Raw genomic sequence first — 115,343 nt, forward strand, 5'->3', positions numbered from 1 at the left:
CGCTTGTGTGACACATGGCGCATGACTTTCGAGGGTCCTTTACCATTGAGATTCCTTTGCGAGAAAATCTGTTGGCGTTACTGCCTTAAATCCCTCATGGGCATACTTGCTATTTACCATGGCTATTACTGCGTTTTCCCAAGTTACAATATAGTCTACTTTTCTTGCGAGAGCAATTGATATCAGGTACCAATCGTTTCCCAAGCTTTTCAGGATCCCTTCATCGACTGTGAGGTGTGCGGTACTGACGGTATTCATATGTTCGAAAATAGCATTGAGTTTGCTTCGAACATAAGGTTCTTGCAGACTGCCGAGTATCCTGAGCACCTCTGCCATTCTATTGTTGATTTGTTTGGCTCTTTCGATGATGTTGCCATCATTCTGGAATACGCGTTCAATTTCCCCTCTCAGTGCGTCACAAGTGTAAGCGGTTATTAAGTCGCTTACCACCAGGTCGTACAGTCGTCTATTTGGACTTCTCCTATTCTTGGTGAGAATTCCCGCGATGATTACATTTGAATCAATTACGACGGAAGTCAATCTTTCACTTCGAGTTTCTTCAAAAGTGATGTTGCTTGTACCAACTCATCTTCGCTTACATCGTGTTCTTTCAGGACCCTATGGAAGTATTCATCCACAACATCTTCACGCAACGCGGACTTTGTAGTGAAATCAGGGTATGCATCGTACACGGTCTTGATTAATTCGTCATAATTCATCCGATTATACTTTTCTTTGAACGTAATCAGCGATCGCTGTTTATCTCTATCGATTGTTCTCCAGGCTTCGGCACCTGCCTTGAAGCCAGCCACGGTAAGTTCAATACGATCCCTGGAAACCAGGCCGGACCAGACAAGATCCTCTAAATCGTTTGATAGCTCTTTAGAGAATGGACCGTACCATCCGGGTTTGAATACGTAGTGCTCATCTGCGAATATGTCCCCGAATTTCTGCTCGTAGAGGAATATCTCCTTTTGCAAGTGTGTCTTTGTCGGAACCGGTTCATTATCCTTGAGCGACTTGCCCCTTGCAAATATGAACGCAAGGAGAGTTTTTGATGGTGTCACGTTCTTTCCAGCCAACCATTCACCAACTATCTATTAAAGTATTTTCTGCCCAACTTTAGGATTGCAGATTTATAGGTGCTATGGAAAGAGGTGTATTTAATTGACGGTGTTCGATATTTGCCGTGATTGACTATCCCATTTCACCGCCGGATTGCCAATTTTCACAGCATGCCATTGACTTTCTCCAGTTGGTGCAACAGGGTTATGAGCACATTAAGGTCAGTTAAGGGCAACATTTCAGAATTTCTAAATGCCAGAGCTATTGACTATTGGCAACCTGTTTCGGACCACTGCAAGAATTTATTCTTGGGTTATGAGCTCAACTGCCGGGGGGGTTCGATCCCAAAGCATTGGTTTGGTTGTCCAGCTCAATAACTGTGCCAATATTTGAATAAAATATATGCGCTGTAAGAAGATTCTCGGTAAGAAATCGGCAAATAGGAATGCAGTTATGGCCCATTATTGGAGTATTGGTGAATATGAGCGGGTATGCGGAAGAGGACAGTAGGATTAAGGTGCTGTCAATTCTTCAAAGAAATAAGCTGGATGATAGCACTATAGCCTTTTTCACGTCATTGCCAAAAATGGGAACGGAGAGAAATGCGCAGAAGAGAATGGATAGAGTCAGGAGTTCAATTGAAAAAGCGGACAGTGTACCAGATCTGCTGTAATTTCCTGATCCTGTACTTCCACTCTATTCACCTCAACTGTCTTCCAAGCTAAGATATTTTCTGCCTGTCATCCACTCCTCATTGATGTCCATAAGTATGGACACCGTCAGTCGCAGTAGCGACTGTTCACCCGGAAAGGCACCGACTTTCCGGGTTCTCCTCTTCAGCTCCAGGTTTATCCGCTCGAGCATGTTGGTTGTGCGCAACCGCCTCCAGTACTGCCTGGGAAATGAAGTGTAGTTGAACAATGAATCATGGTAACGGTCAAGCATATCCGCCGCCTTCTCCAGTCCCAGGGAGAGAAGCCTCTCCCTGAATGCCGGAACAGACTCCGGGCTGTTCATTGCAGCCTTCATTTCATAGGACACCTCCGGCCAATGCCGTTTTGCCATTGTCTTCATAATGTTCCTCATGAAGTGTACATTACATGGCATAATTGCCATGCAGCACCTGTAAACGAGTGCTGCACAGCCTGCATTATGCCCCTGTGGCCGTCGGAGATGACCATCTTGACGCCATGAAGGCCTCTTGCCTTCAGTTCGTCAAAGTACCCTTCCCAGAGCAGTCCGTCTTCGCCGTCAGCGATCTTTGCACCTAGTATCTCCCTGTTGCCATCCGCCCTGATGCCGGCAACAACAAACAGTGCCTTTGAGACATATCTTGCTCCGTCCCTCACCTTGAAGTACGATGCATCGACTATGAGGAATGTAATCTCGTCATCGATTGGTCTGTCAAGGAACTGGTGAACGGCAACATCCAGTTCCTTTGCCATCCTCGACACGGTAGATGGCGATATGTTCTCTACGCCGAGCTGCTCCACGACACTGCGTACATCCCTTGTGGCAACGCCCTGGATGTACGATTCCATGATGACACTGGTGAGCGCATTCTCGACTCTGGAATATGTTTCGAAGACCTTTGTCCTGAATGGAAACTCCCTCAGCTGCGGCTTGGACAGCTGAAGTAGTCCGTGTCTTGTCTTCAGTGTTCGTTCCCTGTATCCGTTCCTGTGTGCCCTTCTTCCCTTTCCCCTTACGTATCTGCCGGCACCGGACTGCTGTTCTGCTTCATGATCCATGACCTGATTGAGAAACCATGTCATGAGCTCGCGCATTCCCTGCTCATTGCTGTTCAGATACTCTGCTATTAAATCCCTGATATCCTTATTCTCTATGCCCTGTGCTTCCATTCTCAAACACTCCTAATGTTCAAGAGTGAAGGTACAGGGTCTATTGAAATTTACAGCAAAAGGTGTACACGTCCCAGTGTACAGCTTTGTCTTTAACTTCACAATGCAGCTGCGAGTAACATCTTGTAATCAGAATGCCGATTCGTACATGTGCCAGAATTCTCTTCGTAAATCGTAATTTAGACATGGACTTAAACCCAAATAGGTTCAAATCCGGATGAGCCCATATTTATTGCCGTTCACTGTTCCGCTGAACGAATCCGGGCAACCTTCAAACTCAAAAGACCAACCTCGGGGTCAGCCTGTTCGCTACCGTCACAAGAGTACAACACTCTGATCACAGCATAAGACAGTATGGATGGCATGGTCAAAGTCACGGGCCTGACCGACCAACCTATCTATGTTCAGCTTCAAAACGGGACCGAGGAGTGGCTACTCCTCGGCCAGCTCAACTTCACAATGAAGATCTTTGATCCGCTCAACAACACTTGGCTGCCTGTCTACAACATAACTGCGCTTCACGGCAATTTCACGGTGTACGACGTATCTGCAGCACCAGTCTATCATGGCAGCACTCTTGGAGGAGACTATATAGCAAACGGCATATTTCTTGACGACAAAATAGCTTGATGGGATACCAAGGCGAGTAAAGAGAAGTTTGGGAATATGGGACCTCCACTTCAGTCAGTACGGCCGCCAGAACTGGGTCGTGAAATTAGTCAAAAGGTCAAAGCAGTGGTAGTGGTAATCATGGTTGTCGCAGTGTCAGCCGTTGGTCTTGTCTCATATTACTGGGCAAGCAGAACGGTCTCGGTTACATTCGTGGAGTCAGGCCTGCCTGCCGGCAGCAACTGGTCTGTCTCGATGTTTAACCCCACACAGGCTGTGGCCCAGCGCACGTCCAATTCCACAGTCGGCAACCCGTCCACCATAACAGTCAACGGTCTGGAAAAAGACACATGGTATGGCGTTGTGTTCAACTATCCCGGAGCCTATGCAGCTTATGCCAAATACTGGGGCAAAAACAACAGTATCTGGTGGGAGGAATACAACAAGCCGTTCTCATTCTGGCAGAACCCTTCTCAGCCCATAGGCATTAAAACCAACTCCAGCTCATCCACTTTGAAAATACTCTTCGATCCCTTCGTCAATGTGGGCTTCTCCTTGGCGTTTGTGCATCTCAATAACCAGACATACGGTATGTATGATGGAGGAGGTGTTGGAGCTGTCTCTACCAGTACTTCCGTACCGTTCGGACCGCAGCCTGTGAACGACACCACGGTTGTTTATGGCTACGAATTCGCCCCTGGCACAGTGTTGCAAGGGAGTAATGGCACATTGCTCAACCTGACTGGCTCTTTCAATGTCACTCAGGTGAACCTCCAGTCGAATGTGACCGGAATATCGATAATTGGTATGAACCGTACTTTGCCCTGGCACGTCTACATGAGTCCAGTTGAGCCGGAGATCATCGAGATCAATGTTTATATTCCTCACGAACCTATAATCCAGGCAGTCCTCAATTTCACTCTAACTATTGAGGGCTGGAACCCGAATGGGCAATGAAGCCGCAGCAATAGATACCCCTTTGTTGATCAAATGTGAACTGTCGATATCGTGAGAGATGAATTAGCTATCCATCTTCGAGACAACTGGATATCTCAGTGGCATATGCGTAGCAGAGCTCGGTAGTACACAGCATCGTCTGCAAATTCACAACACAACTGTTAGTGACATCTATCCATCAGAATGCCGCTTCGTACATGTGCCAGAATCCTCTTCGTAAATAGTAATGCCGGTATGGACTTAAATCCGAATAGGTTCAATTCCTGATGAGCCCACTTCATTCTAAGAGCATGTTGCAGCACGCACCGCAGTCCAGCAGTTCCTGACCCGGGGCGTTGAAGGAGTGTTTGATTGTTACATGACGTGCATGATTATCTGAACACTTATATGTCGGATGGCGAATAGGTTGCAAAGTGCAAGATAAAACAGTGTGCAATACAGCTGGCTTCTGCACCGGGCTATTTTCATTGCTCGGGGCAGAAAATGACATTGGTAATAAGTCGACGCGAAAGAGTGCTTCAGATATCTCACTCACAGGAAAACTGGATTTCCCTGCCCCTTATTCCTATGCTCTGGACTGGAAAATGGACTATGACGGCATATTTTCGATCGTTAGGAAGGCAGTCAGGTATGTCATAAACAAGGAGCGCAGCGGACTCGGACTCATGCTCTCCGACCTTCCATCGGAACTCGGGGCATTCTGGGAAGTGGGCGGCAACTACATAGTGCTCAACGAAACACTCGTGGAATTGATGAGGAAGATGGCGAGATCAGCGCGCGAATTCAACTCCTACGTGTTTGTTGTCCTCGCTCACGAATATCTTCACGCTATCGGCTACATCGACGAGACAGACGTCAGGAGAGTAACAGCGGCCGTGACAAACAAGGCGATGGGAGAAGATCATCCGGCAGCCCTGATGGCTTCCGGAGATATGTGGGCAATGTACCCGTTCCTCAGACTGGCTGGAGATGGAAGGGGCAGGAATACGAGGATCGTGGGCAGATTCGACAGCGAATCAACAAGAACATACATCTGGTGATGGCATCTGCCTTTTCTCCACCAATTACAATTCAGCCGGATTTGACAGTAGCCCTGTTTATAACGACCTTTGAAACAGGCCGATCATTACTGTCCCTCTTCACGGCACTTATTGCTACTGCGACATCCATTCCTTCGGTAACTCTGCCAAAAACAGGGTGCTTGGAATCCAGGAAATTATTGTCTGCCACATTTATGAAAAATTGACTTCCCCCGGTATTCGGCCCTGCATTTGCCATTGAAATCGTGCCTTTTGAATTCCTGTTTTTCCTCGAAAACTCATCTTTAATGCTGTAGCCAGGTCCGCCCCTGCCGGTTCCCGTAGGGTCTCCGCCCTGAATCATGAAACCAGGTATAACTCTGTGAAAGATGACGCCGTTGTAAAAGCCCTTCTCAGTCAGTGTTCTGAAGTTACCTGCGGTAACGGGCATTTCGCTCTCAAAGAGTTCGATAACAATCTTTCCCATCGTAGTTTCCAATATTACGCTGGACATTAGGATCGTCTGAGCATCGGACAACATATATCTAAACCATGCGGCCCACTATTTTTTTGTCCAGGCTGCTGTAGGAATGACATTATGTGCTGCCGTCATCTGGTTCAGACCGTGCAGCGCTGAAAGAGTGTGCCGGCACTGCAGCAGACAGAAGTACAAGCAAGCTGAATGATCCACGCCTGAAAGACAATCCTCCGGGCTAACTGCGCAGAATAATCCCATTGTTTTTCAGGAAGGCTACAAGACCTTCTGCATTCCGGAACAGATGCGATACAATGCCTCGTCTTTCAGCAGCTGCAACATTCTCCGGTGCATCATCAACGAACAGACAGTCCTTCGCAGTTGTTCCTGAAACTTTGATGGCTGCATCGAATATCCTGCTATCCGGTTTTACGATACCTACAACATAGGAAAGAACGACCCCGTCAAACAGCCTGTCCATGCCGTAAGTGGTCTTCAGCATGGTCCATGTGTGTTCGGGCATGTTGCTCAGGGCGACAATTTTCACGCCACCCGCGTCCCTTGCCTGCTCCAGCACACTCCACACTTTCCTGTCTGGGATTATGCTCGAGTCCAGAATCGAAATGAATTCGCCTGCATCGATGTTTAATTCGAGTCTGTCCAAAACCCTCATGCAGAATTCACCTACGGTGATCCGGCCTTCATCGAACGCAACGGCTTCCTCCCTCAAAATGAGGAAAGCTCTCAAATAATCTGTTCCGAACCGTCTGTTAAGCGTTTCAGACATTGTTGCATAGGCGTTCGAAACGCAAACCCCGCCAATATCGGTAATTAGACACCTCAAAATAATATACCGGATCCGGCAAATAAACGGCGGAATATATACATTAATGCCGTATGAGCAAGCGAGAATTAATGAGCAGCATGAGGACTATTTTGCAGTATATCCGCCATCTGCAATCACTTCAGAACCTGTCATGAAAGATGATTCGTCGGACAGGAGGAATACAATCACATTCGCAATTTCATCACTGCGACCCAGACGGCCAAGGGGATGCATACCTGCAACCATTGAATAAACGGCAGTCCTTTCTCCTAAGCTGTCCGCATAATTCTGGACCATCGGCGTGTCTATGAATCCGGGATGAACAGAGTTGACGCGAATTCCGTGCTTGGCGTAGAGCAACGCATCCACTTTGGTCATCATTCTGACAGCTCCCTTTGATGCATGATATGGAGGAACGTCCTCGCCACCAACTAGACCGTAAATCGACGAGAGGTTGACGATGGAGCCGCGATTGTTCCTTATCATATATGGAAGGGCGTGCTTGGTGCAGAAAAATGTGCCTTTGACATTGACCGAGAACACTATGTCCCATTCCTCCTCTGTTAATTCGTGCGTAGGCTTGCTTGACCCGCTTATGCCCGCATTGTTGACAAGGCCGTAAACCGGGCCGAGTTCCTTGTTGAGCCTGGTGAAGGTGCCGCTCACTTCCTTTTCGCGGCTCACATCCATATGATAGTAAGATGCGTGCCCGCCCTTTCCGACAATCTCACTGACGACATCTTTTCCTTCAGTATCCTTCACATCACACACCGCAACATATGCGCCTTCATCGGCGGCTCTGATAGCCGTAGCCTTCCCGATTCCAAGAGCGGCACCCGTCACAACAACAACTCGTTTGTCTAACCGGCCTGGCAAAATAACACCAGATTACCATGAACCATCGGAGACTAATAAGTTTCGCAAAACATTTTCGCTTTTCAAACTAATATGCACTTAACCCGCAAGCAAAATACATTCTGCCAAAAGATCATACAACAGTGTCGTCGAACCGTTCCACCTGCCTGTCTACAAATTCCGTGAACTGCTTCAGGAAAGCCATAACGTCGCAGACAATTCCATAATCTGCATACCTGAAAATAGGCGCGTCCCGGTTGTTGTTTACTGCAACCACTGTTCCCGCATACCTGATGCCCACAACGTGATTATCCTGACCCGAAATGCCGAGAGCGATGTAGAGCGACGGAGAAATTGAAGTGCCTGTGAGTCCTATTTGCTGCTGCCTCGGGACCCAGCCCATATCCACAACAGGTCTGGTAGCACCTACCGAGGCACGCATTTTTCCTGCAAGATTGAGAACTGCGACCAGATTATCTCTGCTCTTCAGGCCCCTGCCCACGCCAATAATGATGTCTGAACTGCTGAGTTTCCTGTAATCCCGGGACAATTCCCTGAATGACACTCTTGTCGGCGATGTCCTGCCTGAAGGCTGAACGGTGCTGATACGCATGGGGGCGGTTCCAACACATCTGGGAAATATTCCCGGCCGTACAGTTGCCATTTCAGGGGCAGTCATGGACATTATACGGGCAACTATGCCACCTCCGAAAGCAGGTTTGTACTGTATGAGTTTGCCGTTTTCAATTTTCAGGCCCACACAATCAGCCGTCAGCCCCAGTCTGAGTCTTGCGGCAATTGCTCCAGCGATTTCACGACCATCGAGAGACGACGGGAAAACAATACAGCGTGGTTTCGATGAGGTGATGAGTTCTGCAAGCGTGTCGGTAAGCAGTTCGTTGCCAGCTCCATCAATATACAGGTATTCGTGGCAGAGCATGCCTTCGAGCGCCTCAGGGGGAATATTGCCGATCACTTTGACAGAGAGGCTTTCCGGTATGGAGAGTTCTGCGAGTTTAGATGCAATTTCCATTGCGGTGTCAGGATCGTTGAGTGCAATGCCCCATAGTTCGCCTTTGTGTTCATCTCCACTCGACAGATCAACTCTACGGGCAGCAGTTTTTCTGAACTTCATGGCGATGGTGTATACCAGCCTGAAGGCGTCTTCCCCAGCTTCGATGAAGGATGTCTTCCTGAAACTATTCACTCTCTCTGTTCCCGTGACAGCAGTTGGTGAATCCGAACCGCTTACCTGCGCGCCGGCGTCCCTCAGATTCATGACGCGTACGCGTTCTTCGAGATCCGGCGAGGCCGGCCCCGGCACCCTTGCCTTATTGATCTTCTCGCTGACTGAAAAGACGGCCGGAAGCGGAAGAGAGAACTCTGCAACTCCGTCTTCACGATCCTGTTCAACCACCACACGACCACCTTCGTCAAAATCGATTCGGGAAACTGACGATTTGAACCCAAAGTTGAGAAATTCTGCGACTTCGGGCGGTACCTGTGAGGTTTCACCGTCAAGGGAGTATTTACCCATCAGAATAAGATCGGGTGACAATTTCCTTGCCACCGCTGCCAGCACTTCGGATGTTACCAGTGTGTCGGCGCCAGACAGATTCCGGTCAGTAACGAGAATCGCACGATCGATACCCATTCTAACCGATTCGATCAATACATCCTTAGCAGATGGAGGGCCCATGGACACTGCAATAGTTGTAGCTCCTGTTTTTTCGTGTATTCTCACTGCCTCTTCGACAGCCTTTCTGTCAAATGAATTCATGAGAAGAGGTACTCCGTCTCTCTTCACTCTCATAGTGGTTGCATCGAATTCTATCCTGTTGACATCCGGAATCTGCTTAACAAAAACAAGCACATGCATCAGATATTCACCAGTACTTCGTCGTTTTCCACCTTAACGTCGTAAACCTTCAGAGGCTTCACGTCGCCGCCATCCTCAGGCGCAGAAACGACTGCTCCGGTGGAGGGATTGAATGTCGCATAATGAAAGCTGCATATCAGATTCCCTCCTTCGAGCATTCCGTTGGAAAGATCGTCGTTCTCGTGCGTGCATCTGAGCGACGTGGCGAATAACTTTTCCCCGTCCCTGATGATCAATATCTCGATGCTGCCTGCTTGGGTTCTCAGGAGCCCCGAAACCGGAATGTCGCCAAGGTTGGCGACGCGTTGCCATGCCATAGATGGTGAAGAAACAACTGCCTATAAACGGTTTCGAAAAAAAGCGGCGACTGCAGTTGATGCGATTTCACTGTTGTGTAAGCAGTCTCAGAGCTTCCTCTTTTGTCTCCGGGTTCTTCTCGAAAGTTCCACGGATAGCGTTCGATACTGTTTCTGAGTTGAAAGATCTGGCTCCTCTCATCTCCATACACATGTGTCTTGCCCTGATGAAAACCATCACACCTTTGGCTCCAAGCTTGTTGAACAGAAAATCTGCGATTTCACTTGTCAGCCGTTCCTGCACCTGTGGTCTCGATGCGAAATATTTCACCGTTCTAGGCAGCTTTGACAGGCCAACGATTCGCTCTCCGGGAATGTAGGCTATCGACACGTCGCCAATAATCGGCAGCAGATGATGTTCGCACATTGAGTACAGTGGTATAGACCGTATAGCAAGTATATCGTGATAACCCGGATTTTTGAACGAAGTCATCCCCGGCTCTGTATCGCCATTCATGCCTGAGAACAGCTCAGAATACATTCCGTAGACACGTCGCGGCGTGTTCCTGAAGACTTCGGTGTCCTCTTTTACTCCTATTTCCCTCAATATCGTTCTCACGGCTTCTTCGATGCGTGCCTGCGACCTGGAACTCCTCATTGAGTTACGACCCCACTTAATTGACTTTCATAGAATATAAGTACTTTGAGTTAGCGATGATGTCACAACGAGTGCCGGCTTTTGACAGTTGCGGCGCTGCCGATCTATTTAAGCAAATACCAGGATGACAAAGAAATGGCAAATCTGGCAGGAAGAACAGCACTTGTGACGGGTGCGGCCAAGAGGATCGGCCGTGAGATTTCTATCGCAATAGCAAGCGACGGCGCTGACGTCGTTCTTCATTACAACAGTTCACTGAGCGAAGCAGAATCGTTGAAAACAGAAATAAAGGCAATGGGAAGGAACGCATGGACAGTGGGCCAGAAATTCACGGGCCCAGATTCTGCGGACGAACTTATGGAAAAAGCGACAGATGCTGCCGGCAGGGTCGACATACTAATCAACAGCGCTTCTGTCTATCCCGCCGCCCTGGAAAAATCACATGAGCGGGAGAAAATGGGGTCGACAGTCATGACAAATACATGGATTCCATGGATCCTCTCCAACCGTTTCTCCAAAATCGTTGACAGTGGCGACATAATAAATCTGCTGGACACGAGAATCTCGGGACACGACATAGGGCGGCCGGTTTATTACCTCAGTAAACAGTTGTTGAGATACATCACGGAAGAACTTGCGTTGATCCTTGCACCGCGATTCAGAGTAAATGCAATTGCACCTGGACTCATCCTGCCCCCTGAAGGCAAAGGTCCGGCCTATTTTGAGAAGCTCAAATCGGATGTGCCACTTAAGAAGAGCGGCGAGGCACGGGATGTTTCAAACGCAGTCCTGTTTCTGCTGCACAGCGGATTCATAACAGGTCAGATAATATTCATAGACGGTGGCCAGCACCTGCTGCACAGGGTTTACGGAGCCGGAAAATAAATCTATTAATCATCTGTGTCATCGGGTTAAACAGAAAATGAGGGAACTGCGTGAGGCAGGAAAATAGTGAGGATGAGGAGCAGGGCGACACGATAATAATCGACAGATTGCACCTCAGATGTATCATAGGCATTAATGACATCGAAAGAAAGCAGAAGCAGGATGTTCTGATAAATGTCGAACTGTTGACAGATATGGCGGAGGCGATAAGGACTGACAGAATAGAGTCGACCGTCGACTATAAGTCGGTGACGAAAGAGATTATTTCCAAGGTTGAAGGTTCCGAGTTTTTCCTGCTCGAGGCCATGGCTGGCATGATCGCAGACATTTGCGTGGCAAAACACGGCGTCAAAAGGGCCAGAGTGACCGTGGAAAAACCCGGAGCACTGAGGTTCGCGAAAAGCGTTGGAGTTCGGATAACAAGGGAAAAGAAAGATCATCATGGCTGATGTGTATCTGTCGCTCGGATCGAATCTTGAACCGGAGAAGAACATCAGACTCGCTCTCGGTGAATTGTTTCGAAATCCGGGCGTTATCGGTTTGTCGACTGTTTACCGCACTTCGCCAATAAAGAGCGTGGAACAGCCGGACTTCTATAACTGCGTGGCCAGATGTGAGACGTCTGTAGGACCGCACGAACTCAAATTCACCATTCTCAGAGAGATTGAGGCAAGGCTTGGAAGAAAAAGGGTGGCCAACAGATATGCTCCAAGGACAATTGACATCGACCTGATAATATATGGAGAGGAGTGCTTTGACGAAAGGGGGCTGCATATTCCGGACCCGGATATCAGACACAGACCGTTTCTTGCATTCTGCCTGCAGGAATTGAACGACAGATTGTCTGTGCCTTGCGCTCATCTGAACATATGGGAAATAACAACGACGATCAGCAGGAAAGGCATGAAACCATTGGACAGATACACCACGGAACTGCGGGAAGAGTTTAAACTTCACTGATTCCCTTGATTCGATTATTCCTGATAGTCGCACCGATCGTTATTGCACGAAAATACCTTGATCTCGCCTTTTTCACCATACACGGGCTTAAGCTGCCCGCTGCCGCACCTTGGACAGAAATATATGAAATCAGAGACTCGATGAGAGGACAGGATATCCCAAATTATCTTTCTTGACAGATATCCGGCCATGTCCGAGACAGTAACATAACCCACTACCTTGCCATTATTTGTCACTGTAGTCCGCTCGAGACCGTTACGTACCAGATACTCGGCAACCTTTGGCAATGAGAGATTGTGAGGCACAGACGGGAGTGGTCTCCGCATCACTGCCTTGACAGGCACTTCGTCAGGTCTTTTGTTTCTGAGGATGAATCTCTTAATCAGGCTTCGCTCGCTGAGCAGACCGACCGGAAAACCGTCTGCATTTGTCACAATAATGCCATACACCTTATGCTTGGTCATCATTTGGACAGCTTCAAAAATGGTGGCGTCTTCACTGATAGTCTGATAGTCCGAACTCATGATGTCTTCCAGTTTCACAATCTGCACTCAGCCTGGGGGCAACCTTGACTCTCCGTCCGCGGCGCCTATGCCAATAATCCTGCCGCTTCCTATATAACAATGGCGCTTTCGACCATGCTAAATGCGACAAAATGAACTGGATTCACCAGTTCATGATGGGATTCGGGAAACATGGCCCGGATTCATGTCCATAATTCAGCGTTCTTCGCTGGCCATTTTGATAAGCATCTGATGCTGATTGCAATTCGAGGACTGGCATTATGCAATATACTAGCACGTTCAGCCGGCAGGTTATCTGCCATAGACCCAGTCGGTGAACCTGTAAACACTTTTCGGAAAGACGGTTGGCGTGCTGTGCCGGACCAGGTCGAAATTATCGTTGTTGGGAATCCATGGGAAAAGCTTAACTTATACGTGTTCATCTTCTAAAGGGGTTTAGAGAATGGCTGCTAATCGCAAGATTAATTGTCCGGCATGCGGTTTTTCCATAAGTGCCGACTCACGGTCCTGTGATTTTTGCGGCTACGAGTTTGAGACCGACATTGACGAGAAGCCATCAGCATCTGCATTCAAGTCGGAGCTCGCGCCCAAGCAGGCTGAGAATCCTGGAGCGGAGGCTCAGAAGAAGAACGTAAACGGCAAAAAGAAAGGGAATAATAAGACTAAACCCGCCACCGCTGACCAGAAGCCGGAAGATGAGCAGGTTCCTGCCGTGGCGCCTGCCATGGTGTCTCAGACGCCGGTTCAACCGGCTGCCGTTAATAGCTCCACCCGAAGTGCTATTTCTGCCGAGGACAGAATAAAGGAGCTGGAAAGGCAGCTTTCTGAAGCAGAGAATGAACTCGATGTAATATCGAAGATACTTGTTGACCAGCCAAAGGAGATGAAACAGGAATCTGCGCCTGGCGCCGCAAGCGTCATGCCGGCAACTTCCCAGGCGGCTAAGTCCTCTGACGGTGAAACACAGAGACGTGTTACCACAGACAGGCAAAGCATTCAGACGACACCGAACTCATCGACCGCATTTGATGCTTCAAAGAAAAACAGGACTCCGCTGCACCTGAAGTTTAGAGCCCTGAATGCTGTCTCGATAGCGATAGGAGTGGCTGTCTATGTTGCCTCGGTGTTTCTATCCTCGAGCCTGGGCAGCCTGGAGGAGTATTTCCTGATGTTTTCGGGCGCCGTACTCATTACGCTGGGCCTCTATGCATCGATCGAGACCGCAGAGATTGAGCAACGCCAGACAGTCTATCATGGCTGAAATGCAATGCCGGAAGAGCCATAAATTCAGCGCGTATCGACATAAAGTGGCGGTCCGCCCATGTTCGCGCAAACCGTGCATTGACATAAGCAAGGACAGACGGTACTGCGTGAAAGAAAGACAGAGTGCAACAATTATATGCCTGATACCGGTAAACAGATCACGTGATTTGCCTTGGCATTGAGGGAACAGCCCACACGGTCGGCATCGGAATAGTCGATTCCGGTGGCAATGTACTGGCGGAGGGAAGCCATATGTATCGCCCTGAGAAAGGGGGCATACATCCCAGGGAGGCTGCAAACCATCACGCAGAACATGTCGTTCCACTCATAGAGGACACTCTGAAGCGATCCGGAATAAGCATTGAGTCTATTGACGTCATAGCCTTTTCACAGGGTCCGGGACTCGGACCTTGTCTGAGAACGGTTGCAACGGCCGCCAGGGCTATCTCGATTTCTCTTTCCAAACCGCTGATAGGTGTAAACCACTGCGTAGCACACCTCGAAATTGGCAGGATGAAACATGCCGTAGATGATCCGGTAATGCTCTACGCATCCGGCGGAAACACACAGGTCATCGCTTACTCGAAACCCAGATACAGGGTGTTCGGAGAGACCATGGACATCGGCGTGGGAAACATGCTTGACAAGTTCGGCATAATGGCAGGACTGGGATTCTATGCCGGGCCCGTGATAGAAAAGCTGGCAAAAGCCGGTACGAAACTGATTGATCTGCCATACTCTGTCAAGGGCATGGATGTTTCGTTTTCCGGCATTCTCACGGCTGCGAAACAGCAACTGAAAAATGGCTGTTCACAGGAGGATCTTTGTTTTTCCCTGCAGGAGACTGTTTTTTCGATGCTGACGGAAGTCACTGAGAGAGCCATCGCACAGGCAGAAAAGAGCGAGATAGTGCTCGCGGGAGGAGTTGCTCGTAACCGCAGGCTGTCCCAGATGGTTCATGAGATGGCCGCGGATAGGGGAGCGCGCGTATTCGAGCCCCCATTTGAATATCTCGTCGATAACGGGGTCATGATAGCGTGGAACGGCTTGCTCGCATACGGTTCCGGGCAGCGAATGTCTATCGAGAGCTCCGCCGTTAACCAGAGATACAGGACGGATCAGGTTCAGGTTACCTGGCGCTAGTGCGTGCTGCGAATCTGCTTGCCCGTGATCTCGTCCACAGACTTCAGAAATTCCATGAGATGTTCCTTCGGAACCATGGCACCGGATGCTATCACGTGCCCTCCGCCGTGTCCTCCGAACTTCGATGCGGAAACAGAAAGACTTTCTGCAAGATCCAATCCGCTTGCGACCAGCGCCTTGGTTCCTCTTCCGCTCACTTTGTATGTTTCTCCGGCCAGGGAATATGAAAACGTCGGTCTGTCTTTGCGGCCTATGAACGCCATATAAAGACCGCACAGCGCTCCGGCCAGAGAAGGATCGTCTGAGCGGAAATACTGTATGTTGTCCATCTCTTCGATTCCTTCCTCAAGCTCGTTGAGTCTTGAAATCATTGCTTTGTTATAGTCCAGTCTGAACTTAAGCGTCTCTGCGGTAGCCTCTCCGTCCGCCAGCTCCATGGCAAGTCCCAGTCCGTAATTGCCGGTTCGCCCGCAGGCGTTGGCTAGACTCGCCATCTCCGCAATGCTCACTCCGGTAAGTTCCGAATAATACTGAGTCGACAGTATCTGTGAAACGTTCTCATAATCGCAGCCGTTTGATGCGAGCGTCATCATCAGTGCGGATGCAACTCTCCTCAAATCCTCCTCAGAATAGGATGAGTAGTTGATGTCCGGTTTAATTCCGAGAGCGTTGACATAGTCTGGTAAAATCTCGGGTTTACCGGTGAGTCCTTTGAAATAAGGTTCCGGCGAGTTCAATATTGAATCGGCCAGAGTATTGCCCTGTAGTTGAAGCGATTTTCGTTCGACTATTATTCGACGCTTGATCGCCTCGTTTAGTATGTCCAGGTTCAATCCACGATAACCCCCGAGATGCTGCATGTCGCCATGAGCTCCTGCAAGCGCCGGGACGGCTGCATCCCAGTTTGCGTCATCGATGTGCTGGGCTAGAAGGAAACAGGTTGTCGCACCGCTCACGTCCGTCGTTCCGTTAGATCCGAACAGGCTGGGATTCACATGAATCACGCGTTCACTGTCACGGAGAGGTTTGTGATGGTCGAGTACAATTGTGTCACACTGGAGTTTTTCCAGCAACTCAAGCTGGCCGCTTCCCATGTCGGAGAAGATAAAACACTTTCCGTTTTCGTTTTTAAGACTGTCCAAGAGACGGGAGTCCAGACTCTGGGTCATCGTAGCGTGAAACGGGACGCCCAGCCGCCGGAGCATAATGGACAGGACTGCTGCCGAACTGATCCCGTCTGCATCATAATGGCTGATGACCCTGACTTTGGCTGAACGTGCTCCGGTGAGAACAGCCTTGGCTCTCTCGAGCCTTTCAAGCAGTTCTTTTTGGAGTTTGATGCCGCTCATTTATATCCATCTGCCTCTCAATACTGAAACCTTCAAAGAGTTATCCTCTAAATGTTACGTCCCTGCCACATGGAATGCAAACTGGCAGATAAGCAATATTGGTGCACAAAAGGCTTCGCCTGGGCGGTTATTCATTTGCGGCCACCTCCTGCGTGGGATCTGTCGGGCAAGCGGCGCTCTGTCGCATGCAACATGATGCAACGAATCCAACGCAATCTCATGTTTTGCAGTTCTCCGTGCAGGCGTAAACGGATATCGTCACACATCATGCTCAGGCTCCACCACGCTCCCGGCGGAAGGTCGGCCGTCGAGATTCCACAGGCTTTTCATAGGTGTGAATGCAAGAGCAGAGAGAAGCAGGAGCGCTCCCGCGATTTCGTAAACTTTCACGACGCCGATTACTGTTATCAGTATGCCACCTACGACAATAGAAGGCGGACCGCCGATGAAACTGAGCAACCCGTCTATCGCGAAATATCTCCCTCTCATCGGTGTGGGCACCAGGTTCTGCGCCGACGAGAGCCAGACGTTTCCTCCAAAACCGCTGACCAAACCTATGCCGAAGCCCGCACACAGCGCCACCGGGACAGTCGGGAAAACGCCAAGCAGTAGCATCAGTGCTCCGGCACAGGCACCATTGACCAGCAGCCACACCTTTCCAGCGTGCCTGACCGCATCTGTACGCCCTACAAGGAGAGCACCGGCTGCCCCGCCTATGACAAACGCGGCAAGTATGGCACCAAAGAGGAATGCACCCGCACCGACACCGACTCCGACGTAAATCACCAGAAAATAGAACGTGACGCCGAACAGGAAGTTGAAAATGACTGCGGAGAGAGACAGTTCAAGAAGTCCACGCTGTGTGATGAGCCATCTCATTCCTTCCCTGATTTCATTGCCCATCATCGCCTTCCCTTTCCCCGCACGCCCGACCTTCTTTTTGCCCACAGCCCCAAGTCTCAATAGCAGAAACAGTGAGAACACAGCGGCAATGATGTATCCTGCAGCGCTGTAAATGAATGCCAGAACTGCGCCTGCAAGCACAATGAGTGCCCCGCCGAGGGCGCTGGAAAAAGAACCGAGCAGATTGTAACCCGCAATCGTCACGCCGTTCGCGTCAGCCACTTCATCCGGCCCCACGAGTTCAGGAAGAACCGAGTGGTCCGTCGACCTGTATAACTCGTTGGCTCCATTCCATACCAGGCTGAACACAATGACTGCGAGCAGCTGGAAACCTGCCTCAATGGTAATCAGCGCAAGCATCACCAGGCAGGCAGCACGGAGCGCGTTTGAGAACAGGAGCAGCGCCCGGCGGTTGTACCTGTCTATCCATACGCCTGCAGGGAGCGTGACAATTACGGTCGCCACCGAAGCCGCAAGGCCAACAATTGCGACATCTATTGCAGAATGTGTTACTGCGAACACGAACCAGATGACGGACACGTTAGTGACAGCACCAGCGGTTCTGGACGACAGGTTCATGCCGAAATAATCGAGAAAGCTCCTGTTCCGAAAGATTCCCTCGGATATGCCCTTCACATCATACGCTCCCCAGATTTTACAAAACTTTCCGCAGCAGCTGACCGGGCAATCAATTTCCGGCTTGTCTGCCGCACTCAGGGCTGCACCCTGTCAGGCGTGCAGAAGATGCCTGTCCTCAATATATTTCCTGGCAGCCTCTCTTCCGGAAACCATTGCCGCCCTTATATCATACTGCCGCCTCTCGCTGATTGAAAAATCAAACTCACTGCCCATCTCTGTTGCAAACACGACTCCCTTTGATTCGATCAGGCGGCGGAAGGCTGCAGCCCTCGCCCGATCCAGGCTGTTCAGGATTCTCTCAGATGCGACGACCTTTGACACGCCCGCAAGGTGCAGTATCTCGTCGTGATGCTGGAAGATGTTTGAGTCGAACCGGATATTCGGTCCGGTCGGAATCGGTGGGTAGGTCCTGTCTGGAAGACAGTAAATTCCGTCTCCACTGTATTCCTGCCCCATCTTCAGACGCACGCCCAGTTTCCTCAGCACTTCCCTGTAATACTCGATGAGTCTGACGAATTCGCCCTTCTTGTGCTTATCCCGTATATCCAGCAGCTGGCCGCCTATGTCTGTTCTTTTATCATATACCGTTACACTCAGCCCCGCCTTCGCTAGGCAGATCGCAGCTTCGAGGCCTTTCACACCGGCGCCGACGACATTCACTTCACCTTTGACTCTCGGCAGCGGGTTAACCAGCAATTCCAGTCCAGTCGAGGGGTTTACAGTGCACCTGACTTCGCCGTACGTGAGGTCGCGGCAGGCCTGGTTGCACCTGATGCATGGTCGAATCGCAGTGTCGCCGGCCAAGACCTTTTCCGCAAAATATGGATCGGCTAGCATTCCCCTTCCCACCGCAACGAAGTCCGCCTTTTCGAGCACCCTGCGTGCATCAGCGGCATTTGTGACGGAACCAACGACGATCGTTGTCACCGCGGGCTTTCTCGGCAGCCTCTCAGCGATGTGTGTCTTCACCCCATAGAATGACATTGAAGAGCCGGGGGGTGCTGTTCTGCCCGCAGAGAAATGGACGTAGTCGACAGACTTCAGTGATTCAGCTATGGAAAGCCCGTACTCCGGGCCATAGCCGTCGGCGTCGTCCTCATAGAGGCTCAGCCTGATGCCCAGATTGGTGTCCACCTCTGACCTAATTGCATCTATGATTTCCTGTGCGAATCGTATCCTTCCCTCGAAAGAGCCGCCATACCTGTCCTTTCTCTGATTCAGTGCTGGTGACAGGAACTCCTGTATCAGGTAACCATGTGCTCCGTGAAGTTCTATGCCGTCGAAGTTGGAGCGCTTCGCCACTCTTGCTGCCCTGACGAAGCTGGCAATGGCATCATCTATGTCCGCAGGGGACATTTCCGCAGGTGTGGTTCCCAGATAATCAACAGCCGTCGGCGCATACGGCCACACTGCATTGTTCTCAGTGAGTGCCTTTCCACCAGCGTGCACCAGCTGAACGAATATGTTAGCGCCGTGGTTGTGTATCCTTTCTGTGAGCCGCCTCAGCTTCGGCGCGAATTCATCAGTATACAGGCCCATCTGATTCCTGGCACCTCTGGAATTCGTTCTGTCGATGTACGAGTACTCTGTGATTATGAGGCCGGCGCCTCCTTTTGCCCTCTCTTCGAGATATGCCATGTGGCTTTCGTTTGTGCTGCCATCAGGGTTGCAGAGGTTGGATATCATGGGTGCCATGACAATGCGGTTCTTAACGGTCAGGTGCCCGATTGTACCTGGCTTGCCTATCTTGTCTTCATTCATCCTGCAATCATCATTGTGATTGAATATCTGAACCTTTCCAGCAGTAACAGCTGAACATGACGGAGCGGATGACATTTTGCACGGAACAGGGCAGAACATTGTGGTGGTTCACTTTCCCTACCTTCCGCTACACCGCTAAATGGAGTTCAAGCCCACTCCTGCAGGGGCCGCATGGGACGACGAAAGTCTAATCTATGAAATCAATCTAGTGGCGGGCAGCCGTAACGGCGAGATGAATCCTGAATGGACAGATACGGAAGCAGCGTTCTCAAAGTGGAGCCATTTGGTATTGAACACATACCGCATGATGAAAGACATGGCAAACCGGGAAAATTATTCACGCTCTGGTTTGCATCCAACGTAACAATAGGCAGTTATGCGGTGGGTTATCTTGCAGTTTCACTCTTCTCCCTTCCCATCAGTTCGGCACTCCTTGTCCTTCTGGCAGGCAATCTCATCGGCGGTTTCCTGCTTGCGCTCGCAAGTTCGATGGGGCCCTCGTTCGGCTATCCACAGATGATCATAACAAGGGGAACGTTTGGAAGGAAGGGCGCATATATGCCTGCTTTTCTGCAATGGGCAAGCAGCGTGGGATGGTTCACTGTCAACGCCGTTCTCGGAAGTTTTGCACTGGAGAGCCTGCTTCACATCGGATATGTCCCGTCTGCGCTCATTCTCGTTTCTGTCATGATCGTCATAGGCATATACGGTCACAATTTCATACATCAATTTGAAAAGATAATGGCCCTGGTTCTCGGAGCTTTTTTTGCCGTTGCAACGGCAGTCATACTGATGCACGGGCAGAGTTTTGCGGCCTACAAGCCTGCAGTTGTGCCAGGCGTTCCAGCCTACGCGGTGAATTCCGTTCTACTCATGGGCGCATCGCTCTCATATTTGATGAGCTGGGGGCCTTATGCCTCGGACTATTCGAGGTACCTTGGAGAAAAAACTGATTGGAGGAAGTCTGCGGCTTTCACATTCCTGGGAGGATTTGCGGCATCTTTCTGGTTCGAGGCGCTTGGTGCGCTTGTCGCCGCGTACATCTATGGCAATTACAGCAGAGCGGCTTCCATAGGCATAATCGGTTCATTCGGATATGTGCTCGGCCTGCTAGGAACTGCAGCACTGATTGCCATCGTTCTGGGCACACTCTCAGCCAATGCACTGAACATATATACGAGCGCATTGTCTTCGCTCGTACTGGACATCAGGATCGGAAGGTGGAAGGCGGTACTGTTGTCGGGCACCATAGGCGCGGTGCTTACGATTCTGCTGTCAGGGAGCTTCACATCATTTTACGAAGGATTCCTGCTCCTCCTCGATTACTGGATTACGCCATGGCTCGCCATAGTGCTGATTGATTTTTTTGTGCTACGCCACAGGAATCCAGTCACAGTAGACAGGGCCACGAACTTCAAAGCCAGCGGCCTGCTGAGTTATCTTCTCGGTCTCGCCGTTTCCGTTCCTTTCATATCATGGGGATACGGTTCATTGAGCTACACCGGATTCATATCGGCCAGTTACCTTGGGGGGGCTGATGTGAGCTACTATGTGGCGCTGTCCGTTACCGGATTATCATATTATCTGATGATGAAAAGGAAACCGGAGCCCGGAGCAGGTGCTGACGCTTTGAGATTGAAAACTGGCGGAGCAAGATGATAGAAGATGGCAGCGGATAGGAACTTTGCACACATATGCTCTTGGTTTTTGGGAAAAGTATAAGTCACCGTGCAATTTGTTGCGTTAAAAGGTGTTGGGTTCTATGGCCGATTTCAAGGCAGTTATAAATGATCCAAAGACAGGTACATCTTACCAGGTAGATGTTGCCGGAACACAGACGTCAGCTCTGGTAGGCAAGAAAATCGGAGATGTTGTAGACGGCATCTACTTCAAACTTCCGGGATACAAGCTTCAGATTACAGGAGGCTCAGACAAAGACGGTTTCACGATGAGGCATGATCTTCCAGGACAGCAGAGGCGGCGACTGATGCTATCCGGCGGGACAGGATTCAAGCCAACGAGGAAGGGTGTGAGGAAGCGACGGACCGTGAGGGGAAACACCGTTTCTCCGGTCACCGTCCAGCTGAATCTCAAGATAACCGCATTCGGACCGACACCTGTTTCAGAGATTTTCCAGAAGAAGGAGAGCAAGTAATGCATGTTGCAAGACAGCCAGAGATCAATGTTGGACTCGTCGGCCATGTAGATCATGGAAAAACGAGTCTGGTGAAGGCGCTTTCGGGTGAATCCACAGATCGCCACTCTGAAGAGATAAAACGCGGCATTTCCATCAAACTGGGATATGCAGATTCGTCAATATTCAAGTGTGAAGAATGCGACGATCCTGAGTGTTACTCAACTCTGGAGAACAATCTGAACTGCAAATCCGGCGTAAAGTACGTGCGGTCGATCTCTTTTGTCGACTCCCCCGGACATGAGACCCTGATGGCAACCATGCTTTCCGGGGCAGCAATTATGGATGGAGCTCTCCTGATAATCGCGTCAAATGAAAAGTGTCCACAGCCACAGACAAAAGAGCACCTTATGGCGCTCGACGTCATAGGTGTCAAGAATGTCATCATCGTGCAGAACAAGATAGATATTGTCACCGAAGAACAGGCAATGAAGAACTACCAGGAAATCACAAAATTCGTCAAGGGAACGGTCGCCGAGAATTCTCCGATCGTGCCTGTCAGCGCCCATCACAAAACCAATCTTGATTATCTTGCCTGGAGCATAGAGAAGATTATTCCGACACCTGACCGCGATTTGACTAAACCAGCAAGAATGCACATTGCGAGGTCGTTCGACATCAATGTGCCCGGAACTTCCATAGACAAGCTGAAAGGAGGCGTCATAGGAGGTACCATTTCTGAGGGAAAACTCTCGGTTGGTGACGAGATCGAAATTGCGCCCGGCAAGAGGACAGAAAGCAGCGGGAAGACAAACTGGCAATCTCTGTTCTCGACTGTTGTGGCCATACAATCGGGTGGACGCAGGTTCGAATCCGCAGGACCAGGCGGACTTATTGCCGTCGGTACAAAGCTGGATCCATCTCTGACCAAATCAGACAGTCTGGTAGGCAAGGTCGCCGGCAAGCCAGGGACGCTGCCGCCCGTTCTGCAGTCGTTTTCCATGCAGACGCATCTGCTGGAAAGGGTGGTTGGAAGTCAGGAAGAGCAGAAGGTCGAGAGCATCAAGACGAATGAGCCGCTGATGCTCAACATGGGAACCTCCACAACGGTGGGACTTGTCACGAGCGCGAGAAAAGACACCTGCGATGTGAATCTCAAGATACCAGTGTGCCTTGAAACCAACCAGCGGGTTGCAATATCGAGGAAATTTGCCGGAAAGTGGAGACTGATTGGATTCGGCATCGCAGTGTGAATCATGGCACAGATTGTAGTTGTGGACACAAGCACACTTATCTCAGTATTTGAGAACAGGATTAACTTCGACGCGGAACTCAGTGAGCTCCTCGGTTCGCATGACGTGGTCATTCCAACAGCTGTTCTGGAGGAGCTCGGCCGCGTGAAGAAGAAAGAGGCGAAAATGGCACTGGAGATGAGCGCAAAGTACAGGACGTTTCAGTCGCGGAAAAAAGGCGATGATGCCATAGTTGAGGCGGCGAAGGAGACAGGATCGTTTGCAGTCGTTACGAATGATGCCCGTCTGGCTTCCGAACTTGTTTCGGAAGGGTTCAGGGTGATAACGCTTCGTGGAAGGAAGAGACTTGATTTCCGCCGCTCTGACGATGCCATTTGATTTGTGCACAAAGATTTAATTTGGCGGACCGCTGTGCGGTCGGATTGGGCATGAAGGGATATCACAATTCAGCACTGAAACAACTCGCGCTGATGGGCGCACTGACGTCATTCACTGAAATCACTTCCAAGAGACTTGGCGAAGCTATCGGAGTCAGTCAGCAGGCCGCATCTATGGAGATACTCAAGCTGGCGGAGCAGCGACTCATCGAGAGACAGATAGGCCATAAGGGGCAGAGGCTGATGATATCGGAGAAGGGACTCGAAGTGCTGAAGAGGGAATATCTGGAATACAAAATGCTGTTCGAGCCGGCAAGAAAGCTGCAGATACACGGTACAGTCTTCAGCGGCCTTGGGGAAGGCAAATATTACATCTCCCAGCAGAAGTACAAACAGCAGTTTCAGAAACGGCTGTTGTTCCAACCGTATGAAGGAACGCTGAACATAAGGGTAGTCCCGGCCGACATGCCACTGTTCGAGCGGCTGACTTTTGCTCCGGGCATAGGCATACTTGGATTCACAAGCAAGGGAAGGACGTTCGGCGATGTCAAATGCTTCATGGCAAGAATAAATGAAAAGGATTGCGCTGTCATCCTTCCGGTGCGAACACACTACACAGATGTGATGGAAGTGATCGCGAAGGACCACCTACGTTCACTGCACAAACTCAGCGACGGCGATGCAGTAGAGATTGAGGTGGACACGGGCTGAGCTCAGAAGTGAGTCTCCAGATATCTGACAGCAGATTCAATAATCAGCATGCCGTCACCGTATGATTCGGGCGGATTGTCCGTTCTCGTCCAGTCCGTGTGCAGGTAACGCCAGTATGTTCTCTCTGGATGCGGCATCATTCCAAGCACGAAACCGGTGTCATCGGTCACACCAGCTATGTTGTAAACGCTTCCGTTGGGATTCCATGGATAACCGGCGTATTCTCCCCTGTCGTCCACATAGCGGAAAACCAGTTCATCGAGTTCATCCAGCTTTTTAACCCACTTATCTGATTTTGACGGAGGAAATGTCATCTTTCCTTCGCCATGCGCAGTCGGTATGCATAGTATTGTGCCTTCAGGTATCAATGATGTGAAAATGCAGTGTCCCCTGTTGACGTTCTTCAGAAACGCAGGACGGCATTCATATCTGCACGATATGTTGGTTGCAAGAGCAGCGCGCGGCAGCAGTTCTCCCTTTTCACCGCCGGAGGGCAGCATGCCCAGCTCGACCAGGACCTGAAAACCGTTGCAGACACCGAGTACGGGTTTGCCGTTGTCGACGAAAGAGAGCAGTTCTTTCCCTACCGAGGCCTTGATTCTGGATGCGAAAATGGCGCCTGCCCTTACATAATCTCCTGCTGAAAAACCGCCAGGTATCACAATCATGTCGTAATCATCAAGCGATCTGTGCCTTGCTTGCGGACATCTTCCCTCCAGCTGTTTCAGGTGAACCATCTCCGTCCTGACTCCGGACGCAGTAAATGCCGCCGCCGCCTCATCTTCCATATTAGTGCCCTCAATCCTGAGCACTGCAACAGTTATCTCATTGCGTTTCATACTCAGCCCATCCTTTCCCACAGTGGCGATTGCCACTTCTTCCTGAGCGCATCCAGCGGTTGCTCAAAGAGGACTTCTTCCTCATCCACAATGCTCAGTGTCCTGCCGCCCGTTCTTCCGATGAGCGTGGCGTCTGCACCGAATCTCTCCTCCACCCCATCACTATGTTCCGGCAAAACTTCGACAAGCCACCTGCTTGGTCCCTCCGAAAAGAGACGCGAAACGACCGAGCCTTTACCAAGTGCGACCGCATCAATTGTGACTCCGATATCTCCGCCAAAAGCCATTTCTGCTGCCGAAATGAACAGTCCGCCCTGCGAAATATCATGACAGGAGAGAAGAGTTCCTGCGGATGCTGCGGCACCTATCGCATTGCAAAGAAGCGCTGTGCGTCTGAGATCAACTGGGGCAAAGAGCGTGTCGCCAGTGTCGAATATCCTGGCAAACTCGGAGCATCCGAGTCTGTTTTCCTTCGCACCGATCAGATATAATAGAGAGCCTGCTCTCTTGACGTCAGAAGTGACGGACTTTCTTATATCATCAACTATACCCACACCCATCAGGGAGACAGTGGGCAAGATGGGCCCTGCCTCCCCGTCATTATAGAAGCTGACATTGCCGGAGGGCACTGCAAGGCCCAGCGCTTCCGCCGCCTCTGCGAGTCCTCTCACAGATTCGTGAAATTCCCACATGATATCCGGCCGTTCGGGATTGCCGAAGTTCAGACAGTTGGTCAGTGCATCCGGTCTTGCCCCGACCGCGGCCAGATTCCTGCAGAGTTCATCAACAGCGTGCAGCGAGCCCTGATACGGATTAACGGAGGCAATCCAGGGTTGTGACGACACCGATACAGCCAGTCCGCGCCAGCTATCCGGGACGGGTCGCAGAACGGATGCATCGCCGTGTGACTGAAAGCCGGCGAGACCGTGAAGAGGCTTGACCGCCGTCCTGCCTCCCACTTCATAATCGTACATATGGACGACCCAGTCCCTGCTGGACACATTCAGGTCGGAAAGTATGCGTTCTGCAACTTCGGCCAGACCGATTTTGCCGTCTACCTGCCTTCCGCGGCGACCTCTGATGGTTCTGCTCTTCATCGGTCTTATGCATTCCGGCGCCTTTACGACAAATGCCGTCTCCAGATCCAGTATGATCCTGCCGTCGTATTTCACGACAATGCTGTTTCCATCGCGGACGGTTCCTATCCTGGATGCTTTCACATCCCAGAAATCGAACACGGACAGCACATGCTCAGCATCACGCTCATTGACAGAAATGAGCATCCTCTCCTGTGATTCGGAAACCCAGATTTCCCACGGTTTCATGCCTTGCTCCCTGAGATGCACAGCGCCGATTTCGATGTCTGCGGCAAGAGAGCCGGAGAGAGACATTTCGCCGACGACAGCAGAGAGACCTCCGCCGCCGAGGTCCTTCATTGATTTGATTTTGCCTTCTTCGACAAGTTCCATGATGGCGTGTATTAGTGGTTCCTTTGTAATCGGATCTCCGAGTTGAACGGAGCCCCTGTCCTCTTCATGGGATTGTTCTGTGAGTATTCTTGAAGCAAAATTAACACCGTGTATTCCATCTTTTCCCGTGAAACCGCCGGCCAGGATGAGAACATCGCCTTCCTCCACGAGACCGTTTCTTGCAACATGCCTCTTCTCTCCGAAGCCAAGACATCCGGCATTCACCAGGCAGCTGGCAGCATACCTGCTGTCGAACCAGACGCCTCCGGAAACTGTCGGCACACCGATTCTGTTGCCATAATCCCGTATGCCTGCCACTACCCCGGAGAAGAGATATTTCGGATGTTTTGCGCCGGGCGGCAGCGAATCGGCACCGGCGTCCAGATGACCGAAGAATATCGGGTCGACGAGGGCTGCCGGTCTCGTTCCCATACACAATATGTCCCGAACGATGCCACCTATACCGGTGCCTGCTCCGCCGTAAGGCTCTATAGCGCTTGGGTGATTGTGACTCTCCATTTTCAGAGAATAGACATGCTCGGTGTCGAATTCCATGACACCGGCATCCCCCGTGGCAAAGGCACGACGTGAGAGCGGAAAAATGAAGCGCCGCAGAACGGGTTTCGAAGTTTTATAACTGCAGTGCTCGCTCCATGCCTGCGCAACGGACTGCAGCTCGATATCGGTCGGTTCCCTTCCCTTTTTCCTGAAGTAATCTCTGGCAATGATAAGCTCTTCGGGACTCATGCCCAGACACATTGCTCCGTCTATACGCGCAAGATCCTCCTTGTCTGCGTCCCTGATTCTGACTGTCCATACATCCGGAACTCCGGTATGCTCGAAATAATCATCGGTCATTCGTAAGCCGCCGGTGGTTGATTCAGTCGCTCACCTTTCTGTAGCTGTACATGTGTATTGCGGGGTTCGCAAGAAGTTTTCTGCACATGTCCTCTATCATTCCTTCGGCTTCTTTCCCCTTTCCTCTGAGGGATATCGAATAAAGTTTGTAAGATGAAACATGAGTGATCGTATGGAAACCGAGAAGTTCGAGCGATTTTTTCGTATTTTCCCCTTCCGGGTCGACAATCCCTTCCTTGAGTGATATTTTAACTTCGTATACCGCCAAACTGCTTCCCAGACTACGAATACCAATTCTTATTTTAAGTTCACCGATGAAAGGCGGGAATGGTGCCATTTGCATTGCTCGAGCTGCCCCTCTTACCGGAAATCAGCAGATAAGCCAGTATTATCAATGAGAACAGACCAAACAGGTCAAGCGAAGACCAGACTTCAATACCGTTGAATGAGAAGATGAACAGAAAAATTGATCCGACTGTTGGTCCGGTTGCCCTCCCTGCAGAGTTGGCCATGCCATTGAATGCCATATACCTGCCAACCCTGTCCTCCGGCGACAGCCGGGACACCATGCTGTTAATGCCCGGGGACGTGAGATTCTCCCCGATCGTGATGAGCACCATGTCGGCCATAAGCTGCAGCAGGTTTCCGGAGAATGCGACAAGGGTGAAACCTACCATGTAGAACGCCGTACCGAGCATCACGACGGTCTCTTCCCTGAGTCTTCTTACGGCAGTTGTTATTGGGTACTGTCCGAAAACAACAACTAAACCGTTTACAGCGAAGATGTAGCCGAGCTGATTTGAGAGTATCGACGTCCTGACAACTGCATAAGTCGGCAGAGTAACTGAAAACTGCGATGATAGGACAAACAGCAGAAATGTCCCGGCGCTGAAAATCAGCAGTGTTCTGTCGAACACAATCAAGTCTGAAAAACGCGCGCGAATTCCTGCCGTTGTCTTTCTGGTATGGGCCCTCCTGTCCCTGATCAGGAAATAGATAATGCAGAATTGCGCTATGAGTGTGAGCATAACGAGGAAAAATATCCAGACCACTCCATAGTTGAAAAGCACAGAACCGGCTATTGGACCTATCGCCCATCCTGAGTTCGTCAGTATTCTGAATAACGAAAATGCGTTCATTCTGTTTCCAGGGAGCGTGATATCCACAATAAGTGCGTTGAAGGACGGAAAAATGAGCGAGCCAGAAATCGAGCTGAGAACAAAAAGAACGACGAGCGGCAATATGCCCGTTCCGTGAATCAGGAGCAGTACGATTCCCGCATAGATTGCTATGCCGATAGTGCTTCCAAGAAGAAGCGTAAATCGCCTTCCTCTGAAATCAGACAGGTAACCTCCGATTATCTGAAAGATGGTCCCGCAAATGGCCAGAAGAGCGAATATTAATCCCACTGCATAAATGGGAACGTGCATGATTCTGTTGAAGAATATGGCCATGAACGGCCATGTTGCTCCGAAACCGATTGAGCGAATCATGCCGGCCGCTCCGACATACCAGAGGCCGGGATTGTCAAACATGAATTCTTCTTTGAGTGATATTGTCACGGTATTCGTCCATCCTGCACTTCCATCCTGCAGACGGAGAGGCAGGAGAAAGCGGTTAAGAACCACTGTTTCTTAATCTTTCTCAGGTGCACTTGAATCAAATTGTGCGGGAAACCGCAATAATGCCCGTAATAACGAACTGGATGGCGAGAGCGGAAAGCAGTATTCCTTCAATACGTGAAAAGGCCATAGCGCCCATTCTGCCCATGCGTTTGAAAAGAGGTGCAGAATACAGCAGCGAGATGTATGAAATGAAGACAGTAATGAGAATGGACAAAACGACAAAGGTTTCATCCGTTATCCCTTTCGCTTCGCCGAAGAATATGATAACTGTCGTTATGGCGCCGGGGCCGGCGAACAGCGGTATACCCAGCGGTACGATGCCAATGGATTCTTTGGCTAGCGCTTCATCCGCATCTTCACGCGTGGCCTTGGATCTCGGGTTTTCGCCCTGAAGCATTGAGAATGAAGTGTTGAATAGAAGTATGCCGCCCGCGATTTCGAAGGCAGGCAGGGTGATGCCATAAATGGCGAAAATTATCCTGCCGAACAAACCGAACAGTATGAGGGCGCCGAGGGTGACGTAAACTATTTTCAGTATGACTTTGCGCTTCATCTCCGGTTCGTAGCCGGTTGTCAGCATGTGAAAAAAGGGAATGTTACCAATCGGATTGACAACAACAAAGATGGCTGCGGCTGATGCGAGAAAAAATGCAAGATCCATCACCATCATCCCGTATTGGTGCAGGGTGTAGTGCCTCCGCCGATTAATTAATTTCCGACACGCTTCCTGCGACTTTACGGAACAGGCTGACATATCCTGTGTGACCCAGCGTGTCAAAACTATGCCTGCTTGCCCCGCTGGCGATTTCCAGCTTACGCAAGATCACTTCAAAACTCTTCTCATGAAGCAGACAACCGTCGACAGCGGACACGACTGTTCGCTCCGTCTGGTTTATTGTAGGAGAATAAACAGCGAGCATTCCGCCTGGCCTCAGAGTGATGCATGCAGCGTGCAGGGCTTCCCATGGATCAGGCATGTCGAGCACCATTGCATCCGCTGAATCCGGCAGTAGCGGCTTTCGCACATCTGCAATGACGGGCCGCCAGCAGGACTGAAGACCGCACCCGGTGACGTTTTCACGTGCAAGGCGGATATGGTCCGTCCTCAATTCGACCGTGACCACCTCGCCGAGCGGGAAAACAGCATGTAGCAGAGCAATTGTGAGGCTTCCCGAGCCTGAACCTCCTTCCACCACGCGTGAACCCGAATGTATGCTCAGGCAGTGTATAATCTGGGCCGCATCCTTGGCCATGATGATCTGCGGCCCCCTGGACAGACCGTCCAGCAAATCATCCAGGGTTGGTGGAAGCAGCAGGAACGCCTTTCCAGCGATGGAGACGTTCGTTCCATAACCTGTGGCAGACAGATTGTTTCTGTCAACTATGCCGAGGCCCTTGACGCGAACGAGACCGATCCCGTCCGGAACAATATAACGTCGCCCGTCGCGACTCAAAAGAAGGAATGCACTCACCTGCGAAACTCTCCGGTGTTAATTCTGTTCTAATTCATAAACCATGTTGGAACGGGCGGCCGGTTAGAAACGGGAGCAGGATAAGTCTCAGTGTCACAAAATTCCAGTGTTATATTTAATACATCGATGATACATCCCGAATACCGAGTCCTGACGACTATGTTGAATAACTACATAACAAAGGAAACTTCGAGGGCAAAATCGAGAAAGGATGTTCCACCTGGCGAAATGAGCAAGCTGCTATCCCTAGTGCTTTCATTTTTGCCAGAGCACAGGAAGTTTGTCTGGGATTCCAACATAAACGGCATTAATGTCAGATACACAGGAAACAGCGAGCATCAGTACGACTTCTGGAGAGAGAACTGGTGGCCCGCACCAAACAACAGGGAATCTCTCCCGCATGCCTTCGTTTATTCAGTTATAGGTGTGCCGGATATGGAGCCTCAGGCATTTTACTCACCGCAGCTCAATACTGCACTTTTCGTCAATACAGAGTATTATGGACAGGCGAAAAGCTGGGCTCTCGGCATGGCGGCAGCCATTCTTGAGAGATATTACAATACTCATTCAATACACGGTGCATGTGCAGAAGTCGAGGGTAAAGGAGTCGTCATAGTTGCCCCGACAGGAACAGGAAAAACCACCCAGGTGAATAAGCTGTTCCAGCACGATTCGGGTAAAGTCGTAGGCGACGACTGGGTATATATTGAACATCCGGCGAATTTGAAGAGTGGGGTCGGCCACAGATTCAAGGTCAGACAACCGGAAAGAAGACTCTATGTGAGAACTGAAAATGAGGAAAATGAGCCGTGGCTCCGGCCCATACTTGACGGATGCAAATGTGAAAATGTTGTGGTGAAGAAAGAGAACTGCCAGAACCAGAAATGCTGGGACAGATGCCAGAATGGTGAGCGCAAGTGCGTATTTGACGAAGGCCGCGAATGGTGTTTTTATGCATTTGGGAATTCGCGGGCGCTTCTTCCCAGAGAATGGATGAGCGGGGAAGCGAAGGTGGGTGACTCCGCCACACTCAACCTCATTGCACTGTTGAGAAGAGACTCAACATCCCCTGCGCAGGTTAACCTCGATCCTGACGAAGCAATCCAGGTTCTGCTCGAAGGCAGTTACATGATAAGACCGGGGGCTGGCCCGAAGGAAAAATGGGGCACCATGGCACAAGAGCCCTGGTACAATCCGTATCTCCTCGTCAGGGATGACAGAAAACAGGAGGAGTTCTTCAGAAGAGAAATAGAGTCGTCACGATGCATACTCCTGAATACCGGCGTTGAGGGAATCCAGCAGACGCACGACAGAATACTGAAGGAACTCAGGAAGGCAACCTGAATTCAAGCGGCATTTTGCCGGACGCCCGCAATGGGTTTTCCGCACTTCATGCATTTCACGTCATAAAATGAAATCGCAGTCCTGCAGGCAGGGCACCTCGGCAATTCAGCACGATTATCTGTTAGTAAGCTTGAGCCTGAACCCTCAGAAGTCGTGACATCATGCGCTTGGGCCGGCTTTTTGTCCGGCTGTCGTGTTGCTGTTCTGTGCTTCAGACGAATGTCATAACCGGGAAGCATGCCTCCTGACTGCGAAGCGTGAACGTACCATCTTGACCTGTAAACATACACGAGAAAGCAGGGCGGACCAAATATCAGAACTGCAACAGACCACAGTCGTGAATACGCTAGATACCATGCATCATGCCACGTCCACAGCGAGAGAAAAACTGTAGCCAATATCCAGGACAATGCGGCCAATTCTACTATCAGATTCATCCCAATCCCTTTCCACACTTAATGCTCCTTTCGTTATTTAATCATATCTGAAACAGCTGACAATTGTCAGACGACATCTTGGCACAACCTGTCAAAGTGACCGAAATACTCTACCGCCTTGCGACCGAAGCGGCAGCTGGATATCAACCACACCCCGGCAAGTGCGTTAGAAGATTTCATGGCATGCGGAGGCGTAGCATGCTGAAAGGATATCGGCAAATAACGATTTTTTTGCAAAACATTAAAGACCTAATCCCTTAATAGCGTACTTCCAATAGATAAATGAACAGATGCAGAAAGGCGGTAAAATTGAAAGAGGCGGACATAACAATAAGGCTCGGTGCGGCCGCCGGCGACGGTATTCAGAGCGCCGGTGAAATAATTACAAGAATGCTATCGAAGAGCGGTCAGTACGTTGTGACATACAACGGGAACCAGTCATTGATAAGGGGCGGACACGTGTGGTTCCACATCCATTCAGGAAACTGGAAAGTCACATCGATGGGGTACGGTATAGATTATCTCCTCGCGCTGACGCAACTTGCATTTGATGAACACGCCGGAAAGGTGAACAGCGGAGGAGCGATTATCTTTGACCCAAAACAGGTGAAGGCGGGTCCGGTGCCCAACGGCGTTAGCCTGATTCCGCTGCCACTGACCGAAATTGCGCTGAAATACGACAAAAGACCCCTTATGAAGAATACAGTGGGCATCGGCGCGATAGCCGGAATACTCGACATAGACAGGAAAGTACTCGAGGGGGTCATACGGGAACAGTTCGCTTCAAAGGGGCAATCGATTGTCGACGGAAACGTCAAAGCCTCCTTTGAAGGATATGATGAAACAGAAAAAGATTTCGTTCCGACACGCAAACTCCAGTTTGATTATGGAGTGAGCAGGAGATTCGCACACGCTGACTTCGCGCTTGCAGCAGGTGCCGTTAATGCCGGTTGCAGGTTTTACGCAGCATACCCAATGTCTCCCGCTAGCCAGATATTGCACTACATGACGGCTAACGCAAAGAAAATGGGCGTATCTGTTCTTCTTGCGGAAGATGAAATAGCTGCCATAGGCGCAACGATAGGTGCTGCGTTTGCAGGTGCCAGAGCCATGTGCGGCACAAGCGGCGGCGGTTTTGCATTGATGCAGGAAGCCTTTGGAATGGCTGCCATGAACGAAACACCGATTGTTGTCGTGGACGTTATGAGAGCTGGACCGTCCACAGGCCTTCCGACGAAGACCGGGCAGGGTGATCTGAACATGATGCTGGGCATTTCGCAGGATGATTTTCCGAGAGTGATACTCGCACCCAGGAACCCTGAGGAGACATTCAATTACATGGGGAAAGCGTTCAACCTCGCTGAAAAGTACCAGGTTCCGGTGATTATCCTTCTGGATTTCGGCATCGGAGACGGAGGGTACGCGACTGTCGAGGATCTCCAGTTAGACAGCACAATTGACAGAGGTAAGCTAGTCACGGATATACACGGAAACGGTTCGGTATGGTTTAAACGATATGAACTGACTGAAGATCACGTCTCTCCAAGAGTCCTTCCCGGAACACCGAACGGCATGTTTGTGGCGAAAACTGATGAACATGACGAGTACGGACACGACCTGAGCGACGTTGAGGCAGGACTGGCCCATGCGGTGGTTCTGAGAGAAAAGATGATGCGTAAGAGAATGGGCAAGCTCACGCCGATATCAGAAGAACTCAACTTACCGGAAATCGTGGGTCCAAAGGATGCGAAGATTTCGCTTGTTTGCTGGGGAAGCACGTCAAATGCAGCCCGTGAGGCAATGAGAGTCCTCTGGAGCGAGGGAGTAAGTGTCAATTCCATCGAGTTTTCAGATATTTTCCCTTTGCGGTGGAGTGAAGTCGCAGCAATTCTGTCCTCTGCGGGGCATCTGGTTGACGTTGAATTGAATTATACCGGACAGATGGCCGGTCTGATCGCGCGTGAAACCGGCATAATAATTGAGGACAAGCTGCTCTCCTACTCCGGAGAACCGCTTGAACCTGTTGAGATTGTGAATAAAGTGAGGAGCATTGCCGAAGGGCGGGTGAGCTGAATGCTTGAAACGGAACTTTTGAACATAAAATCATATGAGAGCGACATAAGACCTGACTGGTGCCCCGGATGCGGTGATTTCGGTGCACTTTCTGCCGTAAAGAATGCGCTGGTTGGCCTGGGAATAGAGCCGCACAGGGTTCTGATATCTTCAGGCATCGGATGTGCAGCGAACTTTCCGGGATATATAAGGGCATACGGCCATCATGGCCTGCACGGCAGACCGCTTCCTGTGGCCGTGGGCGCAAAGATTGCGAATCCAGCGCTGACTGTGCTCGCCATAGCCGGTGACGGTGACGAATACGGTATCGGTTTCAACCACGTTGTGCACACAGCCCGGCGCAATCACGATATCAAATTGCTCGTGCTGAATAATGAAATATACGGTCTGACCACCGGACAGCTCTCGCCGACATCCAAGATTGGTCAGAGAACAAAGACGACACCGGCAGGTAGCAACATTTACCCGCTGAATCCACTTTCCTCCCTGCTCGGCATCGGGGCAACATTTGTCGCCCGGGGTTTCTCGGGACAGGTAAAGCAGCTCACCGGGATAATACAGGCTGCGATCAAACACAGGGGATTCGCGCTGGTTGACATACTCAGCCCCTGCGTTACATGGAACGACATTTACGACGATGTGCGATCCAGAATGTACGACCTCGAAAGTGTGAAGCACGATTCGTCTGACTTCATGGCCGCCATGACGAAAGCGCACGAGGAAGACAAGATACCGCTTGGCATCTTCTTTCAGAGAGAGGACATACCGTCTTTCGATGAGACAATGCGTGAGTTGGTAGGGGGGACTACTCCAGTTGGCGGAGTCAGACATTTCACAGCCAAGGAAAAGGATGTCGCACTATCCATATTCGAATAAACCGCCGGGGCAAGATTTTTAAGCACGCAATCGTGCACGGTACTGGTACTACGGAGTGCTGAACATACAGATGAGCACCGGCAATGGATATGAGGCGGCTCTGCTTGACTTCGATATGACGCTTGTCAACATGTCGGATCTCGTTGACTGGAACGATGCTGCAAGGAGAGTAAGAGAAAAACTTCATGCCAACGGTTTTCAGATATCAAATTTGCGCCACCTTCCAGTCAGCCTCCTTCGTGAGGCCGCGATGCATGACGCTCTAGGACCGGAAACAAGGAAGGAGCGGTGGATGGCGGCGTCGAACGACCTCTGTGAATTCGAATGCTCTGGAGTCGAAAACACAACACTAAAAGAGGGCGGACTGGAGCTGCTCTCATATTTGCATTCCAGCGGTGTTTCTGTGGCCATAACGAGTTCGAACTGCGGCAGGGCGATAGAGTACTGCATCGGGAAGCTTTCGCTGAAACACCTGATTACGCTGACAGTCTCAAGGGACGATGTCCTGTGGGAAATGAAACCTAACGGCAGAGCCATCAGTTTAGCGCTTGACAGACTAGGTGTCAGCGCTGATAAGACATTCGGACTGGGTGACAGCATTGTCGATATACAGGCATTCCGAAGCGCAGGAGTCGCAGCCTACGGTATCACGGGCGGTATGTCATCCAGAGAGCAGCTGTTTGAAGCCGGTGCACTGGAAGTGTTCGAAAATCTGAATGAGCTCGTTGAACAGCTGTCTCATTCGACCAGGTAGATTTCCTGCTCGTCCGCATCATATCTGAGAAGTTCGGCGTACCTTGCCCAGTTGAGCAGTACGTTGAAGAGACTGTCTGGATGCAGTGAACGCATTGAACTGGAAAGGTATTCGACGACATCCTCCTTTTTCATACGGCGCCCTTCCGATTTCCGCAGCTTATTCAGCAGATTGGAGATGCTTTCCACTTTGAGCATCTGCTCCCGGAGTATGTCTTTTCTGAGCTGTATGTCCGCCCGGAGGAATCTCGTGCCAACGCCCGTAAGCTTCACATCCCCTTCAGGAGTGGATATGAGACCCAGAAGCTCGGCAGATTCTATTGCCGGATAGATCTCATCTATTTCAAGATCGAAATCGTCGGCAAGCACAGATGCGTCGACGCTGCCGGAAAAATCATTTATCGCTTCAAGGAGTCCTATAATTTCACTGACTCCTGCATGGGGATTCGGCAAATTCTCGTTACCTCTCAACCGCTATTCCAATATTTTGCCTGTTTCTTAATGCTTTCGGAAGAAAGCGGATGTTATCCGATAAGCACGTTCAGCCTATGTCTGACACCATACAACAATTAACAGGATGAAGACCTTCCGATTCGGAAGCTGTTCATGATGCAATGATAACAGCATGCGACATACGTTTTCTGAACATGCGTGAATTCCGGCACATCACGGCAACCTGTTGCATGCCGGTTTGTATCCTCCCGGTTTGATACCAGGTGTAATGCGCGTCGAATATCGGCGGGAAAATTAAAATCAACATCCGTCGTTAGCCTGAAAAGTGAAAAGAGATAAAGACCGGATAACACTCAGCGTCAGAGAAAGGATAACACTCCATATTCACAACACCGTTTCCAGGCTGGGAGGCAGATCGGACAGCAGGCTGCTGACTCAGGCCGGGATCGCCGAATCGCTGCTTATCACCAGGGCACATGCGGCAATTGAACTTGACCGGGGGATAAGAAAGGGTCTTTTCGCTTCTGAATTCGCAAAGCTGAATGGAGCCGACAGCAAATGGATGAAGGTCTACACACTGACTCCAGCGGGCGTCGATGGTGCGAAGACGATTGCAGAAGCATTTGAGAAGGAGAGAATCGTGAGGGAAGCGCTTAAGAATCCTGGAGCGCAACCGATTTTGCGTGTAATAGAGAGTCTTGATGACCAGACGCTTATCAGACTGTGTGCGATGCGGCTTGCGGACCGGCCGCTCAATGCTTCTTCTATAGGTGTTGGCAAGCGCATACCGCTAACTGTGCTGGAGGACGGGATGATATCGCTTTCGGACAGTGCTACAGACGAGATTGACAGCTTACTAGGCGACGATACACTTGCAAAGCTGGCATACGGATTGCTGGCGGACAGTTGTCTCAGGACCGCGGATTATCCCGGCAGAATGAAATATCTGACATTGAGCGGCAGGTACAGGGAAGCAGACCGCACCGCGACAATGCATGCTTCGGAAATAGAGATCGGCTCCGACGATCAACTGACAGGCCTTCTGCGTGAAAACGAAAGCTGCTATGCGTTTGGCCAGGGGTTCTACCTGCTGCTTGCGAGGCTCTGCATCAGGGACGGTAAGGCGGATGAAGCCGTAAGAGCCTCGCTGAGAGCAGGTGACGGGAGAAGCGGTCGGCTCGTTCTGGCCGAAAGCCTGACCCTTGCTGAAAACATTAAGGAAGCAGAAAACATCATCAAGGGACTGAAAAGTGCTGAACTTGACGGCAAGGAACGTTCAGCATTCCACCGCATTATGAGCAGGATTTCTCTTGCCGAAGACGCTCTCGAAAAGGCCGTGGCCGAGATAACGCTGGCGCTCAACCTGTCCACTCGGGCGTCTGAACAGTATGAGACAAGACTGAATTACGAATTACTGGCAAAGATTGAGAGGAGGAGAGGCAATTATGCCGATGCATCGAGAGCAGAGTCGAAACTCAGGAGCCTCCTTGAGTTCGGAAGGCGCTAAACAACTGGCAGTTTCTGCAGACTCGACAAATCGCTCACATAGATGTCTCTTATGTCCTTGAAACCGTATTTCATCATGACAAGCCGCTCGAGTCCGAGACCCCACGCGAGAACCGGGTATCTTATTCCCAGAGGTCTGAGCACCTCCGGCCTGAAGACGCCGGAACCACCCATCTCAATCCACCTGCCGTTATAGAATGTGTCTATTTCCATAGATGGTTCTGTATACGGGAAGTAGCCGGGGCGCATCCTGATTCTGTCGAAACCCATCTTGCGGTAAAATTCGTGCAGCACGCCGCAGAGCATGTCGAACGATGCACCTTTTTCCATGACCACACCGTCAATCTGGTAGAATTCGGACAGGTGTGTTGCGTCCATAGCCTCGTGCCGGAATATTCTGCCGACTGTAAAAGCCTTGACAGGAGGTCTTCTGTTTCTTGACAGGTATTTAATGGTCGCAACCGTGGTGTGTGTGCGCAGCAGTGTTCTTTTAGCCTCTTCCACGCTCCACTTGTATGCCCAGCCGGTTGATCCAGTGTTACCCCCGTTCTGATGCGCAGCCTTCACTCTTGAAGCCAGCTTGCGATCGAACGACAGTTCCGCGGGGCTTGAAAGGTAAAATGTATCCTGCATGTCTCTCGCAGGATGATCCTGCGGCGTGAAGAGCGCGTCCATGTCCCAGAATGTTGACTGGACGTAATCGTCTTCGATTTCTGTAAAACCCATACTTGCGAAAACAGAAGAAACCTGCCTGATCGTCCTGATCAGCGGGTGGGAGCGCGTGCCTGAGAGCACAGGCACCGGAGCCCTGAGATCATAGGGGCGGAGTTTGAAGTTTCTCCATGTCCCGTTCTTCAACAGCTCAGGGCTGAGAAGCGACAGTTCTTCTTCAAAGGTGAGCCCTTCGTCTATAGCCTGCTTTCCCCGTTCAAGCAAGTTCACTTCCCTGACAATTCTATCATGTTCCTTTATGAAATCCCGCCGCGAAAGTATGTCCCTGAGAACACTTTCGTTCGCAGCATCTTCCTCAACTTCCTCTTTTTCCATTCGTTTGAGCAGTAACTCGTCAGCACCTGGTCCGGCGGACGCCTTCCTGCCTTCATCGGTCAGGTGCAGTTTCTTCTCATTGTCCACGGTTGCCCAGTTTTTCCTTCTCAGCCACCCGATAGCGACAGAAACATCGGCAGGATCGTCCAGCTTCTTTGCAAGGTCCGACACGCTTACTGGCCCGTTGCTGATAATTTCCAGTGCCATACGCTCAGGAAGAGGTTTTCCGACCCTTTTTCCCTGCTTAAGCGTGTAGAAACGGACTACTTTTTCATCAATCCAGACATACCCTTTTGCCTTGAGCCAGTTAAGTGCATTCATCAGCTCCGAAGGGTTTTTGAAATTGACTGCTGCTGAAATCTGTGAAAGGGTGGCCCTTCCTGAAAGCTTTGAGAGTGCCGATAATATTTTCTTCTCCGAAAGGCTGAGTCCCTCCGCCCCGCTTCTACTGATTTCGCTCAAAGTCATATCACCTTATCCGGATTGAACGCGAATTTATCGACGGTTTCCTTGGCTTTCTCTCTTTTCATACGGTGTTCTGTCATAAATTTTGTCACTTTAGACAGAAGATTCAGCTTGCAATCCCCGCAAAGGAGAGCCCCGCTCCTGCAATCCGTTTCAATCGTCTTCAGCTTGCGATCATCCGGTTCAAAGAGAAATTCAAAATGATGGTAGACGGGGCAGATATCAGGATTTGCGCCGAGTCTACGCTGTTCTTCGACGGTGGCCCTCCCGCCGGTAAAGGCGTTCATGACTTTCTTTTTTACAGTCTTGTCGTCATCGGTTGTGTAAATGGCTGCGTCACCGGTGCTCGACATTTTTCCTCCGGACAGGCCCGGCAGCATCTTGCCGTGAATGAGCGCGGGTTTGTAATAACCGAGCAGCGGTGCAACATCTCTGGTGACCCGGAAATGCGGATCCTGATCTATGCCGCAGGGAATCAGACACGGCACATTTTCTCCTGCAAGGTCGGATTCGATGAATGCCGGAACTGATTGTATTGATGTGAAGAAAATAGAACCTATGTTTGTGCTGTTGCTGAAGCCGAATACGGCTTTGGCCGTTGAAAAAGTAATCTTTTTGGACACCCTCAGTGCGGTACGATAGAGATGGTCTATATCTCTTGTATCCACTATGATTTTTGTCCTGACTGAATCGAAACCGAGTGCAATAAAGTCGAGCATGTTGTCCGCGGTTGCGCGGGCAGTATCTTCGAGCGAGAGTTTCTCCTTAAACAGAAACTTCTCGTCATCTGTCATCTGGAAGTAAAGCTTCACGCCGAAGGCTTCCTGAAGCTGCTTGGTGAATATCCACGGAATCATATGGCCCAGGTGGGTGCCGCTCGACGGTCCTCTGCCGGTATACAGATAAAATGGATGCCCACGGCTGTGAAGGCCGAGGAGCCAGTCCAGATCACGGTGGGAATAGAACAGCTTCCTCCTCAGGAACATGTTATCCTCACCGCCAGGTATTCGCTTTATTATTTCAGGCGTGATATAAGACGTGCCGAACCGGGCAACGAGCTTGTCGTAGTCGACCTCACCGCTGACTTCCCATGGCGTGACAACAAAATCACCATTCATGCAATGACACTCGTGAAACGGTACAGCTGTAAGACGTTTTAGGCATAAATCTTGCCCTGAATCTTCCGTTTGACAGCCGCAGAGTAAACATGATAAGTAATGCTGCCCGTACGGAGGACAGATGCCCGGTGAGATTCGGCTTCATGCAGAGGACAGATATTCAAGAATGAGATTGGTGACAGGAGTTGACATCAATGCCATCAGAGATTCACACATTTGTGTCGTGGGAGCCGGCGCCCTCGGTAACGAAGTAATAAAGGATCTTGCACTATATGCACCGGCCAGGCTGAGCATAGTGGACAGAGATTACGTGGAGTATTCCAACCTCGGCAGATGTTTTCTGTTCAATGAGCAGGATGCAGAAGAGAGAAGCGGAAAAGCCGAAGCTGCTTCAAGGAGTGCACACAGCATCAACACCGATTGCAAAGCCGAAGCTGTCAATGAGGATGTGACAACCCTGGATGCTTCATTCTTTTCTCAATACGATGCAGTATTCGGGTGTGTGGACAGCATAAAAACGAGGCTGCACCTTAACTCGAACTGCTACTTCTCTGGCATTCCGTACATAGATGGGGGCATAGACGGCCTCTACGGAAGGGTTCAAGTCGTGTTTCCGCCTCACAGTCCTTGCTATGAATGTGCAATAAACGCTACCCATTTTTCTCAGATTGACAGAGGATACTCCTGCACCGGGAGAGAGGCGAATGTTCCCAGCAGGCAAATTGCTTCCGACCCTTCGGTTTGCGGAACTGTCGGTTCGCTTCAGACACTACAGGGGTTGAAGGTCGTTTCCGGCACCCTGAGCGAGGGAACTCTGCTGTTCTTCGATGGGTTTTCGTCATCACTGCTGCCTCTTGAACTGGCCGTCGACCCGAAATGCATCAATCACGTTTCACCTCCCGAAACGACGAGCTCAATATGAGCCGAAAATATGCGTGTGCCAGTTTTGCATTGAAAAAAGCTCAAAAGATTAAATTAGACAAATGCGTTTCGGGCAGCGCAAGTTACAACCAATCGTCCGGAGAATACAGATATGAGCATCATGAAACTTGGAGTGAGACATTCACAGACGGGAAACAGCGCACTGATGGAAGTTGATTTGAAGACCAGGTTGCAGGAATTACTTGACAGTGCGATAGAATTCTGGTCTCTGCCCAGTGAGGCATATCTCATTAAATCAGGTAAACGTCTTCTCTCCGCCTCGAAAACGGTTGCCGAGTGCGGACTGAATGACGGAGACATCATTGATCTGCTTCCGGATCCTGAAGGTGGATGATGCTTCCCGTCCAACTGCTTCACATGAGAGTGCAACGGGAACTCGAAGCCTGCAGAAAAATACCTGGAGTCACAATCGAGGGAACGGTGGACTACGGGAAGACGGAATTTCCCATATGCCTCGACGTTTACGTTACAGGCGCCACGGGAATGATGATTATCGATGGAAAAGCAAGAGAGATAGACAGTCATAGGTTTGCGGTGGAGATAGGAAGGGATTATCCATACCAGAAACCCGGCGTTTTCTGGCAGACACCGATATTTCATCCGAACATCTGTCCGCCTGAGGACGGTGGAATGGTCTGCACGAAATTGCTTAACGAGTGGAGGGGCGAGAGAACGTTATATTCGCTCATCAACGCGGTGCTGTATCTCGTAGAACATCCCAACGGAAGAGAGCCGCTGGGGGCGGATGCATGCATGAACGCGGCGAGATATCTTCTGGAGCGGTCCGGCGATGCGGGTAAAGATAGTCAGCAGCATTGAAAGGAAAATCGAAAGCCACCGCATTCCTGAAAATATAACGTGGAGCAGCTGTGGAAACCCGTCGAAAGGAGCTGTCTTCATTAATGCGAGAGCAATTATTCAAGTCAGAAAGCGCGCTTCAGAAGCGTTTTCAGAACTTAAGGAGACCATGGGATTGCTCCTGGGCCACCCTTTTTACGACTCGGGCGAATTGAAACTAGAAGTCAGCGAGTCGGTAGCGTTGCCGGTTAATGCGAATGCACATCATGTTGCCGTGGACAAACAGGCCTTGGAATTTAACTGGAACGAAACAGCGGGAGGGAATCTCATTGTTGGGTGGTATCACTCACACACGGGCCAGGGAAATTTCCTTTCTGAAACTGACAGAAGAACGCACGAACTCTGGTTCAATCAACCGCATGCTGTCGCAATGCTGATAGAGGCATCCGAAAACACGATAGGCATATATTCAAGACGCGGTGGAGCGCTGACAGCTGTAGATTACAACGTGTTCGAAACGTAGAAGCAGGACAAATGTGCGAGTGGAGGCATATGGATATGGGGATGTCAGGCCACCTTTTCCCTGTCTTCCTTCGTGACCACTCTGGAAAGCATCCTCTCGAATATCACCTTCATGTAAATCGCATCGTGTTCGAGCAGAGGGGATGAAGAGATTATAGTCATCTCTGGATTCTCTTCGACGATGAGTTCTGCAAGAGGCTCAAACCGGAGATCACCGCGTTTTATTGGGGTCAATCTCAATTCGTTTCCTCCATAATGTTCAACGCCGGAAAATGAAGTGTACAGCAACCCTTCTGATGCCTTCCTGACCCGTGAAATGACGGTTCTGAAATCGTCAGGCTCGCGCAATATAGCCCCTTCCTTGGAGTGCAGATGAGCGAAATTGATGACAGGGATTGTTCCCTTGACTCTCTTAACGGTATCTAGTATTTCGTCGAGGCTTCCAAATATCTCCTGACGCCCGCTGGTTTCAAGTCCGATGGGGGGCGAAAGCTTGTTCTCCTTCCACCAGTCCCTCACTTCCCTGATGTTCCTGACGATTGCCTCTCCGCCTGCCTTTTTGCCTTTGCTTCCGTAAAAACCAAGCTGAGTGCTCACCACGACGCCGTCGAGAGCATCGCATATGAGACATGCCCATTTTAGATTGTTTTTACTTCGTTCGACCATTTCCGTTCTGCCTGAAAAATCCGCATAGTACGTAGAGTGCACGGACAGCTGAACATCATGGTCTTTGGCATAATCCGCCATCTCATACAGTTCGGAATATGAATGGCAGAGGCCGCTTTCGAGTATCAGCAACGTGTCTCCGGACCGTATCTTTTCATCTGGAGCATTTATTCTCTCGACTGTCTTTCCGTCCCTTCTCTGAATCTCGACGATGAGATCTGTCTGCAGCTCCGAGGGTGACTTTCCCACTTCCTCATCGTCAGGGGTTCTTGGAGATGTGCTCGAGCGTATAAGCTGAACTTCCATTGCCGTCAGGCCGAGCGAGTGAACATCCTCGATGCCGTAAAACAGGGTTCTGCCTTTGCATGACAGAGGTATGCCTGAAGGACCGTAGCGTATCATTTATTTCCTCCAAAATATTAAATAATCAACTCAATACAGCACGTCATATATATTGTGTACGGGAATCTGCACGACACTCCGTCATTGCCGATCGTCCTGAAAAATCTATGCCGAAAATTGCCATAATTCCTGAAAATTGCATTCAACGGAAGTATCAAAAGCATACTCTTACAATAACTTTTGGTCATATGTCATGTTCCTATGCCTACCTCAGACTGACCATATGCAGGCAAAACCGCACCTGTTCCGATTCCAACCTGGCAGTCCTATTTTTTCAAGTACACTCGCCTGGAGCAGTCCCGCCTTGAAGTCCCCAGGCATTGAACGAGTAACGGTGCCGGCGCACAAGCGGGCTAGACACAAAATGGTACCTCTGTTGAAAATTGTCAGTGTGTGGCGGTTCAGCACCCGAACTATTTCCTGTAGAAGCGCAGCCGGTAATAGGTGAGTAGATATTGTGTTATTTATGACGATCACACTGACCCAAGGGCGAATCGATCAGTGTGTTCGGCGAAGTTTTCATGCGAAACAGCGCCGTTACAGGGGAGTGAAAAGTTTATAAACGGTATGTTATTAGCTCAATCTCCGACTGGATGCTGAAGCAAATGGGAGCCCATAAAAGGAATTCTGGCAGGAAGACCAATCTGGAGCTGGTGAAGCTGGTTGAGAACCTTTACACGATCTCGGCCAAAGAGAAGTCACCAGTCTGGAGAGACGTGGCAATGAGACTCGAAAAGCCTATTGGCAACAGGGCAGTAATTAACCTGTCCAGACTTGACAGATACACAAAGGAGGGGGACGTTATTGTGGTTCCCGGCAAAATCCTGGGAATGGGGAGAATGTCGAAGAAGATAACAGTCTCTGCATACATGCTGTCATCATCCGCAGTGGCTAAACTTGAAAAAGCCGGATGCAAACTGTATGATCTGCAGAGTCTCGCCAGGGATAACCCCAAAGGCTCTGGTATAAAGCTGATGGCGTGAGGTTGTAATTATGGCCATAATCGATGCAGAAGGTGCAATTTTGGGCAGGCTTTCCAGCCAGATTGCCAAGAGATTGCTGAATGGAGAGGAAATCACCGTAGTGAATGCTGACAAGATCCTTCTTTCAGGTTCCAGGGAAAGGAGTTTTCAGGAGTATTTTGAGGCCTATCAGAGAGGGAAGGCAATTAAGGGTCCCTATTACCCGCGAATGCCGGACAGAATAATCAGGAGAACAGTACGCGGGATGCTGCCTATAAAGACTGCAAGGGGAAAGAGCGCGTTGATGAGGCTGCAGGTCTTCAACGGCAAGCCAGGAAGCATTGGGCAGGATAAGATTGAGACACAACCGGCGCCAGAAAAAGGAAAGAGATATACAGAACTCGGTGAGATATCCAAACTCCTCGGCGCGAAGGTGAGACGATGATTGAGAGTTCAATAAGTGTCGGCAAAAGGAAGTCGGCTGTCGCAAAAGCGACTATCAGAAAGGGTGCTGGAAAAATCAGGGTCAACAGTGTTCCTCTGGAAATTCATGATCCGGAAATCGCTCGAAGAAAGATGCAGGAACCCGTGCTTCTGGCAGGAGAGAAAGCAGGCGGGTTTGATATAGACGTGGATGTGAGCGGTGGCGGCATCATGGGCCAGGCTGAAGCTGCAAGAACGGCAATAGCGAAAAGCATCGTATCGTTTCTGAAGGACGAGCAGCTTGAACAGGTCTTCAGGCAATATGACAGATCGCTGCTCATCAGTGATCCGAGGAGAAAGATACCCAAGAACCCTGCCGGAAGGGGAGCAAGGAAGAGGAAGCAGAAGTCATACAGGTGATTTGATTGATAATACCAATAAGATGCTTTACCTGCGGAAAGGTGCTTGGGAGCTCATATGAGATATACCTCAAGAGGATAAAGATGGGTGAAACACCCCGGGAAGTGCTTGATTCTATGGGTTTGTCCAGGTACTGTTGCCGGAGGATGATAATTTCACATGCAGATTTGATTGACGAGGTACTCCCCTTCCACTAGCGAAGGGTTGGTTCGCGCCACCGGGGGTCCGTGGGGTAGCTTGGTATCCTTCCAGCTTGGGGTGCTGGTGACCCCAGTTCAAATCTGGGCGGACCCATTATCTTTACGCAATTGGGCAAAAAAAATTATTTAAACTGACTCCAGCTCGGCTCCATCTCACCCGCCGCATTGACGCTCTCTTTATTGAGCTGGCACAAATAACGGTTTTGAAGCAATCTCGTTAAATGTCTTAAACTGCCGTAATACTACGGCGTAACGATCGCCATGGACACAATTCCGGTCAAATTAACCCACCGGCTAATCAGCGAAATGGACGAACGGATAACGGAGGAGTGCGGACTGGGCGCCAGGGAATCCACTGCGATAGCACTTGCCAAACAGGAAGGGGTCAGTCTTGTATTCACCGATGATTTGGAAGCCAATGAAGTGGCCCGAAATTATGGACTGGAACCGCATGGCACGCTGGCGATTGTAACACGCACATGCAGAGAGCATTCAAATGCACCGAAGTTCTCAGCGTATACGGGCATTCCTTTACAGCTCATCGGCCGAATACCTCCATCAATACAGCCTCATCTGTCATTTTGGGTGCCTCTATTGAAAACTCCACTATGGCAATGGCGGAGAAATTAAGCCTAATGTGTCCATTGAGAAGGCGGGAACAGAAAGGAAGCTCATGTACAGTATGTAGAAATCGTTTGGCAAGAAAGGAAGGGAAGGGGATGTCGCTGTTTGACTTGCCAGAAATGGCAAGACTGATAGAGCCGAATTCAGAAACAGCAGTGATCCGTACAATCATACATAGTAGGCTGGCGGGGGGGGGACCCCAGTAAAACCCGCCGTTCCAGTATGTTACTCCGGTGCCAAACAGCCTGTATCCAATCGACCCATAGTAATGAAATGCGAAATGACTATCCGGTTGTGCTATAGGAGGTGGTATCGTCCCTGGAATGAATGGTACGCAGAATATTACACATGCAACTGTCACTATCAGCACGCCTGCCAAGATTACCATTCTTCTCTTACCGATTCTATTCCACCGCAGGGATTAATGAACGTTGCACAGTTTAGTTTTATTGCAGAAACTCAACTCTGAGGAAGAAAAAATCGAAGTCCCGCTGAACCGTTGACTCCACGAGAAAACGGTCATCTTTTATTATTCGTGACTGTTTCCCACATATGTTACTCGTTCTCGTTATCAGGTGATTCAGAATCATCAGGCACAACGATTTCCTCATCACTCATCCTTCTCAGATATTTTGCCGGGACTTCCTTCGTAATGAAGACAGTTTTACCTGCCCTTTGAATAGGGACGTTTTCCTTAACCATCATGGAGGCTTCGATTTCAATTATTGTTGGTTTGTCTGTCCTCACCCTTCCGGCATTATAGGCATCCGCAGATGTCTTGGACAGGTGCACCATCCTTCGGTCTGCGGGTTTAAGACCGTTCTCAAGCAATATAGGCGCTTCCTCTTCTGTCGCAGGATAGTATAACAATTCGGGTATGTTGTCCGTCGGCAGATCGAGTTCGACCTCAAAGGAATGGCCGTACGTCGCCCTCATTTTTCCGTTACTCAACTGGTATCTTCCTTTAGGATCTGTCTCCACGATGGCGACTATATGATGCATTCTGAGCCAGTGGAGTCTCGGCTGCCGCTCGATCATCGCAGATATAAACGCTCTCACATCGACCCAGCCTTTCTCATCCATGTCAAGATCGAAGCGTTTGGGGAAGTGTCTCAGGACGCCGGCCATGCTTCTTCCTATGTGTTCAACTTCTCTGTCGCTCATGAGGAATTTACCCTCTGCCTCGCATACCGGGCACTTTTCGCCTCTGAAGTATCCGTGCTCCTGACATTCCCTCAGCATTTGTACCGGCGCTTACTATACCGAGGTGGCTTAAGTCAGTTTTGCTAAGTGAAGTGCGTGAACATTGTGCCGAGGGGTTCTTGACGGCCCTCCTGTTTTGACCCGACTTTGAGATAGAAGTGCGGATTCATTAGCAAATCGCTGCCTATCCCGGTAGCATCTATCGGTGGAAGCAACCGGCTGCTGCAGGGACAATCTCCAGGCCTCATGGCATAGCCACGTCACGGCATTAATGCGACAAGCGTAGATAACATGCCTTCGCCGGAGCTGCAGGGATGCCGGACAAAGTAACAGAACTTATACGCGTTAGCCACTACACCATTATGTGTTCATCAGTGCGGACAAGTTGCTAACCGTTGAAAAGGCAGAGAAGATGCATGCGATATCCTTCGACTGGGATGAGTATGCACCTCGCTTCCTGACTTACTCATTTGGTAGCAGCAGGCTTCAGGAGATTGAGCTGGATGTCATTTCATTCACAGTATCGGACGAACAGTACTGTATAGGAAGTTTCAGGTCTGACGGTTATCGGCCCTGTCCGTTCAGAAGACAGGTAATCAACTTTGCCCAGTGTGAATTCTGCAGCAGAAGCATCATACCCATACAGAAATGTCTCTTTGATCCGATATGCGATGGCGAGCTGTGTGACTGGGAACTGTGCAGGAGAGAACACATGGTTTACATCGCATTCTATGGCAGCAAGACCAAGGTCGGCATGACGAGCAGCAGCAGACTCAGGGAGCGATTGATTGAGCAGGGGGCAGACGCGTATTTCACTGTGGGAACCTTCCGTTCAAGGAAGGCTGCAAGGGAAATGGAGAAAAAAATCAGTTCGGGCCTATCAATAGCCCAGATGCACAGATCCGCTGATCTCATGCAGGAACTCCAGTACGGCCCCGATTACGCAGACATCGACAGATTGTACAGCAGCATCGCTGCCGGGATAAGAGAGCATTTTGGCTTGTCCCCATCTGACATGGTGACACTGAAGGATTATCCCATCAGGCAACCACTGGAGTCGAAACCGACGTACAGCAAACTGGTAGGTGTTCACGAAGGAGAAGTGATAGGAGTCAAGGGAAGAATGCTGCTCTATAGAAACGATGGCATCAGGGCACTGAATATGGCCGCATTGCCTTCGCGAGTCATAACACGCATTTGAAAATGCGCGTTTATTGAAAGGCTGGAGTGCCTGCCTCGTTAAATTCGGATAAGAATTAAACTCACCCAAATAATGAATAGGATGCTTGACATTGCATGGGTATTTATTTCAGCTCACCGTTATTGGCGTGAGGTGTTGAAACAGATGGCCGGCAAAATCTCGATCTATACCGACGACGACCTTGCCCAGATTATTGCCAGGGAGGATACGGTAAATGCCGTCGTTTCAGAAGTCGAGGAGTTCATGCGTGACAAGCGCAAGGGACTGGTAGTTTCACCGCCCCGTTTCACATGCGAAACCAACGAGGGAAAGCTCGTCGTGACCGCCGGGGCGAGCGAGAGAAAAAGGGAGATTGGACTGAGGGTTTATTCGACGTACGGACAGCTTACTCTTGAGCAGCAGGTGACCGTCATATACAACATGAACGGAGAAATCAGGGGGATGTTTGTAGGTGAGGACATTGGGAGACTGCGTACAGCTGCAATTAATGCTGTCGCGGTAAAACACCTCTCCAGGCATGATTCGAAAACACTCGGAGTCATCGGGAGCGGCAAGCAGGCCAGATCTGTTGTGCCTGCAATTGCAAGGATGCGGGAGCTGGAAAAAATTGTTGTCTACAGCCAGCATACATCGCATGCAAAAGCATACACTGACAAGATGAAAAGTGAGCTCAAGGAGCTTGGACTCGACATATCTATATCAGAGGATGCGAGCGGTCTTGTCGCACACTCTGACATCGTGCTGACTGCGACGACTTCCCAGGTTCCGGTTGTGATGAACGACTGGTTGAGACCGGGACAGCATGTGTCCAGCATGGGTCAGAAATTCAGAGAATCGCATGAAATAGATCCGGAGATTGTCAAAACCGCCAGCACGGTTTCATCAGATTCTGTACAGCAGCTGAAGAGTTACGGTTCGCTTTTGTTTGTTGATGAAGCGACAAGAGAGAAGATCACGGATTTGTCTGAACTCATAGACCACGGCGGAAGGAATGACGAGGACATCTCGCTATTCCTTTCTGTGGGTCTGGCGGGAACCGAAGTTGTGGTTGGCGGGCGCATCATTTCCATGATGGAAAAAGAGGGGATGCCCGCAAGCGAAGGAACACTGATGCATCTTAACAAATAATGGTGGGAACTCCAGTTGGCACAGCGCACTTCTGACGCAATTGACATTGGATTCACTAGCAGGCTTAAGAGTGTTTTGCAATCGGGCAGATTTGCTGTCACATGCGAACTCGGACCTCCCCAGGGATCAACAGTTGAACCGCTAGTTCACAAGGCGGAGATTGTGAAAGGATTTGTGGATGCCGCAAATCTCACCGATTGCACAGGCGCAATGGTTAGACTGTCTAGCTTTGCTTCCTCCCTCGCTGTAATGAGGGTAGGACTGGAGCCGGTCATGCAGATGACGCTCAGGGACAGGAACAGGATAGGCCTGCAGAGCGACCTGCTGGGTGCATCTGCGCTCGGAGTGCGGAACATCCTGTGCCTTTACGGAGATCTTCCTGCAGTTGGAAACGAGAAGGAAGCCAAACCGGTTTACGACCTTAACACTGAGACACTAATTTCAATGATACGAAAGATGAGAGACGAATCGGCACTCCTTGGTGGAGGAAAAATATCGGTACCGCCTGATTTTTTCATCGGTGCTGCCGCTTCGCCGGTGCGCGAAGACAGTGAGCAGAGGATCGAAAAGATAAGGAAAAAAGTCGATGCGGGAGCGCAATTCATTCAGACGCAACCAATATTCGATCTGGAGCTGTTCGGCGAATTTATGGACGACGTGAATTCAAGCGGTATTGGCGGTAAGTGCCACGTCATTGCCGGAATAATGCCGCTGCGATCGCTGAAAATGGCGAGACACCTTCGAGAGCAGATGCACGGCATCGCCGTGACGGACGACATTTTGACGAGAATGGAAAAGGCGGATTCGCAGGAGCAGGAGGGTATCAGAATCTCACTGGAGGCAATAGACGAATTGAAACGGATTCGCGGACTAGCTGGCATACACATTATGACCGTATCGTGGGAACAGTCGATACCAAAAATTGTGGAAGAGGCGGGCCTGACGCCCAGACCCGTCTTCCAGTGAGGGCGTTATCGCTTTCTCTTCTTCGCCGGGGGGACGGACGGAACGAACCATACGTCGCGGACGAGGTACTCGGGCTTCCTGGCGAACCTGGCTTCGACAGGCATACCGACATAAATGTCCTCCCGGACACAGTCCTTCAGCCTTGTCATGAACAGACTGTTAACACCGGCGAATTCAATCAGAGCTAGATTATATGGCGTTTCCTTCAGGAATGCCTCGCTCCCGAATTCGCATGTCGTCCATGAGTGGACTTTTCCTTTTCGCGGCAGCACCTTCCAGCGTGTCTCCTCACCGCAAAACATGCAGTGGCTCCTCGGTGTTGCAAATACGTAATCACACCGGGCACATCTCGAACCGAATAACTTGCCGTCGGCGAGGCCGAGGAAGAATCTGGAATCGTTCGCGTAACTGTGTATGTAGTTCACAGAATAGGGGAAGTTTATGACCAGCTGATCTCCGTATTCCTTTTCGATGTAGATTGCCGCACCCTTCCTGTTTATCTCAGACATGACATCGCGGTACTTCGTGAATTTCCTGAGCTTCCTGTTGTTCGCAGTTGAAGCCATTTATCTCACCGCCTCCAGTATTGAGACAGTAACTGCGCTTCCCGTGCCTGCGTGTGAATGTATCGCTCCGCGTCTGGGCTTCCTGATCTGCAGCGTGGGGTCAGCGAAGTGTTTTGCAACAGTCCCCTGAAGCTGCCACAACGCGAATACGGCCTGCATGAGCCCGGTGGCGCCTACAGGATGACCGCATGCAATCAGACCGCCCGAAGGGTTGACTGGCATTTTTCCGGCGCCCGGAACAGGCAAGCCGTAATCAATGCCTTCCAGGAATGGTTTGCCGCTCTCTATGAAGTCATACCCTTCGCCGTATCTGCAGAGCCCCATGTCCTCATATGTCTGAACTTCTGATGATGCATATGCATCATGAAGCTCGATGAAATCTATCTCCTTCATCGGATTCTCGATACCGGCAGACTCGTACGCTTCAATGGAAGCCGCGCGGCCCGCCCTGAAAGAGTGAGCGCCCGGATAGGCAAGCCCTGCGTAATCCTCCTTCTTTTCATGTTTCATAAGCGGAACTTCGCCAAAGGGCCGGTCTGCGAGACGCATCGTGTCAGTTCCGCAGCCCACGCCGCTTATCAGAACCGGATTGTCGGTAAGGCGGAATGCCTCATCCTCGCTGGCGAGTATTGCAACAGCAGCACCGTCACTCATGGTGCATATCATTTCCCTGGTGAGCGGGTAGGATATCATCTCGGACGACATGACGTCTTTGATGGTCAGCCTTTTAGGATATTGTGCGTAAGGATTGTGCAGCGCATTTATGTGATTCTTCACCGAAACCATTGAGAGTATTCTCGCAGCCTCCTTGAAAGCAAGCCGCTGAGCCTCTCTTTCATCCCTGATGTTCGCGAACTTACTTTTCCTCAGATACTCATATATGTGCCTCGTAACCATCAGCGCGTAGTAACCGCTGTAGAAACCGCCATTCGGATAATCATAATTTGTGTCCGATGCAAGGGCTATGAATTCATTTCCTTTCCATGTCTGAACCCTGGACATCGTCTCGAAACCGGCAACCAGACATATGTCCATCCTTCCGGAGGCGACTGCCTCGAAGCCGGACTGAAAAACCTCTCCACCTGTGGCTCCGCCCCATTCAATACGCATGCTGCCCCTGGGATTCAATCCCAGGTAGTCCTGAACCATGCTTGCTGCCTTCAGTTGTCTTGTAAAGTGATCCGAGAAATAGGATATCCTTGAACCGTCGATATCATCTTTCTCAAGAGAAGGCAGGTCCTTCATTGCGTAGTCATATGCCTTCTTCACCATATAGCGAAAATCCATTTCCGGATGCGCCTTCTTAAACTTCGTGACGCCGCCTGAAACAAGATAAACCCGCCTGCCAAACCGTTTCCTTTTCCCTGCTCCGGTGTCTTCATGGCTCGTAATTTCAATCACCTGAAACAGAATAGAACAATCGTAATTAAATCAGTCGGAAGAATGATTAGCACGCAGCCTGGCGCCTGCTACTAGACCCTGACAATTTGGCGACCTTATCGGGTTGCTACTGCAAATATGCCAATAAGCCCGCAGGGCAAGCCGGTCCGGCACATCAGGTCAATGAATTCAGCACTTCCCTCGCAATTATCAGTTTCCTTATCTCTGTGGTTCCTGCTCCGATTTCGAGAAGTTTGGCATCGCGCATCAGTCGCTCGACATTGAATTCCCGCATGTATCCATTACCGCCCATGATCTGAATAGCATCAAGTGCACTTCTCGTGGATGCTGCCGCCGCATACATGATTGCAGCAGCCGCCTCCCTGTTCCTTCCCCTGCCCTTCTGCAGCATATCCAGTGCCCTGTATATCAGCAGCCTGCTGGCCTCCAGATCCACCCACATAGTGGCAATCTTCTCCTGAATCATTTCGAATTCAGAAATAGGTGTGCCGAACTGCTTTCTTTTCATTGCATATCTGGCTGCCAGCTCCAGCACTTCTGCCTGAATGCCGAGTGAGATACCGGCGAGCGTGGCTCTCTCGACATTCAGGCCTGACATAACGATGGATACTCCGCCGTTTTCCCTGCCCACGAGATTAATCGCGGGAACAGAGCAGTCGTCGAAATAAATCTCACCGGTAGGCGAGCCGCGCATACCCATTTTGTCGAACTTTTTCCCCTTTCTGAAACCTGAATAAGAGGCTTCCACAACGAAGGCACTTATCCCTTTGGTCTTCAAATCCGGCCTAGTCTTTGCATAGACCAGACAGATGTCCGCCACCGGAGCGTTTGTTATGAACGTCTTGGAACCGCTGAGAATGTATGCGTCACCGCTTCTTCTGGCAGCGGTCCTCATTGCAAGAGCATCAGATCCGGATTCTGGCTCAGTCAGCCCGAGACATCCGATAAGTTTGCCTGTTGCCAGCCTTGGCACATAAGCCTCCCTCTGTTCCCTGCTTCCGTTGCGGTATAAATTATCTAGGCAGAGATTCGAATGAGCGCCTACGGACAGTGCAAAAGCAGGAGAGACACGAGCGAGTTCCTCAAGACACACAGTCTGAGAAATATAATCGAGGCCCGCACCTTCATATTCGGTAGGCACAGTAATGCCAAGCATCCCCAGGCCGCCCAGTTTTCTGAACATGTCTTCGGGAAAGTAATCATCTCTGTCCATACGTTCTGCGACGGATGCGAGATCACCTCTGGCAAACTTCTTCACGGTGCTCCTGACCATCTCGTGCTCTTCGCTGAGCTCAAAATTCATGAGTATACCGGATGAGAATCGCTTTACCGATAAAAATAGTTGGACCGCGCAATAATGGAAGCAGCCTGTCGTTTCAGCCGGAAGAGCGGGTATGAGAATTGTCGATTAAGGCGGCGAAATTGCTTGAACCAGCTATCGGCAGGATCGTGAACAGAGCTTTGTTCAGCGTTCGTTTACTCATCGCAGCGCAAATGGAAAGGGCACCAGACTTGACACAATGAGTGACAGCAAAAAGACGAACATATATGCGATGGAGAAACGGAAGCTGCCGAGAAAAAATCGTTTATCCTCGGACCTTGTGCCTTTTACAGAACGGAATATGAGCCATCCGTTAGCGAGGCTCATCACAAGCAGAAAAACGATGGAGAGGCGCGAAACAAAATACAGGAGATATGTGACGGCAATTGTCACGAGATTGTACAGGAGCGCAGATTGCGCAATGCTGCGTGTATCCTTGACTGTGGATAAGGCTGGAATGCCTGCGGACCTGTACTCATCCCGGTAATAAATTGAAAGCGGCCAGAAATGACCGGGCTGCCAAAAGAAGACGACGGCAAAAATTAGGGCGGGAATAAGCCAGTCAGTCTGGGTGTAAACAGACCATCCGCCGAGAGCTGGTATCGCACCGGACAGACCGCCCCAGAGAACAGAACCAGGTGTCCTCCTTTTGAGATAAACGGTATAAAGACCGATATACAATATAGAGCCCAAGCCTATGATCAATGCTGTGAGGGGATTTATCAGAATGAATGAAAGAGAGACGGACAGGGCGAGCGTGGACAGACCAAAGATCAAAGCCGACGATGGTTTCAATCTTCCTGATGGAACAGCGCGTCCGGCAGTCCGTGACATAACGACATCTATATCCCTGTCAAAGTAAGAATTGATAGCCGCCGAGCCGCCCAGACCCAGATAACCCAACGCAACAAGCTTGATGACAGAAAGCACAGGAACGGACATCCGACCGGCAACGACGAGGCTCGCCACGGCCACAAACAGTTCGGCAGTTATGAGACGCGGCTTTGTCAGCTCAATGAAATCGGAAATATGAGACGTAAGATTTGCTAAATGGCATTAATATAAAAAGTATGAGTCTGGCCCTTCATCTGTCGCAGAGTGGAGACCAATGCACTGAGGATGGAAAAGCGACAGTGAAATGACTCCGGTGTCGTCTCAGGTCATTCTCTCGGAGCGCCTGAGACAGCTTCTGGAACCGTATGCACCTCGGGAATATCAGCAGCACCATCATCGGATGACTGTATTGCCGGCAGCCTGAATTCATCGTTTTCCTGTGGGAAGAAGAGATTATCATACAGATACAGTGCGTAGCTGAATATGAGAAACTCAATGCCTGTGCCTATCCCCCAGTATGTGCTTGCCTGGCCCGTGGTCGGAACCAGAAGCATGAATCCGAATATAATGAAGGCAAGAACCATGAGGGCCGAGATGAGAAGAATCGGTGATTTTTTAATTCTGACGTCATCCGCCTCAGGTTCATTGCCAATCGTGTCGGTAGATGTTCCGCGGGCGATCTTCCTGCCGAACAATATGAACGCCAGGCCGATGGGAATTACTATACCAAGACCATAGACTGTTGGCGTGCTCAGGAAACTCGACAACGTGCCAATAAAGACAAGACCTGCGACGGCCAGCAAAGCTGCAGTTTTCGGAGTTAACCGTAAATTTCCCTTTGCCCTGTTCACGAATTTCGGTATCAGATAAATGCTCAGGAAGGCAATTACCAGCGGTGGAAGCATAATACCGACCTGGTAGGTGAGAGGTTCGGCCTTCCCGTTTGTTGTATATGCCCAGACGCCTAACTGGACAAGGTAGGTAATGAGCAGTATGACTACACCTATCCAGAAGGATCTCCTTCGATCTATGGCTTCATCTGTAGACCATGAATGCGCCACACCATTTGTGCTTCTGCCGAACAGTGCTAACGAAAGACAAAGAGGAATCAGTATCCCTGCTCCATAAATTACCGGCGAACTCATGAGACTCGGGATAGTGCCTACGAATGTCAGTCCTGCTGCAATCAGCAGTGCAGACGTCTTTGGGCTCAGTTCAAACTCGCCTCTTCTCCGGTTATGGAATCGTGGCAGCAGATAAACGAACAGGAATGTCATAACCAGCGGTGGAAGCATGAAACCCACCTGCAATGCGAATGGCTCTGGCACACCGGGGGCTGTGTAGCCCCAGATGGTAAGCTGGACAAGGTAGGTAATGAGCAGTATGCCTATGCCTATCCACAAAGATCTCCTTTGCGGCTCGGTTTCGTCTGATCTGTCAAGCCACGGCAAAGCAAGCAGATAGAGCGCGGGAATCATTGCTGCCAGTGTGGATGCAACCAGCGGATTGTATGCGCCTCCTGTAGGGGTGTTGAAATCAAGTGCTTTGTAGAGGAAAAGGAAGAACCACGGCGGATACGGAGGCACTGTGAGTGCGAGGGGACTCGTTGGTGATGGAGCCGGGGCAGGCTGCAGTATGAATGGAATGCCGTTTATATTTGCCAGCACGTTTGGAACTATAAGGATGAGACCCCAAATCATGAGGGTCAGTGATAGCATGTAGACGAAGTTACGGGGCCACCATGGATTGAAATTTTTCCATTCGTCCTTTGAATATACCGCAGGAGCTTTGTCTCTGACCTTCTTGGATGGCATCACACCATACTGTTCAAAGAGAAGGAAGTGGATGACGAAAAACGCGCCAATCATGGAGGTAAGTATGATGTGCCAGGCAAGAAGCCTTGTATACATGTCCAGAGGCAGACCATTGCCGAACACTATAACCTGAAGCGTACTTCCGCCAGGCAAATAGGAGAGAATACCATTGGCTACGCCATCCGCATCCACACCAAGTATGTCAGCCGGCAGGGAGTAACCAGTGAACGCTGTTGCGAGGGTTAGCGCGAATAGTACGAGGCCAACTACCCACAGAAATTGGCGAGGCTTCTTGTAGGCGCCGTCAAAATAATTTCTGAAAAGATGAAGGTATATCAGAAAAATCATGAAATATGCACCATACAGGTGACTGAACAATATAGGCGCGCCGAACGGGATTTTCTGAACCAGAAAAATGGTCTGGTTGTAAGGATCCGAGGGATAATAGGTCAAAAGCAGGAACAGGCCGGAAAACACCTCAAACGAAAGTGCGGCAGCCACAAGGGCACCAAGCCAGTATTTAATGCGAAACATATAGTTGGGCGTTTTGAAGAGAGGCTGTTCATTGATGTCGATTATATCAGTGAGCGAAAATTTCGGCACGTATTTCGAAATCATACCTGAAAGCTTATCAAACACTTTCATTCAATCACTTTATTCATCACGGGAACGGATTTATTTTTGCGGTAACTACAGTAGAACTGCCGGTTACCGGTGTACCGCCTTCCAGAGTGCTCGTATGGCCGTAAACAGGAACTCCCACCTCACCAACTGCATAAAGTTGATCTGTGGTAGAATCCCATTCCAATACAACCGAAGGCAGTGGCCTTTCAGTAGGTCCAGTCAGCACAGCTGCGCCACGGTAAGGATCGTATGTGGAGCCATGACAGTCGCAGTGTATGACAGCCGGGATACCTGCACTGTTAGCTGCTGTAATCGCTTCAGGCGGAAGGAGTGCAGGGGGTGGCATGCCGGTTTTCATTTCGTCCGGAGGGTACAAATGAATTTCCGGAGGAGAGCAACCGAGATGCTGACATATTGCGCTGTATGACACAATCGATTTGTGCGGCCCGACTCCTCCAGCAAACTTATATTTGCTTCCGTCAAGCGGAACCGTGACTTCTGCTGCTGGAACCGCGACAGGGTTGTTTTGCTGGTCACCGAGATTGAGTACGAAATTGATTTCGTTCTGAAGCGGGTATTCATACAGCGTTATAATTGGATTGTTGACCGGAAATGCGGAAGCCTTTACGGCGGAGCCGGTCGAGTCCACAAGGAGCATCTTTGTGTAAGACTTCGCACCCACGATCGGTACCTCCAGACCGCGGATTGCGCCGAGAGCGCTCGCCACTGCAGCTGCACCTATTCCAAATATCATCCCTTTGATGAATTTACGCCGGCTGTCATCGATACGACCAACGTTTGAATCCAGGTACTTGAAAAGATAATCTTCACCATTCTTGACGAAAAGTTCGTCGTTGAATCTAGTTCGAGGATTCTTCATTGCGCCTGAGGTCTTGGACAGGTAATAGTAATCCTCAATGCTCATAACCTTTAATGCGACCGTTCAAAACACCCTTGCTCTTTCGTTTGGCGTTATTTGCCAATTGATATTTAATTTTGCGGTATTTGAGCGAGCGGAAAAAGACCCGCGCACCATTAGAATTCGTGAATGCAGGATGTCATGAAGGCAAGAAGTGCATAATCCTGCGCCACAGGAGAATGAGGAGACCAAGAAGTATTGCGTCAATTATGTTGTCAAAGTAACGATAACTGGAAACCCATATTTCCAGAGACGCTACAGAAAAATAACTCCTGAGGGCAATCACGGCCAGAACGTCAAGCGGCGCAAGGCACATTAGTACAGTGAAGATTATAACGATTAAGGAAAAAAATTTAACCGGAACAAAGTCTCTGTGCAGCATGCCGGCCCTGATTGAATCGTAGATGTACAGAGAGTTCCTGACAACCATCAGACTGATTATTACTGAGAAAAAAGTGTCTCCCGCCAGGAATACAAGACCGATATGACCCGTTGGAAACCATTCGACGCCGGACTCGTATAAATTAAGTAAGCTGCCAGTCCGCAGGAAAAAGTAAGGATTGGGAGTATTTGTCGCTGCGAGAAAAGGATAGACGCTCGTGCGGTAATAGAATATCATGTCATTGGCAGCCGCATAAATGAGCCAGTAAGAAATACCAAATACGGCAATCGCAGATATACGGATCACTCGGGCGGTCACGAGTCTGTTACGAGTGGCTGCTTTGAGCGAGCTGGCGCCCTTCGAGTCACCTATGCTTCCCTCATTATGATCCAACTTATCCGTTTCAGATTCCATTGACACTGCCATCCATGCTCAATATATGGAAATATGAATGTGGTTGGCAAGACTGATTAGAAGGTTATTAAACACCATCGATTATTTTTACTGCAGTACAACAAACACATCTATCCACATACACAACCATCACTCATCCAAACGCCTCGAAGAGCATCAGACGGCAGAAAGTGCACTTGTAGGGCCGATCCACATTAACACCAGTGTCGGGTGATCCCTCCGAAAGTTTATTAATCGGATTCTTTTTCTCTCACGCGTTAAACAGAGGCGACCCAATCCATGCGGAATTCCAGAACAGGATGTTATACAATGATGGCTGTTGGAGTAATCGGAATGTCTGTTTCGCTGGTTGCGGCGAACCTGATTACTGCAGTGGCATCAGCCATTCTCGCCCTGGTAGGCGTCTTCTCCCTTGGTAATTGAGCAGACAGTAACAAATCTGCCGCTCGCCGATCCACCGCTCAGCCAGCTTTTTCGGTCGTGAATCTCGCGGAAGTTGGCGATGTGAATGTTAAAAAAATACATTCACACAATAGATTAAGGAAATTAGTTCAGATTGTTTCCCTGACGGCCGCATCGGCATAGATTCCGATGAAGCCTCCAAGATATGTGAGATAATGGGCCTGTGTAAAGATTGTGCTTGATACGGCAAGTGTGTCCTGGACTGTGTAGTACGTTCCCGATCGCGTACCATGGGATGATTGGATTGTTTTCGTGCTGCTGACTGTCGTATGAGCAGAAGCAACGAGCGCCGTATAGTTGGATTTCGTCACATTGAATGTTCCCCACATTCCTTTGGCGAAGTCGTTAGAAACTTCAGAAATGTACTTGTAATTACCCACTCTAGTCACGTTGAAATAAATCTGAATAGTCGTGTTCTTTGGCGTACCCGCAGTAGGATTCGGACTTGATGCGTTCTTGAAAACAGGAGTGTAATTTGGGGAAGTGGTGTTCGTTATGTTTCCCGGAACAAGTATCCAGGAATGGTTTGAAGCAGATGTTGACGGTATCGTCAGTGTGAGCCAGACCATTGTATTGTTCGGAGCCGTCATGGCAGGACCTGGCGTGGTCCCGTTGAACGTCTGAGTGGCGTTGGCACCCGCCACAAGACTGAAATGCTCCTTAGGTACAGTGGTCGTAGTGTTGCCTGAAGTGACATTGAACCAGCCCCACATGCCGGATTCGAAGTGACCGGGGAATTCGCAGATGTACTTGTAACTGCCTGCTTTGTTGGCAAAGAACACAATCTGATCGGAACTGCCGACCGGTGAGCCAGCGGTAGGATTGGGACTTGTTGCATTAGGGAAGACAGGTGTAAAATCGGGAGTTGGCACGGGCGAAACGTTACCAGGAACAAGTACCCACGAATGTGGATATCCTGCGCTCGAATCAACATGGAATGTAACCCAGACACGGGTGTTTACAGGAACAGTAAGTGTAGGACCCGGACTCGTGCCATTGAACGTAAAACTACCGTTTGGACCGGCATCGATGGTGAAGTGAACATACGGTGCAGGTGGAGGTTTGAATGCCGGTGGCGGAGGAGTGGTCAGTGTATGAACATCTGCAAATATGAACGCCACACCTATGACAAAAACAATGATACCGGCCATAAGCATATTCTGACGGCGTCTGATTTCAGGTGTAAATTTCCTGTTGCCTGTTGCGCTGGACCTGGCAGAAGAAGCCCGTGGAGGCGGAGTTTCGTCGTGCTCGCCGGCGGTACTCGGAGTCTGACTCTTCGGACTCTCCGGTGTCTCTTTTCCGCGCAACGCGGTGTTCAGTCGTTCGAAGAGCTGAGTTGCTTCATTCTCTGAAAGCAATACAGATTCTCTATCGCCCATCTTGACTTCGAAAACATCTTTGCGAGATACGTCGACACGTTTTCCGTCGGGTTTTGTCATTCTATCTGCCCGGCTATTATGCTTTTTCTCTATAAACTTTTCACCATAGCGTGTTTTGATAAAGCATGCAAGACAGATCTAGCTCGATGAGATTTCAACACCAGATTAGTCATCATCGTGGGCGCATTTATGCTGATGTTGCCGTTTCCGATTTACTTAACAATGATGACTCCATTCATCCAGCCCGCTGCAAGCATTGCTCCTGCATCCCCGTACGGTCCGCTGCCGCACAATGCTTCACATTGCCAGTGATAAACACCTGGGCTGAGAACAAATGTGGCATATTCGGTAGAAGAGGGCAGCACAGGAATATTCAAGACAGTCTTACCGTTTTTGAACACTGAAAAAGTGTGCGCCACATTGTCCTTCGGGAATGAGCTCAATGTCATTCCGCCATTCACAGCAATACCGGCGCTTGAGGAACCGGTAGTTGAGTTGACGTTTGTATCGTTTACAACAAAAACATCATTGCCATTTGTTCCTGTGACGTTTGCGAATTGAGAAGGCACAACAGCAGCACCGCCGTCGTAATTCACGATGGTGATGTCGATTGGAACGTTGGCTGGCAGACTTATGTTAGCCGATGAGTAGAGCTTTCCGTCGTGCACAACAAAGTACGCCGGCTGCGATCCGATAGTATTGTTATACCAGTTCTGCGTAGTGATTACTAGATTCAAATCATAAACACCATTGCCGGCTCCCGATGCACCGGCAAGGGGGCCGTATGAGAATAGAAAACCAGCAAAAATACCTGCGCCAAATACTATCACAACTATGAGTGCCAATGCCTTATCGAAATTGCCGAATATTTTCATGATTGACGATTTACGGGTTCAACAATAAATACATTGTAACTCACATATAAGGCGAATATGCAATGAACGACCTGCCAGAGAGCGTGATGCAGACCGATCACCACATCTGCGACAGTCTTGTCGAAGCATTCTGTGTAGCATGCGCAGCCGTATCATAATGAGTATCAGTCACTCTGAGTATCGAAATACCACGTATTCGAAATGTCTATAAGCTGCGGCAGGTATAGAGCATCACTCGAGGTGATGGTGCTGATAGGAAACATGTGGGACTGGGCCATAGTAATAATCGTAGCACTCATTTTATTCGGCGGTGCTAACAAGATACCGGATATGTTCAGGTCATTCGGTAAGGCAGCCGGTGAGTTCAAGCGTGGACAAATGGAAATACAGAAAGAGCTCGAGAAAGAAGTTCAGGTTACAGCTGAAAAGAAGTGACATCCTTCGCACGCTGCATGCGGTGACTTCCTGCGGAAGAATCCGTGACTGTTCGCGCTTCCGCGTGAGCAGCCCGGGACCTCAGAGTCCCGTCTGATCGTACGTTCACTACACAAGCTCGGATTCAGATGTGTCCCGCCATGCTGCCATTGCAAAGAGTTAGGCCCTGTGTTTTGTTTGTCTTTCGCTTTCGTCCTGCCGTTAAAACTGGAGTCTTCCTACTCGCTTTTATAAAGGAGTTCCCAGCACTCATTCATTTTTGCCAATAGAGGCACTCAGATTTTCCCTTGTGATTCGACAGTTTCAACTTGTGAGGTCGCATTTTTCCTCGCCACACGCCGTGATGCGAGGGCACCTGCCGCATACAGTCCGGAGAGTGTGAGCCCGATTATAGTCTCAATCAGACCGCCAGTAACTCCGGGAGAAATGAGCAGGGCAATGATAAATGATGCAAGTATGCCCATTCTCCAATTCTCCTTCCAAACCTCCGGCCCGACAAAATTGAATTTCGTCAGAGTAACCATAACTATCGGCAGCTCGAATGCCAAACCAAACGAGAATAGGAAGCCGACGATGAGGGCCACGAGCGATTTAAAACTGATGGTTGCCTGGATGCCCAGCGAAATCATGTACAGTTTCACCACTACCAGGATTACCGGTATGATCACAAAATAAGCGAAAGCTGCCCCTGAAATGAATAGAAGAAAAGCAGGAATGATCACCAACTTGAGCTGGTTCTTCTCGTGACCATACAGCGCAGGGGAGATAAACTTCCACATTTCGGTCAAAATTACAGGCATAGAGATTGCCACACTGAACAGAAGCGATACCTGCATGGAAGAGAGTATTGGGTCGAAGACATTGACATTCAGTACCACGACGCCTTTCGGCACCTCATGAGTTATGAAGTACCGCAGTGCGAGAGTGGAAAAACTGTTCAGAAATGACGGCACGACGATCGGTATCCTTGTAATGGTGAAAGCACCAAACAAAGGGAGAGCTATGTGCGTAGGCGACACAGACACAGATGAAGGACCGAAAAACATGAAAAAAGCGGTGAAAAGCAGAATGGTGAATAAAATGCGCCTTAGACGCGAAGCAAGTTCCTGCAGATGATCCAGAAGCGGCGTCAGGGGACTGGGCTCTTTTGCTGCACCTTCATTCATGCCGTGACGGCTAAGCAAGGCGGTCAACTATAAAGATATTCAAGGAGTGTGAGGAGTTGGCAATGTCAGAAGCCGGTTAACCAGACTTGCCATGGCGAAAGGATGAACCATCCGCAGAGCCCGTCTGTGGCCAATCATGTCGGTTCTCTGAGTATGGCGCCTATGTGCCTGACATGACTGTAAACAACAAAGGCAACAACCACATTCATGAAAAACACCATTGCGATGCCAAGCATCACAAACTGAAACGGCGGGTAAGGAGAAAGAGGTATGTCCGCATGAGAGTAGATCCTCGGCAGAACAAGGAACATTACCGATAGACCCGTATCTGCAAGGACCCAGAGCCCCAGAAGAGCGGATTTTGCCTTTGATGACAAGGAGTTGACCGCCGAACCTGCAACAAGTCCTGCTGTGAACAGCGAAAGTTCTTCGATCAATCTGAAAAAGGGGAGGGCGCCGGACAGGGCAAATGGTATCGGAAGATGCCAGTAGACGGACACTATACTTACAGGTAGCATTGCCAACCGCGGAATTTTCACCATTCCGTAAGTAATGACAAATCCTGCGATAAACAAAGCATAGTGGGAGAACATGAATACCAGTGCATTCCGGTATTCTGACGACTCGATGTACGGATTGACGAAGGAGACTAGAAGGACAGCAGATATGACAAATCTCGCGATAAAGCTCCTACTCTGCCTTTTCAGCATTCGACGCACGTAACGCACATCACTACTTCAAAAATGTGCCGGATGGTTTCGATTAACATCACAAACACTCACTTTATATCGCCGGAAACAGTTAGAAACTCGAACTGCCTCAGGCCGACAGCCAACAGCACGATCACTGAAACAGGCAGCAGATAATAGAGTACGTTCAGCACATCTACCCACATAGGCACGAGGAGTATTGATGATGCGAGAGGAGTAAAATCGAGAAAGATGCCCGGAAGAGAAATGCAGCATGAGGCACCGCCAATAACTGCAATCAGGGGATACATAACAGAGCCGCCGGCCCTTCTTATGAGACCTGCATAGCGTGACAGCCTTTCGAGATGCACTATAACGAGTACGGCGATTATTATTGCAGAACAGAATGAGAAAAGAGTCAGTTCGATGCCGTAGAAAGGTGGCATAAACATCACAATACTTGGGCTTAGAGTCATTTGTATAAGCGCGTTGAACAGTGTGTGAGGATAAAATGAGCTGCCCAGCTGAATGAAAACAAGCTGACCAACATTGTAGCCGGGCTGCCCGAAGATAGAGACGAGTATCCTCTCCAGGACCAGTCCGTAAATAAGAAGATGTATGACCAGATATGAGGGGAACAAAATCTTCGCCCACAGCCTGTGTCTCAGAATTCCCAGGAACGCAAAGAAAGCATTCCTTAAAACGAGTCCAAAAACCAGTATCAGGACGAGCGCCCAGAAGATAACCGAAATGACAGATGCAAGAATTAACGCCCCAACAGCAGATGAGGAATTGCCTGGAACAATCTGCAGCGTGACTAACCAGTAGGCGAGAACGGAGACAAAGATGAGCGTGACGATTGCAATAAGCCGAGAATAATCGTTCCTGAGAGACTCCCTGATTGCATTCACCGAGTTCAATCACGCTTCCCCCCAATCTTCAGAATGAGACTGTGGCGCTTTTCCGATTGCTTCGATCTGAGCCAGTCCCTGAACCAGTTTCTGACATCGTAGAAGAAGATGTTATCCACTGGGCATGCTGAAGCACATTCACCCACACCTATACACTTATAACTCCTGAATTCGCCCTTGCCGATGAAACTTCCTGGCATGGCTGTGAGACCGACCGGGCAGGCATTTGTACAGTCTTTTGTTTTGCAGTTGACACAGGCAATGGGATCTTTCACTTTGAGTTTCCAGAATCCGAGTCTGCCAACGAACTGATTGAACATACCCCAGTGGCATACGCCGGTGGTGACGCAACCATATGTTCCGAAGTAGGGTATTGAAATAAAAATAACATACCAGAGGAAATTGAAGTAAAAAACGTATATAAAGACAATAGGATCCACTCCAAACAGGCTCACATGAATCACACCGACTGATGTCAGATATGAAAGGAGGACAGCAATGAAAATTGAAGACCAGACGAGTGAAGCGGTAACGACATAAAGTCTGGACATCGTATTTCGCCGCACTTTCTTCGCTATTTTGGAGGATTTGCCGAATTCCTTCATCGAGTCGTAAAACGTTCCCTGGTACATCAGCGCGGCCGTACAGAACAGTGAGCACACCTGCCTTCCACCGAAGAAAAAGGAAAGAATGCCGCTTATCAGATAAGTTCCTGCCATGGCTGCAAGAAGTGCGGGAGCGAATGCTCCAGAGGTACCGACACCCATACTCCACCCGAGGAACGGAATGGTGGACAGCGTGTCTCCGGGTATCAGGAAGAACGGAATGAGGACACTGTACACCGAATAGGCAACGACCACAAGAGCCAGTCTGATCTTTGTCTCAATCTGATGCACCTTCCCTATCTGAAAAATAACAAGCGCCCCCATTTCGGCACCCATCATCACGTAGAACCATACGGAACCGGTGATCAGACCAACGTACTCTATGAAGTCGAAAAGCAGGGCAGGTATTGCCAAAACCATATTATGCCCGATGACGGCAGTGCCTACGTGCGAAAGAAAAACAGAGCCGAAGAACTGGACATCAAGCAGGCCAGCCATGAAGTATTCGCCGGCAAATATCAGGCTGAGCAGAATGAAAGCCCATGAAGGTCGGGTGAGCCATACCATAGCATCTTTCTTTGCAAATGCGTCCGCGTTCAGAATAGCGCCGAAATAAAGTATCATCTCGGCAATAACCGAAAGCGTCAACGGAAACAAGCCGCCTCCTGCAGACCAGTAAAAGAGGGAAGCCATCATAAAAACATAAATGCCAAGCAGAAGCATGATGTAATTCGAAATCGGGATTTTCAGATTGCGATTTTTGTACAGATAATCGAAGAGATAGATGAAAAGGAACAACATTGCGACGCTGCCCGCATACACTCCGAATTTGCTTCCGTGAAACGGTATGAGCGCAGTAGGAAGAAGGAACATAAAGACAGATTGGAACGAAACTATGATCCTCATTTCCATCGGCATCCGCTTCCTGAAGTAGAAGAGTGATGCCAACATCTCGGCAGACATTGTGAACGTGAACCAGTAGGAATTGACGGAAGCATTCAGGACATTGATGATCGTAATCAGTGATATGGAATGAGCCTTCGCAGCGACGGTGCCCGATATCATTGAAAAGGCCCATCCCATTAAAATCTCATTCACAAGAACGAGAGAAATAACGGACATCCTGTACGCCGTCAGGAGTCTTGCTGCAGGACTCGAAAGCGCACCGGCGGTTGTATCCATATTCGCGCCACCTTGCATCGTTATGAAAGAATAAAGGATGGCTCCGATTCCGGCCATCATGACTGTGAAGTTCAGGGCTGCTGAAAATTCAATTGATTCGATAGTCGGATCGTTGACATAAACGGCGATGCTAGCAATCATTGCGGCCATCATGCCTAAAACGAAAAGGACGAAAGAGAAGCCTACGCGCTCCCTCATTCTTGAGGACCATTTCACGCTTATCGCGATGAATAACACCATGAGGGCGGCGATTGGCCACAGAATGATTTCGAACATTATCAGTCCACAATTCAGGCTCATTCAGATAAGCTTACCGCACGTGTGTCGCTCCACAATACACCGAAACCTGCTGCACCGGACTATCCGCAAGTCGTTCGCCATTCGCTGCATCAACACGACTCTCGAGCAGGAAACAGATAGCGGCAATTGTGTGGTGCTCCAATCAATCACACTTTAGCCGGAGATTAAGCGTCTGCGAAAGCATCGTTGCTCCCAATAAAGTTTTTATCCTATATGGCAGTTGAGGAAATTCAACCTTCAAAACAGACGAATGAACCAACTATTACTTCAGGGGTTAAAGGAATTGATGGGACACGGTTATAAGGATGAAGCATCTCCGATGAAGGCTCAGTTGAAGAGATGGCTGTTCACTACAAACCACAAGGACATAGGAATACTGTACCTGTTTACTTCGTTGATCTTCTTCTTCTTCGCGGGCGCCCTGGCGCTTGTGATGAGAACCCAGCTGTATGTGCCCAACAATACGCTTGTTAATGCGTACTACTACAATCAGCTGGTCACTACACACGGGCTGCTGATGGTTTTCTTTTTCATCAGTGCATTTGCTTTTTCTTTTGCCAACTATGTCGTCCCGATTCAGGTTGGCGCAAAAGATATGGCTTTCCCGAGATTGAACGCACTGAGTTACTGGCTCTATTTGTTTGCAGGCATTCTGTTCATAACTGGCTATGCTATGCCTGGAGGCAACATAGCCGGGGGATGGACAATTTACCAGCCGCTCAACCAGATAAGATACTCACCCCAGGCCGGAGAGAATGCGGCCATACTCGCGCTGATAGTTCTTTCTATTTCGGTCATCGTAAGCACGGTAAACTTTGCTGTGACAATCGCACTGAAGAGAGCCAAGGGATATCGCTGGATAGATCTCCCAATGTTTACCATATCCATAATGTTCACAATAATGATGATGTGGATGGCTTTTCCAATCTTCGCCCTAGATCTCGGGCTGCTGTTCATTGGCCGTGTGATCGGCGCTTCCGTGCTGCTGTCGCCAGTCGGCGGAGCTCTCCTGTGGCAGCATTTGTTCTGGTTCTTCGGACATCCGGAAGTCTACATTGTTTTTCTGCCTGCACTGGGTATAATGTATGACGTATCCAGCCTGTTTTCCGGAATGCCAATCTACACCAAGAAACTCATGATAGGTGCATTCGCAATTGAGACACTGATGAGCCTGACGGTGTACATGCACCACATGTTTATGACCGGCACGAATTTGTTCTGGCTGAATTTTGCGAACGTGAATACACTGATAATAGGTATTCCTGCAGGAGTGCTTGTCCTTGGAGAATTGACTACTAAGATTAAGGGCACATTCAGACCGGAGACTCCGGCGCTCTTCACAGTAGGAGGAGTGATAGCATTCATCATAGGAGGTGCCAGCGGAATATTCCTGGCAAACATTGCCCTGGACTCGGGGTTTAACGGGAACTACCCGGTTGTTGGACATTTCCACTATATTTTTGCGGGCACCATACTCTTCGGCATCTACTCGGGCCTGTACTACTGGTTCCCGAAAATGTTTGGCAGGATGTACAGCGAGAAACTGGGAAAGCTTCATTTCGTAGCTTCGTTCGTTGGTCTAAACCTCCTGTACTTCCCGATGCTGGCGCTTATCAACATGCCCAGAAGATACTACACATATCCTGCAGGGCTCGGCTTCACATCACTTAATCAGCTTGCAACCATAGGATCGTATATCTTTGGTTTCGCACAGCTCATTGTCATAATCAACATAATTTACTCCATTAAACGCGGTAAACCTGCGAGCGACAATCCCTGGGGAGGGTGGTCATATGAATGGCTCATACCGACACCGCCGCCGGAGTTCAATTTTGACGGCGTTCCCGTCGTTCAGGGTGACAGGTTGCTCATATTGCCTGAGGTTGCAGGCGCTTCGGAAACTGAGCACCACGGCGGCGGACATCTCAGCCCATGGCCATTCGCTCTTTCCCTCGGCATTTTCGTATCCTTGTTTGGTCTCACATTATATACATATTTCAGCGGGATCTATAACCTGGTTATAGGCCTTGGACTCATGATATTTTCCATTGCTGTTATCGGATGGTTCAACGACGACTATCACGATTATTTCCCCGTAGTGGAAAGGGATGACGACCCTAACAAAGAAACATGGCCCTTCAGGAATATGGACAGCAAGAGACTTGGAATGTGGGTTTTCATCACCGGCGACATGTTTATGTTCTTCGCGATGATCGGTGCTGCATTATTCGTAATCTGGCAATCTCCATACTTCTCCTCACCGTTGCCGAAACCGCTTGTAGACATGACAACACTGGGGGTAAGCATAGTTGTCCTCGGAGGCAGCATCGTGAGCCTTTATGCCGCACACAGGGGGGTCAGAAGTGACAACAAAGATATGACCGTCGGCGGACTCGTGCTCACAATAATATTTGCATTGATATACCTGGGATATACGATGTCAAATTGGAGTCAACTTGCTGCTTCCGGAAATGGCATTTCAAACATAGCAGAGAGTCCGTTGTTGTCGGTATTCTATGATGCAGGAATAGTCCACATGATGCACATCATAGCAGCAATTGCATTGCTAATATACTTCCTTATCAAGGGACTGAACGGTAAACTGACAAGCAAAATGAACTCGCCGAGCATAGCCGCATTGCTCTATTTCTGGGGCCTTATCGCAGTCATGGGAATTCTGCTTAACGGGGCGTTTGCGATGGCGTAAAATGGAGGGATGCAAATGACAGTCCAAGAGACAGATGAAACAATGGGAAACGAAAACGTGGAAAAGGATGCACCGGGTCGCAGATCGTTTGAGATTACCGACAATCTCGTGATTTTGCTGCTGATAGTGTTTACAGTAATAATCGGCGCATGGTGGTTCCTCAACCTGTACATGGGAAGGTGGATTCACTGACAAACTGGAGTGTGAACGAGTCGTGCTGATTTCAAAGTTGATGCTGGCCGCTTCCACCTCCGCGACGTCGGCAGTATGGTGGAGACTTTTCAACATATATCTTGTCCTGTCTATCGTATTCAGCGCATTCTTCATTGCATGGATATTGTATCTGGTAATATCCACCAGGGAAAAGCCAGGCAGGGAAGTGATAAATCACATCAAACCAGGCATAATACCGTCCTCTACGCGCGGCCGGCCAAGAAACGTCGCGTTTCTCGTGCTGTTCCTTGTCGTTGTCTTTTTCGGACTCTACATATACTCGCTACCCGCGACATACTACATCAGACAGGCTCCTTCGAATTCCTCCAACACACTGACGATCGATGTATATGCGGCACAATGGACCTGGACGTTCAGGTATCCAAACGGATACAATGTGACTGGTTCAGCCAACGTCAAGAACTACACCGCCGAATTTCCGGTGAATACCACCATCATATTCAGAGTCACGAGCCTTGACGTTATGCATGAGTTTTCTATTCCTGCATTCAAGGTGAAGGTGGATGCGTTTCCAGGTGTCTGGAATACAATATGGACTAACGTTTATCAGCAGGGAACATACACCGCATTCTGCACCGAACTCTGCGGACTCGGACATGCCGACATGTACGTGCATATGCAATTTGTGAGCGTGTCTACTTACAACGCATGGATAGCCTCCCAGAAATGATCTGCCAACGACACTTCAGACATGGAGCGAACTGATGCGATTGACATGATTGCTGAAAGTCTCAGTCTGACTGCCTTCGGTAAATTGCGTAGGAAACTTCCCCAAGTGTAGCACCGTGAAGGAATGTCTTAATCATCGCCGGAATCAGCCCGGCATCGTTAAGTTCCAACGATGAAAGACTGTCGAGAAGGGATGAGACTGACTTTCGTGATGATCTCCGCGGCGCTATGGACACAGCACTACGTAGAGATGGACCGACCGCTGACTCAGCGATTCTGCGCCCCTCATGAGTCATTTCACTTCCGAGTATGTTGACTCCTACCACATACTTTCTACCTGACATGAGTTTTTCATGCGTTTGAGCTGCCTCTTTCTCGATTTCTGAGCGAACGAAGCCTGAAGAGATAGCGTTCAGCATGCCTCCCATGCCTGAAATGTGTTTGATCAGCGAGTGGGCCTTAGCTTCGAGTTCATCCGTGAGCGATTCCGCGTAATACGAACCTGCCGTGGGATCGATTGTGTCCGCAACGCCGCTCTCCTCGTCGAGTATCCGGTGAAGCATCAGTTCACGCCTGAGCTCGGCTTCATTTGAAGAGGCAGACCGTCCTTTGATATTACTCACGTGTATCGCCTGTGCCCCGCCAAGAACACTGGCGAGCGCCTGCATTGTCGATCTGATGGTATTGATTTCAGGCTCACTGCCTGCTAGGGCAAAATCCGAAGATCTCGCGGTGAATCTGAATCTAGCAAGCGAATCCGATATGCCAGGATATCTTGCCTTGATGATTTTGAACCAGAGTCTGCGTGCCGCCCTGAACTTGGCTATTTCGACAGGCACGTCTGTTCCGACGCCAAGAACAAATGAAATAGTGGAGAGCATCCTTTCCGGCTCAATGCCGTTTTTCTCGGCCGATTCGAGATGAGCAAGAGCCGAAGAGAGAACAAAAGCGATTTCATGCACCACGCTGCCGCCATATTCACGGAGCATATAGCCGCTCACACAAAGTGGGGTGAAGTGAGGGGCATTGTCGAGACAATAATCGATGAGGGCAGCTGACAGTTTCATGGAATCTGCAACAGCGATGTCACTCTTGGTGCCCATCAGCATATCTTCGATTGGATCGTTCTGAATCATTCCGCCGATATTTTCGGGACCGATGTTCTTTGAAGCGCAGGCCGCAAGGTACATTGACATGATCTGCGGCGCGGCGAAATTAACGTGGAAACATGGAGAAATTTCGGTTGGTGAAACAGACGACAGGAGTCGCTTCATATCAGCCAGGGAGGACAGGGAAAGGCCTTCTCCACTATCTTTTCCGCGCCTGGATTTCACCGGATCCAGGCCCATATTCGATCTTGCATCCAAAATCAGGCCGAAACCATTGATACCGTTGGCGAGAAGATATCGGATCCTGCTGTTTACTGCAGTGGGTGCCGACAGACCAAGGCATTGTGTTATCTGCCACCTTCCTTTCCTGTACATAGCGGCATCTATGCCGCGTGTGAACGGTTCCAGGCCGGGAAAAGATAAATCACGAAGGTAACGTTCGCCGGGAAAATCTTCCGCAGTGTAGAACAGCTTTCCATCTGCCGGGAAACTTGAAGGCAACCTATCCTGCGCCATATCGCCTTGTCTGCCCGTTCTCCGTTTGCCCGCCACTCTTATCGACACATCATGCATGAATGATATGAAATAGTTTTCAACAGGATTGAGCCTCTGCGTGTGGGCATACAGAGAAAACGTCAGGTGGAAGTGTGCCCTTTGAAGGAGATGCGAATGAGCGCGGTCAACGCAAAGCCGCAAAGGGCAACTTCGGTTACAGATGCAGACATGCGAGGGCTCGGATTTGAACCGAGGAACTCCTTCGAGAACAGATCTTGAGTCTGCCGCCTTTGGCCATACTTGGCTACCCTCGCGCCCTACCCCCTACACACTTCGTATTTTTAAGGATCGCAGGGGATGTTGATGTCTGAAGCATGAGCCATTAATGCTGTAACCTTTTTTGACGCTGGTTAACCAGTCTGACTTTGACCTTTCCGCGCAGCCCGGCATCAAGCATTATCATTTCCCTGTTTCTGTACGCGGACTCGTAAAGTGATTTGTCGATATACACGTCCGTTTTATCAGGGAAACTGACATGCATTACCTCGCCGGGAGGTACTTTTCCCGTTACGAAGTCTGCGACCGGTTTCTGCAGCATCTGGCACCAGTCGTCTCTGCACGGACCCTGCACCATAATGACTTTCACATGCAGCGTAACAGGCTCTCCAAACTTCCTGACCATAAGCTCTGTTAGCTTCCTGTCAATCTTCACGATATGACGGCCCTCTGCCAGTTCCTTCACACCGGTCCTCCTGCACCATGCAGAACTGCAGGCGCATAGCTGAATCTGTTGAGCAGAAGCGAATTCGTAACGACTGTTGTGCTGCTGAAAGCCATAGCGATGGCTGCCAATATGGGCATAACGCCATATATGCCGAGGCCCAGAAGAGGGACCAGCGCTCCGGCCGCCACCGGAATCAATATTGCATTGTAGGCAAAAGCCCAGAAAAGGTTCTGCTTTATTTTTGCAAACGTTCTTCGGCCAAGACTCAGTGCAACGGCGATGTCATCCGGATTCGCATTCATCAGGACTACGTTGCCAGCCGATTTAGCTATATCAGTTCCGCTTCCGACAGCCATACCCACGTCCGATGAAGCGAGAGAAGGTGCATCATTTATGCCGTCTCCGACCATAGCCACAACATGACCCTTGCCTTGAAGTTCCCGGATAATCTTCTCCTTTCCTTCTGGTCTGACATCTGCATAAAAGTCAGATATGCCGATTTTGTTCGCAATGCTTGCGGCAGCTCTGCTGTTATCGCCGGTAATCATGATCAGTTTAATACCCATACTGGAAAGGGAAGCCTGCAATCCGCTGGAACCTTCGCGGACAATGTCCTGAAACGACGCCAGACCGATGATCCTGTTCTCAAGTCCGGTAAGAACAACTGTTCTTGTCTTCTCCTCTTCCTCGATAATGTCCCGGCGCGCCGCTTCGATGTCTTCCTCACTGACCGACTGTGATCTGGCCATATCGATATTTCCGGCCCAGTACGTCTTGCCGGCCACTTTGGCGTGAATGCCCAGTCCTGGTTGTGCCTCGAATTCTGTAACCTGACCTGGACGTATACCAGAAACTTGCGCGTATTCCATCACGGCTTTTGCCACAGGATGCTCGGAGTGTGCCTCAATCGATGCCAGAATACTTACGATTTCATCCTTGGTAAAATCTGCGTATGATCTGATATTCGACAGTTCAAAACGTCCCTCGGTCAGCGTTCCGGTCTTGTCGACTACGACAACATCCACTTTGCTCGCCATTTCAATAGAGTCTCCGCCCTTGAACAATATGCCCAATTTCGCACCTTTCCCAGCGCCGACCATCAATGCAGCCGGAGTCGCGATACCGAGAGAGCACGGGCAGGCCACGACAATTACTGAAACAAAGGCGAGTATTGCAATGGTGGTGCCCGCATTCGCAACGAAGTACCAGAACAAAGACGAAATAAGTGCTGAACTCACTACTATTGGGACAAAATAGGATGAGATTCTGTCGGCAAGCCGCTGAACGGATGCTTTTCCCTCCCTAGCCTGCGTTACCAAATCGATTATTTGCGAAAGTGCGCTGTCAGAGCCAACAGTTGTTGCCCTGATGACAAATGTTCCTGTTGTGTTAAGTGTCCCGCCAACGACGTCGTTCCCGATGCTCTTCAACACGGGGATGGACTCACCAGTGACAATTGACTGATCCACTTCACTGACGCCTTCCACAACGACGCCATCTACGGGAATGATTTCACCCGGCCGCACGCGTATCATGTCGCCTGTCTGAACCTCCTCAACAGGTGTCGACACCTCCGCTCCATTCCGGAGAACATTCGCGCTCGTTGGCTGTATGTCCATCAGGCGCCTCGCCGCTTCGGAGGCTCTTCCCTTCATCATCTCCTCCATGAGGTTCCCCGTGAGTATGAGTGCGATTATGAGCGAAGATGCGTCAAAATAAACACCGGCCGTGCCTGACAGTGGATTCTGAAAAACAATAGCAGCACTGTATACAAACGCAGTTGTCGTGCCAACTGCAATCAGCGTATCCATGTTTGTTGACCTGCTCCTGATACCGTCAATAAGACCACAATAGAATCTCAACCCCGGCCAGAACTGAACGATGCCGGCGAGCACCAGAAGGACGAGATAATCGCCGTAGAAATGAACAAAATATGTGATGATAAAGACAGGGATGCCGAGCGACCAGCTAACAGCCGTCTTCACTTTATTCCTGTGCCATGATTTCAAAGGAGCGTCGAATTGCTCCTTGCACGATGAAGCGCAGAAATAATAAGTTTTTCCGCCGACTATGCTGGTGAGCGTGACCGTCTTCTCATCCACGTACATGCCGCAGATCGGATCCTTGGCCATGCTCAGTCCTTCGGTCGTTCAATTTCTGACATATCTTGCGGGATTGGCATCGAATGACTTCTTGCATGCGGCGCAGCAGAAATAGTATTGGGTGCCCTTGTGTTCTGACCTGAATTTCGCATTCTTTTCATCGACACTCATCCTGCAGACAACATCAACAGCCAAAGTATTCACCTTTGAGGTTAACATACTTGCATAATGTATTAGACATTTTTCGTCCACCCTCGTCCGCCGACTTGAAACGTTCAGATCGGTGGCGAGCATAGCGCCCGGTGACAACCAGCGTCTATGCAACTGTGGAACCCGTCCGTGACATACATGGTCACGGAAAAATGCGGCAACTGCTGTTGCTTGAGACACAAATCTGCAGATCGTAAAGTACGTACTGATGACATCTGGTCAGGACGTCCGAGAGCGCAGGCCGACAAGATTAAAGTAGTTGTTTCAGAGTATCAAAAATATGAAGGAAGTGCTGGCGTTGGATTTTGGCATCGGAGAGGAGCTTCAAATGGTGGAGCAGACGCTCAAAGAGAGCGTGAAATCCGACAGCGCCACGCTGACAGAGATTGCCATGCATGTAATAGATGCCGGCGGGAAGAGGATCAGGCCGGCAATTTGCATACTTTCATACAAGGCCGTGGGCGGATCACCGAACGAAATAGGCAGTGCGATTGATGCAGCGGTTGCGGTTGAACTGATTCACAGTGCAACGTTGATTCACGACGACATAACCGATGAGGGCGAGAAGAGACGGGGCAGAGTGACTGCCTACAGGAAATATGGCGTACACAATGCGCTTGTTGCCGGAGATTTCATGTTTGTCCAAGGATTCAAATACGGCAGATTTCTGAGTCCTGAAGCCATAAGAATTGCCGCAGAGGCGTACGAGAGACTGGCAGAAGGCGAAATGCTGCAGGAACAATGGAAAAACGATTCTTCGATTCCGATGAACGAGTATATCAAAATCGTGAATGGGAAAACTGCTTCAGTTTTTTCTGCCAGCGCGCAACTCGGTGCATATCATGGAGGAGGATCGGATGAGGAGATTGAACTCATAGGTGAATACGGCACCGATGTCGGTATAGCATTTCAGATTGTTGACGACGTCCTTGACATAGTTTCGGATGAAAATACACTCGGCAAGAGTGTTGGAAATGATATTAGAGAAGGCAATATGACGCTTCCCCTGATATTCGCCATGAACAACGGCGTGGACAAGAAACTGCTTGAGAGCGTCATAAGCAGGAAGAAGAAGGCAAAGGCTATGATCGGGAATGCCATTGAGATGATCAGGCACAGCGGCTGCATAGATGAGTCCATGAAAGTGGCCGAAGGGTATATCAGGAAGGCTGTTGCAAATGCCAGGAAATTAAAATCTTCGCCTTATCGCGAAGAACTGATTCAACTCCCTCAATCCGTGCTTGCAAGAACCAGGTAGGCGGTTACATGACATTGCACCCAGACGGCAAATGGAGCCGTTCATCGTCCATGTTACCGCGACCGGCAGGAGATTCGTATCCATGAAAAGATATGACGTTATTGTAGTCGGAGCTGGCCCGGGGGGGAGCTCTACCGCAGAATACGCTGCAAGGGCCGGGCTCAGTGTCCTTTTCATCGACAGCAGAAAGGAAATAGGATGGCCTGTTCAATGCGGAGAATTCATGCCAAAGACGGACGAAGTTACCCGTCTCTTTCCTGAAGTGGAATCACCAGGAGAACTGTTCGATGTGCCGGCCAATCTTGTTTCGAAGCCCACGAAGATCATCAGAATGGTGTCACCGAGCATGAGGGAATACGACATAAATTTCTCTGGATATTCGACAGAGAGAAGAGAATTCGACAAATATCTGGCAGGCAAGGCGGTCAGGGCCGGCGCGGAACTTATGACCGATACGAAATTCACAGGCAGGGAGGGGAGAAACACCGTGGTCACGACGAAGGGCAAATTTGAGGCGGAAATTATCGTCGGGGCGGACGGCCCTTTCTCGTCTGTCAGAAAGTCTGTTGGCGGACATACGCCCTCACTGCTCTATCCGGCCATGTCGACAACTATGGATGGAGAATTCGGCGATGTCATCTACATGTATTTCGGAAATGTGGCGCCTGCGGGCTACGGGTGGATCATACCCAAAAGCGGAGGAGCCAACGTGGGGCTCGGTGCAGATCCAAATCTAGCGGATAAGAAGGTGGGTTTCTACGCCCGCGATTTCATAGCCCAGGTTGGGCGTAAATTCAACACGAAACCGAGACAAATTGTTGCCGGCGGATGGGTGCCCATGTCCGGACCTATCGACAGGACGGTGTACGACAACGTGCTGCTTGTGGGTGACGCAGCGGGCCATGTGATGGCTACCAACGGCGGCGGCATATGCATAGCGATGATTTGCGGCAGAATCGCCGGAAGAGCCATTGGCGAACATCTGAACAGTCACAGGCCGCTGGACGACTACGAAGAACAGTGGAGAAAGGCCGTGGGAAAGGATCTTGAAACGGCCAGAAAGATGATGAGTTACGCATACTTCACATTCAGCAACGACTGGCTGCTATCAATACTATTCAGAATAGCAGGAGCGGGCGGATTAAGCAAGGTGATCAAGTGCAAATCCGTATTTTCCCTGAAAAACTGGAACTGAGCCTTTGGAATGAAAATAGACTGAAAGTGTTTGGTTAAATTGTTTGGACCTGCCGCGTGTCTATTCAGGAGTGCTCTGCGCCGCATAATCTCCGGAAGCATCCTCGAGCGTCATCTGTTTTGTCTCCTTGATGAAGACCAGCGTCACTATTGTGCCGGCAATTGCGACAGCCGACAGGAACAGCATCATACCGGAATCATGCCACAGAACGGTCAGTGTTCCAAATACGAGCGTGCTGAGCGATGCTCCGAGTTTGCCCGCACCCGCGGCTATACCATGTCCAGTGCCCCTGTACTGTGTCGGGAATGATTCGGCAGGCAGCACGAACGTCGTTGTATTGGGTCCTATGTTTCCGAACAGGAAGGTAAGACCGTAGATGAGGACAAACGGCATGCCGAGCGATATCAGCGACGGATCAAATCCGAGGACGCCGAATGCCACAGCCATGACTGCAAAACCGACTGTCTGAAGGGTCTTGCGACCCAGCCTGTCAATTGTTGCAACAGCTATCCAGTAGCCAGGTATGGTGAAGATGATGTCCACCGCAGCTGTATACTCCTCTGCTATCAGAAGATGCTGCACAGGTGTCAGGCCCGGCGAGTACAGAAGACTGAGCGAAGAGAGCAGCGTTGGCGTGTAGATTGATGTGCCGTAGAAAGACACATCGAAGAGGAACCAGCTGAATGCAGTGCCGATTATGAGCGGAAAGTAGGTGGACAGGAAGTTGAGGTAGCTGCCTTTCCTGACTTTCACTTCCCCTTTTATGTCGGAATTCTGGCCGGTCAGTGAGGATATGACCTTTGCTGTCTCCTCTTTATTTCCCTGGACGTGGTATGTGAATCTCGGTGTTTCTGGCATCTTCCTTCTGTAATAATACACAGATATAGCAGGTATGGCACCGGCTACGAGCAGGAGCCGCCAGACCAGGTCGAGAGAGTTAGGCATTGCAGCTAGGAGACCTATGCCGAGCACTATGCCGGCAAGGAGGCCGAAACCCTGCATTGCAAATACAGTTCCGACCAGTCTTCCCCTGTTCTTCACATTGGCATATTCGCTCATTATTGTCGCGCTCATCGGATAGTCGCCGCCGATGCCGATACCCAGAGCAAATCTGAAAAACACGAGGGAAGCGAAGCTCCATGAAAGGCCCGATGCAATTGCGCCGAAAACCAGTATTAGCATTTCAATGCCGTAGATCTTTTTCCTTCCGAATTTGTCACCAAGGCGCCCGAATATAAACGGGCCCACGGCCGCGCCAAATATTGCCGAAGCACTTATCAGTTCTATACCTGAAACGACTGCCGTTTTCCCGCCCAGCGGGAAGGAGAACACAGAGTGAGGTATTGCAAACGGCGTGTAGAATGCAAACATGGCCGCGAGTATACCTATTACAAAGAGGTCGTACGCGTCCGTGAAAAACCCCATTCCTGCGATCAAAATCGTCTTCAGATGATAGCCCTTTACTTTGGAATCATCCATAGATCTGAAGGGACTCGCACCGGCAGATGTCGTCGAAGTGCCAGCATCCCTTCCTGAGTCTGAGTTTGTTTTTGTACCCATATTCATCTCAGAGCGAAACTAAGTGAACGGAGTAGAATAGCTGATCGGACGTAGACTAAATAAGTCTAAAGTGTCTATAGTCACTATATAGACGGCGAAATATGCACCTGAGCGAGCGAAACACTCAGCAGTTTCGACGATGCATGGTTGAGCCTGAACTGTTCAATCGCAGACTACCGGGTCACCGATATCCTGACTTTGCCGAATCTCCCGCCTTCCGAGTGTCTGCGTACAGCAGCCGGCACATCTTCTAACCCGAAGTCGGAATCAACAGGTATTGTCAGTTTGCCGGCAGCAGCGGCTTCGAGAGCTTCGGCTAGATCGCCTCTCGACCCGGTAGTGCTGCCAATCAGTTCAATCTGTCTCGAGTAAAGCCTCAATATACTCAATTCGGATGTTGCACCGGTAAGTGAGCCGCATGTGACGTATCTTCCGCCCGGCGCCAGGGCCATGAAACTCTGCTGAAAGGTCGACTGACCCAGTGGATCGACGACAATGTCTGCGCCCTCTCTTCCTGCGAACTCCTGCAATGCGAGACTGAACTCTTTCATATCCGCGAGCGAAACGGCATCCGCTCCCATTCGTTTGAGTTTCTGCATATGTGCAGGAATGGAAGACACTGCGAGAACACTGACACCGTGCATCTTCAGTATCTGCATCGCCGAAATGCCGATACCGCCGGCGGAACCCATGACAATTGCCTTTTCTCCTGGCGCGGCCCTGGCCCGTTTTATCATATGCCATGCAGTCATGCCGCTGAGCGGTATGCCGAAAGCTTCGTCGAATGAGATTCCGCCTGGAATGGGGACTGTGTTTCTGGCAGGTATCATCGCCATTTCCGCCCAGCCTCCGTCCATGGATAACGGTAGCATATTAGTTGACAGATCCACGGGAGCTCTTGACGGTTCCCAGCCGCTCAGGCACGTGCTTTCCTGACCCGAAGTGCAATAACGGCATACGCCGCAGAACATCTTTGGAAAGACAGCGACTCTGTCGCCCTGCCTGACGTCTTCCACATCAGACGACACTTCTTCGACAGTTCCGACATATTCCGAGCCAGGCGTCCTCGGCAGCTGTACCCATGGGAAACGCCCCCCGATTGTCATCCTGTCGATGTGATTGACAGATGTCCTTGAGACACGAATGTGGACGAAACCACTCTTCAGTCGGGGCTCTGTAACATCGCGCAGATTGAATTCGCCGGTGCCGTCAAATTTTGTGATCTGCCATGATTTCATGATTACACACCATGTCGGAGTCGCCGCCTGTAATAATAACAGCCGATTAATGGCTTAACCATCCATTCGGCAATAGCACAGCAGGTGGGCGGCACGAGCGTTATCCTGCTCAGAAATTTACATATAATCGTATGACGATGTGTCAGACAGGATGGGATGCTTTTGAAATCGCTTTCACAATGTGCGGTGTGCGCTGAAGAGGACACATACAGGCAGGGACCTTAATGACGACAGTACGGTGCCCTTCATGTGATGCTCCATTTATGGACAAGCCCTCGGAAGTCCGGGCGATCTGCGCCCACTGCGGAACTGCATTCATGTACGACGGAATGGGTTCGCATGTTCCGGAATATGCGGTAGCCAGACTCAGCGACACCGAAGCCGTAGAGAGAGTTCACGACTGGGCTTCAGGTGTTAAGGGAGGCAGAGAATTTTCAAGGAATATGAAGCTTGCAAAAATGACGTTGAGGCACTTTCCGCTGTATGTTTACGGCAAAGCGAGAACCGGCGAAACCATAACAGTTATTTCCAGTGCCGTACCGTCGATGCAACCGGGCATCGGAATCATTGATCCAAAGTCTGTGGAGTTGAAAAAACTCTCCGCCGAGACTGACTTTTCGGATTTTACAATGCCTCAGACGGAGCCGGACGCATACAGTTCGCTGCTCTCCGTTGACGCATCCACTAGAAAACTCGTCTTTTATCCGTTCTGGCTCACACAGTACGTGTATCATGGAAGGCTCAATACCATAACTGTCGACGCCTGCACCGGAAAAGTCTCCGGGGATCTCAGCGTGGAGATAGAGAAAAAGAGTTCTCTTCCTCTTGCAGCAGGTGGCTTTGCCGCAATAAGCGCCGAGGGTCTTGTCGCGTATTTCGGTTACATCTATGCGGTGGCTGCCATAGCGATTACTGTTTTCGCGCTGATTTTGTATTCTGTCAGGAGGAATGAGTAAGATGATATCCAAAAGCGGATGTGTGGAGTGCGGGTCACCGGTATTCTTTGATGAATTCGACTTCATGACGACATGCTCTACGTGTGGAACTGCGTTCAGGCTGCCGAGAGACAACTCGGGCGCCTGGGTGCTCACGTACGCGTCTGAGATTGACATCAACGAGGCAATAGACAGAGGGGTGAGCATCATATCGGCAAAATTCGGCGGAAAGAGATTCGCGAAAGAGATAGAACTCAAGGAAGTTTACCCCGTCTACCTGCCCTTATGGAATGTTTCCGCAAAGTCTTCCGGATGGATATGCAGTTCAGATGCTGAAGGCGGAGAGGCGCTGCCCGTGCACCTGGAAAAACAATTCAGGATACCCGCATATGACGATGTCCAGACCATTGGCGTGCCTAAAGAAGTGAACGGGACAGACGTTACCATTTCAAATGATATGGTTTTCCCGGCACTGCATGTTAAAATCAGAACAGATGAACTAAAGAGAAAGGTCGAGGAATTGATGGACACCGAGATTGACGGGTTCCGGCATACGAAACAATCAGCTGAGAACATCAGGACTTCTGTTACAGTTCAGACGCTTGTAATGTATCCGGCATGGATCGTAAGATTCGGCACTAGAAACGGTGAACATGCGGTGACAATTGACGGCATCAGCGGACAGCAGATGAATGACTTCGGCTTCAGAGTCACGGACACCGGGATTGTCGGTGAGGCCGTGCTGGCTGCATGCTGCGGCATCACTTCAGGTACAGGCGTAATGATGCTGGCCTCAGGTGCTTTTCAAAACATAGGTTTGGGTCTGGTCACAGCCGGCGTGTCGCTCTTTGTGCTGGTGAATGTACTGAGGCATGTGCTGAAGAGCCAGCACCTTAATCCAAGACCGGAAGCAAGGAGGATGTCGATTTGAACCCTGTTGCGGAAAGATGCCCCAGATGCGGAAAGAACACGAAGGCTGAAAAAGGGGAAGTCGTCGCATATTGCTCCTCATGCAAGAGTCTGCATGAAATAGGCGACAGATCGGTCATCGATGTTGAAATTGCCAAGTTTGGCAATGTCTCTGATGGTCACAGGATATACGTGCCATTCTGGAGATTCTTCTGCACGTTCAGCCTTCCGGGCGCAGAAACGGAAATGCACAGGAACATGAAGGAATTCGTGAAAGACGGAAATGATGGCAAGGTATTCGTGTATGTCCCCGCCGCCGAACTTGGACCGCAGGAGCTGCTTAAAATGGGCGCCTACATGACGGCCTGCAATCCCGTCTATTCAACAACCTTCTCATTCGGCGACGTCGAACACCTGAAATGCACGCATCTGAGCGATGATGCGAGAGGGGACATAGAGTATTATTTCATGGCTGCCGAAACTGCCGACGGAAGAAAGGATGACCTGAGGAACGGTTTCACCATAGACGCTTCACACGAAAAGCTCGTGTTCCTGCCTTTCTACCAGTCCGGTAACCAGTTCAATCCTGCGGTCTGAAATACCGCGAGCGCCTGAATTCCTCAACGACCCGGTCGTGGTCGAACGCGAGGCCGGGCAAGTCGGACAGCGGGAAGAAGAGTGCGGCGGATGCGTCGTCTCCGGCCCTCGGCTCACCTTCAATGTAGTCGATGACGTATGCCGCACTTATCATGCGCACGCGCGGGTCTCTGTCAGGATCGCTGTAAACGCCCAGGATGCCCCTGATGCTTCCCCTGATGCCAGTTTCCTCCATCAGCTCTCTCAGTGCGCACTGTTCAAGCGTTTCCCATTCGTCAACAATGCCGCCGGGCAGGGCATAACACCCCCTGTACGGCTCGTTTCCGCGCCTGACAAGCAGCAGCTTTCCGTCCCTGACGAGTATCGAGTCGGCTGCCACGCTCGGACTCTTCCACCTGTTGATCAGCTGTTCCCTCGAAAGAGACACTTTATTTTCATAAATATCAAGCGCGCTGAGCAAAGCTTCGCCTGGAGGCATGCCCTCTGTCTGGAGGGCGCCTTCCCCCGTAAGAGAAAGCAACCGGACAGCGACGTTCTGCATGACACCCGCCGAACGCTCTTCATCGGCCGATTTCATGGCCCTGTACTCTTCGTCCGTGAAAAGCAGTTTGCCGTCATACAGCATATCAAATCTCGGATTCAGCGAAAAGTGCCTGCTTCCAGCATATCGTGACATAATGACAGAATGATGGAAGAAGCAAAAATAGTTGATTGCACTGATACAGCATGCAGGACAGCGGTTCAAAGGATTGAATGAAGGATGAGATTACCAAAGGTCAGAAGCGCGGACGACATAATTGACGAGCTGTTTCTCACTGCCTCAAGGGCTCAGGGAAGCGGGGGAGACGGCGACAGGAGAGCGAGAAAGAAGGAAATAAACAAACTTCACCGTCTGTCGGAAAAAGCAGACAAACTCTTCTCTTCATATGTGACGGGTTTTCCGTCGTTTGAAAAGAATGAGTTCGCATACGAAATTGCAGATCTGCTCGTAGGCGTGGATGAACTGAAGAAGTCCCTCGCCTCGGTCCACGGCTGCAAAAACACGATTGTAACGGTTGCCAACAGGGCTGCCAGGGAAGTTGCCAAGGCTGGCACGACCTCCGAAATGAGAAGTGCAAGGGAAAGAGCATACGGCAGAGTCGCATCTCTTGTGCACGGCATAGACGACAGGCTGTCATTCCTCGCCAGCGCTTCAGAACTGCTGAAGGAAGTGCCGCAGGTTTCCGGAGACTATACAGTCGTCGTTGCCGGATATCCGAATGTGGGAAAGAGCCTGTTCATTTCATCTGTCTCGAATGCACGGACCAGGGTTGAACCGTATCCGTTCACCACTACGGAGCTCATTGTGGGACACAAATTGATTGCGGGCAGGTCCGTCGCATTCATAGATTGCCCCGGTCTCACACACAGGGCACTGGCCACAAACAACATCTACGAGAAAAAGTCGCTGCTGGCCATCAGGCATCTCGCATCGATGCTGCTGTTCATTGTAGACCCTTCCGGAACATGCGGCTGTGAAATATTGCCACAGCTGTCGCTGCTGGATGAGCTGAAGAAGGCGCTTGCCCCTGCAAAGACCGTTGTGGCGTACAGCAAGGCGGATCTTGCACGACCGGAGGGTAGAGAGCTGTGTTTTTCGGCCCTCACAGGCGTCGGCATGGAAGACGTGATTGACACAGTCAGGCAGGCTATTCCGGCAGCAAAGTTTGATTATCAATTCAAGAAACCCGATTGAGAACACTTTTGTATAGTCTGCAGCAGATAAAGTTCCCAGCAGACCCGGTGGTCCACTGGCCGAAACACCCGATATCAGGAGAGCGGCGTTTACGTTGAAGAAGGAAGTAGACATGCTCACGTCGGAGTATGCCAGCGCGATCAGGCTTCTGGAAGACATCGGCAGGACAGGGGAAAAGGAGGATCGGTTATCCTCTATTCAGAGCGCGATAAAGGTACTGAGGATGGAACTCGACAGGGAAATGGATCTGCAGGAGATGGACAAGCTCAGGAGAGAGGTCGTATTGCTCGACCCCGATTCAGAACCGGCCAGCGAGACAGCCAGAAGGGTCAGGACAGCAGGGAGTGAAAAGCAGAGCTACGAACACGCTGAGAGCGAAGAGCCTGAGTTGAAGGAAAAGGAGGCAGACTGGATGAGACAGCCGCTATCCTTCCAGAGGAAACAGGACGTTTCCGGCGGCCTCAGGTCTGTGGAGGAACAACCGTCAGGCGCCCGCAAATCATCCGTCCGCGAGACGGATACAGACAGGATACGAATAAAGCTCTCCTCCATGAAGATTGAAAAAATGACGTCAAAGGGGCATTCCGACGCAGAAAAATCCACTTCCGCAGTCGAGCAGGCACCTCAGGATGACAAGCAGGGCTTAGTGAAATGCAGAAATTGCGGAACGATGATCAGCAAGAGATCGGTTGTCTGCGTCTCATGCGGAGAATTCATCAGGTGAAACATCGTCCCTGATATGCAACTGGAAAGTTTTGAGCGCATTATTGACAGTAACCAATATCGGCCATGTGGAAAATGTGTAAGACCGTTCGCTTCTCTTCCATTGCCATGTCACGCACAATGCCACGGCAAAGATTTAATGCAGAGAAGATGCCTGAGGATGAGCAGCGACTGTACACGGCTGATTATCGATGCCAGACATTGAAATGAGTGATGGGGTAAGGAACTATTTTCGAACTCTCGACCGAGGGGCGCGTGCATGCTATGATATCGCAGCCAAATGCAGGGAGCTCGGATTCGACCCGGAACAGAGAGTGGAAATACCGCTGGCCGAAGATATGGCGGCAAGGGTGGAGGAGCTTCTTTCAGACTACAACGTAAAAGGTATTTCCAGGCGGATCAGGGAGCTTGCCGAAAACTACAACAGAGAAGAGATGTCCCTGATAATTGCAAAAGAGATTGCGCACGGCGATGGAGATAGACTCGAACTGCTGGAGCGGGCCGTCAGGGTCGGCCTTGCGATTCTCACCGAGGGTATACTCGTTGCTCCGCTGGAAGGCATTGCGGGCGTCAAGATTTCATCCGGCGGCTCGGAAGATTATGTTTCACTCTATTTTTCTGGACCGATAAGGTCTGCGGGCGGAACCGGACAGGCCCTGAGCGTGCTGATAGCCGATGTAGTCAGGAGAGAGTTAGGCATAGGCAGATACAGGCCGACGGACGAGGAGGTGGAGCGTTTCAAGGAAGAGATCCCCCTGTACAAGCAGACACAGCATCTCCAGTATCTTCCCTCTTCTGAAGAGACTGAGCTCATAATCAGGAACTGCCCCATATGCATAGACGGCGAAGGGACCGAAGATGTCGAGGTTTCGGGCTACAGAGATTTGCCGAGGATTGCTACAAACAGGCTCAGAGGCGGTGCATGCATAGTCATTGCAGACGGACTCAGCCAGAAGGCATCGAAAATTATGAAACACGTTTCCTCGCTGAAGCTCGACGGATGGCATTTTCTCGAAGCCATAGGCAACCGGGCAACCGATGTCGATGAGGGCGAAGTCAGGATAGCGCCTAGCGAGAAGTATGTGAAGGACATGGTTGCGGGCAGACCGATATTCTGTCATCCCTCGCGTGTTGGCGGCTTCAGGCTCCGCTACGGGAGAGGAAGAACGACCGGACTCTCGGCAGTGGCGCTCAACCCGGCGTCCATGTACGTGCTTGACAGCTTCATCGCCATTGGAACACAGATAAAGCTGGAACGGCCCGGAAAGGCCGGGGCGGTCACGCCCTGCACAGAGATAGAGGGACCAATCGTCCTGCTGAAAAACGGAGATGTAGTTCAGCTCAACAGCCCGGTGCAGGCCAGGAGCGTGCTTTCCGAAGTCAAGGAGATAATAGATGTGGGCGAAATACTGATTCCGTTCGGGGAGTTTCTCGAGAACAATCATCCGCTGGTTCCGGCCGGCTATTCGCTCGAATGGCACCGCGCGACTCTGAGGAGCAGGATGGGAAGCCTGCCGCCGGACTGGAAATCACAATCATGGGAAGAAGCTGTGGCGTGTTCGGAAAAGTATGATGTTCCGCTTCACCCGCGTTTCAATCTGTTCTGGAGCGATCTTTCCATAGACGAGCTCTACAGACTCATAGACTATGTTTCGACATCCGGCAGAATGGACGACGGGAGACTGCTGTTGCCTGCCGGTTCCGAAAAACAGATACTTGAGAAGCTGGGAGCGCTGCACACGGTGGAAGGGCAGTATTTGGTCATAGATTATTTTGCTAAACCGCTGATACGGTGCCTTGGGCTTGACATCAGGGAAGGGATAATAACAAGGGTGAGGCAGCCCGGCATGTTTTCCACCACGATGGAAATTGTATCCGGCCTGGCTGGCATACGTGTGCTGCCGCGTGCCGTGACCAGAATTGGTGCGCGGATGGCAAGACCCGAAAAGGCCGCCGAGAGAAAGATGAAGCCGGCACCGCATGTCCTCTTTCCAGTGGGACAGGAGGGAGGGATGCAGCGCCTTTTCACAGAAGCGCTCAAGAAGGGTCGGTTCAGGGCTGAAATGAATCAGAGAATATGCGCATCCTGCGGCTCGTCCACATTTCTGTCGAGATGTGTATGTGGTTCGCACACATATTCAAGAAAACAGACGGCGCAGTTCAATCTCGATGTACAGGAGCTGCTCTATGCTGCAATGGAGAGAATCGGCGAGAACAGGATTTACGATATGAAAGGCGTCCAGGGACTCATATCCTCTTTAAAGACGCCGGAGTCCGTGGAGAAGGGGATATTGCGCGCAAAACACTCAATCTCGGTGTTCAGGGACGGCACGGTGAGGTTCGACATGACAGATGTTCCGCTGACGCATTTCAGGCCAGCGGAAATAGGCCTGAGCGTCGAGATGGCCAGAGCGCTTGGCTACACGACTGACATGGAAGGACGCGATCTGGTATCAGGGGACCAGGTGTGCGAACTGATGGTGCAGGACATCGTTCCATCTATAAAATTTGCAGACTACATGAAAAGGGTGGCCGATTTCCTTGACGAAACACTGGTAAAACTGTACGGTGTCGAGCCATATTACGCGCTCCAAGACAAGATGGGACTGATCGGACAGCTGGCTGTGGGACTTGCACCGCATACATCCGGAGGCATACTCTGCAGGATCATCGGATTCACATCATCCAACGTGGGCTTTGGACACCCGTTTTTTCACGCCGCAAAGAGGCGTAATGCAGACGGCGACGAAGATTCGGTAATACTTCTGCTGGACGCCCTGCTCAATTTCTCAAGGTCATATCTTCCCTCGACCAGAGGTGGCCTCATGGACGCCCCGCTGGTGCTGTCTCTGCGCATAGACCCCAACGAGATTGACAAGGAGGCGCACAATATCGATGTGCTCAGGGAATATCCGCTTGAATTTTTCGAGGCAACAGTGCGTTTCGCGAAGCCAAAGGAGGTTGAGAAAACGATGGGGACGATTGGACCGAGAATATACACGAGCGGACAGTACGAGGGTTTCGGATTCACTCACGACACGCCTGACATATCCGAGGGGCCTGCCGAATCGCGCTACAGTACGCTGGAGACGATGCACGACAAGTTATGGGCCCAGCTGGCACTGGCACAGAAAATACGTGCGGTGGATGCAGGCGATGTCGCCTACAGGGTTATTTCGCGCCACTTCCTGCCGGACATGATCGGCAATCTGAAGAGCTTCTCTGGCCAAGAGCTGAGATGCACGAAGTGCGGCTCAAAATACAGGCGGATACCGCTGAAGGGAAAATGCTACTGCGGACACGAACTCACGCTCACGGTCCATGAGGCAAGCGTGAAAAAATATCTGGAAGTCACAAAGGATATCGTCAGGCAGTTCAACCTTCCCCCGTACACTGTTCAGAGAATCGAGCTCATAGAGAATGCGATGAACAGCCTCTTTGAAAGCGACGGCGTCCGATCCACAAAGCTGACTGAGTTCCAGTGACGGAGCGGAAGGATGCGGCGGAAGATTGTGACGTTCGACATAGACGGCACGCTGACAATCGGTCACGGGTGGTTTTACATCGCAAGCCTTCTGGGCAAAGCGGATGAATACCTGGAATATACGGCCATGTTCAGGTCGGGCAGGAGCGGAGAAGCGGAGCACCTGTCAAACCTGCTGAGCATTGCGGAAGGCGTGCCGGTGTCGAGAATACAGTCCATACTGCGCAGCATCCCGAAACTGCGCAACATAAGCACGGCAGTCCGGATGCTCTCGGCGAATGGGCTGGAGACGATGCTGCTGACGCACAATCCGCAGTATGTGTGTGAATGGTATGAAAGGAGATTCGGCTTCTCCGATCACTGTTCTGCTTACCAGCCGGTGGAGAATGGAGTTGTCTGCAGGGCAGGCACGTTGCGTCCGGACAAAGTCGCCTGGCTGAAGCAGATGTGTGCCGAACGGCGCATTTCGCCGCGTGATGTGTTGCACGTGGGCGACAGCGCTTCAGATGCCGCAGTATTCAGGACAACGGGTTCGGGCATTGCGGTCAATTCAAGAGATGACGAAACAACAGGCAGCGCAGCCGCGGCCATTAACACAACGGATATGAAGGATGTTGCGAAACTTATACTCAACGGCTCAGAGTGAGCTTACGAGCGTGACCAGTTCGCCTGATTTCTTTTCCAGCAATTCGAGCGATTTTGTCAGTGCCTGGGAAGCCGTCAGCGAGCCGTCCGTTTCGAACTGCATCACGAACTTTGTGTCGTCACCTTTTACCTCAACTGCTCCTTTCGGGGCGGCGTCCACACAGGCCTTGCAGAGCGTGCACTTCTCAACATCCGTAACTGCAATTTTCGAATCCCTCTTCTCCAGTATCTTCTCCGGGCAGCAGCTTACATCAAACTTGTTCACGTCTAACTTGTCGTAATTGAATTTCAGTGAAGGGTAGTATCTGTAACCGGGTGCCTGAACGGCCTGAAACTTGGCGTGCTGTTTTCCCGTGCCCAGTTCGGCTGTGGCATACACAAGCACTGCCTGATTCGTTCCGAGTTTGACAATAGGGATGAATTCGTCCTTGACCCTGAATTTGTCGCTTCCCAGAGGCTCCATGTCTCCCGAATATACGGTGCACGGTCCCTTCTTGTTGAGAGAATACATCACGGTGCAGCTCGGACATCCCTCACCCTTGCACGTGCACTCACTCCTGAAGTTGAACTCGTCGAGGTATGTGGGCAGAGGTATGAGGCCAAGCCTGTGCGCTATCATTTCATCGAAGAGAGGAGTGACACTCTCATATTCAGTGCCGTCCTCTCCCATAATCGGGCCAAGGTGAAACTCCACATTGTGCACGGCCATCTTCGGAACGTCCGAGAGCAGTGTGCGCCTTATCGAGTTGACAATCTGCGGGGCAGCGTCAGTAATGACAAATCTGATGTAATTTTCCCTTACCTCTCTGAATTCTACATCCATAGGCAAGCACCATTTTCAAACGCGTCTTCCCCGTCTGCCGCCCTTTCTCTTTGTGCCGTCGTGCGGAACAGGCGTCACGTCCTCAATCCTTCCGATCTTCAGGCCCGCTCTTGCGAGTGCCCTGATCGCGGCCTGTGCTCCCGGTCCGGGAGATGCCGATTTGTTGCCGCCGGGCGCTCTGACCCTGACGTGGACAGTATCGATTCCCTTCTCCTTAATCTGTTCGGCCACCTTTTCAGCAGCCCTCATTGCAGCATACGGAGAGGATTCGTCCTTGGCTGCCTTTACAACCATACCGCCCGTGCACTTGGCCAGCGTTTCGGCACCGGTAATATCTGTGACAGTAATGAGTATGTTGTTGTAGCTCGCAAATATGTTGGCTATACCTATCTTCATGTTCATTCCTCCTTTTCGGTCTTCTTTCCTTCACCGTTGTCCGCGTCAGGAAGCGCGTCCTCGCCTGCAGACGCAACTACTCCGGACGTCTCAATGGCCGAATCGATTTCAGGTACAGCTTTCTTGACTTCCTTCTTCACGACTTTTTCCACGACCTTTGCAACCGCCCTCGGCACAGCCGGTCTGGATGACGGCCGCCGCGAAGAATAACGCGATCCCGGGCGTCCCGTCTCATCAGCGTCGGGTCTCTTTTCCTTAAGAACGCCGGTGAATCCGGGTTCTGGCCTCATCGGATGCATATCGCTGGAAAGCGGTGACTTGGCTGTGTAGATTATGGCTGCATCCTCCCCCTCCCTGACGATGTAGCCGGGCACAGTGAGCTGTCTGGATCCGAGTGTAACGTGACCGTGGACTATGAGCTGTCGCGCATGTCCTATGCTCCGTGCGAGCCCCTTCTTGAATGTTATTGTCTGGAATCTTCTGGAAAGCACGTCCTCGATGTTTATCAGCAGTACGTCGTTCAGATCGGCATTCTCTTTTATCAGGCCCAGGCGTCTGCACTTTGCAATGAGTGCAGCAGTTTCCCTGGCTGCCTGAGGATCTCCGGTCCTGTTCTTTGCCTGCAGGAGTCTTGACTGCCTTCTCAACTCCCTGAGAAACGACTGGACCCTCCACAGTTCCTTCTTGTTCTTGAGCCCGTACTTGAATACCAGGTTGCTTTCCCTCTTTATGCGTTCCCCTTCCCAGGGGTGCGCTGGCCTGTCATATTTTTTTACCGGAAACTTTGGATCGCCCATTCATTCACCACTCAAAGCTCAGCTGCTCTTCTCTTTCGTTGCAGTTTTGGGTGCAGCTGCCGGTTTCGGTGTGCCTGCCGGTTTGGCACCGGCCTTGGGGGCCGTCTTTGCAGCAGGAGCCGTTGCTGCTGCCGCGGCAGGTTCTGCAGCGGCCGCCTTCTCTCCGCCTGCGGCCGGAGGCGCACCTGCTATCCTTGTAACGCCCATCGTCAGGCCGGTCCTGCCATTGGCCCTGGTTCTCTGACCCCTCACCTTCTGACCGGTCTCGTGCCTTATTCCCTTATAGCAGCGTATCATCTTCATCCTGTTGATATCTTCCCTCACCGCGATGTCGATTTCAGTGCCGATGGCATGCCTGCTGTCGCCTGTTTCGAGTTCTCTTGGACGGTTGACCATCCAGTGCGGGAATTCCTTGGAAATGGAAGCTATTGCCTTCTCCAGCTCGGCATGTTTTGATTCCGGATAGGAGCCTATCTTGACCTTGGCGTCAAGATTGGTCATAACCGCGATTCTCTCAGCCACTCTCTTTCCCATGCCCTTTATCTTCATCAGAGCGACAACCGATTTCTTGTTACCATCGAGGTCGGTATTCGCAAGATGAACGATGAAATGGAAGTCTTTCTTTGAATCCTGTTCTGCTGACTGATCCGGCAACAGTAATCATTCCTCTGGTAATATTTGGCTAAATTGTCGCTGTATTTAACCTATTCGTTGAAATCTACAGGAGTGCCAGAAGTGCCCTCGCGGCTCCGTTGCATATCGATATCACGGGTCCGGGATACAGACCAATGGCAACCGTCGCCACTGCCGCTATCCACAACGACAGTTGCGCAAACCTGGTAATTGGAAACTTCGGAATAGGCTTGTCCGTATCACTGAACATTTCCTTTATCACACGTACATAATAAATCAGTGAAACAGCGCTGTTGAGCACGCCGGCAATCGCGAGCCAGATGAGCCACGAATATCCACGTATAATCGAGCCGCCGACCGCACTTGAAAACAACAGCAGCTTGCTGTCGAAACCGGCAAGAAGCGGTATGCCGAGCAGCGAAAGAAGATACAGCGTGAGCGACACGGACAGCAGACGGTTGTTGCGGAAAAGGCCCTTGAATTCATCTACTGTCGGACCGCTGATGTTTGTAGCAATGATGGCCACAACCATGAAGGCGCCGGCTGAAGCTATAGCATGTGTCAGTATCTGAAAGATACCGGACGACAGAGAGAACACCTGAAGATTGGAACCGTAGACGCCGCCGGCCCCGAATGCTGCTGCAAAAACCGGAAGCGCAATGAGCATGTATCCTGCCTGTCCTATGCTGGAGTACGCAAGCATGCGCTTCACACTCTTCTGCTGTAACGCAGCTATGTTGCCCACGGTCATCGTGAGTACGGCGAGTGCACCGAAAATAGGAGCCCATTCTGTCCTGAATGCTATAAGCGCAACGACGAACAATTTCAGAAGAGCTGCGAATCCAGCCTTCTTTGAGCCGGAAGACAGCAGACCCGAGACGGGCGTGGGAGAGCCCTCATAGACATCGGGTGCCCACATGTGGAAAGGAACGATTGCCACCTCGAAACCGAAACCCGCGATGATCAGTACGAGGGCGACCATCGCAGTGGGAAAAGATGGGCTGGAGGGCGTTATGCCCTGAAGAGAGGATGCAAGCGCCGAAATCTGCAGCGTGTGCGTCAGACCGTACAGAATGGATATGCCGTAGAGCGCGAGTCCCGCTGAAAGTGCACTGATGATATAGAATTTCATTGCCGCTTCTATGCCGGTCCTGTCCTTCTTTCTAAATGCAATGATGGATGAACTCGCCAGCGCCGTGAGCGCAATGCCCACGAACAGCGTAATCAGATCTGTCGACGCGGAAATGACCATCATGCCCACGACAGACAGCATCAGCAGGCTGTAGTATTCACCCTGGTTCCTGTCATCCTGAATGTATCTTACTGAAGGCAGAACAGAAATGAAGCCTACTGAGAGGAAAATAAGCTGAAAGACCGCCGCAAAATCATCCTCCACCATAACGTTCCCGAACGACTGCGGATTCGGTATCTGCCCCCCTATGATCAGGAAAAGGAGTCCGAAGGTTATCAGCATAGTAATCACCGAGAGCCAGCCGAGAACCCTGTTGGACACGTAGAATGAGAGCGCCGCTGCCAGTATTGAGCCGGCGATCATGACCACAAGCGGAGACATGCCTGATGCAAAAAACTGTATCATCGCAACGCACCTGCCATAGATGAATAATAATGAGCGGCCGCCATATTAATCGGGTTGAACATCAGCCAGGGAAGTATGCCGAACGCGATAATAACGAGTATCAGCACGAGCATCGGCACCCATTCATACCATTTGGCATCGTGTATGGTTGCGAAGTCGAGGCTTGTGGAATCGGCACCGAATATCGTGCGCTGCATCGACCACAGATAGTAGCCGGCCGTTATTACAACGGTCAGAATGGGTATTATCAGCAGAACGCCGAACGACAGGAAGGTGACATAAAATACGCTGAATTCCGCTGCGAAACCTACCATGCCTGGCATGCCGAGCGATGCGAGGAAACCGGCCATCATCATCGTGGCGAGCGTAGGCATCTTCCTCGCGAGCCCGCCCAGTTTCTTCATGTCCCTGGTTCCCGCGTGATGCTGGACAACACCGGCGGACATGAACAGGACCGCCGTTATCAGCCCGTGGGCAAACATCTGGAAATCCGCCACGGTGATGCCAAGGGCATTGATGCTTCCGGTTTTAGGATTCAGAGTGAATACTGCGGCGGCTATGGCCAGCAGAACGAGTCCCATATGACTGATCGAGGAGTTAGCTATCATCCTCTTCAGATCGCGCTGTGCCATGCTCACCCATGCGCCGTAGAGTATGCTGATCACGGCGAGCACCAGTATGACATACTCGAAGTATTTCGCGCCGTACGGAAGCGTGGGCACCGCAATCCTGATTATACCGTATGAGCCCATCTTCAGCAGCAGTGAAGCGAGCATGACGCTTCCGCCGGTCGGTGCGTCTGTATGCGCGTCCGGAAGCCATGTATGGAAGGGGAAGACAGGCATCTTTACAATGAAACCGAAGAAGAGTCCTAGAAAGACAATTTCCTGAAAGAGCACGGGGAACAGCGGCGAAACCTGCGCTATTTTTGTCATTGAAAACGTGAAGGGTTTTGCCGGGAAAAAGCTGTGATATTCGAAATACAGCGCGAAAAACGAAAGTAGCATTACAAGGCTCGAAGCATGGGTATAGATGAAGAACTTGGTTGCGCTGTATACCCGCCTCTGTGAACCCCATATCAGTATTATGAAGTACATAGGGACGAGAACGATTTCCCAGAAGATGTAGAAGATGAAGTAATTGGTCGTGGTGAAGACGCCGAGCACCCCCACCTCCACGAGCAGCAGCATGCCGAAATACTGGTTGCTCCTGTGTTCCACGTCCCAGGAGAAGATGACTACCAGGAAAGAAACGAGGGACGTCAGGAATACCATGGGCAGCGCTATTCCATCGACGCCAACGGCATAACTTATTGTGAAATACGATGTGCTTATCCATTTGTAGTGTTCGACGAACTGGTAGCCCGGATTGCTGTAGTTGAACGAGACGAGCATATATATGCCAAGCACCAGAGGAATGCCGCTGAACAGCGCCGCGGTGAGTCTGTTCCTGGACAGATTGGCGGGCATGAGGAGCAGCAGGGCGAAACCGATAAACGGCGAAAGCAGCATAAGCGAAACGAGCAGCATCTTCACGCCCCCATCATAGGCAGCAGGATCAGCAGAATAGCCAGCACGATGATACCTAACACGATCACGCCGGCATATTGCTGCACATAGCCTGTCTCCGATCTCCTGAGTTTTTCCGACGAGAAGACGAAGAACCTGCCGGTTCCGTTGACTATGCCGTCGATGACTTTGCTGTCGAAAAAGTCAAGCACCCTTGCAATGTTGTAACCAATCCATATTCCAAGCGCATCGTACATCTGCGGGAAGTAGTAACGTTCTGCGAGCACTCTGTAGATGCGCGATGTCACAGGGCCCGATACGGCTGCCTGACCAGACTTCTCTCTTCCCCAGACCGCATATGAGAGACCGATACCTCCGAAAGCAAGGAGCAATGAGAGGTATGTGGCCGGATCGCTTAGAAGGCCGAAGACGCCGTTGAACTGTGCGTACGGCGAAACCGCAGAGGGAACGACCGCCGGATAATGCACGGCCATCGCAAAGCCCGCGACGCCCAGCACTGCTGCACCCACAACAAGCGTGAGGACTGCGAGTATTATCAGCGGCACCGTCATTACGCGGGGTGATTCGTGCACATGAATCTCCGGCGGGTAGCGCGGCTTACCCGTGAACGTCATGAACCACAGCCTGAAGATGTACACGGCAGTGAGGAATGCGCCGGCGATGCCGAAGAGCCATATCACTATGAACAGGGATGAATAAGCGGTGCCTCCAAGCGCTGCCTCCAGCGCTGCGTCCTTGCTGAAAAAGCCGCTGAACGGTATTATGCCTGCCAGCGACAGGGAGCCGAATAGCATTGTCACAGATGTTATTTTCAGTTTTGAGCGCAGTCCGCCCATCTCCCTCATGTCCTGAGTTCCGCCGAGCGAGTGCATGACGCTTCCCGCGGCGAGGAACAGGAGTGCTTTGAATATCGCCTGATTCATCAGATGAAAAATACCGGCAGAGTACCCGAGAGAATATGAAACCGTGCCGACAGACTGCCTGGAAAGCACATACGCGCCGGCGCCCAGTGCCATGAACATGTATCCCAGCTGGCTTATCGTGGAGAAGGCGAGTACGCGCTTTATGTCGAATGTGCCGAGAGCCATCGTTGCGGCGAACAGGGCAGTGAACGCACCTATGAACGACACAAACAGTGCACTGATCGGCGCCTGACTGTAAAGCGGATACAGGCGGGCGACGAGATATACTCCGGCATTGACCATTGTCGCACCGTGTATCATGGCCGACACAGGCGTCGGGCCCTCCATTGCATCAACAAGCCAGTCATGCAGCGGGAACTGTGCGCTCTTTCCCATGGCGCCTCCGAACATCGCAAGCGTTGCGAGCGTCAGCAGGCCGGAACCCTTGAGAGCAGTCACGGAACCAGGCTGAAAGAGCGTCTGGTACATGAGCGTGTGATTGCCTATGTTGAGAAGCAGTATAATGCCGAAAAGAAGGAACATGTCGCCGAAGCGTGTCACGACGAACGCCTTCTTTGCCGCTTTTGCCGCAGACGGCTTCTCATACCAGAAACCTATGAGCAGATAGGAACCGAGGCCGACCAGCTCCCAGAAGATATACAGTTCGAACAGATTGTTCGCCATGATCAGGCCGAGCATGACACCGACAAACATCGATATGACGCCGAAATAGCGCTTTCTTCTCGCACCCTCTGCGTGCATATAACCGACGCTGTAAACCACAATGAGCAGGCTGACCGACGAGACCACAGCAATCATGACGACAGTGAGCCAGTCGACGTAAATGCCGAGCGTGACGGCTGCACCGGCAGAAAAGCTGAGGAAAGGAATCTGCTGTTGAAAAGGAACGGGCGATATGCCGCTGCCGCTGCTGAAGAATTCGACAGCGAGAATGAGCAGCGACAGTGCGGCCGACACGCCGACGCCGATTACGGCTATCCATTCGGACAGTCTCGGTCTGGACGAAGGCACAATGGAGATTAGCGCAAAGGCGATGATCGGTGACAGCGCGACCAGCGAAGAATATTGCAGCAGCGGATCCACGCTTACCACCTCAATGTTGCGACTTCGTTGACTTCCACCGTATCACTCGCCTTCCAGAGGACAAGCAGTATTGCCAGGCCGACAGCGATCTCCGCGGCGGCAATGGCTATGGAGATCAGCGCATAGACCTGACCGTCTGCAGCTGCTGCTGCAGTCGGCGCGGTACCGGAAAAAACGACGAAATTTATGTTCGCGGCATTGAGCATCAGCTCTATTGAAAGGAGGACCATTATCGCGTTCCTCCTGTAGAGCACTCCAAAAACACCGATGGCGAAGAGAGCAGCGGAGAACATGGTAACATAGAGGACGGGTATCATGTTCACTCCTCCTTGGCCAGATAGACTCCGCCGATCATGGACGCAACCAGCAGCAGCGCCAGTATGAGGAAGGTGATGCCGTACCCTCCGGGATTAAACATCTGTTTCGATAGTTCAGTGGTACCGGGAACCAGTGTTCCGACGCTTCCCCATTGAGGACCGACAAGAGTGATCGACATCGTCACAAACAGCAGAAACGATGCAATTACAGCAATGAGCTGATATCTTTCCATAACACATCACCTGCACTTCAGCCGAGCAGAATGCTCCTTCTCGTCAGCATGATCCCGAACAGTATCAGCACTACCACTGCACCGACGTAGATCAGTATCTGAATGATGCCCACATAGAACGCACCCATGAGGAAGTACAGCAGAGATATGCCTATGAGCACTCCTGCGAAGTAAAGCGCGCTGTGCACGATCTCCCTCGAAAGCACCATAGTAAGCGAAAGCAGCAGGGAAGCTGCCGCGACAATGATAAAAAACAGAATATCGAGCGTCAAACTTCCGCCTCCTGTTTCTGAACCTGCGCTGCGCCGCCGAGCTGCACGACCGGGTCACTTGCAGACGTGCTCCTGGGAAGCATCTCCAGCGCGTCGAATGGGCATGCTTCGACGCAAAGAGCGCAGCTCACGCATAATTCGTAATTGAACATGGGCAGCTTCTTTTCAGGACCGAGCGAACCGTTGGGTCTCTTCTTTGCCGTGCCAGGTATGCTTACCATGTCGATGACGTCATGAGGACATGCCCTGTCGCAGGCACCGCAGCCCGTGCAGTTGATCTCATACAATTCTGGATACGGGAACGGGCGCTGATCGGGTGCCTCCTCCGGCTTCAGTGCCCATTCGTGCGGCCTGAATATCTTGTCGTTGCGGTCGGTCGTTGCCGTCTCGTAGTTATTGGTCATATGCAGCGCGGTGGACGGACAGACCTCTACGCAGAGACCGCAGAACATGCACTGCGCCATGTCCAGTGCGGGCATCCATTTTGTCACTCCGGCACCTGTCTCGTCGAGCATCATGTCCAGGCATTTGTTGGGGCACACTCTCGCACACGATTCGCAGCCGACGCATCTCTCCATGACGAGACCCAGCTCTCCCCTGAAATCATCCGCGAGTTCCATTTTCTCTTCAGGGTAGAGAATGGTATTCGGCTTGCCTCCGGCAAGAGAAGTCCTGAGGAGCGTCCTCAGCGAAATCCACATCGGTTTGAAAGCATAGTCCATCAGTCCTATTCTCTTCCTGTTAGACGATTGTGCCATTTCAGAACAACCCCATTGACTTGAACAAAACAGCTATAAGGATATTGAGCAGCGACAGCGGCAGAAGACTTCTCCAGCCGATGTTCAGCACCTGATCGATGCGCACCCTCGGTAGGGAGCCGCGGAGCCACACAAAGAGCGTGAAGACCGCATACACCTTAATGTAAAACCAGACAATCGGCGGCAGCAGGGGGCCGGTCCAGCCGCCCAGGAACAGGAGGACCATTATCGCTGCGCCAGCGAATGAGCGGACGTAGGAAGCGAGCTGGAACATTGCGAACTTAATGCCCGGATATTCGGTCATCCAGCCGTGGACGAGTTCTGCCTCTGCTTCGGGCGTGTCGAACGGTATCCTCTCGATCTCCGCTACCATGGCTATGAGAAACACTACAAAACCGATTATGAGCGGTATCGCGTACCATACATGGGCGGCCTGCAGATTCACAATCGTGACGAAGTTGAAGCTGCCTGCCAGCACGGCGACAGAAATGACGGTAATGAGCAGTGGCACCTCGTAGCTCATCATCTGAGCGGTGGAACGGAAACCGCCTAGCAGTGAATATTTGTTGTTTGAGGCCCAGCCTGCGATTACAACGGCGAAGGGTTCGATTGCGAAAACCGCGAATGCAAGAAGCAGCCCGAGATCTGAATTGACAAAAAAGAAGTTTGGAGCCTGCGGCACCAGGGCGAGAATGAGCAGTGATGACGCGACGATAATCACAAGCGTTCCGTTGAATCCGAGCGAATCCGCACTCTCCGGAAGAATCATTTCCTTGACGAGGAACTTGAACGCATCCGCAAAATTCTGGAAAAAGCCGGCAGGACCCACCACCATCGGACCCCTGCGATCCATGAATCTGCCAAGCTCCTTTCTCTCAACGTATATCATCACTATGACGTTGACGAGAACAACGACGAGCAGGAAGACCGATGCTATTACCCATGTGAGGACATATGCAAGTAGCGCATCATGACCAAGACCCACAAGACCGAGAAGCAGAGAGGCAATCGAGTTCGAAATGAAGTACAGGTAGTTCATTCGGTCACCGATCCGATTCACCCAGACACATGTCCAGGCTTCCCATTATGGATGGAACGTCGGCGAGCTTGTAACCGCGGAGCATCACCGGCGAAGCGGATACTGTGACAAAAATCGGGCTTCTGATCTTGACCCTGTACGGCCTGTCGGTGCCGTCACCCTGTACATAGAAAAACGCTTCCCCGCGCGGGTCTTCTGTCCTTGCCCATCCATCAGCTTTCGGTATATGCCTCGGCACCTTCCCCAGTACCGGCCCTGCAGGCATCTTTTTGAGTGCCTGCCTGATTAAGCTGCAGCTCTCGCGCATCTCGTTGATTCTCACTCTGTACCTGGCAAATACATCCGAATCCTTTTCCACGCATATGTTGAAATCAAAATCGGCATACGCCGAGTAAGGATCGTGCTTCCTCAAATCGATCGGAACACCGGCGGCCCTCAGCGGAGGACCGGTGACGCCCAGATTAATTGCATCAGAAGGACTGAGATAGCCTACGCCCTGCGTCCTGATTCTGAATACCTCGCTCTCCTCAATCAGATATTCATATTCACTCAGTCTCTTTTCGAACAGGTCCAGCTGTTTCAGGCACTGATAAGGAAAGTTTTTTGGAATATCCTGGGAAACGCCGCCGATTCTCGGGTAATTGTAAGTGAGTCTTGCGCCGCAGAGTGCCTGCAGCATGTCTATGAACATTTCCCTTTCCCTCATGGCATAGAGGAATGCCGTGAGATTACCGAGATCTGTCATGAATGACGCGAGCCATACGAGGTGCGAAGCAATGCGCTGTATCTCGAGCGCAACTACTCTGATGTATTCGGCGCGCTGCGGCACAGCAATGCCCAGCATGTTTTCCACGGCCGACACATACACATGGTCCCAGCTCATCGATGCAACGTAGCACAGTCTGTCACAGATGGGCACTATCTGCGGGTACGTCCTGTTCTCACACAGCTTCTCGAATCCCCTGTGCAGATAGCCAATCACTGGTTCTGCATCCACAATTGTTTCGCCATCGACCTTGACTTTGAGCGTCCACAGGCCATGAGTGAACGGATGCTGCGGCCCCATGTTTATCCACATTTCAGCCATCTGCATCACCGAATTTCCTTTCATCATCGGCCGAAAGTGTCTGGGGAGGCGGTCTCTTGCCCTTGTTCTCCCAGTCTATCTTCCAGTGATCCATCGACTTGAAGTCCTTCCTGAAGGGGAAGAAATCAGTTCCTTCAGGTGTCAGGACACGTTCGAGCTTCGGGTGGTTCCTGAACACGATGCCATACATGTCGAATGTTTCGCGCTCGTGCCAGTTCGCGCCGCCCCACAGCAGACTGACGCTTTCCACAGAAGGGTCGTCCCTGGGCAGTTCGCACCTGATCTGAATGAGGCATCTGTTCCTGTATGAACTTATGTGATAGAAGACTTCCCAGCTCCGCCTGAGATCGTTGCCGCCCATGCACGTGAGATGATCGAAATCCTGTTTTTCCTTCAGAAAGGTGCAGAACTCCAGAAACTTCTCCCTCGGCACTTTGTTTGCCTCGAGCCTGTGTGCCGTCTTCACCCTGACATCAATGCCGGGAAAGGACGACTTGATATCATTGACAATATCATCCGCGCTTCTTACGTCGGTAAGGCCGAGACCTGAATAATCCTCCTTCTTTGCAATAACAACTGTTGGTGTAGACATGTTATATGCCTCAGCGAGGTATCATGAATTTTTCTTTCTCTCCCCTTATCTTGTTCTGCAGTTTCAGTATGCCGTCGAGCAGCGCCTCCGGCCTCGGCGGGCATCCCGGAATATAGATGTCTACAGGAAGGAAAGTGTCCGCGCCCCTGACTATGTTGTACGAGTCCCACCACGGGCCGCCGGATATTGTGCATTCACCCATGCATATCACCCACTTCGGATAAGGCATCTGCTCGTATAGCCGTGTGAGAACGGGCTTGAGTTTCATAGAAATCCAGCCGTTGAGAAGGAGCACATCGCACTGCCGCGGAGAATTCCAGAATATCACGCCCAGTCTTTCCACATCGAATCTTGGAGCGGCTGCCGCAGCCATTTCCATCGCACAGCATGCGATACCGAAATGAAGAGGATACAGGGCATTCCGTGCCGCCCAGTTGAAAACTGTACCTGTAAGCTTGTTCTGCCTGGAATGAGTGGCTTCCTGCCTCTGCTTCACCATCTCAGCCACTTCGCCGCTCCATTTCATGAATGTATCGTGCGACATTGCTATCGCGCTTGGAGCGTTGGGCTGATTCCTGCTTTCTGCCGTCGACTTCAGATCCAGATAACTTCCTCCTTCTTCAGCGCGTACAGTATACCTATCGTGAGAAGCGCCGTGAACAGGAACATCATAAGTTTTGCCTCCATCGGCATGGAGGAGAATGTGTATGCCCAGAGCGCAAGAAAGACAGTAAGTACATCGGCAATGACGAAGATCAGGGCGAACATATAGTACTGGAAATGAAACTGAATACGGGTGTCGCCTATGGGCACTTCGCCGCATTCATATGTAGTCTCCTTAAGAGGCTCCTTCTTCGAAGGACGCAGCAGCGAGGAAAAGATGAGGCCCACGAACACAAAAACTACAGATATCGCTGCAAAAATGAAGACTGGGACATAGGGCCCGTAGTTCATGTTTTTTCGATTAGGATTGACTCTTATAAGTATATTTCTAAGACTCGGCTCTGCGGCGTAACGTCTAATGTTTGAATCAGACGGAGAATATTGTTAAAATATATCTCGGAATCATGCGCGGAGGCAGAGTGTAATGTTGAAGCTGGAACCGTGCGCCAGCATGCGATTTCGCTATGCACGGCGCGATTGCCGTCTTCGAGGCTCAGTCTTCAAGCGTCTTGGGTTCACGTATTTTCAACAGCAGCAGGACTGCGCCGAAGAACACCGGAATGGATATGACAAAAGGCAGAATGGGTTCTATTGAGTAGAGGTAACCGCCCAAGATCTGGGCAGGTATGGAGAGCATCAGCGGGAGGGCGCTGAACATAGCCATTATCCTGCCCCGCATGACGCGCGGAATTAGATCCGACTGCAGGGACGTTAGGGGTGGACCCAGCAGTGCGTTACCCGTGCCGCCTACAACACTCCATGTGACGAGTTCGTCCATGTCCTTTGCCTTGGTGAAGAAGAGCTGGTTCAGCGGAACCGACAGAGACGAAAGGACCACGGACTTCTTCAGGCCGAAGCGCTCGACCATCCTTGCGGCAGGAAAGAGGAGTAGAAGTATAACGAGTGCGGACAGCCCTACCATTATGCCGTATACGTACGGACGGAAGTGGAGTGACTGTATGAAATACAGCACTGAAAACGAGGATGTGAGCCCTACCGCGAAAGCGGCTACAGTCGAATATGCAAGAAGAAGTTTCGCATCCCGTCCTGTCCTCGCGAGTGCGACTCGCGTATCATGGAATAGTGATTTCCAGAACTGAACGAAATTCGGCGATTCGGATGCAATATGACTCTCTTTGAGCTTCAAGCCCCGATAGCTTATGGCTAGAACGCCGAACGTTCCTGCAATCAGGAAAGAATAGCGTATACCCTCCAGGTTTCCAAAATAAAGTATCATGAGGCCGCCGAGATACGGCGCAAACACTGCCGGAATCGTGTTGACGAACGAGTACGAAGCAATGCCCCTTGGCCTCATTTCCGGTTCCATCGATTCTGTCAGTGACGTCGTAAAGAGCGGACCGTAGATTCCGGAGATGGAGCCGACCATTACCGGTATGTAAAGCCAGAATGCGTCCGGCACCATGAAATAAATGAAATTGTTGAGGACGCCTACAAAACTGAAAAGGATGATTGCCCTTTTCCTTCCCCAGACGTCGCCCACATAGCCTCCAATGAGCTGTGCGACCGCCGTGACGAGCGATGTTATGGCGGCAAAATAGCCGATGAGAATAGCCGACGCGCCAATCGAGTAGTAAAACAGTGACTGGTACGGAGATGCCATTGCGCCTCCGATGGACCACACGGCGGATGTGCTTGTGAGAATCCAGGCATTTCCGGGAAGATAGAAGTGCCTGTTGAGCCTGTTCATAGCTCTTCCAGATATACCGGACTTGAAAATAGTGCTTGCCTTTCCTTTTGAAGCATTTATCGTCTCTGCACCCATTGGTATCAGTTTGCCGTTTTTCCAACCATCAATCGTGGCAATATAAATCCTTAACACAGTGAGTTTCGCAAAAGAAAAACTGTCAAGAACAAATGCGCATCGCGAAAGCTGCCTACATCCAGACGTGTCAAAAACCCTGTGCGATGTCTTGATTATCAAACTGAATGTTTTTTCAGATTAGCTTTTAATGGAAAACAATGCACTCTTCGCCTTATGAAAAGACCGTCCACCGGAGCGGACAAGACCGAAAGAGGGCCCGTCATCATAGAGGGTTTCCCGGGCATAGGCGGCATATCGTCCATTACCTCCAGGTACATCATAGATTTCTTCAGCCTCAGGGAAATGTTGCCACTGGAGCTGGAATCGATGCCTCCTGTAACAATCGTGAGAAAAAGCAAGCCCGTGCCGGCTGTAACCGTTCATGGAGGAATATTGCCCAATGGCACAAAGATTGCAGTAATACATTCAGAAATACCTGCACCTGAAGCTGGTGTCAGGAAAATCGCCAGCGAAATTACAGAATGGGCAAAGTCCATTGACGCCGAACTCATACTTTCTCCCCAGGGAATGATGGTCGAAAGAGAAGGAGACGTGCCTGAGGAGATGTCGATATATGGCACATCATCATCGGAAGGCGGCATGGAAATGCTCAGGAACGCAGGAATAGAGATCATGGAGGAGGGCGTAGTATCCGGAATACCAGGACTGCTTCTGCGTGAGGGCATAAAACACAATATGACCACTGTGGCACTTCTGGCGGAGACCAGGAACGGAATGGCTGATACGCGGGCTGCCGCGCTGATGATACACGCTGTCGACAAACTCTGCCTTAAGAGCGAAATGGATTGCGGGCCCATGTGCAATTTGGCCGTCGAGGCAGAAACCGTCAGGATAAACGGTATCCGGACGGAGATGAGGGAAAAGAGACTCGTTCCCGGCACCGTTTACAGGTGAAATGCCTTACACCATTCATTCATCCTGGCCGGGGACCAGATGTTCCTTATAATGCTGAAAAATTTTATCATACTTACCGGCGGCAGCTGCAGTCCTCTCTTCCACCCATTTCTCCACATCTTCCTTTGACGTTTTTTTGAGGCATTCGTCACACCACCAACCCAGGATATACAGATTCTCGGTATGGAAGAACTTGCCTTTGGGATAATCGTCGTATTTCAGTTCGCCGCATCTCACGCATTTCTTGCGCACTTCAGTACCCAATGAGATACCCGACATGGAAGATTTGCGTGTGGTTATTAACCTTTGCTCAAACAGACACGGCACATACACTTTGAAAATACAATACAATATATACAATAATGAGTAATAAAAAGTTTTAAGCTTAAGACCATTATCTTATTTTTTGTCTGAGTGATATGGAAATTCTGGAGTATGATGTGATAATTCTCGGTTCCGGCCTCGGAGGGCTAACTACCGCGATTCATGCCAGCCTGAAGAGCAAGAAAAAGCTGAGGATTGCTATTGTTACCAAGCTGCATGCAATGAGGAGCCATTCCGTGTCCGCCGAGGGAGGCATTTCCGGCGTCCTCTATCCGGAAACTAACAAGGATTCCAAGGAACTCCATGCATATGACACCGTCAAGGGTTCAGACTACCTCGCCGATCAGGACGCCGTTGAATTGCTCGTGGAGAATGCGCCAAACGAAATAAGGTTCTACGACCACATAGGCGTTGCGTGGAATCGCAACGATGCAGGACAGATACAGCAGCGTCCTTTCGGTGGCATGAGCATTCCGAGAACTGCATTTGCCGCCGATAAAACAGGGTTCTTCATGATGAGGGCACTCTATGATGAAGTGACGGGTTTCGAAAATATCGAAGTCTTTCACGAACACTTCGCGACAAAGATCTTCCTTGACGGGCAGAGGTTTACCGGTCTGTTCGCAATTGACCTTTCGACGGGCGCCATGAAGCTTTTCAAAGGCAGTGCCTGTGTTATTGCCACCGGCGGTTTTTCCAGAATATACGGGTTCACCACAACATCCCATTCCAGTACCGGTGACGGGATAGCACTGGCATATCGTGCCGGGCTTCCGCTGAAGGACATGGAATTTGTTCAATTTCATCCGACGGGACTCGTCCCGAGCGGCATACTGATTACTGAGGCTGCCAGGGGAGAGGGTGGATATCTCAGGAACAACAAGAATGAGCGGTTCATGGAGAAGTATGCGAAGAGCAAGATGGAACTTGCTCCGAGGGACATAGTCTCAAGGGCAATAGTCACTGAGATCGGACAGGGTAACGGCTTCACGCATGAAGAAACGGGAATGAAATATGTTCACCTTGATCTCACTCATCTTGACGGAAGACTTCTCGATGAGCGCCTCCCTATGATAAAGGAGCTGTCAATCAAGATGCTGAACATAGATCCGCACAAGGAGCCCCTGCCGATAAGACCGGCAGCACACTTCACCATGGGCGGCATACACACGAACATAAAAGGCGAAGTTATGGCTGGAGCAACTGGCAAGCCTGCAGGCGGCATTTGGGCCGTGGGAGAGTGCGGCTGTGTGAGCGTGCACGGATCCAACAGGCTGGGAAGCAATTCGCTCAGTCAGTGCTCCGTATGGGGAAGATTTGCTGGAGAAGCTGTGCCGGGTTATGTAAACAGCATCGGAGGAAGAGCGGACGGTGCTGAAATCGTGCGCCAGGGAGAGGCGGAGGAGAAGAGGGTCAATGCGCTGCTCGAAGGCGGAGGATCCGTTAATCCGTACGAACTGCAGACGAAGCTGCAGAACACAATGGACGAACTCGTCTATGTGTACAGAAGGAGCGATGAACTGCAGAAAGCATCAGCCGCTATTAAGGAGATAAGAAAACAGTATGCAGACATACACGTTACAGACAGGGGAACGGCATACAACACAAACCTGAGGGATGCGCTGCAGGTCGAGAATCTGATAGACCTTGCCGAAGTTGTAGTTGAGGGTGCATTGAGAAGGAAGGAAAGCAGGGGTGCCCATGCAATGATAGAGTATCCGAAACGGGATGATGCCAACTGGCTGAAGCACACGATTGCATCCAGGGGTAAAAAGGGAGTCAAGATTGAATACATTCCTGTTACGCTCACGAGGTGGGAGCCGCAGGAGAGGGTGTACTGACATGGAAAAGAAAACGTATGATGCGCGCGGAAGCATCGGGAATCTCGGCAGGCTTACCGCTTTTGACAGAGAAGCGTTTTACCATCTGATTTCGTACAGGCTGCTCATAATCGCATCAACCATAACAGTCGTTCTGTTCATGCTGAGCCTCGGCTTACATTCGCTGGAAATGGCATGGAAGATAATGCTCGTAATTGTCTGGCTGCTGCTCACATCCCAGGTTTACGAATCTGCAAAGGCCTTTGTCCTTGTTGGGAGTGGAGGAATAGCGTTCGGGAAGTTGAATGAATCATATCTGAGTTCGATGAGAAGCGGCAGCAAGGATGCGGGTTTCATGGGCTACATTCCATACGTCGTGCTGCTGATCTGGGTCGTCGGCTTTTTCATCTTTGCGGCGGTGGTCCTCTGAAAAACGGGGTGGTGATTCAATGAAGAGATCATGGATTTCAATCGCAACGGTGTACGCACCGATGCTCGGCGTGCCTGTCCTGCTGTATCTCTACCTCATAGCGCTGCTGGCACATGCGGGTTCAGTCTCGAGGATCTTGCTGTCGCTGATCATGCTCGGCCTCATCATCTTCGGGATCATGGGATTCAGGGACGTGTTTCTTGAGAACGAAAAGCCTGCCCACTTCATTGAGCTTAAGGAAGGAGCGTCGGAGACCCATGTGCAGGAAGCGGCAGCCGGCGGCGAAGGACAGAAGTCTGTTGAGATTGTCGTGAAGCGATTCAACCCGTCTACCGGTTCACTCGACAGTCATACCTTCAGGACGAGGGTACATCACTTCTCAACGGTGCTCGACGCGCTGATTGATATCAAACAGGAGCAGGACAATACACTGTCAATGCGGTACAGCTGCAGAATGGGCATCTGCGGATCGTGTGCCATGGTCGTCAACGGAAAACCTGTGCTGGCATGCGAGACAAACATACTGCAGAACCTGAAGGAAGACAGGATTGAAGTGTCGCCGATGCTGGGACATCCGCTTCTCAGGGATCTGGTGACCGACTTTGACGATTTCTTCGCACGGCATAAGCGCATTAAGCCGCACATAGTCAGAAAAGATGAGGAGGAAAAGTATCTCGCCGACAAGGAATATCCTCAGTCGAAGGAGGAACTCAGCAAGTACCTGCCTTTCTCCTACTGCATCATGTGCGGCCTGTGTGTAGATGCCTGTCCGGTTGTCAACATCAATCCGCGCTTTATCGGCCCGCAGGCGCTGTCGCAGGTTCAGAGATACTATTCCGATTCCAGGGATGAGCTTGGCGCCGCGAGGCTGGACATGGTGGACAAGCTGGAGGACGTCTGGGACTGCGAGTTTGCAGGTGCGTGCTCGGTTGCCTGCCCGAAAGGGGTGGATCCTGCATTTGCAATACAGCTTCTGAAGTCTGAAATTGTCCGGAGAGATCTTACAGGAAAGTAGCGGACTTGAAACAGCATGAGAAGCACAGGCGCGCATGCACAGCCAGGAGCGTAAGCATTGAGACGAGTTCAGAGGCTTATGCGGTGACTGGAAGATGCGTGTTCCCTGGCTTCATCCAGCGACTTGAATGAGATGTTATCCGCAGGGCAGGAGAGATGCCTGACCGCTCCGTGGAGCATCCATCCCTCATAATTCTGGAACGACATGCCGCATTGACGGCACTCGAGCGTCACCATATTATCAATTGAGCAAAGGGCATCTAGGCTAATCATTCTTCCGTAACGATCTGTAGCACACCTGCCTCCGCGTGCTTCATCGAAGCAGCCTGCGTTCAATCGACGACAGTCTGCCGGTCTCCCGCCGGACCCATGCCTGTTCGGCAGCGAGCGCTTCGGCGGCGTCGCGAAGCTGTTCTGTAATTCGAGCGCTGCTGCTGCCTCCCCTGGACGATCTCATCTCTATCGCCTCGGAAGCGCCTGCAGGCAGGATGGTTCCCTGTTCCGAAAGCGTCTCCCTGAAACTCCTGCCGGAGTCGAGCGATGCTTTCACCGCCCTGCCTACTGTTTCATGAGCCTCCCTGAAGGGCATGCCCGCCCTCACCAGCATGTCCACGGCTTCCACCGAAAAGGAAAAATCGTCAGAAGCTGACAGGCGCAGCGCCTCGCTGTTGAATCTGACGCCCGTCAGCAGTGCGGAAACCATTGAAAGCATCGAGGATAGCGTATCAAATGATCTGAAAAGCGGTCTCTTTGTATGCTGCATATCGCTCGCGTAGCCCACGGGCAGGGATTTCAGTATGGACATCACTTCGAAAAGGGCGGAGAAGAGCGAAGAACTCTTCCCCCTGATGTGTTCTGCCATATCCGGATTCTTCTTGTGCGGCATTATGCTGCTGCCGGTGGAAAGAGAATCGGGCAGCTCGATGTAGGAGAATTCCGCACTGCTCCACAACACCATTTCCTCTGCAATCGAGCTGAGATGAAGTCCAAGCATGGCGTTCGCGAAGCATGCATCGATAACGAAATCCCTGTCGGATGTGGCATCCATTGAATTTGAAAAGGGCCTGCTGAAACCGAGCAGTTCCGCCGTGTAGCGAGTGTCAATCGGATGGCTTGTGCCTGCGATGGCTCCGGCGCCGAGGGGGGACACATCCATCCTGCGGCCGTTCCCCCTGAGCCTGTCGAAATCACGCTCAAAACGCCAGAAATGTGCGAGCATGTGATGGGACAGGAAGACAGGCTGTGCCCTCTGCAGGTGTGTGTACGACGGCATCGCCGTCCTGCGGTGCGCCCTTGCAACATTCAGCAGCGTCTTCTGCAGCGCGGCTACCATGCGTGCCGTCTCAGATGTCTGCTCCCTGACATAAAGACGCAGGTCCAGTGCAATCTGGTCGTTTCTGCTCCTCGCTGTGTGCAACTTCTGTCCGGCGACGGGTAGCATGGCTGTCAGGCGGCTTTCGACGGCCATGTGAACATCCTCCTCACCCTTCAGGAAAAGACCGGGGTCGGAAGCGTTCTCCCGGTATATCGCCGCAAGGCCGGTCTTTATTTCGGCGAACTCCTGAGGCGTGAGCAGGCGAGCGCGCCTGAGCCCGCCAGCATGAGCGATGCTGCCAACGATGTCGTGCTTGAACAGCTTGAAATCCTCGGGAGAGGATGAAAAATCCAGTGCGTCAGGATTGAGACTATCGCTGAACCTTCCGCTCCAGAGTTTCTTTTCTGACATCCGCCTTTTTCAACTCCCCGGCTGCCGTTCCCCTCATAGGGAGTCCTGCAATATAGATGAAACCTTCCGCAGCCTTCTGATCAAATGTGTCGCCCCTGCCGTATGTGGAGAGTCTCGACTCGTACTTCGAATATTCAGAAGAAGTGCCGGTGACCGTTGATTTTCCCTTGAACAGCATGACCTTCACTTCACCGGTAACATGCTCCTGCGTTTTGTCCAGAAATGACTCAATTGCGGTTCTGAGCTCGGTGAACCACATACCGTTATAGACGAGTTCGGAGAACTTCGCCTCCACGAGCGGCTTGAACAGATTGACTTCCCTTGACAGTACGAGACTCTCCAGCGCCCTGTGTGCCTGTAGTATTACCGTTGCAGCAGGGCACTCATAATTCTCCCTCGACTTGATGCCCACAAACCTGTCCTCGACATGATCTATTCTGCCGACGCCGTTCAGACCGGCAACGGCGGTGACCTCCCTTATCAGCCTCGACAGCTTCATCCTGCTGCCGTTGAGCGATACAGGCACGCCCTTTGAGAATCCTAAAGTGATTCGGGCCGGAGTGTCCGGCCAGAGATCCTGATGCGACGTCCATTCATATATTTCCTCCGGCGGTTCGACGGAGGGGTCTTCCAGCTCGCCTCCCTCGATGCTCCGACCCCAGAGATTCTCGTCTGTGCTGAATCTGGACGGCTGAGATTTCTTCAGCATGATGCCGTGCCTGGCTGCGTACTCAATCTCATCCTCCCTGTTCATGTTCCATTCACGGATTGGTGCTATGACCTTCAGAGAAGGGTCCATGGCGGCGAACGTGAATTCAAAACGCACCTGATCGTTGCCCTTCCCCGTGCAGCCGTGGGCTACATAATCCGCCCCGTACTTCTTCGCCACATCCGCTATCTTCGCCGCAATAAGGGGCCTTGCGAGCGCGGTGCTGAGAGGGTACTTGCCCTCATATAGCGCATTCGCTTTAATTGCCGGAGCAACGTAGTCTTCTGCGAATTCATCCTTAGCATCGATGACGGCCGCGTCGATGGCCCCGTTCGAAAGAGCTCTTTCTGCGCCTTCCTTCAGATCCTCCTTCTGGCCAACGTCCACAGATACAGTAATCACATCAACAGAGTACTTTTCTTTGATCCACCGTATAGCCACACTCGTATCCAGACCGCCCGAGTATGCCAGGACGGCGATTTTGCTTTCCTTTGATGACTTCAAATAATGCACCTTCAAGCGCATCCGCCGGACTGCTGTTAATTGTGATGTAAACTGTACGACTGAATCACGGCATAGAGTCTGAAAATAGACAAAAACAGTCTTCAGCTCACCAGACGGCTGAGAATATTGTATGCCCTGAGCACGTCGGACTCGCTGACAACGAACGTGGATTCGGTGTTACAGCTCACCACTTCAAGGCAGTTTATTCCTTCCTCCGCCAGTGCCGAAGAAAATCGAACGAGCACGCCAGGCGTCCCCACAATGGATTCCGGACTCTGGACCGTTATTTCACTCAGCCTGTGTATGATCTCAGTCACAAGATCCCTGTCGAGGATTGCGAGCGTTTCTTCAACCATCTCCTCGTCAAGAATTATCGTCAGCACCTTGCTCCCCTGCTGCACAGTAAACATGCTGTTGTTTCTAGACAGCGCATTCTGCTGTATGCGCTGGAGAGCCTGAAGCGTCCTGGGCTCGTTCCGTGCGGCAATAATGGAAACTTTTGACTTCATCCGCACGCGGCTGTTGCGGATGGTCGCCATTATATTCATTTCTCTGGCCTTGCGGTTGTGTAACTCCTGCTGAAAGCGCCTGCAGGCCACCATGACTGCCTCTTCGTTTTTAGCGCCTGTCTCCTCCATTATCTTTCTGGCGAGCGCAGAAAAATTAACAACATCGTATGACAGGCAGTCCATTATGCTTGGATGCTGACCTATGTAATCCCTGGTGATCTCCGCTGAAGTCTTCTCGGTCAAAGTGATATCGGGGCGTCGTATACCATTTTCAGTTAAAAAACTAACCTGAGCGCCCTGAACGTGATGTCATCACACAATCGGGCTTTTCCGCGTATCGCACTCACACACGCATCACTTGACCGTGGTCACGAAACTCTTTGTCATCGCAACGAAGGCGGCGATATCATCCTCCGTGACAACGAGCGGTGGCACCAGTCTGACCACCGAATCGTGTGCCACATTTACGAGGAAGCCCCTGCTGAACGCGAATTCCGCGAATTTTTTTGCGTATTCGGCATTCAGCTGCACACCAATCATCAGTCCTCTGCCGCGGACTGTTTCGAAAAATGGCCTGCCGGCGAACGATTCCGTAATACCCGATGTCAGCGCATCGCCCTTCCTCAAGACGCTGTCCATGAATCCGTCACTTTCGATAATATCCAGCGTAGCGAGTGCCGCCGCGGAAGCAAGCGGGTTTCCGCCGAAGGTCGAACCGTGGTCGCCGGCGTTGATGCGCTCCGCTGTTTGAGCGTTAAGAATGACAGCGCCGATTGGCACACCCCCGGCCAGGCCCTTTGCGACGGTGACTATGTCCGGTGAGCATTGCTTCTCCCACTGATGCGCAAACATCCTGCCGGTCCTTCCCATGCCCGTCTGAACTTCATCCATGATGAGAAGAGAACCATTTGCATGCACGGCTTCGCTTATTTCACTGAGGAAGCCTTCGGGCGGCACGACCACACCGCCTTCTCCCTGAATTGGTTCGATAATCACTGCGGCTACATCTCCGTCAAGTTTTGACCTGAGCGAGGATGCGGAGCCGTAATCGAAGAAATCCACATTTCCATAGATGAGCGGCTCGAAACCTTTCCAGTATTTCGGCTGTCCAGTGACAGACAGGGCCATAAGAGTTCTTCCGTGAAAAGAGTTGTGGGCTGCAATGAACTTCTTCCTGCCGGTGGCCTTGACCGCAAACTTCAGCGCAGCTTCATTCGCCTCCGCACCGCTGTTGCAGAAGAATGATTTCATCTGCCTTCCGCGGAAAACCTTCGCGAGTCTTGACGCGAGCTTCGCCTGGTTTTCCACTTCATAAAGATTGGATGTGTGTATGAGATTGCTCGCCTGGTTGCATATCGCCGCAACGAGCTTCGGATTGCCGTGACCGACGACGTTGACGGCGATGCCGCCGACAAAATCGACATACTCTTTACCTGAAGTGTCCCACAGTCTGGCGCCCTTTCCACGCACGAAGGAGACGTTCTGCCTTTTGTAAACGGACAAAAGGTCTCCGCCTTTCTGATGCTCTGTATGAGCCATTTCAAACCCGTATTTCTGTGCCATTCAGAATTCCCTCCCTGAAAAATGCAGACAGGCTGTCCGGCCTGCTGCCCATTATACAGACTCTTTCCACGCCAGACATCACTGCACTGCCCGCGGCATTGATCTTTGGCAACATCCCGTCGCGGATATCTCCGCTCGCGAGCAGAGGGCGTATATCTTCATAACGTATGCTTTTCAGCACATTGGCGTTGACAATTATGCCGGGCACATCCGTCATGAGCAGCAGCGTTGATGCACGGAGCGCCGAGGCTACGGACGAGGCAACTTCGTCAGCATTTACATTATACAGCGTGCCGGAACCGTCGGCACAGAGCGGATAAATGACCGGAACGGCCTTCATGTCGAATAGAGCATCCAGTATCTTTCTGTTGACGGAAACAATCTGCCCTACGAGCCCTAAATCTATACCGTCGTTCGAGCGCTCCCTGCGTCTGCATGTAACCATTCCGCCGGAAAACGCAGGAAGAGGAATGGCCGTAATGCCCAGTCTCGTAAGCGAAAGTGCAATCTCAGCGGACTTCTTTGAGAGAGACATCTGAACTGCTTCCAGCACATCCGGCGTCGTTATGCGGAGGCCGCCGGCTTTGGCCGTCTCAATCGACAGTCGTTTGCAGAGCTCGTCAATCTCTTTCCCGCCGCCGTTCACTATGACGATACGGCCACCCCGTGTCAGACCTTCTCCCACAGCCGTGGCAATTTCGTCGATGGCACTTGCTGATTGTATTGCGGCGCCGCCGAATTTTATGACGGTAACGTCATCATTCCTAAGTTGTGTATGCCGAGTTAATCCTGACATAACCATAACTCATATCACATCCCAGCGCTACAGCGCTGCCCTTTCCCTTGTGCAATTCGATTGTGAATTTCACTTCCCTCTTCCTCATCAGATTCGCGGCCCTTCCGGGTTTATCCGAAACTATGCCGGACGAAATCACAGGATATTTCCTGTCTTCGCCTATCGATACATCGAGTTTTGAAAAATCGATATCGCAACCCGAGCTGCCCAGTGCCGCGGCTACGCGGCCAACGTTGGGATCGCCGCCAAAGACCGCACACTTTACCAGATTTGATTTGACCACGGCTCTTGCGGCGAGTCTTGCCTGCTGCACATTTCTTGCACCGTTGACTTCTACCGTCAGCAGCTTCGTCTCTCCCTCGCCATCCATGGCAAGCATGCGCGCGAGCTGGTGCATGACATAACCAAAGGCTTCTTCGAACATCGGATCGTTGCGAATGGAGGGTCCGCCTGCAGAACCGTT

117 protein-coding genes, 2 tRNA genes and 1 pseudogene (1 of these 120 running past the window's edge) are annotated in these 115,343 nt (G+C 50.8%); 49 read left to right on the forward strand and 71 right to left on the reverse strand.

The genetic code is table 11. From position 1 onward, the window contains the following. Positions 1-39: 39 nt before the first annotated feature. Positions 40-540, reverse strand: coding sequence for a PIN domain-containing protein (locus KIS30_03235; GenBank protein MBX8645758.1), 501 nt, complete (start codon positions 538-540; stop codon positions 40-42). After that, on the reverse strand, positions 537-1,082 hold the full coding sequence (locus KIS30_03240) for a hypothetical protein (protein ID MBX8645759.1): 546 nt from the start codon (positions 1,080-1,082) through the stop codon (positions 537-539). The genes KIS30_03235 and KIS30_03240 overlap by 4 nt, the downstream gene beginning before the upstream one ends. A gap of 464 nt (positions 1,083-1,546) precedes the next feature. On the opposite strand from KIS30_03240, the gene KIS30_03245 reads away from it, so the two are divergent. Next, entirely contained in the window at positions 1,547-1,738 is a 192-nt protein-coding gene (locus tag KIS30_03245; GenBank protein ID MBX8645760.1) for a hypothetical protein, read from the forward strand. Positions 1,739-1,770: 32 nt separating this feature from the next. Here the strand turns inward: KIS30_03245 and KIS30_03250 are convergent. Beyond that, positions 1,771-2,927, reverse strand: a pseudogene (locus tag KIS30_03250) (IS256 family transposase). Between the two features lie 354 nt (positions 2,928-3,281). On the opposite strand from KIS30_03250, the gene KIS30_03255 reads away from it, so the two are divergent. The 3 genes from KIS30_03255 to KIS30_03265 all read left to right on the forward strand — a co-directional run bounded on the left by KIS30_03255 (position 3,282) and on the right by KIS30_03265 (position 5,533). After that, positions 3,282-3,557 (forward strand): hypothetical protein, encoded by a 276-nt coding sequence (locus KIS30_03255; GenBank protein MBX8645761.1) that lies wholly within the window; start codon positions 3,282-3,284, stop codon positions 3,555-3,557. Positions 3,558-3,677: 120 nt separating this feature from the next. Then, complete coding sequence (locus KIS30_03260; protein ID MBX8645762.1) at positions 3,678-4,493, forward strand: hypothetical protein; 816 nt, start codon at positions 3,678-3,680, stop codon at positions 4,491-4,493. A gap of 413 nt (positions 4,494-4,906) precedes the next feature. Continuing rightward, positions 4,907-5,533, forward strand: a complete 627-nt coding sequence (locus KIS30_03265) for a hypothetical protein (GenBank protein MBX8645763.1) — start codon at positions 4,907-4,909, stop codon at positions 5,531-5,533. A 31-nt stretch (positions 5,534-5,564) separates the two neighbouring features. On the opposite strand, the gene KIS30_03270 is transcribed toward KIS30_03265, so the two are convergent. From KIS30_03270 to folE, 6 genes are all read right to left on the reverse strand, one after another. After that, positions 5,565-6,026 (reverse strand): peptidylprolyl isomerase, encoded by a 462-nt coding sequence (locus KIS30_03270; protein ID MBX8645764.1) that lies wholly within the window; start codon positions 6,024-6,026, stop codon positions 5,565-5,567. 199 nt (positions 6,027-6,225) lie between these two features. Then, positions 6,226-6,660: an HAD-IA family hydrolase gene (locus KIS30_03275; protein MBX8645765.1), complete on the reverse strand. Its 435-nt coding sequence runs from the start codon at positions 6,658-6,660 to the stop codon at positions 6,226-6,228. 258 nt (positions 6,661-6,918) lie between these two features. Next, positions 6,919-7,689, reverse strand: a complete 771-nt coding sequence (locus KIS30_03280) for an SDR family oxidoreductase (protein MBX8645766.1) — start codon at positions 7,687-7,689, stop codon at positions 6,919-6,921. A 112-nt stretch (positions 7,690-7,801) separates the two neighbouring features. After that, complete coding sequence (locus tag KIS30_03285; GenBank protein ID MBX8645767.1) at positions 7,802-9,547, reverse strand: FAD-binding protein; 1,746 nt, start codon at positions 9,545-9,547, stop codon at positions 7,802-7,804. Continuing rightward, positions 9,547-9,864, reverse strand: a complete 318-nt coding sequence (locus tag KIS30_03290) for a Rieske 2Fe-2S domain-containing protein (GenBank protein ID MBX8645768.1) — start codon at positions 9,862-9,864, stop codon at positions 9,547-9,549. The genes KIS30_03285 and KIS30_03290 overlap by 1 nt, the downstream gene beginning before the upstream one ends. Before the next feature lie 67 nt (positions 9,865-9,931). Beyond that, on the reverse strand, positions 9,932-10,501 hold the full coding sequence (folE, locus tag KIS30_03295) for a GTP cyclohydrolase I FolE (protein ID MBX8645769.1): 570 nt from the start codon (positions 10,499-10,501) through the stop codon (positions 9,932-9,934). A 135-nt stretch (positions 10,502-10,636) separates the two neighbouring features. On the opposite strand from folE, the gene KIS30_03300 reads away from it, so the two are divergent. The 3 genes from KIS30_03300 to folK all read left to right on the forward strand — a co-directional run bounded on the left by KIS30_03300 (position 10,637) and on the right by folK (position 12,346). Then, positions 10,637-11,386 (forward strand): SDR family oxidoreductase, encoded by a 750-nt coding sequence (locus KIS30_03300; GenBank protein MBX8645770.1) that lies wholly within the window; start codon positions 10,637-10,639, stop codon positions 11,384-11,386. 92 nt (positions 11,387-11,478) lie between these two features. Next, positions 11,479-11,835, forward strand: a complete 357-nt coding sequence (locus KIS30_03305; protein MBX8645771.1) for a dihydroneopterin aldolase — start codon at positions 11,479-11,481, stop codon at positions 11,833-11,835. Continuing rightward, the gene (gene folK / locus KIS30_03310; protein ID MBX8645772.1) at positions 11,828-12,346 is read left to right on the forward strand and encodes a 2-amino-4-hydroxy-6-hydroxymethyldihydropteridine diphosphokinase; all 519 of its coding nucleotides are present in this window, start codon (positions 11,828-11,830) and stop codon (positions 12,344-12,346) included. Before KIS30_03305 ends, folK begins: the two co-directional genes overlap by 8 nt. Positions 12,347-12,360: 14 nt before the next feature. Here folK and KIS30_03315 read toward each other — a convergent pair whose 3' ends face one another. Then, a complete protein-coding gene (locus KIS30_03315; GenBank protein ID MBX8645773.1) occupies positions 12,361-12,870 on the reverse strand; it encodes a CBS domain-containing protein in 510 nt (169 codons plus the stop codon). A 442-nt stretch (positions 12,871-13,312) separates the two neighbouring features. Here KIS30_03315 and KIS30_03320 point away from each other — a divergent pair, with 442 nt between their 5' ends. Both KIS30_03320 and KIS30_03325 read left to right on the forward strand, forming a co-directional pair. After that, on the forward strand, positions 13,313-14,131 hold the full coding sequence (locus KIS30_03320; GenBank protein MBX8645774.1) for a hypothetical protein: 819 nt from the start codon (positions 13,313-13,315) through the stop codon (positions 14,129-14,131). Between the two features lie 164 nt (positions 14,132-14,295). After that, on the forward strand, positions 14,296-15,276 hold the full coding sequence (locus KIS30_03325; protein ID MBX8645775.1) for a bifunctional N(6)-L-threonylcarbamoyladenine synthase/serine/threonine protein kinase: 981 nt from the start codon (positions 14,296-14,298) through the stop codon (positions 15,274-15,276). Here the strand turns inward: KIS30_03325 and KIS30_03330 are convergent. From KIS30_03330 to KIS30_03340, 3 genes are all read right to left on the reverse strand, one after another. Next, positions 15,273-16,625 (reverse strand): DHH family phosphoesterase, encoded by a 1,353-nt coding sequence (locus KIS30_03330; GenBank protein ID MBX8645776.1) that lies wholly within the window; start codon positions 16,623-16,625, stop codon positions 15,273-15,275. The two genes, KIS30_03325 and KIS30_03330, sit on opposite strands and share 4 nt — an antisense overlap. Positions 16,626-16,883: 258 nt before the next feature. Beyond that, entirely contained in the window at positions 16,884-18,164 is a 1,281-nt protein-coding gene (locus KIS30_03335; GenBank protein ID MBX8645777.1) for an MFS transporter, read from the reverse strand. Between the two features lie 93 nt (positions 18,165-18,257). Further along, positions 18,258-19,928, reverse strand: coding sequence for an NAD(P)-binding protein (locus tag KIS30_03340; GenBank protein MBX8645778.1), 1,671 nt, complete (start codon positions 19,926-19,928; stop codon positions 18,258-18,260). A 243-nt stretch (positions 19,929-20,171) separates the two neighbouring features. Between KIS30_03340 and KIS30_03345 the strand changes: the two genes are divergently transcribed. From KIS30_03345 to KIS30_03365, 5 genes are all read left to right on the forward strand, one after another. After that, positions 20,172-21,587 (forward strand): cytosine permease, encoded by a 1,416-nt coding sequence (locus KIS30_03345; GenBank protein MBX8645779.1) that lies wholly within the window; start codon positions 20,172-20,174, stop codon positions 21,585-21,587. Positions 21,588-21,690: 103 nt separating this feature from the next. Continuing rightward, positions 21,691-22,083 carry a 30S ribosomal protein S6e gene (locus KIS30_03350; protein MBX8645780.1) on the forward strand — a complete coding sequence of 131 codons (393 nt, stop codon included), beginning with the start codon at positions 21,691-21,693 and terminating at the stop codon, positions 22,081-22,083. Continuing rightward, the gene (locus KIS30_03355; protein ID MBX8645781.1) at positions 22,083-23,315 is read left to right on the forward strand and encodes a translation initiation factor IF-2 subunit gamma; all 1,233 of its coding nucleotides are present in this window, start codon (positions 22,083-22,085) and stop codon (positions 23,313-23,315) included. Before KIS30_03350 ends, KIS30_03355 begins: the two co-directional genes overlap by 1 nt. 3 nt (positions 23,316-23,318) lie before the next feature. Beyond that, positions 23,319-23,693, forward strand: coding sequence for a hypothetical protein (locus KIS30_03360; protein ID MBX8645782.1), 375 nt, complete (start codon positions 23,319-23,321; stop codon positions 23,691-23,693). 44 nt (positions 23,694-23,737) lie between these two features. Further along, a complete protein-coding gene (locus KIS30_03365) occupies positions 23,738-24,403 on the forward strand; it encodes a DUF120 domain-containing protein (GenBank protein MBX8645783.1) in 666 nt (221 codons plus the stop codon). A gap of 2 nt (positions 24,404-24,405) precedes the next feature. On the opposite strand, the gene purQ is transcribed toward KIS30_03365, so the two are convergent. Genes purQ through KIS30_03395 form a run of 6 tightly spaced genes read right to left on the reverse strand, consistent with a single transcriptional unit; the run spans position 24,406 to position 30,666 of the window. Beyond that, on the reverse strand, positions 24,406-25,242 hold the full coding sequence (gene purQ, locus KIS30_03370; GenBank protein MBX8645784.1) for a phosphoribosylformylglycinamidine synthase subunit PurQ: 837 nt from the start codon (positions 25,240-25,242) through the stop codon (positions 24,406-24,408). A gap of 2 nt (positions 25,243-25,244) precedes the next feature. Then, complete coding sequence (purL, locus tag KIS30_03375) at positions 25,245-27,569, reverse strand: phosphoribosylformylglycinamidine synthase subunit PurL (GenBank protein ID MBX8645785.1); 2,325 nt, start codon at positions 27,567-27,569, stop codon at positions 25,245-25,247. 22 nt (positions 27,570-27,591) lie between these two features. Continuing rightward, positions 27,592-27,906 carry a phosphoribosylformylglycinamidine synthase subunit PurS gene (purS, locus tag KIS30_03380; GenBank protein MBX8645786.1) on the reverse strand — a complete coding sequence of 105 codons (315 nt, stop codon included), beginning with the start codon at positions 27,904-27,906 and terminating at the stop codon, positions 27,592-27,594. After that, positions 27,878-29,197 (reverse strand): MFS transporter, encoded by a 1,320-nt coding sequence (locus tag KIS30_03385; protein MBX8645787.1) that lies wholly within the window; start codon positions 29,195-29,197, stop codon positions 27,878-27,880. Before KIS30_03385 ends, purS begins: the two co-directional genes overlap by 29 nt. 31 nt (positions 29,198-29,228) lie before the next feature. Continuing rightward, entirely contained in the window at positions 29,229-29,855 is a 627-nt protein-coding gene (locus KIS30_03390; protein MBX8645788.1) for a MarC family protein, read from the reverse strand. 43 nt (positions 29,856-29,898) lie between these two features. Beyond that, complete coding sequence (locus KIS30_03395; GenBank protein MBX8645789.1) at positions 29,899-30,666, reverse strand: hypothetical protein; 768 nt, start codon at positions 30,664-30,666, stop codon at positions 29,899-29,901. Positions 30,667-30,792: 126 nt separating this feature from the next. Between KIS30_03395 and KIS30_03400 the strand changes: the two genes are divergently transcribed. From KIS30_03400 to KIS30_03415, 4 genes are all read left to right on the forward strand, one after another. Further along, positions 30,793-32,010, forward strand: a complete 1,218-nt coding sequence (locus KIS30_03400; protein ID MBX8645790.1) for a hypothetical protein — start codon at positions 30,793-30,795, stop codon at positions 32,008-32,010. Positions 32,011-32,729: 719 nt separating this feature from the next. After that, on the forward strand, positions 32,730-34,520 hold the full coding sequence (locus tag KIS30_03405) for a 2-oxoacid:acceptor oxidoreductase subunit alpha (GenBank protein MBX8645791.1): 1,791 nt from the start codon (positions 32,730-32,732) through the stop codon (positions 34,518-34,520). After that, positions 34,521-35,396 (forward strand): 2-oxoacid:ferredoxin oxidoreductase subunit beta, encoded by an 876-nt coding sequence (locus KIS30_03410; protein ID MBX8645792.1) that lies wholly within the window; start codon positions 34,521-34,523, stop codon positions 35,394-35,396. Between the two features lie 70 nt (positions 35,397-35,466). Next, on the forward strand, positions 35,467-36,150 hold the full coding sequence (locus KIS30_03415) for an HAD hydrolase-like protein (protein MBX8645793.1): 684 nt from the start codon (positions 35,467-35,469) through the stop codon (positions 36,148-36,150). On the opposite strand, the gene KIS30_03420 is transcribed toward KIS30_03415, so the two are convergent. Further along, entirely contained in the window at positions 36,135-36,620 is a 486-nt protein-coding gene (locus KIS30_03420) for an AAA-associated domain-containing protein (protein ID MBX8645794.1), read from the reverse strand. The two genes, KIS30_03415 and KIS30_03420, sit on opposite strands and share 16 nt — an antisense overlap. A 307-nt stretch (positions 36,621-36,927) precedes the next feature. Here KIS30_03420 and KIS30_03425 point away from each other — a divergent pair, with 307 nt between their 5' ends. Then, entirely contained in the window at positions 36,928-38,109 is a 1,182-nt protein-coding gene (locus tag KIS30_03425) for a hypothetical protein (protein ID MBX8645795.1), read from the forward strand. Here KIS30_03425 and KIS30_03430 read toward each other — a convergent pair. Then, positions 38,106-39,617 (reverse strand): phenylalanine--tRNA ligase subunit alpha, encoded by a 1,512-nt coding sequence (locus KIS30_03430; protein MBX8645796.1) that lies wholly within the window; start codon positions 39,615-39,617, stop codon positions 38,106-38,108. The genes KIS30_03425 and KIS30_03430 overlap by 4 nt on opposite strands. A gap of 2 nt (positions 39,618-39,619) precedes the next feature. Then, a complete protein-coding gene (locus KIS30_03435; GenBank protein ID MBX8645797.1) occupies positions 39,620-40,738 on the reverse strand; it encodes a tryptophan--tRNA ligase in 1,119 nt (372 codons plus the stop codon). A 121-nt stretch (positions 40,739-40,859) separates the two neighbouring features. Between KIS30_03435 and KIS30_03440 the strand changes: the two genes are divergently transcribed. From KIS30_03440 to KIS30_03455, 4 genes are all read left to right on the forward strand, one after another. Continuing rightward, entirely contained in the window at positions 40,860-41,660 is an 801-nt protein-coding gene (locus KIS30_03440; GenBank protein ID MBX8645798.1) for a ThiF family adenylyltransferase, read from the forward strand. Positions 41,661-41,771: 111 nt separating this feature from the next. Then, positions 41,772-42,014: a hypothetical protein gene (locus tag KIS30_03445; protein MBX8645799.1), complete on the forward strand. Its 243-nt coding sequence runs from the start codon at positions 41,772-41,774 to the stop codon at positions 42,012-42,014. A gap of 23 nt (positions 42,015-42,037) precedes the next feature. Continuing rightward, complete coding sequence (locus KIS30_03450; protein MBX8645800.1) at positions 42,038-42,499, forward strand: hypothetical protein; 462 nt, start codon at positions 42,038-42,040, stop codon at positions 42,497-42,499. Next, positions 42,471-43,001: a Mov34/MPN/PAD-1 family protein gene (locus KIS30_03455; protein ID MBX8645801.1), complete on the forward strand. Its 531-nt coding sequence runs from the start codon at positions 42,471-42,473 to the stop codon at positions 42,999-43,001. The genes KIS30_03450 and KIS30_03455 overlap by 29 nt, the downstream gene beginning before the upstream one ends. 44 nt (positions 43,002-43,045) lie before the next feature. On the opposite strand, the gene KIS30_03460 is transcribed toward KIS30_03455, so the two are convergent. After that, the gene (locus KIS30_03460) at positions 43,046-44,068 is read right to left on the reverse strand and encodes an AP endonuclease (GenBank protein ID MBX8645802.1); all 1,023 of its coding nucleotides are present in this window, start codon (positions 44,066-44,068) and stop codon (positions 43,046-43,048) included. Positions 44,069-44,673: 605 nt separating this feature from the next. On the opposite strand from KIS30_03460, the gene KIS30_03465 reads away from it, so the two are divergent. The 5 genes from KIS30_03465 to KIS30_03485 all read left to right on the forward strand — a co-directional run bounded on the left by KIS30_03465 (position 44,674) and on the right by KIS30_03485 (position 46,167). Continuing rightward, complete coding sequence (locus KIS30_03465) at positions 44,674-45,051, forward strand: 50S ribosomal protein L18e (protein MBX8645803.1); 378 nt, start codon at positions 44,674-44,676, stop codon at positions 45,049-45,051. A 10-nt stretch (positions 45,052-45,061) separates the two neighbouring features. Beyond that, positions 45,062-45,475 carry a 50S ribosomal protein L13 gene (gene rplM / locus KIS30_03470; GenBank protein MBX8645804.1) on the forward strand — a complete coding sequence of 138 codons (414 nt, stop codon included), beginning with the start codon at positions 45,062-45,064 and terminating at the stop codon, positions 45,473-45,475. Then, positions 45,475-45,873, forward strand: a complete 399-nt coding sequence (locus KIS30_03475) for a 30S ribosomal protein S9 (GenBank protein MBX8645805.1) — start codon at positions 45,475-45,477, stop codon at positions 45,871-45,873. The genes rplM and KIS30_03475 overlap by 1 nt, the downstream gene beginning before the upstream one ends. Before the next feature lie 5 nt (positions 45,874-45,878). Further along, a complete protein-coding gene (locus KIS30_03480) occupies positions 45,879-46,070 on the forward strand; it encodes a DNA-directed RNA polymerase subunit N (GenBank protein MBX8645806.1) in 192 nt (63 codons plus the stop codon). A gap of 24 nt (positions 46,071-46,094) precedes the next feature. After that, positions 46,095-46,167, forward strand: a tRNA-Pro gene (locus KIS30_03485). A 444-nt stretch (positions 46,168-46,611) separates the two neighbouring features. Here KIS30_03485 and KIS30_03490 read toward each other — a convergent pair. After that, positions 46,612-47,085, reverse strand: a complete 474-nt coding sequence (locus KIS30_03490) for a hypothetical protein (protein ID MBX8645807.1) — start codon at positions 47,083-47,085, stop codon at positions 46,612-46,614. Positions 47,086-47,252: 167 nt separating this feature from the next. After that, entirely contained in the window at positions 47,253-47,939 is a 687-nt protein-coding gene (locus KIS30_03495) for an RNA 2'-phosphotransferase (GenBank protein MBX8645808.1), read from the reverse strand. 325 nt (positions 47,940-48,264) lie between these two features. Between KIS30_03495 and KIS30_03500 the strand changes: the two genes are divergently transcribed. The 3 genes from KIS30_03500 (at position 48,265) to KIS30_03510 (ending at position 51,195) form a co-directional block, all read left to right on the forward strand. After that, on the forward strand, positions 48,265-49,101 hold the full coding sequence (locus tag KIS30_03500; protein MBX8645809.1) for a DUF2797 domain-containing protein: 837 nt from the start codon (positions 48,265-48,267) through the stop codon (positions 49,099-49,101). 144 nt (positions 49,102-49,245) lie between these two features. Beyond that, positions 49,246-50,229: a hypothetical protein gene (locus KIS30_03505; protein MBX8645810.1), complete on the forward strand. Its 984-nt coding sequence runs from the start codon at positions 49,246-49,248 to the stop codon at positions 50,227-50,229. Positions 50,230-50,244: 15 nt separating this feature from the next. Further along, entirely contained in the window at positions 50,245-51,195 is a 951-nt protein-coding gene (locus KIS30_03510) for a methylenetetrahydrofolate reductase (GenBank protein ID MBX8645811.1), read from the forward strand. 5 nt (positions 51,196-51,200) lie between these two features. Here the strand turns inward: KIS30_03510 and KIS30_03515 are convergent, their stop codons facing one another. The 7 genes from KIS30_03515 to KIS30_03545 form a co-directional block, all read right to left on the reverse strand. Next, entirely contained in the window at positions 51,201-51,704 is a 504-nt protein-coding gene (locus KIS30_03515) for a Zn-ribbon domain-containing OB-fold protein (protein ID MBX8645812.1), read from the reverse strand. A 57-nt stretch (positions 51,705-51,761) separates the two neighbouring features. Further along, the gene (locus KIS30_03520) at positions 51,762-53,048 is read right to left on the reverse strand and encodes a thiolase domain-containing protein (GenBank protein MBX8645813.1); all 1,287 of its coding nucleotides are present in this window, start codon (positions 53,046-53,048) and stop codon (positions 51,762-51,764) included. A 268-nt stretch (positions 53,049-53,316) separates the two neighbouring features. Beyond that, complete coding sequence (locus KIS30_03525) at positions 53,317-54,465, reverse strand: acyl-CoA dehydrogenase family protein (GenBank protein ID MBX8645814.1); 1,149 nt, start codon at positions 54,463-54,465, stop codon at positions 53,317-53,319. Positions 54,466-54,642: 177 nt separating this feature from the next. Continuing rightward, positions 54,643-55,512, reverse strand: a complete 870-nt coding sequence (gene cyoE / locus KIS30_03530) for a heme o synthase (GenBank protein ID MBX8645815.1) — start codon at positions 55,510-55,512, stop codon at positions 54,643-54,645. Between the two features lie 131 nt (positions 55,513-55,643). Beyond that, positions 55,644-57,776 carry a cytochrome bc complex cytochrome b subunit gene (locus tag KIS30_03535; GenBank protein MBX8645816.1) on the reverse strand — a complete coding sequence of 711 codons (2,133 nt, stop codon included), beginning with the start codon at positions 57,774-57,776 and terminating at the stop codon, positions 55,644-55,646. Between the two features lie 16 nt (positions 57,777-57,792). After that, positions 57,793-58,635 carry a Rieske 2Fe-2S domain-containing protein gene (locus KIS30_03540; GenBank protein MBX8645817.1) on the reverse strand — a complete coding sequence of 281 codons (843 nt, stop codon included), beginning with the start codon at positions 58,633-58,635 and terminating at the stop codon, positions 57,793-57,795. A gap of 178 nt (positions 58,636-58,813) precedes the next feature. Then, positions 58,814-59,449, reverse strand: a complete 636-nt coding sequence (locus KIS30_03545; protein ID MBX8645818.1) for a hypothetical protein — start codon at positions 59,447-59,449, stop codon at positions 58,814-58,816. Positions 59,450-59,749: 300 nt separating this feature from the next. On the opposite strand from KIS30_03545, the gene KIS30_03550 reads away from it, so the two are divergent. Then, positions 59,750-59,893, forward strand: a complete 144-nt coding sequence (locus KIS30_03550) for a hypothetical protein (GenBank protein MBX8645819.1) — start codon at positions 59,750-59,752, stop codon at positions 59,891-59,893. Between the two features lie 128 nt (positions 59,894-60,021). On the opposite strand, the gene KIS30_03555 is transcribed toward KIS30_03550, so the two are convergent. Both KIS30_03555 and KIS30_03560 read right to left on the reverse strand, forming a co-directional pair. Further along, a complete protein-coding gene (locus KIS30_03555) occupies positions 60,022-61,374 on the reverse strand; it encodes a hypothetical protein (GenBank protein ID MBX8645820.1) in 1,353 nt (450 codons plus the stop codon). 152 nt (positions 61,375-61,526) lie between these two features. Then, the gene (locus KIS30_03560; protein ID MBX8645821.1) at positions 61,527-62,189 is read right to left on the reverse strand and encodes a hypothetical protein; all 663 of its coding nucleotides are present in this window, start codon (positions 62,187-62,189) and stop codon (positions 61,527-61,529) included. A gap of 243 nt (positions 62,190-62,432) precedes the next feature. Here KIS30_03560 and tatA point away from each other — a divergent pair, with 243 nt between their 5' ends. Beyond that, positions 62,433-62,624: a twin-arginine translocase TatA/TatE family subunit gene (gene tatA, locus KIS30_03565; protein ID MBX8645822.1), complete on the forward strand. Its 192-nt coding sequence runs from the start codon at positions 62,433-62,435 to the stop codon at positions 62,622-62,624. 275 nt (positions 62,625-62,899) lie between these two features. Here the strand turns inward: tatA and KIS30_03570 are convergent, their stop codons facing one another. The 4 genes from KIS30_03570 to KIS30_03585 form a co-directional block, all read right to left on the reverse strand. Then, positions 62,900-63,790 (reverse strand): twin-arginine translocase subunit TatC, encoded by an 891-nt coding sequence (locus tag KIS30_03570; protein MBX8645823.1) that lies wholly within the window; start codon positions 63,788-63,790, stop codon positions 62,900-62,902. Positions 63,791-63,924: 134 nt separating this feature from the next. Continuing rightward, positions 63,925-64,500, reverse strand: coding sequence for a DUF1404 domain-containing protein (locus KIS30_03575; protein ID MBX8645824.1), 576 nt, complete (start codon positions 64,498-64,500; stop codon positions 63,925-63,927). A gap of 68 nt (positions 64,501-64,568) precedes the next feature. Next, positions 64,569-65,399 (reverse strand): hypothetical protein, encoded by an 831-nt coding sequence (locus KIS30_03580; GenBank protein MBX8645825.1) that lies wholly within the window; start codon positions 65,397-65,399, stop codon positions 64,569-64,571. After that, entirely contained in the window at positions 65,396-67,453 is a 2,058-nt protein-coding gene (locus KIS30_03585) for a 4Fe-4S dicluster domain-containing protein (GenBank protein MBX8645826.1), read from the reverse strand. Before KIS30_03585 ends, KIS30_03580 begins: the two co-directional genes overlap by 4 nt. A 310-nt stretch (positions 67,454-67,763) precedes the next feature. Here KIS30_03585 and KIS30_03590 point away from each other — a divergent pair, with 310 nt between their 5' ends. The 3 genes from KIS30_03590 to KIS30_03600 are packed head-to-tail and all read left to right on the forward strand — an operon-like array spanning position 67,764 to position 71,088. Then, positions 67,764-70,184 carry a cbb3-type cytochrome c oxidase subunit I gene (locus KIS30_03590; protein MBX8645827.1) on the forward strand — a complete coding sequence of 807 codons (2,421 nt, stop codon included), beginning with the start codon at positions 67,764-67,766 and terminating at the stop codon, positions 70,182-70,184. A gap of 15 nt (positions 70,185-70,199) precedes the next feature. Beyond that, positions 70,200-70,376: a hypothetical protein gene (locus KIS30_03595; GenBank protein MBX8645828.1), complete on the forward strand. Its 177-nt coding sequence runs from the start codon at positions 70,200-70,202 to the stop codon at positions 70,374-70,376. A gap of 22 nt (positions 70,377-70,398) precedes the next feature. After that, a complete protein-coding gene (locus tag KIS30_03600; GenBank protein ID MBX8645829.1) occupies positions 70,399-71,088 on the forward strand; it encodes a hypothetical protein in 690 nt (229 codons plus the stop codon). 61 nt (positions 71,089-71,149) lie between these two features. Here the strand turns inward: KIS30_03600 and KIS30_03605 are convergent, their stop codons facing one another. From KIS30_03605 to KIS30_03625, 5 genes are all read right to left on the reverse strand, one after another. Continuing rightward, entirely contained in the window at positions 71,150-72,712 is a 1,563-nt protein-coding gene (locus tag KIS30_03605) for a hypothetical protein (GenBank protein MBX8645830.1), read from the reverse strand. A gap of 208 nt (positions 72,713-72,920) precedes the next feature. Further along, positions 72,921-73,005, reverse strand: a tRNA-Leu gene (locus KIS30_03610). Positions 73,006-73,073: 68 nt separating this feature from the next. After that, on the reverse strand, positions 73,074-73,433 hold the full coding sequence (locus KIS30_03615; protein MBX8645831.1) for a hypothetical protein: 360 nt from the start codon (positions 73,431-73,433) through the stop codon (positions 73,074-73,076). Then, entirely contained in the window at positions 73,430-75,547 is a 2,118-nt protein-coding gene (locus tag KIS30_03620) for a heavy metal translocating P-type ATPase (protein ID MBX8645832.1), read from the reverse strand. Before KIS30_03620 ends, KIS30_03615 begins: the two co-directional genes overlap by 4 nt. 18 nt (positions 75,548-75,565) lie before the next feature. Further along, entirely contained in the window at positions 75,566-75,712 is a 147-nt protein-coding gene (locus tag KIS30_03625) for a YHS domain-containing protein (GenBank protein ID MBX8645833.1), read from the reverse strand. A gap of 295 nt (positions 75,713-76,007) precedes the next feature. Here KIS30_03625 and KIS30_03630 point away from each other — a divergent pair, with 295 nt between their 5' ends. After that, positions 76,008-76,985: a polyprenyl synthetase family protein gene (locus tag KIS30_03630; protein ID MBX8645834.1), complete on the forward strand. Its 978-nt coding sequence runs from the start codon at positions 76,008-76,010 to the stop codon at positions 76,983-76,985. A gap of 82 nt (positions 76,986-77,067) precedes the next feature. Next, positions 77,068-78,180, forward strand: a complete 1,113-nt coding sequence (locus KIS30_03635) for an NAD(P)/FAD-dependent oxidoreductase (GenBank protein ID MBX8645835.1) — start codon at positions 77,068-77,070, stop codon at positions 78,178-78,180. A 60-nt stretch (positions 78,181-78,240) separates the two neighbouring features. Here the strand turns inward: KIS30_03635 and KIS30_03640 are convergent, their stop codons facing one another. Beyond that, positions 78,241-79,740: an MFS transporter gene (locus tag KIS30_03640; GenBank protein ID MBX8645836.1), complete on the reverse strand. Its 1,500-nt coding sequence runs from the start codon at positions 79,738-79,740 to the stop codon at positions 78,241-78,243. A 173-nt stretch (positions 79,741-79,913) separates the two neighbouring features. Further along, positions 79,914-80,978, reverse strand: a complete 1,065-nt coding sequence (locus KIS30_03645; protein ID MBX8645837.1) for a zinc-binding dehydrogenase — start codon at positions 80,976-80,978, stop codon at positions 79,914-79,916. A 317-nt stretch (positions 80,979-81,295) separates the two neighbouring features. Between KIS30_03645 and KIS30_03650 the strand changes: the two genes are divergently transcribed. Genes KIS30_03650 through KIS30_03660 form a run of 3 tightly spaced genes read left to right on the forward strand, consistent with a single transcriptional unit; the run spans position 81,296 to position 83,419 of the window. Then, on the forward strand, positions 81,296-81,934 hold the full coding sequence (locus tag KIS30_03650; protein MBX8645838.1) for a hypothetical protein: 639 nt from the start codon (positions 81,296-81,298) through the stop codon (positions 81,932-81,934). Next, positions 81,927-82,844, forward strand: a complete 918-nt coding sequence (locus KIS30_03655) for a hypothetical protein (GenBank protein ID MBX8645839.1) — start codon at positions 81,927-81,929, stop codon at positions 82,842-82,844. The genes KIS30_03650 and KIS30_03655 overlap by 8 nt, the downstream gene beginning before the upstream one ends. Continuing rightward, positions 82,841-83,419, forward strand: a complete 579-nt coding sequence (locus KIS30_03660; GenBank protein MBX8645840.1) for a hypothetical protein — start codon at positions 82,841-82,843, stop codon at positions 83,417-83,419. The genes KIS30_03655 and KIS30_03660 overlap by 4 nt, the downstream gene beginning before the upstream one ends. Here KIS30_03660 and KIS30_03665 read toward each other — a convergent pair. After that, a complete protein-coding gene (locus tag KIS30_03665; GenBank protein ID MBX8645841.1) occupies positions 83,403-83,897 on the reverse strand; it encodes an NUDIX hydrolase in 495 nt (164 codons plus the stop codon). The two genes, KIS30_03660 and KIS30_03665, sit on opposite strands and share 17 nt — an antisense overlap. Before the next feature lie 282 nt (positions 83,898-84,179). Here KIS30_03665 and KIS30_03670 point away from each other — a divergent pair, with 282 nt between their 5' ends. The 4 genes from KIS30_03670 (at position 84,180) to KIS30_03685 (ending at position 90,007) form a co-directional block, all read left to right on the forward strand. Continuing rightward, entirely contained in the window at positions 84,180-85,154 is a 975-nt protein-coding gene (locus tag KIS30_03670) for a 50S ribosome-binding GTPase (GenBank protein ID MBX8645842.1), read from the forward strand. Between the two features lie 94 nt (positions 85,155-85,248). Beyond that, a complete protein-coding gene (locus tag KIS30_03675; protein ID MBX8645843.1) occupies positions 85,249-85,878 on the forward strand; it encodes a hypothetical protein in 630 nt (209 codons plus the stop codon). Between the two features lie 190 nt (positions 85,879-86,068). Next, positions 86,069-89,362, forward strand: coding sequence for a DNA polymerase II large subunit (locus tag KIS30_03680; GenBank protein ID MBX8645844.1), 3,294 nt, complete (start codon positions 86,069-86,071; stop codon positions 89,360-89,362). Between the two features lie 12 nt (positions 89,363-89,374). Next, positions 89,375-90,007: a haloacid dehalogenase-like hydrolase gene (locus tag KIS30_03685; protein ID MBX8645845.1), complete on the forward strand. Its 633-nt coding sequence runs from the start codon at positions 89,375-89,377 to the stop codon at positions 90,005-90,007. Here the strand turns inward: KIS30_03685 and KIS30_03690 are convergent. The 17 genes from KIS30_03690 to KIS30_03770 all read right to left on the reverse strand — a co-directional run bounded on the left by KIS30_03690 (position 89,999) and on the right by KIS30_03770 (position 104,588). Beyond that, positions 89,999-90,829 (reverse strand): DNA-directed RNA polymerase subunit D, encoded by an 831-nt coding sequence (locus KIS30_03690; protein MBX8645846.1) that lies wholly within the window; start codon positions 90,827-90,829, stop codon positions 89,999-90,001. The two genes, KIS30_03685 and KIS30_03690, sit on opposite strands and share 9 nt — an antisense overlap. A gap of 15 nt (positions 90,830-90,844) precedes the next feature. After that, entirely contained in the window at positions 90,845-91,231 is a 387-nt protein-coding gene (locus KIS30_03695) for a 30S ribosomal protein S11 (protein MBX8645847.1), read from the reverse strand. Continuing rightward, entirely contained in the window at positions 91,228-92,022 is a 795-nt protein-coding gene (locus KIS30_03700) for a 30S ribosomal protein S4 (protein ID MBX8645848.1), read from the reverse strand. Before KIS30_03700 ends, KIS30_03695 begins: the two co-directional genes overlap by 4 nt. Before the next feature lie 18 nt (positions 92,023-92,040). Next, entirely contained in the window at positions 92,041-92,676 is a 636-nt protein-coding gene (locus KIS30_03705) for a 30S ribosomal protein S13 (GenBank protein MBX8645849.1), read from the reverse strand. 64 nt (positions 92,677-92,740) lie between these two features. Beyond that, positions 92,741-94,252 carry an NADH-quinone oxidoreductase subunit N gene (locus KIS30_03710; GenBank protein MBX8645850.1) on the reverse strand — a complete coding sequence of 504 codons (1,512 nt, stop codon included), beginning with the start codon at positions 94,250-94,252 and terminating at the stop codon, positions 92,741-92,743. Next, positions 94,249-95,781: a NuoM family protein gene (locus KIS30_03715; GenBank protein MBX8645851.1), complete on the reverse strand. Its 1,533-nt coding sequence runs from the start codon at positions 95,779-95,781 to the stop codon at positions 94,249-94,251. The genes KIS30_03710 and KIS30_03715 overlap by 4 nt, the downstream gene beginning before the upstream one ends. 2 nt (positions 95,782-95,783) lie before the next feature. Further along, on the reverse strand, positions 95,784-97,787 hold the full coding sequence (nuoL, locus tag KIS30_03720; protein MBX8645852.1) for an NADH-quinone oxidoreductase subunit L: 2,004 nt from the start codon (positions 97,785-97,787) through the stop codon (positions 95,784-95,786). Positions 97,788-97,789: 2 nt separating this feature from the next. Then, positions 97,790-98,104, reverse strand: coding sequence for an NADH-quinone oxidoreductase subunit NuoK (gene nuoK, locus KIS30_03725; protein ID MBX8645853.1), 315 nt, complete (start codon positions 98,102-98,104; stop codon positions 97,790-97,792). Between the two features lie 2 nt (positions 98,105-98,106). Beyond that, entirely contained in the window at positions 98,107-98,337 is a 231-nt protein-coding gene (locus KIS30_03730; protein ID MBX8645854.1) for a hypothetical protein, read from the reverse strand. A 17-nt stretch (positions 98,338-98,354) separates the two neighbouring features. Then, on the reverse strand, positions 98,355-98,546 hold the full coding sequence (locus KIS30_03735; protein ID MBX8645855.1) for an NADH-quinone oxidoreductase subunit J: 192 nt from the start codon (positions 98,544-98,546) through the stop codon (positions 98,355-98,357). 59 nt (positions 98,547-98,605) lie between these two features. Continuing rightward, positions 98,606-99,367 (reverse strand): 4Fe-4S binding protein, encoded by a 762-nt coding sequence (locus KIS30_03740; GenBank protein MBX8645856.1) that lies wholly within the window; start codon positions 99,365-99,367, stop codon positions 98,606-98,608. Position 99,368: 1 nt separating this feature from the next. Continuing rightward, positions 99,369-100,406, reverse strand: coding sequence for an NADH-quinone oxidoreductase subunit NuoH (nuoH, locus tag KIS30_03745; GenBank protein ID MBX8645857.1), 1,038 nt, complete (start codon positions 100,404-100,406; stop codon positions 99,369-99,371). Positions 100,407-100,410: 4 nt separating this feature from the next. Then, positions 100,411-101,493 (reverse strand): NADH-quinone oxidoreductase subunit D, encoded by a 1,083-nt coding sequence (locus tag KIS30_03750; protein ID MBX8645858.1) that lies wholly within the window; start codon positions 101,491-101,493, stop codon positions 100,411-100,413. Further along, positions 101,486-102,085 (reverse strand): NADH-quinone oxidoreductase subunit C, encoded by a 600-nt coding sequence (locus tag KIS30_03755; GenBank protein ID MBX8645859.1) that lies wholly within the window; start codon positions 102,083-102,085, stop codon positions 101,486-101,488. The genes KIS30_03750 and KIS30_03755 overlap by 8 nt, the downstream gene beginning before the upstream one ends. A 10-nt stretch (positions 102,086-102,095) precedes the next feature. Then, positions 102,096-102,611 carry an NADH-quinone oxidoreductase subunit NuoB gene (gene nuoB, locus KIS30_03760; GenBank protein ID MBX8645860.1) on the reverse strand — a complete coding sequence of 172 codons (516 nt, stop codon included), beginning with the start codon at positions 102,609-102,611 and terminating at the stop codon, positions 102,096-102,098. Positions 102,612-102,679: 68 nt separating this feature from the next. Beyond that, entirely contained in the window at positions 102,680-102,967 is a 288-nt protein-coding gene (gene ndhC, locus KIS30_03765) for an NADH-quinone oxidoreductase subunit A (protein MBX8645861.1), read from the reverse strand. 274 nt (positions 102,968-103,241) lie between these two features. Further along, on the reverse strand, positions 103,242-104,588 hold the full coding sequence (locus KIS30_03770) for an MFS transporter (GenBank protein MBX8645862.1): 1,347 nt from the start codon (positions 104,586-104,588) through the stop codon (positions 103,242-103,244). 156 nt (positions 104,589-104,744) lie between these two features. Between KIS30_03770 and KIS30_03775 the strand changes: the two genes are divergently transcribed. After that, the gene (locus KIS30_03775) at positions 104,745-105,485 is read left to right on the forward strand and encodes a PAC2 family protein (protein ID MBX8645863.1); all 741 of its coding nucleotides are present in this window, start codon (positions 104,745-104,747) and stop codon (positions 105,483-105,485) included. A 15-nt stretch (positions 105,486-105,500) separates the two neighbouring features. On the opposite strand, the gene KIS30_03780 is transcribed toward KIS30_03775, so the two are convergent. Further along, positions 105,501-105,749, reverse strand: a complete 249-nt coding sequence (locus KIS30_03780) for a hypothetical protein (protein ID MBX8645864.1) — start codon at positions 105,747-105,749, stop codon at positions 105,501-105,503. A gap of 155 nt (positions 105,750-105,904) precedes the next feature. Here KIS30_03780 and KIS30_03785 point away from each other — a divergent pair, with 155 nt between their 5' ends. From KIS30_03785 to KIS30_03795, 3 genes are all read left to right on the forward strand, one after another. Beyond that, a complete protein-coding gene (locus KIS30_03785; protein MBX8645865.1) occupies positions 105,905-107,650 on the forward strand; it encodes a succinate dehydrogenase/fumarate reductase flavoprotein subunit in 1,746 nt (581 codons plus the stop codon). Between the two features lies 1 nt (position 107,651). Next, positions 107,652-108,059 (forward strand): hypothetical protein, encoded by a 408-nt coding sequence (locus KIS30_03790; GenBank protein MBX8645866.1) that lies wholly within the window; start codon positions 107,652-107,654, stop codon positions 108,057-108,059. A 178-nt stretch (positions 108,060-108,237) separates the two neighbouring features. Continuing rightward, positions 108,238-109,074: a succinate dehydrogenase/fumarate reductase iron-sulfur subunit gene (locus KIS30_03795; protein ID MBX8645867.1), complete on the forward strand. Its 837-nt coding sequence runs from the start codon at positions 108,238-108,240 to the stop codon at positions 109,072-109,074. A gap of 68 nt (positions 109,075-109,142) precedes the next feature. On the opposite strand, the gene KIS30_03800 is transcribed toward KIS30_03795, so the two are convergent. From KIS30_03800 to argJ, 7 genes are all read right to left on the reverse strand, one after another. Further along, positions 109,143-109,310 carry a hypothetical protein gene (locus KIS30_03800; GenBank protein MBX8645868.1) on the reverse strand — a complete coding sequence of 56 codons (168 nt, stop codon included), beginning with the start codon at positions 109,308-109,310 and terminating at the stop codon, positions 109,143-109,145. Between the two features lie 76 nt (positions 109,311-109,386). Further along, positions 109,387-110,799, reverse strand: a complete 1,413-nt coding sequence (gene argH / locus KIS30_03805; protein ID MBX8645869.1) for an argininosuccinate lyase — start codon at positions 110,797-110,799, stop codon at positions 109,387-109,389. Continuing rightward, a complete protein-coding gene (locus tag KIS30_03810; GenBank protein ID MBX8645870.1) occupies positions 110,759-112,033 on the reverse strand; it encodes an argininosuccinate synthase in 1,275 nt (424 codons plus the stop codon). Before KIS30_03810 ends, argH begins: the two co-directional genes overlap by 41 nt. An 80-nt stretch (positions 112,034-112,113) precedes the next feature. Continuing rightward, complete coding sequence (locus tag KIS30_03815; protein ID MBX8645871.1) at positions 112,114-112,764, reverse strand: ACT domain-containing protein; 651 nt, start codon at positions 112,762-112,764, stop codon at positions 112,114-112,116. A gap of 111 nt (positions 112,765-112,875) precedes the next feature. Further along, positions 112,876-114,084, reverse strand: coding sequence for an acetylornithine transaminase (locus tag KIS30_03820; GenBank protein ID MBX8645872.1), 1,209 nt, complete (start codon positions 114,082-114,084; stop codon positions 112,876-112,878). Next, positions 114,062-114,880: an acetylglutamate kinase gene (gene argB, locus KIS30_03825; protein ID MBX8645873.1), complete on the reverse strand. Its 819-nt coding sequence runs from the start codon at positions 114,878-114,880 to the stop codon at positions 114,062-114,064. Before argB ends, KIS30_03820 begins: the two co-directional genes overlap by 23 nt. After that, positions 114,849-115,343: the 3' end of a bifunctional glutamate N-acetyltransferase/amino-acid acetyltransferase ArgJ gene (gene argJ, locus KIS30_03830; protein ID MBX8645874.1), read on the reverse strand. Its footprint extends 729 nt past the window's final position; only the last 495 of its 1,224 coding nucleotides appear in the window; the start codon falls outside the window, past its right edge; its stop codon occupies positions 114,849-114,851. Before argJ ends, argB begins: the two co-directional genes overlap by 32 nt.

It is taken from the genome of Candidatus Sysuiplasma acidicola (assembly GCA_019721035.1).
GTDB classification, from domain to species: Archaea; Thermoplasmatota; Thermoplasmata; order Sysuiplasmatales; family Sysuiplasmataceae; genus Sysuiplasma; species Sysuiplasma acidicola.

Excerpts from the sequence above, each read along its gene's own strand:
- KIS30_03245 (MBX8645760.1), top strand. The coding sequence starts at position 1,547 with ATGAGCGGGTATGCGGAAGAGGACAGTAGGATTAAGGTGCTGTCAATT.
- KIS30_03255 (MBX8645761.1), top strand. The coding sequence starts at position 3,282 with ATGGATGGCATGGTCAAAGTCACGGGCCTGACCGACCAACCTATCTAT.
- KIS30_03260 (MBX8645762.1), top strand. The coding sequence starts at position 3,678 with ATGGTTGTCGCAGTGTCAGCCGTTGGTCTTGTCTCATATTACTGGGCA.
- KIS30_03270 (MBX8645764.1), bottom strand. The coding sequence starts at position 6,026 with ATGTCCAGCGTAATATTGGAAACTACGATGGGAAAGATTGTTATCGAA.
- KIS30_03275 (MBX8645765.1), bottom strand. The coding sequence starts at position 6,660 with ATGAGGGTTTTGGACAGACTCGAATTAAACATCGATGCAGGCGAATTC.
- KIS30_03285 (MBX8645767.1), bottom strand. The coding sequence starts at position 9,547 with ATGCATGTGCTTGTTTTTGTTAAGCAGATTCCGGATGTCAACAGGATA.
- KIS30_03290 (MBX8645768.1), bottom strand. The coding sequence starts at position 9,864 with ATGGCATGGCAACGCGTCGCCAACCTTGGCGACATTCCGGTTTCGGGG.
- folE (MBX8645769.1), bottom strand. The coding sequence starts at position 10,501 with ATGAGGAGTTCCAGGTCGCAGGCACGCATCGAAGAAGCCGTGAGAACG.
- KIS30_03300 (MBX8645770.1), top strand. The coding sequence starts at position 10,637 with ATGGCAAATCTGGCAGGAAGAACAGCACTTGTGACGGGTGCGGCCAAG.
- folK (MBX8645772.1), top strand. The coding sequence starts at position 11,828 with ATGGCTGATGTGTATCTGTCGCTCGGATCGAATCTTGAACCGGAGAAG.
- KIS30_03315 (MBX8645773.1), bottom strand. The coding sequence starts at position 12,870 with ATGAGTTCGGACTATCAGACTATCAGTGAAGACGCCACCATTTTTGAA.
- KIS30_03320 (MBX8645774.1), top strand. The coding sequence starts at position 13,313 with ATGGCTGCTAATCGCAAGATTAATTGTCCGGCATGCGGTTTTTCCATA.
- KIS30_03330 (MBX8645776.1), bottom strand. The coding sequence starts at position 16,625 with ATGAGCGGCATCAAACTCCAAAAAGAACTGCTTGAAAGGCTCGAGAGA.
- KIS30_03340 (MBX8645778.1), bottom strand. The coding sequence starts at position 19,928 with ATGAATGAAGACAAGATAGGCAAGCCAGGTACAATCGGGCACCTGACC.
- KIS30_03345 (MBX8645779.1), top strand. The coding sequence starts at position 20,172 with ATGGACAGATACGGAAGCAGCGTTCTCAAAGTGGAGCCATTTGGTATT.
- KIS30_03350 (MBX8645780.1), top strand. The coding sequence starts at position 21,691 with ATGGCCGATTTCAAGGCAGTTATAAATGATCCAAAGACAGGTACATCT.
- KIS30_03355 (MBX8645781.1), top strand. The coding sequence starts at position 22,083 with ATGCATGTTGCAAGACAGCCAGAGATCAATGTTGGACTCGTCGGCCAT.
- KIS30_03360 (MBX8645782.1), top strand. The coding sequence starts at position 23,319 with ATGGCACAGATTGTAGTTGTGGACACAAGCACACTTATCTCAGTATTT.
- purQ (MBX8645784.1), bottom strand. The coding sequence starts at position 25,242 with ATGAAACGCAATGAGATAACTGTTGCAGTGCTCAGGATTGAGGGCACT.
- purL (MBX8645785.1), bottom strand. The coding sequence starts at position 27,569 with ATGACCGATGATTATTTCGAGCATACCGGAGTTCCGGATGTATGGACA.
- purS (MBX8645786.1), bottom strand. The coding sequence starts at position 27,906 with ATGGCACCATTCCCGCCTTTCATCGGTGAACTTAAAATAAGAATTGGT.
- KIS30_03390 (MBX8645788.1), bottom strand. The coding sequence starts at position 29,855 with ATGGATCTTGCATTTTTTCTCGCATCAGCCGCAGCCATCTTTGTTGTT.
- KIS30_03400 (MBX8645790.1), top strand. The coding sequence starts at position 30,793 with ATGATACATCCCGAATACCGAGTCCTGACGACTATGTTGAATAACTAC.
- KIS30_03405 (MBX8645791.1), top strand. The coding sequence starts at position 32,730 with ATGAACAGATGCAGAAAGGCGGTAAAATTGAAAGAGGCGGACATAACA.
- KIS30_03410 (MBX8645792.1), top strand. The coding sequence starts at position 34,521 with ATGCTTGAAACGGAACTTTTGAACATAAAATCATATGAGAGCGACATA.
- KIS30_03415 (MBX8645793.1), top strand. The coding sequence starts at position 35,467 with ATGAGCACCGGCAATGGATATGAGGCGGCTCTGCTTGACTTCGATATG.
- KIS30_03435 (MBX8645797.1), bottom strand. The coding sequence starts at position 40,738 with ATGAATGGTGATTTTGTTGTCACGCCATGGGAAGTCAGCGGTGAGGTC.
- KIS30_03440 (MBX8645798.1), top strand. The coding sequence starts at position 40,860 with ATGCCCGGTGAGATTCGGCTTCATGCAGAGGACAGATATTCAAGAATG.
- KIS30_03445 (MBX8645799.1), top strand. The coding sequence starts at position 41,772 with ATGAGCATCATGAAACTTGGAGTGAGACATTCACAGACGGGAAACAGC.
- KIS30_03450 (MBX8645800.1), top strand. The coding sequence starts at position 42,038 with ATGAGAGTGCAACGGGAACTCGAAGCCTGCAGAAAAATACCTGGAGTC.
- KIS30_03455 (MBX8645801.1), top strand. The coding sequence starts at position 42,471 with ATGCGGGTAAAGATAGTCAGCAGCATTGAAAGGAAAATCGAAAGCCAC.
- KIS30_03460 (MBX8645802.1), bottom strand. The coding sequence starts at position 44,068 with ATGATACGCTACGGTCCTTCAGGCATACCTCTGTCATGCAAAGGCAGA.
- KIS30_03465 (MBX8645803.1), top strand. The coding sequence starts at position 44,674 with ATGGGAGCCCATAAAAGGAATTCTGGCAGGAAGACCAATCTGGAGCTG.
- rplM (MBX8645804.1), top strand. The coding sequence starts at position 45,062 with ATGGCCATAATCGATGCAGAAGGTGCAATTTTGGGCAGGCTTTCCAGC.
- KIS30_03490 (MBX8645807.1), bottom strand. The coding sequence starts at position 47,085 with ATGGTAATCTTGGCAGGCGTGCTGATAGTGACAGTTGCATGTGTAATA.
- KIS30_03495 (MBX8645808.1), bottom strand. The coding sequence starts at position 47,939 with ATGCTGAGGGAATGTCAGGAGCACGGATACTTCAGAGGCGAAAAGTGC.
- KIS30_03505 (MBX8645810.1), top strand. The coding sequence starts at position 49,246 with ATGGCCGGCAAAATCTCGATCTATACCGACGACGACCTTGCCCAGATT.
- KIS30_03515 (MBX8645812.1), bottom strand. The coding sequence starts at position 51,704 with ATGTCTGAGATAAACAGGAAGGGTGCGGCAATCTACATCGAAAAGGAA.
- KIS30_03520 (MBX8645813.1), bottom strand. The coding sequence starts at position 53,048 with ATGGATTTTCGCTATATGGTGAAGAAGGCATATGACTACGCAATGAAG.
- KIS30_03525 (MBX8645814.1), bottom strand. The coding sequence starts at position 54,465 with ATGAATTTTGAGCTCAGCGAAGAGCACGAGATGGTCAGGAGCACCGTG.
- KIS30_03535 (MBX8645816.1), bottom strand. The coding sequence starts at position 57,776 with ATGAAAGTGTTTGATAAGCTTTCAGGTATGATTTCGAAATACGTGCCG.
- KIS30_03540 (MBX8645817.1), bottom strand. The coding sequence starts at position 58,635 with ATGAAGAATCCTCGAACTAGATTCAACGACGAACTTTTCGTCAAGAAT.
- KIS30_03550 (MBX8645819.1), top strand. The coding sequence starts at position 59,750 with ATGCGGAATTCCAGAACAGGATGTTATACAATGATGGCTGTTGGAGTA.
- KIS30_03555 (MBX8645820.1), bottom strand. The coding sequence starts at position 61,374 with ATGACAAAACCCGACGGAAAACGTGTCGACGTATCTCGCAAAGATGTT.
- KIS30_03560 (MBX8645821.1), bottom strand. The coding sequence starts at position 62,189 with ATGAAAATATTCGGCAATTTCGATAAGGCATTGGCACTCATAGTTGTG.
- tatA (MBX8645822.1), top strand. The coding sequence starts at position 62,433 with ATGGTGCTGATAGGAAACATGTGGGACTGGGCCATAGTAATAATCGTA.
- KIS30_03570 (MBX8645823.1), bottom strand. The coding sequence starts at position 63,790 with ATGAATGAAGGTGCAGCAAAAGAGCCCAGTCCCCTGACGCCGCTTCTG.
- KIS30_03575 (MBX8645824.1), bottom strand. The coding sequence starts at position 64,500 with ATGCTGAAAAGGCAGAGTAGGAGCTTTATCGCGAGATTTGTCATATCT.
- KIS30_03585 (MBX8645826.1), bottom strand. The coding sequence starts at position 67,453 with ATGTTCGAAATCATTCTGTGGCCAATCGCCGCCCTCATGGTGTTATTC.
- KIS30_03590 (MBX8645827.1), top strand. The coding sequence starts at position 67,764 with ATGGGACACGGTTATAAGGATGAAGCATCTCCGATGAAGGCTCAGTTG.
- KIS30_03595 (MBX8645828.1), top strand. The coding sequence starts at position 70,200 with ATGACAGTCCAAGAGACAGATGAAACAATGGGAAACGAAAACGTGGAA.
- KIS30_03605 (MBX8645830.1), bottom strand. The coding sequence starts at position 72,712 with ATGGCGCAGGATAGGTTGCCTTCAAGTTTCCCGGCAGATGGAAAGCTG.
- KIS30_03620 (MBX8645832.1), bottom strand. The coding sequence starts at position 75,547 with ATGGCCAAGGATCCGATCTGCGGCATGTACGTGGATGAGAAGACGGTC.
- KIS30_03630 (MBX8645834.1), top strand. The coding sequence starts at position 76,008 with ATGAAGGAAGTGCTGGCGTTGGATTTTGGCATCGGAGAGGAGCTTCAA.
- KIS30_03635 (MBX8645835.1), top strand. The coding sequence starts at position 77,068 with ATGAAAAGATATGACGTTATTGTAGTCGGAGCTGGCCCGGGGGGGAGC.
- KIS30_03640 (MBX8645836.1), bottom strand. The coding sequence starts at position 79,740 with ATGGGTACAAAAACAAACTCAGACTCAGGAAGGGATGCTGGCACTTCG.
- KIS30_03645 (MBX8645837.1), bottom strand. The coding sequence starts at position 80,978 with ATGAAATCATGGCAGATCACAAAATTTGACGGCACCGGCGAATTCAAT.
- KIS30_03650 (MBX8645838.1), top strand. The coding sequence starts at position 81,296 with ATGTACGACGGAATGGGTTCGCATGTTCCGGAATATGCGGTAGCCAGA.
- KIS30_03655 (MBX8645839.1), top strand. The coding sequence starts at position 81,927 with ATGAGTAAGATGATATCCAAAAGCGGATGTGTGGAGTGCGGGTCACCG.
- KIS30_03665 (MBX8645841.1), bottom strand. The coding sequence starts at position 83,897 with ATGCCTCCAGGCGAAGCTTTGCTCAGCGCGCTTGATATTTATGAAAAT.
- KIS30_03670 (MBX8645842.1), top strand. The coding sequence starts at position 84,180 with ATGAGATTACCAAAGGTCAGAAGCGCGGACGACATAATTGACGAGCTG.
- KIS30_03680 (MBX8645844.1), top strand. The coding sequence starts at position 86,069 with ATGCCAGACATTGAAATGAGTGATGGGGTAAGGAACTATTTTCGAACT.
- KIS30_03685 (MBX8645845.1), top strand. The coding sequence starts at position 89,375 with ATGCGGCGGAAGATTGTGACGTTCGACATAGACGGCACGCTGACAATC.
- KIS30_03690 (MBX8645846.1), bottom strand. The coding sequence starts at position 90,829 with ATGGATGTAGAATTCAGAGAGGTAAGGGAAAATTACATCAGATTTGTC.
- KIS30_03695 (MBX8645847.1), bottom strand. The coding sequence starts at position 91,231 with ATGAACATGAAGATAGGTATAGCCAACATATTTGCGAGCTACAACAAC.
- KIS30_03700 (MBX8645848.1), bottom strand. The coding sequence starts at position 92,022 with ATGGGCGATCCAAAGTTTCCGGTAAAAAAATATGACAGGCCAGCGCAC.
- KIS30_03710 (MBX8645850.1), bottom strand. The coding sequence starts at position 94,252 with ATGATACAGTTTTTTGCATCAGGCATGTCTCCGCTTGTGGTCATGATC.
- KIS30_03715 (MBX8645851.1), bottom strand. The coding sequence starts at position 95,781 with ATGCTGCTCGTTTCGCTTATGCTGCTTTCGCCGTTTATCGGTTTCGCC.
- nuoK (MBX8645853.1), bottom strand. The coding sequence starts at position 98,104 with ATGATACCCGTCCTCTATGTTACCATGTTCTCCGCTGCTCTCTTCGCC.
- KIS30_03730 (MBX8645854.1), bottom strand. The coding sequence starts at position 98,337 with ATGGAAAGATATCAGCTCATTGCTGTAATTGCATCGTTTCTGCTGTTT.
- KIS30_03735 (MBX8645855.1), bottom strand. The coding sequence starts at position 98,546 with ATGGTGCTTTCGAGGGAGATCGTGCACAGCGCGCTTTACTTCGCAGGA.
- KIS30_03740 (MBX8645856.1), bottom strand. The coding sequence starts at position 99,367 with ATGGCACAATCGTCTAACAGGAAGAGAATAGGACTGATGGACTATGCT.
- nuoH (MBX8645857.1), bottom strand. The coding sequence starts at position 100,406 with ATGAACTACCTGTACTTCATTTCGAACTCGATTGCCTCTCTGCTTCTC.
- KIS30_03750 (MBX8645858.1), bottom strand. The coding sequence starts at position 101,493 with ATGGCTGAAATGTGGATAAACATGGGGCCGCAGCATCCGTTCACTCAT.
- KIS30_03755 (MBX8645859.1), bottom strand. The coding sequence starts at position 102,085 with ATGTCTACACCAACAGTTGTTATTGCAAAGAAGGAGGATTATTCAGGT.
- nuoB (MBX8645860.1), bottom strand. The coding sequence starts at position 102,611 with ATGAAATGGAGCGGCGAAGTGGCTGAGATGGTGAAGCAGAGGCAGGAA.
- KIS30_03775 (MBX8645863.1), top strand. The coding sequence starts at position 104,745 with ATGAAAAGACCGTCCACCGGAGCGGACAAGACCGAAAGAGGGCCCGTC.
- KIS30_03785 (MBX8645865.1), top strand. The coding sequence starts at position 105,905 with ATGGAAATTCTGGAGTATGATGTGATAATTCTCGGTTCCGGCCTCGGA.
- KIS30_03790 (MBX8645866.1), top strand. The coding sequence starts at position 107,652 with ATGGAAAAGAAAACGTATGATGCGCGCGGAAGCATCGGGAATCTCGGC.
- KIS30_03795 (MBX8645867.1), top strand. The coding sequence starts at position 108,238 with ATGGGATTCAGGGACGTGTTTCTTGAGAACGAAAAGCCTGCCCACTTC.
- KIS30_03800 (MBX8645868.1), bottom strand. The coding sequence starts at position 109,310 with ATGGTGACGCTCGAGTGCCGTCAATGCGGCATGTCGTTCCAGAATTAT.
- argH (MBX8645869.1), bottom strand. The coding sequence starts at position 110,799 with ATGTCAGAAAAGAAACTCTGGAGCGGAAGGTTCAGCGATAGTCTCAAT.
- KIS30_03810 (MBX8645870.1), bottom strand. The coding sequence starts at position 112,033 with ATGCGCTTGAAGGTGCATTATTTGAAGTCATCAAAGGAAAGCAAAATC.
- KIS30_03820 (MBX8645872.1), bottom strand. The coding sequence starts at position 114,084 with ATGGCACAGAAATACGGGTTTGAAATGGCTCATACAGAGCATCAGAAA.
- argB (MBX8645873.1), bottom strand. The coding sequence starts at position 114,880 with ATGTCAGGATTAACTCGGCATACACAACTTAGGAATGATGACGTTACC.